The sequence below is a fragment of the Hymenobacter sp. 5516J-16 genome (assembly GCF_022919335.1).
Lineage (GTDB): Bacteria > Bacteroidota > Bacteroidia > Cytophagales > Hymenobacteraceae > Hymenobacter > Hymenobacter sublimis.
In genome coordinates this window covers 2,577,813-2,689,946 of sequence record NZ_CP095058.1, presented here as the reverse complement: position 1 = coordinate 2,689,946, position 112,134 = coordinate 2,577,813, and the positions used below count along the sequence as shown (strand labels likewise).

Here is a 112,134-nt window from a genome sequence, read left to right as displayed (position 1 = left end):
GGAGCCGCGGAAGCCAATGGTCAGGGGGCTTTCCAGGTTGTCCTGGGTGAAGAGCAAATCCACCAGGCCCTTGGAGTCCACCGACAGGCCGTCGTAACTCAGGTACTGCCGGAAGCTCTGGTTGATGCCGCCGAAATCGAAGATGAACGTATCCTTTACCGAGCCGTTTACATCCTGCGAAATGCCGCTCAGGGTGCTGATATCGGTTTTAAAGAAGCCTTCTTCCCGCGGACCGAGGCGCTTGTAAATCTGCTGGTAGCTCTGCAGCAACTGCACCGTGCGGTTCATGTCGCCGTTGTGGGCGTCGGGGTCGATGATGATGGGCACTACCCGGTCGCAGTTGGGCAGATCGACGCCCGCGGCCAACAGCATGGTAAGCGAGCGAATCACGCGGGAACCCGTGCCGCCAATACCGAATAAAAAGAGTTTAGCCATGTTGGGAAGGAGGAGCTGAGAACTGAAAGCTGAGAGCTGAGAGTCTTTCGGACATTTAGACTGATATCCTATACGATTCTAAGCTCTAGGCTCTCTATTCTCACTTCTAAATTTAAAAAGGTGTCGTGCTGGCATTAGTAGAACCCTTCCGTAAAATCAAGGAGAAAAGGAAAAACCAGATCAGGCCGAGAATGGCGTTCCAGGTAGCCAGCCAGTAGATGTAGCTATGGTCCGTAACCTGTTGGGCGTGGGCCTGGCTAATAGCAATTCCGAAAGCAATCAGGGCATTAAGCACCAGGAAAATAGCCCAGTGCCGACCCTTATTAAAAGTAGCCACCCCCATCATCCGGTTGATGACATAGTAGAAGATAACCACTAGGGCCAGCGAAATACCAATGTTCAGCAGGCCGATGTTGGGGAATACGACGTCGCGGTACACGGGGGTATCGGCGGGTGGCTGGGGGGCACCGATAAGTTCGTAGATGGAGCGGAACAGTGCTTTCATGGAAGGGAGAAGGGCCAACTAGCCGTTGGCAGTTCGTTGAACGATAGGGACGGAACGAAATTGTAAGCACAGCCGCAGCTCAGATACTACGGCATTCAGATTCGTTAATGAACGAAAACCATTCCAATTGCGCTGCTGTGGGCGGGCTGCGCCGGATGGTTGAAAGCTCCTGTGGCGTTATTCGCCTGGCTGTAAGGTCAATGGCAACTCAAAAATTGACTTTTTTTCCGCGCCGCTTCGCGCTTCTAGTCCATCGAGTAGGGAACTTAGCGCAAAGGTTCTGGGCGCGGGCGTTGCATCGTTCTTGGTAGTCCACTGGGCTACCCAGGTGGGGCGCTGGTCCTGGAGCTTGAGCACCAGCGGGCGGGCAGCTTTGGGCGGGGTAGTCAGGCGCACCTTGGCAAAGTGGGTGAACTTGCTTTCTGGGCCGCTGCTGGCCTTGGTTTGGCTGGTGGCCGCCGTCACATCTAGTAGCTTGGCGTCGGTATCCACACCTTGTAGCTTCAGGTTTTGCTTGAGGTAGGCCAAGTCGCGGTACTGGCCGGGCAGGGTCGTCAAGTCCATTCCGACCACAAACTCCACGGGCTGCTGAGCCGAGGCTTCGCTTACGGCTACTACCCGGTAGCTCTCGGCGTTACGCTTACTGGCGCCCGCGTCGCCGTAGTACCAGCTGCCTTTGTTCTGAAACTTGCTGAGCAAGGAGTAGTTCGGCTGGGGGTAGGTAACCCCGAAATGTGCCTGTTTGCTGGGCTGTTGCTCCAGCAAAGACTGGTCAAACTTCCGGACCGCATCGGCGGGACCTACCACCCAGATGTAGTAGGGAATTTCCGTGTCGCAGCAGTTGGTTTTCTTGCCCGAAGCTACCAGCGCCGGGTAGTAGGTACCGCGAAAATCCGACGTGTAGCCGTACACCGACACCGCCATTTCGGGGCGGCTGCCACTACGGGTTAACGCGTCGGTAATGTCGGTTTTGATGTAAGGTATGGCGCCGGCGTTTTTCGGCGAATAAATAAAGTCCGAAATCAGGACGCTCACGCTACCGGGCTGGTAGTAGTTGCTCATCAGCGTATCCAGCACCGAGGGAATATCAGTGCTCTTGGCAGGCTGTTGAATACCGCTACGCACGGTGGTCGATATGCCCTGATAGGAATCTTTATAGGGGCGCTCCTTGATGCGGTAGAACGTTTTCTGTCGGGCCGCCGAGGTGCGGTTTACTTCTGAGAGAAACTGCGCTACGTGCTGCTGAAACTTGGTATTCTCGCCGCTGGCCCCAGTTTTAGGCATAAACCCTTCCATGGAGCCTGATACTTCCAGAAACACATTCACGGCCTGCAAAGGCTGCGCAGTAGCCGCAGCGGCTACCGCCGGCTCTGGGGTCCTGACTGGCACGGCCCCGGGCACTTCCGTTGGGGCTACGTCCGTGGGAGCTTCCTTCGCGGCCCCTTCTTCCGTCTTTATATCGGAGCGGGAGTAGCAGCCGGGCAGTAGTAGTAAGACAAGCCCAAGGGCAGGCAACAGGCGGGAAAAGGAAGTCAGGTGGCGCATCGGGCTAAAGTAACGACAATCTGCCCGTGCCGGATACATGGTGAAGTGGCGAAGTGCTGATTTTGCTGTTTTGACGACGCCAAACTGCGCCACTTGCGCCGTCAGCACGTCAACTCACTGGTTCACCATCTCACCGCTTAGCTATAGTCAATTTCGGTGTTGTCGCCGATGTTGAGGCTGTGACGGGTGCCTTTAAACAGGGCGTCGGAGCCTACAATACAGTCGTGCATAACGGCAGAGCGCAACTCCGAATAAGAGCCAATGATGGACTCGCTCAGAATCGTGTTCTTGACAATGGTTCGGTCGCCGATGGCCACGTTGGGGCCGATAATGGAGCCACTGATCTGACAGTCTTTGCCGATGCTAACGGGCGGGATGATGATGGTATCGGGAAACTCGGGGTAGTCGCGGCGCTTCAGGAACTCGGTGCGGTTAAGCAGGCGGGCATTGGCTTCAAGCAGACTGTCCTTACGGCCGCAGTCAAACCAGTTATCTACGGAGGTAGTCACCATTTCGGCCCCGTCCTGAATCATGAGCATTAGGGCATCCGTGAGTTGGAACTCGCCGTGGGTACGCTGGTCCTGATCAATGATGCGCTCCAGGGCCGAGGCCAGCCAGTCGGGGTTGGCAATCTTGTACAGGCCAACTAGGGCGTAGTTCGACTTTGGAATGCGGGGCTTCTCTACCACTTTCGTGACGCGGCCGCTGGCCCCAGTTTCCACCAAGCCAAACAAGGAGGGCGTCTTTACTTCTTTCACGGCCAGCACGTTGCCTGGCGTCCGCATCATCTCGGGCAGGTCAATGTCGACAATGGTATCGCCGAGCAAAATAAGAATGCCATCCGCCTCGTAGCGAAACTGGTCGCGGGCCAGCCACAGGGCATGGGCAATGCCTTCGCGCGGCTCCTGCACTACAAAGGACGTGCGCAACTGCGGATACTGGCGGCGCACGTAGCTTTCCACTTTCTCACCAAGGTAGCCGATGATAAAAACGAACTCCTGCACGCCAGCCTCCACCAGCCGGTCGATGATGTGGCCCAGAATGGTATTGCCCGCTACTGGCACCAGCGTTTTGGGCTGGGTGTGCGTGTGGGGCGTAAACGAGAGCCAATACCGGCTACGGGAATAACTGCTTTCATGCGAGAGAGAAATCGGGAAGCACCGAAGCGCAAAATACGGAATGAACCCGGAGCAGCACCTATCACAACCGCACTGGCTTGAATTCGTACTTTGCTGCGATGAAAAGGTGAAGCGCGGAAAGGCGAAATAGGTTTCGGAAATACCTGTAATACTCCCGCCCTGCTTTTCCCCTGGCCTCTTTCACACCCTTACTCCCTTATTTTTTCACCTCTCCCAACCAATCATGAAACGCTTTCTGCTCTATTTTGCTGGCCTCGTACTGCTGCTCTCGCAGTCCTCGTGCGGCTATAACTCCATGGTATCCAAGGATCAGGCCGTGAAAGCCCAGTGGGCCAACGTGCAAAGCGCCTACCAGCGCCGCTCTGACCTGATTCCGAACTTGGTGAATACCGTGAAAGGCGCCGCCAACTTTGAAAAGTCGACTTTGACCGATGTAGTGAATGCCCGCGCCAAGGCATCGAGCGTGCAACTGAATGCCGATCAGCTGACGCCCGAAAATATTCAGCGCTTCCAGGAAGCTCAGAGCCAGCTGAGCAGCGGGCTGGGCCGCCTGCTGGCCGTGTCGGAAAACTACCCCGAGCTGAAAGCCAACGCCAACTTCCAGGAGTTGCAAGCCCAGATTGAGGGCACGGAAAACCGCATCAACGTGGAGCGCAACAAGTTCAACACGGTCACCAACGATTACAACGGCTACGTGAAGAGCTTCCCGAATAACCTGTTTGCCGGCATGTTCGGCTTCAAGGAGAAGCCTTACTTCGAGGCCGATGCTGCCTCGCAGAAAGCACCTACCGTTCAGTTTTAATTAGAGGTTGGGGTCTTAGGGCTTTGCAGGCTTGGGTACTGTTCTGGCCGAATTACGCCGGACGAAACCAATCCCCAAGGCTTTAAGATCCCAAGACCCTATCATCTCATGACCAATCCTCTCACCCCCGAGCAGGAAGCCGCCCTGGTAGCTGCCATCCGGCAGGCGGAGCTGCGCACCTCCGGCGAAATCCGGGTGCACCTGGAAGATACCTGCCCTACCCCCGAACCCCTCGACCGAGCCGCGCAGGTATTTGCTGAATTGGGCATGCACCGCACGGCTCAGCGCAACGGGGTGCTGTTTTACCTGGCCTGGCACAGCCGGCAATTCGCCATTATCGGCGACGCGGGCATCAACGCAGCCGTACCCGACGATTTCTGGGAAATGGCCAAGGAAAACGTATTACAACACTTCCGAACCGAGAAATACGTGGCGGGCCTGGAACAGGGTATCCAGCTGGTAGGAGAACAACTCCGCCGCTACTTCCCCTATAATGCCGCCACCGACCAAAACGAACTCGACGACTCCATCTCGTTTGGCGGCACTCCGCCCCCGCGCGCATGAGGTCGATGCTACCTTCTTTTTACTACCCCATGCCTACGCTCCGCCTCTGGCTGCTTAGCCTGCTACTGGCGCTGACCCACCTCACTGGCCTGGCGCAAAATGTTCCGCCTCGCCCTTCCCCGCCCCGCCTGGTCAATGATTTGGCGGGCATGATGCGCCCGGAGGAAGTGCAGCGCCTGGAGCAAAAACTGGTAGCCTACAACGACTCCACCTCGTCGCAGATTGCCGTTGTGACAGTGCCTACCCTCGGCGACTACGACATCTTTGATTACGCCCAGCAGCTTTACCAAACCTGGGGCATCGGGCAGAAAAGCAATAATAACGGCATCCTAGTGCTGATAGCTCAGCAGGAGCACAAGGCCCGCATTCATACCGGCTACGGGCTGGAAGGAGCCATTCCGGATGCGCTGGCCAAGCGCATCATCTCCAACACCATTGTGCCGGCCTTCAAGGAAGAGCAGTACTACGCGGGCCTAGACCGGGCCACGGACCAGCTCATTGCCCTGGCCAAAGGCGAATACAAAGCCGACCAAACCACCCAGCCCCGCCCGCGTCGCTCAGATGATTCCAGCGGCTCGGGAATTGGCTTTTGGGTGATTATTGCCGTGCTCATTCTGTTTATCCTGTTCCGTAACCGCGGTGGCGGCAGTGGTGGCCGGCGGAGCGGCGGCTTCGGTGGAGCCATGATACCGCCCATCATCTTCGGCGACTTCAGCGGTGGCCGCGGCGTGTTTGGTGGCGGTGGCGGCTTTGGTGGCGGTGGTGGAGGCGGCGGTTTTGGCGGCTTCGGCGGAGGTAGCTCCGGCGGCGGCGGCGCCTCCGGCGACTGGTAAGCGGTGAACTAGCGAATGAGCGCATGAGTGAAGTGTCAGGGCAAGCCACGAGAAGCCATCCTTCCTCTTTTTATGACAAGTCTATTAATGCTGACAAGCCCTTACTTCCAGAGCGGAGGTAAGGGCTTGTCACATTTAGAAGGGTAGCACGCTGGTCAGTAAAGAGTGGCTTCGGGGCCATTGCCAGAACAGTGCTTTACTCAATAACTCATTTGCTAGTTCACCTCCTTATATATCGGCAGTTCATAGAAAGGGCGCAGCAGCTGCACTACGTCCAGGGCGTCGGCTAAGGCTTCGTGGGCCACGGTATCGTCTTCGAAGCCGGCGCGGGCCTTGCAGATTTGCATGGTGGGCAGGCGGGTGTCTTTGCGCCAGTTGAGGTAGAAGGCCGCCGGATCGAGCATGGCTGGCTCAGCCCGCACCAGGGTACCGTAGCCGGGCAGCTCGCGCAGAAAACCCAGGTCGAAGGAGGCAATGTTCTTGCCGGCCATAGTCACGGTGACGCAGTTCTGTTTGTCGGGCTTGAAACCATGGGCCAGCAGAAATTCGCGCAGCTGGGGGAGCAGCTCCTCGGGGGTGCACAGCTCGGGGTTGGGCTCCTTTTTGGCCAACTCCTGGAGCAAACGGGCGTTCAGGGCCAGGGCGCCGGCCGTGCCTACGTACTCGGGGTGGCGCACTACCCGCCGGAAAGCCGGCAGCTCCGCCAGGGGTAGCAGCTTCTTGGTGTCTTCCACCACGGCGGCCAGCTCCAGCACTTGGTGGCGCTGGGGCTTGCCGCCGGAGGTTTCCAGGTCGAGGGAGAGGTAGCGCATAGGTTGAGGTGTACGGAACCCAGCGGGGGGCGTTGAACCACGATCTGCCCCAGGTACACCAGGGACTAGGCTAGCCGCAACTTCGTAGCACTGCAGAGCATTCCAGTTACCGACCTAGCACCAACTCCACCATCGGCGTGCAGTAGCCGTTACGGCAATAGGCCAAGCGTCAACCAGTTAATGGTCGCTCATTACACCCGCCTGAACGGCTATCCGCAGCCGGTTTTCGGCGGGTGGTACAGGACAGGAGTACTGCCCACCGTACGCGCAGTAGGGGTTATAAGCTTGGTTGAAGTCCAGCACTAGCTTTTCTCGCTGAATCTGGCCCCGCCGCAGGTCCAGGTAACGGCCACCGCCGTAGCTGCCATGCCCGTTGGTGCGGTCGGTGAAGGGCACGAACAGGTAGTCGCGGTACTCGGGGTTGCGCTGCAGGTCCAGGCTTTGGTACACCACCAGCTGCTGCGGTTTGCCCTCGAAAGAGAAGTACAGCACACCGTACTTACGATACTGGGGCCGGCGGGCAGTGCTGGTCACCATCTGAAAAGGTGCCCCCAACGAATCCGCCTCAAACCGGGCTTCTACGCAGGCCGCGTAGTTGACCGGGTAGAAAGGCAGCCCCGTGAAACTCTTCTGGGCTTCCGCCGATAAAGGAGACTCCGCCGGATTCCGATACTCGGCGTTCAGCTTCTGCTGAAAAGTTGCCACCTGCTGGCTGTGCTCCGCCGCAGACGGCCGCCCGGCCGGGGTAGTCGATTGGGCTGCGCCCGTAGCAGCGCCCAAAGCCAGCGGAAGAGCCAGCAGCCAATGGTATGTGTTCACGCCCGAAAGGTAACGCAGATTTGCCAGCCAGCAGGGCCCCTACCTGAACATGACGCGCCCCAGCCCGTTTACATACTTCGCCCTGCCTACCGCTTGTATCTTCGCCCCACTATGACCGACGCCGCTTCTGCCCCCAGCCCCACAAGCTCTTCCTGCTCGATGCTTTTGCCCTGATTTACCGCGCCCACTTTGCCTTTAGCAAGAACCCGCGGGTGAACTCCAAGGGCCTGAACACGGGCGCCATTCTGGGTTTTACTAACACCCTGGTGGAAGTGCTTCAGAAGGAAAAGCCCACGCACATTGGGGTGGCTTTCGACGCCCAGAAGAAAACCTTCCGCCACGAGCAGTTTGCTGATTATAAGGCCCAGCGCCAGGCCATGCCCGAAGATATTGGCTTGGCCATCCCCTACATCAAGCGCATCATTCAGGCTTTTAACATCCCCATTCTGATGGTGGACGGCTTCGAGGCCGACGACGTAATTGGCACCCTGGCCCAGCGCGCCGAGCAGCAGGGCTTTGGGGAAGTGTTTATGATGACGCCCGATAAGGATTACTGCCAGCTGGTCACGGACTGCATCAAGATTTACCGGCCTGCTTTCATGGGCAACGCCGCCGAGGTGCTGGACGTGCAGCACGTGCTAGAGCGCTTCGAGATTGAGCGCGTGGAGCAGGTAATCGACATTCTGGGCTTGCAGGGCGACGCCTCTGACAACATTCCGGGCATTCCGGGCATTGGGGAGAAAACGGCCAAAAAGCTAGTGCAGGAATTTGGCTCGGTGGAAAACCTGATTGCCAATGTGGACAAGCTCAAGGGCAAGCAACAGGAAAACGTGCGCACCTTCGCTGAGCAAGGATTGCTGAGCAAGGAACTGGCGACCATTCACCTGAACGTACCCATTGAATTCCACGAAGAAAACCTGCGCCTGGAGCAGCCCAACACCAACCAGCTGCGGCAACTGTTCGAGGAGTTGGAGTTTCGGCAGCTGGCTGCCCGCGTGCTTGATGGCGGCAGCGCCGCCGGTACCAGCGCCGCCCCTACCCCCCGCGGGGCTCGCCGACCCAAAGTAGCTGAGGGCCAGGGCAGCTTGTTCGGCTCCTCCGCCGACGCGGCCGTGGGCATAGCCGCCGAAGAAGGCACTACCGGCGCGTTCGGGGCACCCGCGGGCCCTCGCCTGACCTTGCAGGACGTGCCTCACCAATACCACTTAATCGATACGCCCGAGCTGCGCCAGAGCCTGCTGAAGTTTCTGCTCCAGCAAACCGAAGTCAGCTTTGATACCGAAACTACTGGCCTCGACACCATGACGGCCCGGCTAGTGGGGCTGTCCTTCTGCTGGCTGCCCGGCGAGGCCTATTACGTGCCCGTACCCCACGACGACGCGGCCGCCGCCCAGGCCCTGATTGATGAGTTTCGGCCGTTTTTCGACGCCGAACAGATTGTAAAAGTGGGGCAGAACATCAAGTACGACCTTACGATTCTGCGGCACTACGGCGTGCGCATGCGCGGCCGACTGTTCGATACCATGCTGGCCCACTACCTGCTGGAGCCCGACATGCGCCACAACATGGATGTGCTGGCCGAAACGTACCTGCATTATACCCCCGTGAGCATTCTGGAGCTGATCGGCCCGAAAGGAAAAAACCAGAAAACCATGGCCGACCTACCCCCGCCGAGGTGTCGGACTATGCCTGCGAGGATGCTGACGTAACCCTGCAGCTCAAGCACGTATTCGAGCCTCTGCTCAAGGAGGTAGGCCTGCTGGATTTGCTAAATGAGGTAGAAAACCCGCTGGTGCCTGTGCTGGCTGACATTGAGTACGAGGGCGTGAAAATTGACTCCTCAGCCATGGGTGAGTACTCCGCCGAGCTGCAGGGCTACATTCAAGACATCGAAAAGCAGATTTTCTCGGAGGCCGGGCAGGAGTTCAACATTGGCTCACCGAAGCAGCTGGGTGAGGTATTGTTTGATAAAATGGGTCTGGGCGGCGGCAAAATCAAGAAAACCAAAACCGGCCAGTACGCCACCGGCGAGGAAATCCTGAGCCAGCTGGCCGCCGACGCCCCCGTTGCTGGCCTGATACTGGAGCACCGCCAGCTCACCAAGCTGCGCTCTACCTACGTGGAGGCCTTACCCCAACTAGTCTGCGAGGCTGATGGCCGGGTACACACCTCCTTCAACCAAGCCGTGACGGCCACCGGTCGCCTCAGCTCTACCAACCCCAACCTCCAGAACATTCCCATCCGGACGGAAAAGGGCCGGGAAATTCGCAAGGCCTTCGTGCCCCGTGACGAGCAGCACGTGTTGCTGGCCGCCGACTATTCCCAGGTGGAGCTACGCATCATGGCCGACTTTTCGGGCGACAAAACGATGATTGAAGCCTTCCGCCAGGGCCTCGACATTCATACCAGCACGGCTAGCAAGGTATTCCACGTGCCCCTAGACCAAGTGGATGGCGAGATGCGGCGCAAGGCAAAAACCGTCAATTTTGGCATTATCTACGGCATTTCGGCTTTCGGGCTGGCCCAGCGTATTGGCATCTCGCGCAAAGAAGCCACCGAAATCATCGACACCTACTTCCAAGAGTTTTCCTCGGTGAAGCAGTTCATGGACGACAGCATCAATAAGGCGCGGGAGCTGGAGTACGCCACTACCCTGCTGGGCCGCCGCCGCTACCTGCGCGACATTAATTCCCGCAACGCTACCCTACGCGGCTACACCGAGCGCAACGCCATCAACGCCCCCATCCAAGGTACCGCCGCCGACATCATCAAGAAGGCGATGATTAACATCCACGAGTGGCTGGTGCAGGAAAAGCTCGGCACCAAGATGATTCTGCAGGTGCACGACGAATTGGTGTTCGATGCCGTACAGGAAGAGGTAGAATTCATCACGCCTAAGATCAAGGAGCTGATGTCCAATGCCTTACTCCTACCCCACGGTGTGCCTCTGGAAGTAGAGGTAGGTTCTGGTCGCAACTGGCTGCAAGCCCATTAAACGGACGAGTATCAACACCAAAGAGCCCCGCTTCTAGTTAGAAACGGGGCTCTTTGGTGTTGATAACTAGCCGAATTACTGCGCCGTGAAAGTCTGGCGAGTAACGATAGTTGGCGTACTGCTGGCATCTGTCATTTTCACTACCAGCTTGGTATCCGTCAGTTCCTCAATGTCTCCTTTCTGCGTGCTCGACAGCAAACCCGTGCCAAAGAAACCGGCCTGGTATGCTACCTTTTTGTCGCCCTCATACAGGGCCCAAACACCCGTGGTGCTGGCGGGGTCAGATGAGCTGTAACGGGTAGCTCCCTCTTCTGAGATAAAAACGTTGTTGGCCTGAAACTTATAAATGTTGTCCTTCTCGTACGATTCGTAGTCATCGTAGGTGTTAACGGGGGCGGCGGTGCCAGTAGCTTCGGTTTCCGCCGTGAGCTTCCAGCTTTTAGCCATCAGCAACTCACTGGCCGACTTGCTCGGTGACGGATTGTTCTCCTTGTCGTCACTGCTGCAGCTCGTGAAAAAAGTGCTGGTAGCCAACGACAAGGCTAAAAGGGTAATACGTTTCATGGATAACAGTAAAATGGAATTGAAATACGTGATGTAGCGCAAAGATATAGTTTATCTATAGTATATCTACTGTATGATTTACCTATAGCCTACACCACCTGGGTAGCAGGAGGCCACCCGCGGCTATAAAGCGCTGACCCTCATGTAGGCTCCCACACCGGCCTTGAAATGAAAATTTTCTAGCAGAATGCGTAAAACTGAAAGCGACCTTTCGTGGTACTACATACCATGTCTGAAATTATTGCTTTTGATGTTGTGGTGATTGGGGCCGGGCCCGTGGGGCTGGCCTGCGCCATTGAGGTCCAGCGGCGTGGGCTCACGGCCTGTGTGTTGGACAAGGGCGCGCTGGTGAATTCCATCATTGGCTACCCCACTAATATGGAGTTTTTCTCAACTCCGGAGCTATTAGAAATTGGGGGGCATCCTTTTCCAACCAGCCATTACAAACCCCTACGCGAGGATGGCCTGGACTACTACCGCCGGGTAGCTTTCACCGAAAACCTGCACTTGCGTCTCTATGAACGAGTTACGGGCCTAGAGGGTGAGCCAGGTAGCTACCAGGTAGTAACGGAGAAGGGCCGCATCAACTGCCGCTACGTTATTGTGGCTACGGGCTTCTATGATGTACCCAACTACCTACACGTGCCCGGCGAAGACCTACCCCACGTAACGCATTACTACAAGGAGCCCTATGCCCACACGGACCAGGACGTAGTAATCATTGGAGCCAAGAACTCCTCGGCCAAGGCAGCCTTGCAGCTACTCCGGGCCGGCGCCCGCCCGGTAATGGTAGTGCGCGGCGAGGCCATCAGCGAGTCGGTGAAATACTGGATTCGGCCGGACCTGCTCAACCGTATCAAGGAAGGACGCATCAAAGTGTATTTCAATTCCAGTGTGCAGCGCATTACGCCCGAAACCGTGGAAATCCAGACGCCCGCGGGGCCTCAGTCGCTGCCCGCCTCCTACGTGTACGCCCTCACCGGCTACCATCCTGACTTCCGCTTCCTGGCGGCCTTGGGTATTACCTGCCAGCCCGACGCCGCCCAAACCCCTACCCACGACGCCGATACGCTGGAAACCAACCTCCCCGGCGTGTATTTAGCCGGCACCGTATGCGGAGGCCTAAATACCAGTCGCTGGTTTATTGAGAATGGCCGCTACCACGCCCAGGTTATTGCCGCGCGCCTAGCCGGCGAGGCTGCGCCCGAGCTGCCGGAAGTGTTGCAACCGGTGCAGCTTTCCTGACCCGAAACGACCAGACGCAAAAAAGCCCTTCCCGAACCAGGGAAGGGCTTTTTTATGGTCTATTCTAAAAATTACTGCGGGAAACGGACGCCGCGGTAGTCGTTAGGGTTTACCGTGGGCACGCTGGCGTTATACTTCGAGTTGATAGCCCGAATCATTTCGTTGGCAATTACCGCGTAACCGCGGGGCGTAGGATGCACACCATCCAGTGAGAACAGGTTGCCCGAAATAAAGGCCGCCGTGTTCGTTACCCCGTTGGTGGTAATACCCGAAGTGGCTACCCGTGCGAAGAATGCATTGGAGTCAAAGATGGCCAGGTTCTTCTCGTTGGCTTTTGTTACAATAGCGTTGTTAAAGGCTGTAGTTGCCGTACGCACGGCCGTTTGCTCGGTAGCGTCTAGCACAAACTGGTTAGGAACCGGATTCGACTGCCCAACGCCAGTGCCTACTCCAGCACCTACCGGGAACGGACTGCCAGTAGTGGTGGTCCCGATAACGGCCGAGGAAGGCAGCGTCAGCAAATCAGCATCCGTAGCGAGGCGCACTACCTGTGCCCCAGCCGTACCGGTGGTCTGGATGTACACATCCAAAGCAGAGTTAGCCGCCTTGAAGCGGGCCCGGATATCAGCTACGCGCACCGTAGTAAAGAACGGAATATTTGTTACGTCTGGCAGGGTAGCAACCACACCTTTAGCGCCGTTAGCCGTCAGCACGTTGATGATGCGGTTGTTCTTGAGCGTGAACGAATCGGTGCGGGTGATGATGCCGCCTACGCCGCCCGTGGTGGCATAGCCCAGCACGTCGTTATTGCCCAACCAGCTGGAGAAGAACGTGGCCGTAGCCGCCTCTGCCTTTACCCGCTGGAAGTAGGTTTGGTTGCTACCGTCTGGCGTGATACGCTCAAAGAATGGGTTAAACGTAGCAGCATTCAACGGGGTCGTTTGCACGTTGCCGTACCCAGCCGTGTGAATGTCGGCGAGGCGAATTCCGGGTACGCCCAAGTTGTTAATGGGAGTAGTAACCTTGGTGTAAGGCGCGGAGCCAGGCGTGAGCCGGCCCGCGTTGCCGGGTACGCTGGCCGTAATGGGCGTGCCAGCAGCCGTGAAGCCAGTCAGGCGCAGGTAACCCGAGCCGTTACTTTGTGCTTCCGTAAACAGGGGCTGCACAAACTCGCCCCCGCCCGCCGTGCGAAATTGCTGGGCCAGCAGGTTAGGGTAGGAATTCAGCTGGCCCTCTAGGTAGAGACCATTGTCGCCGTAGCCGGCAGTCAGTGAGTTGCCGACAGCAATGTAGCGAGAGAAGTCAGCGGAGCCTTTGTTGGGCTTGAAGTCGTCTTCCAGATCAGGCTGGCAAGCGGTGATGCCCAGCCCGAGTAGCGCCGCCAGGGGCGTGAACTTGCGAAACAGAAACGTATTCATGGATCAGGGAGCGAGTCGCGGTTAGAAAGCGTAATTCAGGCCGATGCCCGGAATAACGATGTTAGTTTTATAGGTTCCGGCAATCCGGTCCGTGGTGCCATTATTGAGCAGTTCCGTCTGAGTTACCGTCCGCTTCATGATACCCACGTACTGAGCCGACAGATCAACCCCAAACTTGCCGAAGGTGTACGAAGCACCCAGGGTACCGCTGAGTCGGTCGTTGTCAGGAGTTTCGGGCGTTACGTACCCGTCCCGCACCGGCGTTTGATCGTAGGCGCCGCCAGCCCGAACCGTCAGGCCTTCCGTCAGCTTGTACTGCCCGCCCAGGCGGAACGTGAGGGCGTCTTCGTAGAAGCGTTTCGATTCGCTGGAAGTAGAGCCGTTAATTTGCTGGTCGAAGTCGAAGCGTAGCACGCGGTATTTGCTCCACTGAGCCAGGCTGGCGTCGAAACCAATCGTAAGCTTTTCGTTCGGCATAATGCCCAGGCCAATGCTGGTGGTAGCAATCAGGGGCAGCGTGGCGTTGAACTTAGTGGCCTGGAAGCGCGAGCTGAACGAGGCAGGGATGCCCGAGAAGGTTACGTCCCCATCTTTCACTACGGCATCAATTTTTGAGCGGTAGTTGATGCCCAAGGACAGCTTATCGGAAGGCTTGAAGAAGATACCAGCGTTAAAGCCAAACTTCGTATCGGCTTTGCCATCCAGCTCAATATGCCCGTAGGAGTCCGGCAGTGCAATGTCGCGTTGCAGATTTACGGCTCCGTAAGCCAGCACTACTAGACCTGCGCCCACGCTAAGCTGATCCGTAATGGCGTAGCTGATGGTGGGCTGCACGAATACGGATTTCAGGTCGATGTCAGTTAGCGAGGTACGACCTTCCCATCCATCGGCGTACTGCAACTTGCTTCCGAAGGGCGTGTACACGGCAATACCCGCCCGGAATTTACCCTCGGCCGGCCCGAACCCCGCGTAGAAATTCAGGGGAGTAGTGTAGCTGTTGCGCAGCTCCCGCTGCTGGTTGCCACCTTCCGCCACGAAAGCGTTGCGGGCCAGGGTCAGGTTTACGCCTACTTGCACGCCACGGTCCTTTACCATGGCCAGCGCACCGGGGTTGTAGAACATAGCAGCCTGATCCAGCGACAAGCCCACGCCTACGCCGCCCATACCATTGTTCTTCTGACCAGCCAAGGTTACCTGGTAGCCACCCGCCGAAGCCGCCGTACCCGAAAGTAGCGCTCCTCCCGCGAGGAGTAGAGATTTTAGATTCATACGAAGAGATGAGTGAGAATTTGGGGGTTTATGGCCTAAATGTAGCGAGAAAAACGAAGTTTAGTCGGCACGCCGACTAAGTTTAAACCTGTCTTTTTACCCCTGTGGCTACTTTTTTACCGGCGGCGCCCCTCAACCCAGACTTGACCTGGCTGTTGCTCACTAGTTTTTAGAGAAGCCGGGCAGTAAGTAATTACTCACGCTTTGCCTGCTACCACGGTCCGCGAAGCCATGTCCAGCTGCTGCCCCGCTACCAACAGGTGCACCCGGAAGTTCTGCCCGCTTACGGGCTCACCCCGCCGCGCACGGCTCAGGTTGCTTCCTTGCAGGTCATGACCATCAATTACCGTTACAACTCCATCCCCGAAAACCTCGGCGTAGCGTCCGCCCCGAATGATAACGCCGGTTTCTTCGGCCAAGCCCACGCCCAAGCACGTGGGATGAGTTAGCAGGGCGTGCGCCAGCCGACCGAAACGCCCCCGCTCCACAAAGTGCTGATCAATCAGGAGTTCAGCAACCAAGCCTAAGCCGGCACTGGTTTGGGTGCCGCCCTTGCGCAGAGCCCGCCAGCCGTAGCCTTGCACCACCATGTACTCGGGCATAACGGCCGCGCCGGCACTGGTGCCGGCAATAATAAAGGTTGCCTCCTGCTGGTACCGCTCGCGCAACACGCTTAAAAACTCCGTTTCCTGCAAAAAATCAGTGATGCGCTCCTGGTCGCCGCCGGTAAAGAAGATGAGGCCGGCCCGCCGCAGCCGGCGCAACGTATCGGGGGAGTCGGCGGGGTGCTGCTCACTGATGCGCAAGTGGCGGGCGCCGGTGCAGCCTAATTCGCGCAGTGCCCGCTCGTAGGCCCGCCCGAGCGGGTATCGTCGCGGGAAGCCGCCGTGATAATTTCAACCGGAGCGCCTACTTCCGGCAGTAGGTCGCGGAGCAGGGTCAGCATGGCATCGTCGTCGCCGCCGCCGAGAGCAACCAGCGTACCGAGGGGCGAAGCAGTGGAGAGGTGAGCCATAGAAAAAACGGAAGAGTGGGCTAAAAGTAGGTTGGAGCCCGAAGGGAGGAACTGCCTAACGCAAGGCAAGGTTACGGTTGGGCTTGGCAGATCTGGCTTTCCTGGGCCAGGCGCACGGGCCAGCCGACCTTGGATGCGCTGCGTACACGGCGGCAACCGCCCGCAGAAATATCCCCGCCCGACTACCAAGCGGGCCCGGAAAAGGCTACTTTTGCGCGCCGGTTCGGCCCTGTTCACCAATTCCCTTCTGCCTAGCGAAAAACACCCCTCTTGCAGTTCATGAATCAGCACCCGACTACCGACCACATCACGTCCCTGATTCAGGAGGGCGAGTTTTTCAAACTCAAAGAAGTACTCAAGCGGTTTGAGCCCCATGAGGTAGTAGAGCTGCTGGAGCAGGAAGAAGAACGTGAGCAACTGATTATTTTCCGGCTGCTACCGCTGAGCTTGGCCACGGAGGTATTTGAGTATCTCGACCTCGACATTCAGAAGCACTTCCTGGCCAACCTCTCCCAGGATAAGATAGCCGACATTCTGAACGAAATGTCGCCCGACGACCGGACGGCCCTGCTGGAGTTTCTGCCCGATGAGTTGGTGCGGGAGCTGATCCAGACCCTCTCGGAGCCGGAGCGCCGCGTGACGCTGGAGTTGCTGGGCTACCCCGAATACTCCGTGGGCCGCCTGATGACGCCCGACTACATTGCCATTCGGGAAAGCTGGACGGTGCAGCAGGTGCTGGACTACATCCGGCGCCACGGCGGGCAGTCGGAGACACTGAGCGTGCTCTACGTAACCGACGAGCGGGGCGTGCTCATCGACGACATCCGTATTCGGGAGTTTCTGTTGTCGCCGCCCGAGCGGCGCGTAACCGAGCTGATGGACCACCGCTTCGTGAAGCTCAACACGATGCAGGACCAGGAGGAGGCCATCGACGTATTCCGTAAAAACGACCGGGTGGCCCTACCCGTGGTCAACGACGAAGGCGTGCTGTTCGGCATCGTAACGATTGACGACATCCTGGATATCCGGGAAGAAGAGGATACTGAGGACATCCAGAAGCTGGGCGGCTCGGAGGCCCTGGATGAGCCCTACTTGGCTACCTCCATCTGGAGCATGGTAAAAAAGCGGGCCGGCTGGCTGGTCATTCTGCTCATCGGCGAAATGCTGACTACTTCGGCCATGCACCACTTCGAAGATGATTTGCAGAAAGCGGCCGTGCTCGGGCTGTTTATTCCCTTGATTATTTCGGCGGGCGGCAACGCCGGCTCCCAGGCTACTTCCCTAATTATCCGGGCCATGAGCCTGGGCGAGTTTACTCTCTCGGACTGGTGGCTGGTGCTACGGCGCGAAATTATATCGGGCTTGCTGCTGGGTGGTATTCTGGGGTAGTCGGATCCTTGCGCATCGTGCTGTGGGCTACCACCATCGACCCCGGCTACTTCGGGCCGTATTGGCAGTTAATTGCCGTCACGGTGGGCTTCTCCCTGCTGGGCATTGTGCTGTGGGGGGCGCTTTCGGGGCTATGCTGCCCATGCTGCTCAAGCGCCTGGGCCTGGACCCGGCCACGGCGTCGGCCCCGTTTGTGGCGACACTGGTTGACGTTACGGGCCTGATCATCTATTTTTCAGTGGCCACATTCGTGCTGAGCGGCACGCTGCTGTAAACCGGCGTTTAGCTTGTTCCTATGCGTTTCTCTCTGCTCTGGGTACTCGTTGGAAGCTGGTTGCTAAGTGGGTGCGCGGCCGTGGGCAAGCTCCCTACTTTGGAGCCCGGCGACTACCAGTTCTTTCGTACCAACGACCCCACCTTGGCCGCCACGGTGGGCAAGGACCGCGCCTTTCACGTGGAGCAGCACCAGGACTCGCTCACGTTTCTGTCGCAGCCCGAGCAGGACGGTGCCCCGCGTCGCTTCAGCTACGCCCTGCGCCGGGGCCAGCATGTCATCCTGCTCGACCGAAAGTTCGACCTCGACGTTTTTACAATTCCCTTCAAGGCCCGGCCGCCCCAAGGGCCGGTGCCGGTGCAGCTCAACACCAACTTCAATGCGGCGCTCTACTTTGGCCGGCGGCTTGATTTCTACCACGTAAATAGCCGCCAGCTGCTGGCTGGCCGGCAGGAGCCGCAAATTCGGACGGTGGGCCTGGGCTACGGCCTGTTCACGGGCCTGGGCTCCACCATCATCAACCCCGACGTTACCAACCAGCAAGCCCAGATAGCTGAATACGAAGGCTTTGTGGTGCACGTCGGAGCCGCCGCCATCTACGATGCGCGCATTTTCAACCTGGGCTTGGCCATCGGCGCCGACCAACTACTGGGCCCGATGGCCGCCACTGGATTTATCAGCGCAAGCCCTGGTTTGGGGTGCTGTTCGGGTTGGATTTGAACTGAGAAATAATTTGAGCTACCTATTCGGCAGCTTTCCAGCAGTCTACCCAAGCAAGAAGCACGGCCAGCAGCACCGGCCCAAGCCAGAGGCGGAGGTAACTCCAAATTCCTCGTCGCTGTTTGACGCGCAGAATACTCGGAATGACAATTACCTGCTTTCGTGGTTTTTGAATATAGTTTAAAAATCAACCCGGCCGCGGTTGGCCTTTTTGTCGCCGTGCTTTTTCTTGGACTCTAGGCGCTGACGCACGGCTCCTTTGCTGGGTTTGGTGGCTTTGCGGGCTTTGGGCTTGTGCAGGGCTTTTTGCAAGGTTTCGTAGAACTTGCGCAGGGCAATTTCTTTGTTGCGCAGCTGGCTCCGGTCTTCCTGAGCGGCAATGAGCAGCTCCCCTCGGTCGTGAGTTTGGAGGCCAGCTTTTGCAGCAGCGTCTGCTTTTGCTCCTCAGTAAGTAACTCGGAATCGGCCAGGCGGAAGCGCAGTTCTACCCGGGACTCTACTTTGTTCACGTTCTGGCCGCCTGGGCCGCTGCTGCGGCTGGTTTGAAATTGGAGTTCGGGCAGGAAAGCGTCGGGGGGAGGAAGCATATAGTACTAGTGATATATACAGAAAAGCGGGCAGAAACGAGAAGCAGAACCCGCCTTACCCAACTTTATCGGCCGCAAAATGCAGCATTTTCCAGAGCAGCCAGCCCAGCACGCCTGCCCGAACAGTCCAGGCCAGGGTGCGAGGCCAGTTGGTGCGCACTAGCCCGTCGATGGCCACGTAGTCATAGCCCTGGGCCAGGCGGTTATGAAACGGCACGCTGATAAAGAACGTGGCCACCCAGGCCAGCACCACCAGTACCAACTGCCACCAGCGGGCCGCCCCCAGGTCGTGGCCCTGCCAGGCCAAGGCCAGCGCCAGTAGCAGTTCCAGCACCATCGGGCCATGACTACCCAGCTAATGCGGCGGGAGTGTTGCTGATGAAAAGCCGGGAATGTTTCCTGGTTGGCCTGCGCAAAGCAGGGGTAGTGGGCCAGCTGTACCGTCCAGATGACGCCCGTGAGGTAGGTGGCCAGCAGGAAATTCAGCAGCAGAAGTTGGGGCAGATTCATAAGCAGGCAACGCAAAAGATGGACGGCTGTCTTTGCGCCTACGTGAACCGAACGGTTCGCGCTACATTCGCCTACCATATCGTTCATTTCTGCTTCTCATGCACCTTTCCCCTTCCTTGCGCCCCTGGCTGCTGGCGCCTCTGCTGGGCCTGGCTTTCACCGCCTGCCAACCCGGTGCCAACTCCGCCGCCAACCAGCCCGACCTGATTCGGGCCAACATTGACACGACCGTGCGGCCCGGCGACGATTTTTACAACTACGCCAACGGCACCTGGTTTAAGCAGCACCCCATTCCGGCTTCGGAAAGCAACTGGGGTATTGGCAAGGAGGTGCAGAACGAGGTATACGCCCGCCTGCGCAAGCTCAACGAGGAGGCTGCCAAAACCAAGGCCGCACCCGGCTCGGTGCAGCAGAAAATCGGCGACTTTTGGGCCACGGGCATGGACAGTGTCACCATCAACAAACAAGGCATTGCGCCCTTGAAAGGCGAGCTGGACCGCATTCAGGCCATGAAGTCGGTGGCTGATGTGCAGGCCGTTATTGCCCACTTGCAGCCCTTGGGCGTGAACACCATTGTGGGCGGCTACGTGGGTCAGGATGCCAAGAACAGCGAGAAAATGGCCCTGCAACTGTGGCAGTCGGGCCTGGGCCTGCCCAACCGCGACTACTACTTCAACAAGGACGCGCGCACCAAGAACATCCGCCAGGAGTACACCAACCACCTGGTAAAAATGTTTACGCTGCTAGGCCAGGACGCTGCTACGGCCCAGGCCAGCGCCAATCGGGTAGTGCAGCTGGAAACCAAGCTGGCTGCTGCCTCGCGCAAGCTCGAAGCCCTGCGTGACCCGTACGCCAACTACAACAAAATGGCCGTTTCGGGCCTGGATAAGCTCACGCCCGGCCTGAGCTGGAAGCCCTGGCTGGCCCAAATGGAGCTGGGCAAGGCCGACACCGTAATCGTGGGTCAGCCGGAGTTCTACCGCGAAGCCGGCCGCCTGCTCCAGTCGGCCCCGCTTGACGACTGGAAGGCCTACTTGCAGTGGCAGCTGGTGCACGCCTTCGCCCCTACCCTCAGCCAGGATTTCGACAATGAGAACTTCCGCTTCTACGGCACCGTGCTGCAGGGCGCCAAGGAGCAGCGGGCCCGCTGGAAGCGTGTGCTCGATGCCGAGGAAAACGCCATTGGTGAGGCCCTGGGCCAGCTATTCGTGCAGGAGTACTTTCCGCCCGCTACCAAAAAGCGTTACGAGGAGCTGACGGCCAACGTGGTGGCTTCCTTCCGGGAGCATATCAACGCCCTGGACTGGATGAGCGACTCTACCAAGCAAAAGGCCCTGGTGAAGCTCACCAAAATTACGCGCAAGGTAGGCTACCCCGAGAAGTGGAAGGATTACTCCTCCTTACAGATTGACCGTAGCTCCTACGCTCAGAACGTGATGCGCGCCAACCAATGGGCCTACCGTTATAACATCAATAAGCTGGGCAAACCCGTGGACCGCACCGAGTGGGGCATGACCCCGCAGACCTACAACGCCTACTACAACCCCAGCAACAATGAAATTGTGCTGCCGGCCGCCATCTTCGCCATTCCGGGCCTGCTGGACGCCAACGCCGACGACGCCATCATTTACGGCTACGCCGGGGCCAGCACCATCGGCCACGAGCTGACCCACGGCTTCGACGACGAGGGTAGCCAGTTTGATGACAAAGGCAACCTGCGCAACTGGTGGACCAAGAAGGACCGCCAGCTGTTCCAGCAGCGCGTGAACGGCATTGTGCGCCAGTTCAACGGCTACACCGTGCTCGACTCCCTGCATATCAACGGCAAGGCCACGGCCGGCGAAAACATTGCCGATTTGGGTGGCATCGTCATTGCCCTGGATGCTTTCAAGAAGACGGAGCAGTACAAGAAGGGCGAGAAGATTAACGGCCTCACGCCGGTGCAGCGCTATTTTCTGGGGTACGCCCTGGGCTGGCAAACCCACCAGCGCGACGAGCGGCTGGCCCAGTCCATCCTCACTGACGTGCACTCGCCGGCCCAGTTCCGCATCAACGGCCCCTTCGCCGACGTGCCCGAGTTCTACGAGGCTTTCAACGTGAAACCCGGCGACAAGCTCTACCTCCCCGACTCAGCCCGGGTGAAAATCTGGTAGGCGGCTCGTTATTACTCTACAACCAAAACGCCTTTCCGCGCCGTGTGCGGAAAGGCGTTTTCACATCTGCTCTTCCTTCATCCTTCCGTTTTCCGGGGAATGTTTCACGGTACGGCTTGGGCACTATATAGGCCGGTAGTAATTCTTTTCAGTCAGCAGGCAACGGTTTAGAAGCCAGTGTCATCTATTCTGCCAGACGTCCACCTTCACTCTTATTTTGTTATGAAAACCTTGCGTACTCTTTTGCCCGGCCTGTTGCTGGCCCTGCTGCTGTTCTCGGCCTTCCGCCTGGCCGATACCCGCGAAACCCGCTCCGTGGGCGCCTTCTCTTCCGTAGGGCTCGGGGCTCGATGAAGGTAATCCTGCGCCAGGGTAGCCCCAAAAAGTGGAAGTCACTGGCGACGCGGAGGACCTGGAAACGGTAGTAAGCAACGGGCGGCTGCGCATTGGCACCAAGAAGGAAGGCTACTTCAGCTCTTACAACTACAAAGGCAACGTGACGGTGTACGTGACCATGCCTACCATTAAAGCGCTGGCAGTAAGCGGTTCGGGCAACATCCGGGCCGCCGACCCCATTAAAGCCGACAACCTGGACTTGGCCGTGAGCGGCTCGGGTGGTCTACAACTGAGCAGCGTTACGGCCAGCAAAATCAGCTCGTCCCTGTCGGGCTCCGGCACCATCGAGGCGGCCGGTGTTGCTCCCGACCATGCTATTAGCGTGAGTGGCTCCGGGGGCGTGAAAGCGGGTAAGCTGCAAAGCAAAACCTGCAGCGTGAGCATCAGCGGCTCCGGCGACTGCCGGGTACAGGCCACCCAAACGCTGTCGGCTAGCATTGTGGGCTCCGGCGACGTGTACGTAACCGGCAACCCCAAGTGAAAAGCTCGGTGGTGGGCAGTGGCCGCGTTCATCGGGAATAGAATCTGCTACCTCACACCAACAAAAAGGGTCCCGGCTGCTGCAGCCGGGACCCTTTTTGTTGGTGTGATATGCAAGTAGTAAAAACCTTCGGTGCAAAGCCGTCATGCTTCGCTCCGCTCGGCATGACGGCTCTGTAAGGCCTTACTGCACTTCTATGCGTTGGGTAACAGTACCCTGAGCCGAGGTTACGCGCACCATGTACACTCCCGGGCGCAGCTGGCGGGTAGGGAAGGTGTGTTCCGTTGTGCTGGCGGCGGGCAACTGCTGGCGGTACACGGTTCGGCCGGTCAGGTCCAGTACCTGCAGTTGGGTAGCGGTGGCCGCGGCCTGCTCCAGGCGCACGGTGCAGGTTCCGGTAGCCGTGGGGTTGGGGAACAGGGTCAGCTGCAGACCATTGGCGCTGGCATTCCACTGCGTATTTACTACCCCTGAGAGGTGGGCCGTACCATCCTTGTCCAGTTGGCGCAGACGGTAGTAGTTCTGGCCGGCAAACGGGGCGCGGTCGGTGAAGCTATAGAGCTGACGCTGCTGGGTGGTACCCGCCGCGGCTACCCGGCCAATCGGCTCGAACACCTGGCCGTTGGCCGAGCGCTCCACTACAAACGTGGCGCTGTTAAGCTCTTGCGAAGTTTCCCAGCTGGTTACTACTCCCGTTTTGGTGGGCTGCACCCCGAAGCGAATGAGAGTAACGGGCAGGGGCGCGTTGGAAAGCGTAGTGCAGAGGCTGCCCGCCGATACGAGCTGACGCGACACGTTGGCGTCGGCGCTTTCGTACTCCAGTCGCAGCACGTTGGGCCCCACGGCTTCTCCGTACAGAATCAGAATATCGTGCAGGCCAGCCGTGAGGTTTACCACCCCTGATTTAGTAATAGCCTCGTGAATGCCACTGTTGCTGATAAGAGCCGTGCCCGGAGTAGGCGAGGATGCCAAGGCTGCATTGTCCAGCCAGAGGTAGGCGGCGTCGTCGGAGGTCAGGTGCAAGGTGTAGGTACCGGTGGTGGGCACCAAGATGCGCCCCCGGAACCGGGCACTGAACCCGTCAGGATCCTGCTGCCCCGTAATCTCAATCCAGCTTGCGGCGCTGCTGAAATCAATGGCCTGGGTGCGGTTGGTGCGCGTGGCCGCTGTGGAAGAGAAGAAGGTCAGATCATCGTTGAAGTAGCCCGGGAAATACTCCACGAACAAGCCCGAAGTAGCTACGGCGCTGTTGGCATCTACGCCGGCGCAGCCCACCGGAGCGGCGGCAACCACCTGCACGGTAAGCACTTGGGCAAATACGGCCGTACCACCAGAGTTGCGGGCGGCCACGCTTACGGCGTAGCTGCCTTCGGCTACCCCTGCACTAACCGAAAGCTGACCAGTAGCCGAGTTGATGGTAATGCCGGCTGGCAAATCGGCCGCGTTACTTATCAGGTATTCTACCACGGCCGAAGAGCTGGTGGCCGTGGGAGCTACCGAGGTACCGCTACGGCCAGTTGCCACGCGCAGGGTAGCAGGCGAGTAGTTCAGGGCCACTGCCAGCGGCAGCAGAGGCTGCACCGACGTGCAGAACAGGCTGCTGGGCACCACGGTCCGGGCCAGGCTCAGATTAGCGCTTTCATATTCTAGCAGCAACGTATTGCCCACGCCTTTGTCGCCGTAGAGCAGGGCAATATTGTGCAGGCCGGCGCTGAGTTTCAAGGTAACGGCTACGGTTTTGGCCGAGTGAACTCCGCCGTTGTTGATGGTAGCATTCTCCAGCACAAGCGGCGAGGCCAGGGCCGCGTTGTCTAGCCAGAGGTAGGCGGCATCATCGGCAGTGAGGTAGAAGGTGTAGGTGCCGGTTGCGGCCAGGTAGAGGCTACCCGCTGGCGCAGGCTGAAGTTGTCGGGGGCCGTTTGGGAGCCCGTGGCTACGGGCAGCAAGTTGCCAAAGCTGTCTTCCAGGGGAAGTTTATGTGCGCATCCGTGCGTACCAAGCCGGGGGTAAGGCCGGTGAAGAAGTTCGGATCGTCATCGAAGAAGCCACTGAAGTACTCGGAGTACAGACCAGCCGCTGCGGTCTGCCCGCCGGGGTCAGTTCCGCCGCAGCCCGTAGGTAGGGGCGCCGTAACGGTGAAGCGAAAGACGTTGCGGAAGGTGCTGGTACCGTTGGCGTTGGTAACGGCCACGGCCACATCGTAGCTCCCTTGGGGCACGCTGCCGGAAGCCGTTAGCACACCGGTGGCGCTGTTGATGCTGATGCCCGCGGGCAGAGCGGCCACGTTGGCAATGGCAAAACCAGTGGGGCCGCGCCGCCCGCCTGCACTACCGGGGTGCCGGAGCTCAGCGTAGTACCCGCCGGGAAGGCCCGCGCCGCCGGGCTATAGCTAATACTTTGGGGCACAGGAGGTACCGGCACCAAGCCCGTACACAGCACCGAAGAAGGCACTACCTGGCGCGCGATGCCTGGGCCTTCGTATTCCCACACCAACACGTTTTCGCAGCAGTCGTCGCCGTAGAGAATCTGCACGTTATGACGGCCGGCCGTCAGGGTTACGGTAGCAGTGCGCGTTAGGGCCGGGCGGCTGCCCTGAATGGCAATCAGGGCCACATCCGGGTTAGGCGGAATAGCGGTTGCCTCGTTGTCGAGCCAGAGGTAGGCCGCGTCGTCGGAGGTGAGGTAGAAGGTGTAGGTGCCCGTGGTGGCAATGTTAAGGCTACCGCGCAGGCGCAGGCTGTAGCGGTCCGGGTCCTGGGCCGTGCCTTCCGAAATGGGCCGTAGGTCACCGAAGCTAGCCGCGGTCGGGAAGTTCACCTGGGCCTCCACCCGCCGCAGTCCGGCCGGATTGGCATTGTCGGAAAAGAAACCAGTGTCATCAGCAAAGTACCGGCTAAAGTACTCCGCATATAAGCCGGTAGTGGCCGCTTGCCCCGCCGGGTCGGTGCCGGAGCACCCGTCCGCTTGTGCCTGTGCCTTTTGGGCCGGCAACCACCACAAACCACACAGTAGCACCACTAACCAGTAGTGCTTACAGGAAGAGAAGAAGTATTTCATCTTGTTATGATTTTGTATAACTAAGCCAGTATTTTTCTGCTACTAAAAGTAGATATAAAATATTTTGTTGCAAGATTTTAATTTTATATTGTATTAATTAGACAAGACGGTTTTCATTATTCTAAGCCCGCTGCACTGTCGCCACTTGGTTAAAATGCTTTTCCGGCTCAGAATATCAAGCTTTTATCTTTTTTATAGGACAAAATTTTTTATTTCTATTACTCTCCGAATATTTTCCCTTTTTCGGACTGAACATAGTCTGCGTGGAGTGGCATCTATGGTCTGATAGTGGGTTTTTACTGGCGTAAGTATCTACCAAACAATACGGCCCACTCCCTGCCGCCTTAGAGGCTAGGGAGTGGGGCCGTGCTTTCTGCTGTTACCAAAAAAAGCTACGCTGTTAGTTAGAAGTCGAACAAGCCGCGCCGAGAATTGCTCTTTTGCTTGGTCTTCTGTTTCTTCTTGTCCTTGTCGCCACCGAATAGGCCGTTAAACAGGCCGTTGTTTTTTTCCTTCACCAGAATATAGCGCACCGATAAGGCGGTAGGGAAACGCGCCCAATCGTCGGAGTTAAACTCGATGGTGGGTTTGAAATCAAGGCTGAGCACGAAGGGTGTAAAAGCCACCTTGTACTCTACCCCGCCAGCGCATCAAGGCCCCGAAGCCACCCGTGTCCTTGTTATTGCCCAGGTGGCCGCCGGCCCCGAAGTAGTAGTTCAGGCTGGGGCCCAAAATGCCGAAGTGCTGCTCGGCCAGCAGGGTAGCGCTGACCTCCCGCGAGCCTACCAGGGCCAGGCCTTCCAGGGTAGTTTTTTCCAGAACCTTTTGCTGTACGGTGAGGCCGTAGTTGTTCTTACTAAAGCGCAGGCCCGCGGCGGTGCGGTACTTCTGAGCGAAAGCGGAAGACGCTACCAAGGCGCCCGCCGCTACCAGAGCGGCCGTCATTACCCGTCCCGGATAAGGAGAAGAAAAGAACATCATAATCTTATAGAGAGCCCACTGAACCTGAGCCGCTGGTGCGCGTTGAACGAGCAAGGCGTGCACAAAGTACGGGCCGCAGCCGGAAAAGGCGGCAACTTGCAGCGCAAGCGTGTACCTTGCCGCCTTATTCCTGCATTGCCTCACCCCTGCTTTCCTACCCGTGTACATTCATCAGGTGGCGGCCTATCTGCCCGCCGAAGTCATTACAAACGACCATTTTACGCGGCTAAACGGCCTTTCACACGAGTGGATTACGGAGCGTACCGGCATTAGGGCCCGCCGCAAGGCCGCCAGCGGGGAAAACACCAATACCATGGCCTTGGAGGCCACTCGCCGGGTGCTTAGCCAAACCACGGCCTTGCTTTCCGCTGAAGTAGACCTGATTGTGGCCGGCACTTATACGCCCCACGACACTATTTATACGGTAGCCCACGCCGTGCAGCGGGAGCTGAACGTGTCGGATATTCCGGTGGTCAGTATTTCCTCGGCCTGCTCCTCCCTGCTAAACGCCGTGGAAATTGTGGAAGGCTACTTTGCCATGGGCAAAGCTAGCCGGGCCCTGGTAGTGGTAAGTGAGCATAACACGGCTTATAATAATGAGCAGGACACCGTAGCTGGTCACTTGTGGGGCGACGGCGCGGCGGCCCTGCTGCTCACCACAGAGCGCCTAGCTCCCGCTGACCTGCACGTGCGCAGCGTCCTGACTGGCGGGGCTGGTAACGTGGGCAAGGCCGACCATGCCGTAACCCTCAAGCCGGTAGAAAAAGGCATTGTGATGCCCCACGGCAAAGACGTATTTCTGCACGCCTGCACCTACATGACGCGCGTTACCCAGCAGATTATGGAGCGTAGCAATCTGGCCGTCAGCGACATTACCTATCTGATTCCGCACCAAGCCAATCTGCGCATTACCAAAAATGTGCTGCAGCAACTGGGTTTGTCGGAAGACCGGGCCGTTTCCAATATTGAAGAACTGGGCAACACAGGCTGCGCCGGCGCTGCCATTGCCCTAGCCGACACCTGGGCCCAGCTACAGCCCGGCCACAAGGTAGTCGTAACCGTATTTGGCGGAGGCTACTCCTACGGGGCCATGCTGCTGGAACGGTAGATAACTGTACTTACCTTATAAAAAAACCCGCTTGGCCGGCTGTAGCAGTAACACTGCTACAGCCGGCCAAGCGGGTTTTACTTGGGGTATACTACTTGTTTATTCGATTTTTATGAGCGGCACAGTGCCCTTCGGGCCGTTGGAATCGTTCCAGCGCACCAAGTAGTAGCCTTGGCGTAATGGCGGGGGTACTACTCTCAGCCGGTTGAGTCCGGTTTGGTAATTCACCAATGATCCTCCTATATAACGCCCTACGGCATCATAAAAGCGGACGGTGAGCGTACCACCCGCAGCACCGATGTACTGCAGATTCAGTTCCGTACCATTGCCAGTCAAGGGGTTAGGAAAAACCTGGAGTGTATTGACGGCGGTAGCATCGTCGGTGACGCCAACGGGTACGGCAGTGTCCAGGCTGTTGTCGGGCGGCGCAGGCGGAGGCGGTAGTAGTTCAGGCCGGCGGGAGCTTGCGGATCGAGCAGGCGGTACTGGCCCGAAGCAGCGCCTGCCGGCACCGAGCCTACTACCCGCCAGCCGGCCGTAGTATCAGATGAGGCCCGCTCCACCACGAAGCCACTCAGGAAGCACTCGTTCTGGGTAGACCACTGCACGGTGGTTCCGATGCCTGCCACAAAGCTGGCGCTCTGCCGCGTTAGAGGAGCCGGCAGCATGGCGCCTACCTCACAAATTGGCGGCTGGAAGCTTCTGGTACGCAACACGTAGCGCCCCCCGGCAATATCGCTGGCGGCGGCCAACACCCGGCTGCGCTGCCCGCGGGCAATGGCGTAGTGCATCACGGCGCTGGGCAGAATCAGGTGGGAAAGCTGCTGGGCGTGGCCCAACTCGTGCACCGCCACCGACTCAAAATCGATTTGCGAAGCGGCCGGATTTGCTGGTCCAAACTGCCAGTTCGTTCCATCATCGAACTGCATATCCAGTTCATCCACGTAGAATGTTACGTTCCCGTTGGGCAGGTAGCAGCCCCGGTAGTAACTGGTTGTGCGGCCTAATACGTTGGTGGGCAGCTCCGAGCCACTGTCAAAACCCACGGCATTCTCGCCGTCGTCGGTGGCGCCGCGGTTGGTACGCGGGGCGCCCACTTCCCAGTTAATGCCGGTCTGGCAGCGCCACGTAGCCAACGCCCGTTGCCAGGCTGCCGTAGCCGCTGTATTGGCCGTGAAGGCTGTTTCAAACCGAAATGAGATACCCCCATTTTCGTTCTGGCCGCGGTGCGCAGGCACCACGCGCTGCCGGGTCCGGTTGTCCTGCACGTTGGAGGCGGCGTACACAATTTGCACCGCTTGCAGGCTGGTGACCAGCAGCTGGTCGGCGGAGGTTACGCGCACCGGCCCGGTACCGGCCGGGTTGCCCGTAGCGCTGGAGGAAGGCACGCGCACCTGAATCCGGGTGTCGGACCAGCTCACGTAATCGTCGTCGTTGACCTTGGTGAAGGTAGCCCCGCCGTCATCGGCATTCCGGAACTCCACCGAGCCGTTGCCCCGAGCGGCCCCAAAGCCCGTGCCCGTAATGGTTAGCACCGCGCCAGTACCGGCCGTCAGGCTAGTCGGCGACAGGCCCAGCACCACGGGCGCCAAAACCTTCGCGGCCCCCGCCGGGGTAGCCCGGCGTGTTAGGGCAGCTTGCAAGGCCTGGTTAGGTCGGACTTCCCGAGGCGTGGCCCCCGCCACGGTTTGGTAGAAGGCGGGCGTAAGCGTGGGGTAGCGCCGGAAAGGCTCGGCGGCGCTTGCAGTGCGCAAATCGTACTCTATAAATCCTTGCTGGCTGGCATACACGGCCCACTCGGAGCCGGCCGGCACACCGGGAAAGGCGGCGGCTTCCAGAAAAAACACGCCCTGCTGCCCAACCCGCAGCGCCAAGGTGTTAGTGAGTAGTTGTCGGTCGAGGCCAACGGTGCCACCTTCAGTCACGACGGTGAGTTGAGCGGGCGCAGCGCCTTTCACTTTCAGCTGCTTAAATACTTGCAGTTGATGGCGGGTGTAAATACGACCGTTGGCGGCCCGAAAGCCTTGGGCATCGAGCACCTCCGCCTCCACAATAAGGGGCACGTGGGCCGCGCGGGCGGCGGGGTTTAGGGGTACAAGCAGGCAGTGCGTTTCTGACTCGGGAGGAGCGACGGACGGGGCGGTGGCCGATTGCCCGCTCGCAGGCAAGGCAAACCAGCTCAGCCCGGAGGCGACACACAGGAAGGGTAGAAATTTCATATGGCAGAAAAGGCCCCGGCGGAGCATGCCTGAAGGTACTGGTTTTGCCGGGCGAATGGTTGAGGTTTCAGCTTCTTTTTTACTTCTCTCCCTGCTACGTGCAACTATTCACAACGGCTGAAACTCCTCCCGCTGATTCCCTTCCAACCTCCTCTACCCTATGCTAAAGTTACCCCTAGTTACGCGCGGCACGCTGGCTGTCAGCTTGTTCTGCTTATCTGCGCAGTTGGCCGCTGCCCAAGCGCCCGATAGTACGGTCAGCGTCGCGCCGGCCACGTCGCAAGGCAGTGGCACGTTGCTTAAGCTTGGCACTGGCATCACCCGCGGCTTTTCGGTGGGCGGTTTCTCGGGGTTACGTTACCGTTGGTGCTTGGGGCTGAGCATCATCTTAGCCCGGCTATATCTGTGTATGGCAATGCCTTCAGCGGCTTTTTTCTGGGCCCAAACCCGCGCCGATCCGACGGTTCCAGCCCTTACATACTAGGTGACTTCGGCTTTGATGCTGGCGTACGCTATTATTACGGCCAGGAAAAACGCCGGCGCCAGGGCAGAGTTACGGGACCATTTGCGGGCAATTATCTGGCCCTGCAAAGCACCTCGCTGTTCAATTCTCACTACGTTGACTCGCCTTACCGCTACTCCACCCTAACCTTATTATGGGGTATGCAGCGCCGCATTGGAAAGTATGGCTTGTTTGATGCCTACGTAGGCGCGGGGCTGGCCCGCGAGCGACTGTATTATACGGGAGGATTTAGCCCGGCATCTTCTCGAATCCGCACCAGCTTTGCCCCCGAAATCGGCATTAAATTCAGCCTGGGAAGCCGGCTGACCTCCAACAAGTAGGGCGCCCCTAGCAACTTACCAAGTTGTATTACTCTGCTATTCGGAATAGGAGCAAGAAATTTAGGGTAGCCCCTGACTGGGCGCTCAGCTTCCGTACTCCTGCTCGGAATGACGTAGTAACACAGCGTTTCAGACAGAGGTTAAAAAGAAGGCCCTTGACTACTTGTAGTCAAGGGCCTTCTTTTTAAAACAAGCTACCCTGCACCGGTTGCGGAATTACGCGGGGCGGCTGCACGGCCATGCCCGTCAGCTCGTGCAGGCGGCGCAAGAAATGCTCGGCCCAGATGGGGAATGCATGATATCCTTTTGATGAATAAACACATAGGCAGTGTGCAGCCCGGCTTCCAGCCACCCAGCAATGCGCGCGGCCCAATCATCAGCGCGGCGGAAGTCGGAGTCTACCAACCCGTGCCCATTAAGCCTTACGAAAGCTACCGGCGTGGTTAGGCGCATGTGCAGGGCATCACGGCGGCCGGCCACGTCACTGAGTACGAGCGGTTTGTTGAGCGCCTCTAACATGGCTGTAACAGAAGCCAGCAGCTCCCGATTAGCAAACCAAGCCGGATGGCGCAACTCTACGGCCAGGGGCACATAGTCGGGAAAGTCGAGCAGGTAGCGTTCCAGCCGGGGCAGGTGCTCCGGCCCGAAGGTGGGTGGCAGTTGCAGAAAGGCGTGTCCCAACGTGGGCCCCAGGCCCTCAATGGCCCGGCAAAAGCTCAGCGTCAGCTCATCGGCGTTATACAGGGCCCGGTCGTGGCTGATGATTTGGGGCAGCTTGGGGCAAAACCGGAAGGTAGCGGGCACGGCCTCCCGCCAGCGGCGCACGGTAGTAGCGTCGGGGATGCGGTAGTGGGTAGTGTTCAGCTCGATACCATTGAACTGCCGCCCGTAGTGATGGAGGTAATCAGCATCCCGAATGCCCAGGGGAAAGTAACTGCCCAGCCAAGCCTTATTGGTCCAGATGGGGCACCCTACGTGCACGGCCGGGGGGCCGGCTGCGTAGGTAGTGCCCGGGCCAGCACCACCGGGGTTTCGGGGTGGTCGGCGGGCAAGCGAAAGTCAACGTAGCGTAGGTCGGAAAGGCGGCCAAAATCCATTCCCGAAGGTACGGCGAAAGCGCCGTAAAAGCGTACCGCTACCGGGGCCTCTAGGTTGAAATCCGTACCTAGTGCTTAGCATATTCCCGTGACTTTTGCAACCTCGCTGTGAAGCATCTGCCAGCCAAGAAGCCAAAATTTTTTAACCGGCAGATAGTCTTATTTCAAACCGGCCTTGGAAAACAACTAAAAAGAGTGCAAAAGTCGACTTAGGTAAACACAATCAGGTATTTTACACCGCTATAACTGATTATTTAAATGCAAAATTTATTAGAAAAGGTCAATTTTAAATTAGGAGACATCTTGCATACGGACCTCTTTGGGTCCCGGGTTAGGTAGACGGTTCTAGCTTTGTCATACTCACCAACCAATGAGAATGGATGAAGTTGAATCTACGACTGCACATCTCGGGCTTGATGACGGCCATGCTCTTCGTGCTGCTAACGGCCTTCTCGGTCTCGGCACGTTCGATGGGCGTATGTGAAGATGAAAAAGCCCCCGCGGCCGCCGCTAAAAAGGCGACCGTCCTCCGTGGCCGAGCCTCCTGGTACGGCCGCGAACATCAGGGTCACCGCACCAGCAACGGCGAGCGGTTCGACCGAAACAAGTACACTTGCGCCCACAAAACCCTGCCTTTTGGCACCAAGCTGCGCGTTTCTAACCCCGCTACTGGTAAGTCGGTGGTGGTGCGTGTTACGGACCGCGGACCGTTCCGCCACCAGCGCATCCTTGATTTGTCGGAAGTAGCTGCCCGCCCTTTGGGCATTGTAACCCACGGCGCCGTATCGGTGGTTGCGGAGGTAGTAACACCAGAAACGCCCCTGGGCCCCACGGAGGCCCCCACCGACTTGGCCACCCTGGCCTCCGACTCGACGGTAACCATTGGCCTGCTCACCGATATCCGGGCGGGTTCCTCCGAAGCGCAGGATGTAGCCGTTACGCCTGAGCCAACCGCTACCTTTATTATTCAGGCCGGTACCTTCGGTGACGTACGCAACGCCCAGGCAGTAATAAACAAAATCCAGGGCGCTGAGCCCCAACTGTTGATTACGAGCGTAGCCGCTAACGCCCCGATGGCCGCGCCCTGAACCGGGTAGTAGTTGGCCGCTTTGCCACCCAAGCCGAGGCCGACGCAGTGCGCCAGCGCCTAGCCCGTCTCGGCATTGCTGGGCTAGTCCGCCAGGGCGAAAACCTATAACTACGGATTCAGGCGAATTTTTGGGCTTACACCCATTCGTTATAAATGCCCTACCTCCTTCTGCCAGCAGAAGGAGGTAGGGCATTTATAATAGACTCTTTACAGCGTATCAGTATACCAGAACGCGCGCGGCGGCGTTAGCGCCAGCGTAACATTCAACTTCTATATATGAATATCTTACCTATCGGCATTCTGGTCGGTATGCTTGCGGCTAGCTCAGCGGCGGCTCAAACTGAAAAAGGCCACACGTATCTGCGGCTCAGTGCCGGCAACCTCAGCTACTCGAACCAGGATCAAAATCAGTTTGGGAACGAGTACCGCCAGATTTTCGGGTCGCTCTACCCGGCGGTCGGCCGGTTCGTGGCCGACAACTTCCTGGTGGGCGCCGAAATTCCGCTCAGATACGGCCACACCCGCTATGAGGAAGCGTTTATACAGATTCCAGGCGTTAGATCCGCAAGTCAGGTTGACGTTGGATTGGGCCCTTTTGTGCGCTACTATCTGCCTGGAACCAGCAACCACCGCTTTTTTGGGCAGCTAAACGGCAGCTTGGGTTGGCAGCGGCAACGCCAGATATCCACCGATGACTACCCCACCGGCACCCGCACGATCAAATTTGAGCGGACCATCGATTACCAGACCTACGGCGCGGCCCTGGGCTACAACTACTTTATTACTCCGGGCGCGGCCCTGGAAGTAGCGGCGGGGTATGTGCGCAGTACCCTCGGCCCCGACCGCACCAACGGAAGCCTAGATATTCGCGCGGGAATAGCTGTGGTATTACCCGCCGACTAGCACATCGCTTTATCAGGTACAAGACGCGGCGTTACCTGCTTACAGGGGCAACTTGTTGCCACCGCCACCCGGGACGAAGCTGACACCGGGTGGCACTGCCCGGCCCGGCTTGGTATTACGGAGCAAGTCCGGCAAGGCGAGAATTTATAAACTGTCCTTCCTTTTCCGACCTACGCAGAAAAGCCGCTGACCCAAGGGGCCAGCGGCTTTTCTGCGGGTAGCCGTTCTCATTATCCCGCTTGTTCTTTAGATTTAGCAGTTTTTATATATCCACTTTTTTCCAATGAAAAAGATATTACTACTTGGGCTGAGCAGTACGTTAATGGGCGCGGCTTTCGCGCAAACCGAGAAGAGCAGCACTTATTTAGGAGCTAACGTAGGCAACTTGAGCTACCGAAACGACGGAGGTAGCAACGAATTGGCCGTAAATGTGTATCCAACGGCCGGTATTTTTCTGGCCGATAATCTTTTGCTGGGTACCGGCGTACAGGTGGGCTATGAACGGCTGTCGTTCGACAACTCGAGTCAGAAATACCGGGGCTATACCACCACGTTAGGCTTGTTACCGTTTGTGCGCTATTACCTGCCGGGTACCGGGTCCCACCGTTTCTTTGGGCAGGCACAAGGGGGCGTGGTTTGGACACGTTCCCAGGTAACTATCGACTACAGTACCGGCGAGAACGACGAGCGGAAAGCCAAAAACCATAACTCTGCTTTTGGAGCAGCGCTAGGGTATAATTATTTTCTGACGCCCGGAGCTGCTCTTGAAATTACGGCTGGCTACCAGCGCAACACCAATGGCCCTGAGCGCACCATCGGGCTGCTGGACATACGGGCGGGCTTTGCAGTATTCCTACGAGGAAAGCAGGCGGCCATTACGGCTCAGTAATCCGCCCAGCTTAGGGAAAGCCGGCGCGCAACTACTCATTACGTTGCGCGCCGGCTTTTTTTGTCGGATGTTGAGTGAGCTTTAGACTTTGTTCTCTGCGTATGCTACGTTTCCTTAGGCCTGGCCTGGCTCTGCTCGTTACGCTTACCCTGACGTGGGTGCTAACCACCAAACACGGCGACGTGCCGCCGGTAGCTCGCCTGCTCAGTCCCTACCAAGGTTTCTGGCAGAATGGTGAAACGGCCGCTGATTTTCCGGCCCAGCAAACCCTACAGCTGCCGGGCCTGCACCAGCCCGTTCGGGTTCGGTTTGACGACCGACGGGTGCCCCACATCTTCGCTCAGAACGACCACGACCTCTACTACGCCCAGGGCTACCTCACGGCCCGCGACCGGCTCTGGCAGATGGAGTTTATGACCCGGGTAGCGGCCGGCCGTATTTCGGAGGTAGTAGGCCCCAAAGCCCTGGAATACGACCGGTTTCAGCGGCGCATGGGTTTGCCCTATGGGGCCGAAAACTCCCTGCGCTCCATGCTGCGCAATGACACCACCCGCCTGGTGCTAGAGTCGTATTCCGAGGGCGTTAATGCCTACATCAGCAGCCTAGCGCCTCAGGACTACCCCTTCGAGTACAAGCTGCTCGACTACGCCCCCGAGCCCTGGCAGCCCCTAAAGTGCGCCCTGCTGCTCAAGCTCATGGCCTGGGACCTGAGCGGCCGCTCCGACGACCTGCGCATGAGCAACATCCTGCGCAAATACGGCCCCCAAGTAGTGCAGGACCTCTTTCCGAACTACCCCAACCGCGAAGACGCCATTGTGCCTCCTGGTACACCCCTGGAATACCCGCCCCTACCCGTACCAGCCACACCGCCTTCTTTCACGGCGGCCCTGAGCGGCCGGCTGCCCCAACAGGAACCCGACCCGGAGCTGGGCTCCAACAACTTTGCGGTGGCGGGCCGCCGCTCAGTCTCGGGGCTGCCGCTGCTGGCTAATGATCCGCACTTACAGTTGAATTTGCCCAGCATTTGGTACCAAGTGCAGCTGCATGCTCCGGGACAGAACGTGTACGGAGTTACCATTCCGGGTGCGCCCGCTGTTATCATCGGCTTTAATGAGGACGTGGCCTGGGGCGTAACCAATGTGGGTGGCGACGTGCTGGACTGGTACCAACTCAAGTTTCGGGATGCCAGCCGCCGCCAGTACTGGCACGATGGCAAGTGGAAGCCGGTGCGCCAGGTAGTGGAGCGCATAGCCGTGCGCGGCCAGCCCGACCTCCTCGATACGGTCCTGTATACCCACCACGGCCCGGTGGTGTACGACCAGAACGAGAAGGTTTTCAACAAGCAGACGCCCATCCGGCACGCCATGCGCTGGACCGCCCACGACGGGGCCAACGAGGTGCAGACCTTTTATAAGCTGAACCACGCCCACTCTTACCAAGATTACCGCCGCGCCCTGCGCACCTACGGCTCCCCGGCTCAGAACTTTATCTTCGCTGATAACCGCAACGAAATTGCCATTCAGCCCAACGGGCGCTTCCCGCTAAAGTGGCCCGACCAAGGCAAGTTCATCCTCGACGGCACGGATGCGCGCTACGATTGGCAGGGCTGGATTCCGATGGAGCAGAACCCGCACGTGAAAGACCCCGCCCGGGGCTTCGTGTCGTCGGCTAACCAGCCCTCCGCGGGCCTCGACTACCCCTACTACCTCGGCTGGGATTACGCCCCTGCTGACCGGGGCCACCGCATTAATGAGCGATTGACCCGCATGCAGCGCGCTACCCCGACAGCCTGCGGATGCTTCAAAACGACAACCTGGGCATCACGGCGCGACAGTTGCTGCCCCGGCTGTTGTCGTTGCTGGCGGCCGCACAGCTTTCACCGGCCCAGCAGCGGGCGTACGCGGAGCTGCAAAAGTGGAACTACCACTACGAAGCCCAGGCCATTAGTCCGAGCATTTTTGAGCTGTGGTACCTAAACTTGGTAGAGCAAGTCTGGGATGATGAATTCGGGAGCGAGGCAACGGGCCTGGAAATGCGGTATCCATCCCGGGCCCGCACCAACGACCTGCTACTGCGCCAGGATACCAGCCGCTGGCTAGATGACCACCGCACGCCCCAGCGCGAAACCCTACCCCAGTTAGCCCTAGAATCTTTCCGGTTTGCTACTGATTCCTTGACGCGCAAGTTTGGCCCCTGGGGCCGAAGTGGGCCTGGTCTAACCAGAAAAGCACCGATATCAACCACTTGGCCAACCTCACCGGCTTCGGGCGGCAGGATATTGCTTGCGGCGGCAGCCCCGTGAGCGTGAATGCCACTGGGCCACGCAACGGGCCCTCTTGGCGCATGGTAGTGGCGCTGGGGCCGCAAGTAAAAGCCTACGGCATCTTCCCCGGGGCCAGAGTGGCAACCCAGCCTCCGCCTACTACGACGACATGATTGACACTTGGCGGGTAGGCCAGCTCGACGAGTTGGTGTATCTGCGGGCCGCCGACGAAAACCACCCCCGTCTGCGCGCCGCCTGGCGACTGGAGTAGCCCGCACCAGCAATTTGCGGCTGCTTTTCCTCTGACTTATTACCCGCTTTTATGTCTCGCTTTTGGTTTCTGACTTTCCTGCTTTTTGTGCTGTGCTCTTTGGCGCAGCTGGTGCTGCCGTGGTGGAGCATTGTGCCCATCTGTTGTGGGGTAGCGGCCTGGCGCGGCGATAATGGGGGCCGGGCGTTTCTGGCGGGTTTACTGGGAGCTGGCCTTAGCTGGTGGCTGCCGGCGTTGTGGCTGCACACCCACGGGGCGGCCCGCTTGGCAGCTCGGCTAGCTACCCTCCTACCCCTGGGAGGAAATGGCTGGACGCTGGTGTTTGTGAGCGGGCTGTTGGTTGGGCTAGTTGGCGGCTTAGCCGCTCTTAGCGGGGCCTGGGCTCGGCAAGCAGTAGCACCTCACGCCGAACAACCATCGGCTACTCGTTTCTAGCAAGTAATCAGCGCGCAAAAAAGGCCCGCCTGCTGAAGTAGCAAGCGGGCCTTTTTATAAAGTGTTATCAGACAGCTTTAATACTGAGAAATGAAGGCAAAGGCCTGGAGCGTGTAGGTACCCACCGAAGTAAAGTGGTTACCGCCCTGAATGGGCTTTAGCTGCACCTGGGTGGCTCCGCGGGCCCGCATGGCATTGTAGGCATCCTGGGAGTTGAAGAAGGGCACGTAGTCATCGGCGGTGCCGTGGAAAAGCGCTAGGGGCGCTTTGGGCCGCCAGTCGTGGAGGTCGTTGTCGCGGAAGGCGGCCGTGAGGGGGCATCGGTGTTGTTGAGCACTGCCTGCTTAAAAGAATCGGCGAAAAGCTGGGAAGGCAAGCTGGGGACGGAGCTGAACGGATCTGCCTGCAGGCGGGTGGCGTAAGGCTCTTTGAAATAGGCGGACAACGGCCGGTTCAGCCCGTACACGCGGTTGTACGTCGTCAGGACCCACACGTAGGTGCTCAGGAAATTCAGGGGCTGATCCGACTTTAGAATGTACTGGGCAAAGGCCGTTTTGTGGTAGGCACCCGCGCCGGGGGCACTGGCCGTAACCGGCAGTTCAGCGGCGTACTTCTCCTCCAGCAGCTTGTGCAGGGCCATAGTGGCGTAACCGCCCTCCGAGTAGCCCAGCAGGAAATTCTTCTGATTTACGGCAATGTTCTGCTGCTTACAAAACTCCCGGGCGGCCCGTAGCATATCGGCTGAGGCCGAGGCCAGGGAAGCCCCATGCTCGTAGGGGTGGGGCTGGGCCTTGGAGGCGCCGTAGCCAATGTAGTCGGGAGCCGAAACCACATAGCCCGTAGAAGCCAGCACTGAAACCGCCGACCACAGCTCGCTGCCGGAGTTGTAGTAGGAAGGCGCCCGGTCCTCATCATCGGGCCGCAACGTGCCGTGCTGGTAGCTGATGACCGGCAGCGCCTGCGTGGTTACGGGCACCAGCACCGCACCCGAAGCCGTAATGGCCTTGCCATCGGTGTTGCGGGTAGTATAAGTGAGGCGGTACACCTTAATGGGAAAACGGGCCAAGGCCCCTACCAACGGAATGTCGCCTACCCGCCCGGCCAGAGTAGCCGTGCTGTATTCCCCGATTAGGGTGCTGCCAACCAGTACCGTAGGGGTAGGTTCCGGGGTAGGTAGGGGCGCGGTTGGGCTAGCCGCCGTGGGCTCCGGCGAGTTGCTTTTGCAGCTAGGAGCCACGAGCAGCAACATGCTCAGCCACAGCAGGCAGTTGCCCACCGGACGAGCCAGGGCGCGGCGTAAGGAAGGTATAGTCACAGAGGAAGGTTTTGACAATGAAGTATCTGGAGCCTTAACACCGTCGGCAGCCAGGCTTGTTCCTGCTTTACTACTATCGGGTACTATTTACACGGCCAACTAGAACGGTAGCAAGTACTTTTTTAGGCTGGGCACACGGCACAGTACACTATATAAGGAGTGCCCAGTCAGTAGTTAACAGTCTACGGGCCGCAGCTGTGGTGCTTGCCCGAATTAGGGGGTAGGCTGGCGGCGTCAACACGCCAGTTGATTCAGCTGCTGCGCAAGCGCATCTTCTCTGGAAGATAACGCGCACTGACTACCTGAAAAATGACTTCGAACATCCTTATCTAAATAATTAGTTGTAAAACTAAAAATATAGTCATACATTAGAATCACACTAGCACCTTCTCTATGTCTGACCCATCTTTTCCGGAGCTTACCCGCGCCGAAGAACAGGTAATGCAGGTACTGTGGCTGCGCGGCCCTTCTTTCGTGAAGGACGTGGTGCCGGAGTTGCCCGCCCCTACCCCGGCCTACACTACCGTTTCCACCATCATCCGCATTCTGGAGCAAAAGGGCTTTGTGGGCCACGAAGCCTTTGGGCGCACCCACCGCTACTACCCCTCATTGCCCAAGACGAGTACCGCCGCTTTTCCCTGCGCAAGCTGCTGGGCGGGTACTTCGGCGGGTCGTTTACCCGGCTGGTTTCCTTTTTCGCCAAAGAAGAAAACCTCGATACCCAGCAGCTCGACGAGCTGCTCCGTCATGCCCAGTCATCTTCTGCTACCCCGCCGCCCGATGCTGACCCTCCTACTCCCGACGACCCCAACCGGCCTGCTTAACTGGCTGGTGCAAAGCACGCTGGCCTTGGGTGCAGGGTGGGCCTTTTACTACCTCGCCCTGCGCCGGGAGCGGTGCTTCCACTATAACCGCCGGTTTTTGCTGCTAACTCCCTGGCTAGTGCTGGCGCTGCCCGTGCTGCTGGAAGTTGCGGCCCCGGCACTCACGGGGTTACTCCCGCGCTGGGGAGTTTTAGCAGGCAGCTCCCTTCTGGCTGGCGGCCTGCTACCCACCGTACGCATCACCGCTACCGGCACCCGGCCCGAGCTTTCGGATGCGTACTTGCTGGCTTGGTTGCCCTTGCTCTATCTGCTGGTAACTCTGGGGCTGCTAGTCCGGCTTGGCCTGCAGGTGCTGCAGTTGTGGCTAACTACCCGCCGCTGGCCGCGGCAGAAACGCCCCGATTACATCCTGTTGCTTACGGGTGGGCAGCGGCCAGTTAGCTCTTTCGGGCGCTGGGTGTTCTGGGATGAAACTGCTTCGCTCACGTCCGCCGAGGCGGAAGTCGTGCTGGCCCATGAGGTAGCGCACGTGCAGCAGCGGCACACCCGGCAGCGGCTGCTGCTGGAGGTGGCGCGGGCCCTGCTCTGGCTCTGCCCTTCGTGCACTTGTACCCCGGGCTCTGGAAACTACCCACGAATTTCTGGCCGACTCAGCCGCGCTAGCCCCTTCTGCCGAGGCCACACCTACGGCCGCCGCCGAGCTGTACGCGGCGCTACTGGCGCGCCTGGCCCTGCGCCAGTTCCACCCTACGTTACCGCTTACCCATTCCTTCACTCAATCTCTCACCCTTACCCGCATCCGTATGCTTACCTCTCAATCTCCTATTCGGCGCTGGAAGCAGTGGCTGGCCCTGCCCTGGGGGCGGTACTGCTGCTAACCGTTGCCTGCGAAAAAGCCACGTCTCCAGCCAATCCGGCCACCGCCGCCCAAGACAATATGCCGGCACCGCCACCGTCGCCGCTCGCTGAGGAAGCTCCGGCCCCACCGCTGCCACCCGCCTACACCTATGTTGAGCAGATGCCAGAGTATGCTGGAGGTTCAAAGCAATTGCTGGCTGATATTGGGAAGCTAGCCCAATACCCCGCCGTGGCGAAGGCAGAAAAGTTAGGTGGCCGAGTGTTTATAACATTTATAGTAGCCGCCGATGGCTCCCTACAGAATATTCACATCCGGGAAGCAATTCAAGGCCAGGTTAAGGACTTCGGCGCAGATGGCGAGCAGATGGTAGCTACCCTTACTACGCCCGCGGCACAGGCCTTGAATGAAGTAGCGCTGAACGCCGTACGTAACCTACCAGGCAGATGGCAGCCTGGCCGTCAGGATGGTAAGGCCGTGGCTGTGTTATATACTGTTCCTATTACCTTTACCCCTAAAGCCAAGGTACCTCAGGCCCGCCTTCCGGCTTCAGGCGTTGCCAAGCCCTGAAACCGGGAGGCGGCGTTGCTTCCCATTAAAACCCTATTAAATACTAGTTGAAGACCACCTACCAGAAGTATATATTCCACTTTTCAGCCGGAAACCCGCTACCTTAGAGGCTGTCTTCGCCTTCAATTCGTTTTCCTTCAGTGTCTTATTTCCGGACCTTCACCCGCCTGACGGCCCCCGCGCTGGCTTCCCTGGGCCTCGCCTTTACCCTCACTACCTTGTCTGGCTGCGGCTCCCGCTCCGGCACCGACGCGGAAACTCCCTCCACCGCCGCCGACTCGGCCAAGCCCGTGGTAGTGGACACCGTCGCGCTGAAACGGGCCGCCATGCAGCGCGACTCGCTTAAGGCGGACTCCATTGCCAAGAAAAACGGCCAGCTGCCCGGCGCCATTCTGCCCGGTCACCGCATTGTGGCTTTCTATGGTAATATCCGCTCGAAGGGCATGGGTATTCTGGGTCGGGAGCCTAAGGAGCAGATGTTCCGCAAGTTTGCGGGCGTGCTGAAGGAGTGGCAAGAAGCCGATCCATCGATTCCGGTGCAGGCCGCTTTGCACAACGTAACCATCACGGCCCAGGGCACGCCCGGCAAGGATGGTAAGTGGCGCCTGATGAACTCCAAGGCTACCATTGAGGAAGTGCTCAGCTGGGCCAAGGAGCACAACTGCATCCTGTTTCTGGACGTGCAGCCGGGTCACAGCACCCTGGAGGCCGAGTTGCCCAAGCTGGAGCAGTACTTGAAAGACCCCATCGTGCACTTGGGCATCGACCCTGAATTTTCGCTGGCCACTATGCCCGGGGTGCGGCCCAACCAGAAAATTGGCACTCTTGATGCCAAGGACGTGAACTTCACGGTAAACTTCCTGGCCCGCATTGTGAGCGAAAATAAGCTGCCGCCCAAAGTACTGACGGTGCACCGCTTCACCCGGAAGATGATTACCAATTACAAGAACATCAAGCTGGACCCGCGCGTGCAGATTGTAATGCACATGGACGGTCACGGCGAGCCAACCCTAAAGAAGGACTCCTACCACGATTACATCCAGACCGAGCCGGTGCAGTACACGGGCTTTAAGCTGTTCTACGAGTACGATGCCCGGCCCAAGCCCCACCACATCATGACTCCCAAAGAGGTGCTGTCCGAGCTAACGCCCAAGCCCCTCTACATCCAATATCAATAGTCTAACCAGCAATCAGCCAGCATAAAAAACCCCTCCACGGTACCGTGGAGGGGTTTTTTATGCTGGCTGATTGCGCAACCCATGGGTTACTAGCCTAGCTGGCGGCTTAGAAAAACAACCACCGGTGCCGTTTGGTGGGGCAGCGGCGGCCATTTCTGGCTCGCGCGGCACCAGCGTTACGTTCTGGGTGTAGCTGCCCCGCAGGGAAAGCTCCTCGTCGGCGTAGCCGCCGTAGCCATATTGCAGCTTGGTAGCTTGGCTGGCTGGTAGGCGCAACGCGTAGTTACCCTGGGCATCGGTGCCGGTACCGCGGCCGGTAGCTTTATCGAGCACCGTGGCTCCCACCAAGGGGCGGCCATTTTCATCCAGAATGCGGCCGTGCACCGTTACCATTCGCATGTTGGCTATGCTGCTGGCCTCTGCTACTGCAGCCTCGCTAAGGGCAGCTTCGGTGGGGGTAGTGCCAGTGGCGGGCAAGTTGGTAGCCGCCATAGAAACGCCCGCCAGCAGACCGGCACCGGCCACCAGTGTAGCCGCGCGCCGCCGAAAACGCTGGGGCTCCGTCCGAATCAAGTCAAACTGACGCTGCACCCAGCCCACGGGCCGTACTTGCTCGCCGTCTTGCTTCATTTCATGAAAGCGCACCAGGGTGTTGTCGGCCAGTTGGTGGTTGCGTTTCAGGTACTTATCTACCGCCGCAATGTTTTCGCTTGACAAATCGCCGCGCAGGTAGGCGTCGCGGTACACGGGCAATAATTCACCCGTTTCAGGATGAAAAGGAGAAGAGGTTAATTTCATGCTCTGCTGGTTTTTAAGGGTGAATAACTTGTAATACACAGCACTTGCCCGGGTAGTCCGAAGCTGGTTTGTGGGCGAACGACTGTATCTGGTTCTCGCGTTGTTTGAACGCCTGTCTACAATAGTGAAGAACCCAGAAAACGCCGTTCAGCCACCTCAAACTGGCCGTCGCTACCGCGTCGCCGGCTACCTTATTTGAGCAGTTCGGCCTGCTGGCGCAGCACGTCGCGGGCAATAGCCAAGTTGGTGTCGCGGGAGTTCACGGCCAGGTAGATAAACTTCTTACCGCCTTCGGCCAGGTTGATGAGGTGAATCTGGTTGGTGAGCGTGATAAGGATATCATCAATGCTTTCACCCTGCAGCTTCAGGGCCGTCATGGCCTTCTGCTTCTGACGCACAACCTCGGTGTTGTAAGCGGCGGCCGTTTCGGGGTTCAGCGAGGCAGAGTTAGAGTGGGAAGCCAGCGACATGCCCGACTGCACGTCGACGATGGCAACGGCTAGCAGTTGAGGCAAATCATTGATGATGTTCTGGACGGCCTGGCCGGCGGCATTATTAGTAGAGTACGCCATGAAAAAAGTGTGGTAACGGGGTTGAAATGAAGACTTAGGAAGTGAAAGAGGTGCGTAGCGTAGGCTAGTGGCTGTGCGTGCGCAGCACGTCGCGGGCAATGGCCAGGTTAGTGTCTTGTGGACTAACGACCAGATATAAGAGGTGCCGTTCGTCGTGGGTAACGCGCAGCAGGTGTAGCTGCTCCCTTAGCGTGATGAGGATGTCCTCGATTTTCTCGTCGGGGAGGGCCAATGCCTGAATAGCCCGGCGCTTTTGGCGTACCACCTCAGCGTTATGGGCTGCCGCTTTAGCGGGCGCTAGCTTCGGCGAATTGCTATGAGCTGCCAGTGCCTGCCCACTGTCAATGTCGATGACGGCTACGGCCAACAGTTCCGGCAGGGCCGCCCGGATTGCCTCCAGCCGAGCTTTGGCTTTGGCTTGCTGCCCCGACTCGCCCGGCGCGGGTCCGGGCTTTACTAACTCCTGCAAACGGTTGAGAAAAGGGAGAGCCATAAGTTGTCTAATTCCCTGATTCAGATACTCGTCAGAAGAACGTGATGCTAAGGTGGCGGGTGTTCACCCGTTTAGCAACCAGCATCCTAAGTAGCTGTCTCTATTTTAGACAAGTGAGCGTCAAAACCCCGCCAATGAATGCAATAGCCGGGTAGAAATATTTCCCAAAAAGAGAAAAATTGTACCAACATGCTTTCCACCTCTCTCATCATAATCATACACCCTTAAACACCTCACGTAAAAAAGCCGGTCCCGCTGGGACCGGCTTTTGCATGGTGTTTGGCGTGCGGTATTTAGTGGGCCGCGTTCAGGTCTACTTTCTCTCCTGGCTTGGGGCGCTGCACCAGCAGAATTAGGGGTAGGCACAGCAGGAAGAAGGCACCAATCATCAGGAAGGTTTGGGCGTAGGTGATGATGGAGGTCTGCTTCATAATCATACCGCCCAGGGCCGCGTAGGCCTGTTGTTGGGCATCGATGAAGCTGGCGCCTTTGCTCATGAAGCTGGCCGTGAGGCCCTGCAAGCGCTGCTGAGTTTCGGGGTCATAAAGGGAAACGTTGGAGGAAATACCCTCTCGGTTCTGGGCAATGGAGCGCTCCAAATACGTGCCGACCAGCGCTACCCCAAACGAGCCGCCGAGCTGGCGAATCATGCCGGTGAGGCCCGCGGCCTGCCCGGCATCCTTGCCACTGATACCCGACAGCGACATGGTGGTGATGGGCAGAAACAGCAAGGCCAGCCCAAACCCGCGCAGAATAAGTGGCCAAAAGAAGTCACTCTCACCGGCCGTGGGTGAAATCTGGGTGCTCATCCAGTAAGAGAAAACGAAGAAGACCGTGAAGCCGACGGGCAGAATGTATTTCTGCGGGACGCCGCCCTGAATCATCTTGCCCACTACCGGCATCATAAAGCCCGAAAGCAAAGCCCCGGCAGCAATAGGTAGCCCGTCTGCTCCGCCGTGAAACCCAGAATGCGCTGGCAGAAAATCGGAAATACGAACACCGAAGCAAAGAGCCCGAACCCCAGAATAAACGACAGAAACGCTCCGATTGCCAGGTTGCGGCTGCGCGTGAGCACCCGTAGGTCTACAATGGGCTGCCGGGCCGTCAGCTCACGCCAGATAAAGCCCACCATCCCAACCACGGCCATCAGGGTAAAGAAGTTGATGTACAGGCTCTCGAACCAGTCCTCAGTTTCGCCCTGTTCCAGCACCAGTTGCAAGGAGCCTACCCCAGAATCAGCAGGAAGATACCCGCCCAGTCGATTTCGCGCAGGGGCCGCGGAATGGCGTTTCTGATGCGCTCCGGGTCGCGGATAAACAGCACCGTGAAAATAGAGGCGAGAATACCCACCGGCACGTTCACGTAGAAAATCCAGGGCCAGTCGTAGTTATCCACAATAAAGCCGCCCAGGGTAGGACCAATGGTAGGACCAATGATGACGCCCATGCCGAACAGGGCCTGCCCAGGGGTAGCTGCTTGGGCGGAAAAGTGTCAATGAGAATAGCCTGGGAAGTAGCCATGAGGGCGCCGCCACCAATGCCCTGAATAAAGCGAAACGCCACCAGCTCCCAAATGTTGGTGCTTTGCCCGCAGAGCATGGAGGCAATGGTGAACAGAATCACGGAGAACAGGTAGTAGTTTTTGCGGCCGAACTGCTCGGCCAGAAAGCCCGTCATCGGAATGACAATTACGTTGGCAATGCCGTAGGAGGCCACCACCCAGCTTACTTCCTGCTGCGTGGCCGAGAGGTTGCCCATCATCTGGGTTAGGGCCACGTTTACAATGCTGGTATCAATGAGCTCCAGCAAGCAGCACATCACCACCGTAATGACGATGATCCACTTGGTAAATCCGGTTTCCACTCTTTGTATAGGGTATGAGGGTATGAGGCTGAGCGGGCAAGAGTTGTTTTCTTTGAAGAAGCAATTCCTACTTACTATGCCGAACAGTGTGTCGAACTTTGATTTCGCCGAGGAGTTTCGGCAGCGCACAAAGGCGTTTGCGCTACGGGTTATGAAATTAGTAGACCGACTAACCACTGAGCCTTCCTGCCGCGTTGCCGGCATGCAGCTCTTGCGGTCGGGCACTTCGGTGGCCGCTAATTACCGGGCCGCTTGCCGAGCACGCTCCGAACGAGAATTCAATGCCAAGCTGCACATTGCCCTAGAAGAAGCGGATGAGACGGTGCTGTGGCTGGAGCTTTTAAATGAGGGTGGCGTATTACCTGCCGGCAAGCTGGATGACCTCCTGACCGAAGCACGGGCTATCATGTTTGTACTCGGAAAAGCAGAAAAAACGGTCCGGGAAAGGCGACAGAAGACAGGCAAGGCGTAATGTGCTGGCGAATAGGGAAGGCATACGAAGGACACAACGAATTCACAAGAGAAGAAAACGCCTACCCTCACACCCTCATACCCCGCTACCCTAAACCTATTTCACCTTAACAGTCGCTACCACGCTCATGCCGGCGCGCAGGGGGTGTTCGGGGTCTGCTTTGTCGAGGACGATTTTAACGGGTACGCGCTGGGTTACTTTCACGAAGTTGCCGCTGGCGTTATCGGGCGGCAAGAGGGCAAAGCGGGCGCCGGTAGCGGCCGAGAGCGACTCGATGTGACCCGAAAATTCCTCGTTGGGGTAGGCGTCCACTTCTACGCTCACGGGCTGGCCCACGCGCATGTTCTCGAGCTGGGTTTCCTTGAAGTTGGCAATAACCCAGGTGTTGCCGCTGGCTACCAGGCCCATAAGCTGCTGGTTGGGGCTTACTACCTGGCCGGGCTGCACGTTCTTTTTGCTCACAATGCCGTTGCCGGGGGCCGTAATGGTGGTATAGCTCAGCTGCAGACGCGCATTGTCCAGATCAGCCTGGCGCTGCTTTACTACGGCTTCGGCCACGGCTACCTGCTGGCGAGCGGCCGTTACCTGCTGCTGGGCCACGCGCACCTGCTGCTCAGCCGTAGCCCGCTGGGCCGTCGTCGACTTCAGGTTGGCCTGCACGGCGTCGTACTCGCTTTGCGGGATGATGTCTTCCTTGCGCAGAAACTCACTGCGCTTCAGATCTTTCTGCAGGCGGGCCCGGTTGGCCTCGCTTACCCCAATGGTCGTTTGGGCGGTGCTGACGTTGGCCGTGGCCGTACCTACCCCGGCGCGCGCGGCTACTACATTGGCCTGGGCCGCTGCCAGAGCAGCTTCGGCGGCATTTACGCGCTGCTGGTAGTCGGCGGGGTCAACGGTTACAAGCACGTCGCCTTTCTTCACGGGCTGGTTGTCCTCAACTTTCACTTCGAGCACCGGACCCGAGACGCGGGCAGAATTGGGTACACGTCGCCTTCTACTTGGGCGTCGTCGGTTTCCTCGTGGGTTTGGCCGAACTGGTACCGCTGCCAGCCGAAATAGCCGCCCACCAGCAGTACCAAAGCCAGGATGATAAAGATAATTGGGCGCTTGGAGCGGCCTTCGGGCTGCTCGTCTACTACCGGCTCATGAGCCGCGGGTTGGGTAGGCGCTACGGCCGAATCGTGTTGAACGGGAGTTGCCATATGGGTACTTGGTTGTTCGTTGTCAGATGGTAGGAAGGGAGGTCCGGCGTTCAGTGAACGAGGACGTTCAGGGTACTAGGCCGATTGGCGGTAGGCGGTGGGGCAGCCGGGCTTTACCAGCAGCGTCACGCAGGAGGCAGTTCGCACCACGGTTTCGGCGGTGCTACCCATCAGAAAGCGGGTAAGCCCCGTTTGGCCGTGCGCTCCGATAACAATGATGTCGGCCGGATGGCGGCGCGCTTCTTCCACGATTTCGCGGGCGGCTTCACCGCGCAGAACAACGGTAGTTACTTGAGCGCCAGCTGCCTGAGCAGCTTCCCGGCACAAAGCCAACTGGCGAGCCAGCGCCACGTCATGCCCCCCACCAGCGGTAGGGCTGGGCTGCGGCTCCAGCACGTGCAAAAGCCGCAGCTCAGCCCCCGTACCCGCCGCCAGCGCCGCCGAGTACTTCACCACCGCAGCAGTAGCAGCCGAAAAATCAACCGGACAGAGGATGGTCATATAGTGAGGTGGTGAAATAGTGAAATGGTGAGTTTGATGCGTTAATGGCGCGAACAGGAGAAGCTGAACGGCAACTCACTATTTCACCATCTCACAATTTCACCGCTACCAAATCTGCTCGCCGGTGGCGCGGCGCAGCTGGTACTGGCCAAGGGTGTAGTTGTAGATGGCTTGCAGGCGCGAGAGGCGCGACTGAGCCAGCTGCGTTTCCGCGTCCAGTACATCCAGGTTGCTGCCTACTCCGTAGCGGTAGCGGGCTTTGGCGCGGGTTAGGGCGTCAGCGGCCTGCCCGATCTGGACTTGGGAGTTGTCGTAGCGGGCGGTGCTGGTTTGCATGTTGTTCACAGCCTGCAGCACATCGGCGCGCACTTGCTCCTGGGTGTCTTGGGTGCGAGCCTGGGCGCCTTTGATGGCCGATTGCGCGACTGCCCGCTGGTAGCGGTTCCGGTCGCCGTCGTAAATCGGGATGGAAAGCTGGGCGCCGGCTACCGTGTTAAAACGCACGCGCTCCAGGTTGGGCACGATGTAGCCGTTTTTCCCTCCGGCCTGAGCTAGCACCGTGAGGCTGGGCTTGTTGCTAGTTTCGGCCACGCGCAACTGGGCGGAAGCAGTTTGCTCGGCGTCCTTAGCCAGCTTTACTTCGGGCCGGTTCTCTGCGCCTTTGGCCAGCGCGTCCTCTACGTTCACGGGTTGCGGGTTGTACTCAAAACGGCCGCGCACCGGCGTTACCGCCGACTCGGGGCGGTGCAGCAGGCGGGCCAGCTGAATTTCCTGGTTGCGCAACTGGTTTTGCAAGTCGATGCGGCGGTCCTGAGCCTGGGCAATGCGCACCTGCGTGGTTGTCACGTCGAAGTTGGTGCTTACCCCACCTTGCACCCGCTTCTCCATTTCGCGCTGGTGCTGGCGCAGGGAAGCAATTTGGGCGTCCTGCACCCGAATGGCTTCACGGGCGAACAGAATGCTGTAGTAGCTCTGGGCGGCGGCAAAGGCCAAGTCGCGGCGTGTAACGTTGATTTGGTCGGCGGCCGTGAGCGTCCGGCTCCGGGCCGCTTCAATGGCTGCGTTGGCGCGCCCAAAGTCCAGCACCGTGTACCGGGCCGTTACGTGCCCGTCGTAGTTGTTATTGGGGGCCAGCTGAAAACCGGGCTCATCGGGGTTTAGCTGCAACTTCACCTGCGGATCAACGCGGGTGTAGCTGACGGTACCATCTACCACGGGCCGCAGGTAGGTACGGCTCTCATCGAGGCGACTTTGGGCCTGGTTTACTTCTTCCTGCAGGGCATTAATGGCGGGTTAGCATCAAGCACCGAACGCACGGTAGTTTCCAGCGACAGAGAATCACTAGGAGTTGCTGCGGATAGCGGCACCTGTGCGTGTGCCGCACTACCCACCAGCAACCCGAGGGTAGCTAAAAATGGGGCAGCGTATTGAGGTCGGAAAAGCATATCTGAAACAGCGTATGGATGTCCGCCTGTTACCCAACTACGTGCCAACCCGTTAAAACCATTTTAATCTGGCTCAAAAACACTGATTCCAATCAGTAGAGTCACAAAATAATTTTATGTAGCTACCTAGTTAACTTATTAAAGCTTGACCTGATTTCCTTATATATCAGGATATCCTATGTATATTTCCTGAAATTTAAGGAATAGTTGCGCGCATTACCTCCATTCGCCGCTTTGCCATGCCTGACCAAGATGATTCGCTTCTTCTGTATCTGAATGATGCCATTGCTACCACGCGCAACAAGGAAGACCTGTTTCGGAGCGTAACGGAGAAGCTACGGCTGATTTTTCCCTTCGACGCCATTACTATTCTGACCCTGGACGCAGAACACCAGTACCGCCGGATTTTTCTGCGCGACTACCTAGGCGAAGTGCTGCTGCCCGATGTGCATGCGCACCAACCAACTCGTACATCGGTAGAGGGCACGCCCATTGCGCTTTTTCTGCGTCAACCCCGCCTGCACCAGTATGATTTGCAGGAATTTATGGCGGAGCACGGCGAATTTTCTCCCTTCCGCAACCTACTGGAACGGGGCATGCGCTACATCACGGTGGTGCCCCTACGTACCAGCGGGCAGCTGATTGGCCTGCTGTCGTTGGTGGCCCGGCGGCGGCCCGAATTGTCAGAATTAGACGCGGATCTGCTGGAAAAAATTGGTAGTCTGGTAGCGGTGGCCGTAACCAATACGCTGGCGTTCGAGGACATTGCCCGCCGGGAGCAGGAAAAAACCATGCAGCTGGCCCTCAACAATGCCCTGCTGAGCATCAAGGAGCGCGAGGAGCTTTTCCGAACTATTGCCACCGAAATCAACCGGGTAGTGCCGCACGACTACTTCGGTGTGCGGGTGCGGGAGTCCCGCTCCCCGGTGCGCGCCTTTGCTGAGTTCAACAAGCAGCCCGATGGCACCTTTCTGGCCCTCGCCGAGAACCGCTACGATGATTTGCCAAAGTCGGAAGCTAGCAAACAGGCGGTAGTGGAGCTGTTTTCGCGGCCCGGCGTGTACGTGGGGGCCGATTTTGAGGACCTCGCCCAGCGCTACGACATGCTCCGTTACATTCGGGAGCAGCGCGGCACCCGCTCTATTCTGTGCGCGCCCCTAGATGTGGGCGACGAACAAATGGCGGCCCTTATTCTGGCCAGCCACCAGCCGCTGGCCTTCACGGAGGAAACTCTGGAGCTAATTCAGACCCTGGTGCCCCAGATTCGGCTGGCTGTCCAGAACGTGTTTGCCTTCGAGCAGATTGACGCCCTGCGCACCCAACTGGAGCGGGAGCGGACCTACCTCATCGACGAAATCAATACCACTGCCGCTGCCCGCCTCGACGATTTTGTGGGCGGCAGCGGCGTGATGCAGCAAGTTTACACCCGTCTGGCCCAGGTAGCTCCCACTGACACCACCGTGCTCATTACCGGCGAAACCGGAACTGGCAAGGAGCTGGTGGCCCGAGCCCTGCATAACCTGTCGCCGCGCAAAGAGCGGGCCCTGATTAAAATCAACTGCGCCGCCTTGCCCGCCCAGCTCATCGAAAGTGAGCTATTTGGCCACGAAAAAGGCGCCTTCACCGGGGCCCACGACCGGCGCATCGGTAAGTTTGAGCTGGCTGACAAAGGCACGATTTTTCTGGACGAGGTAGGGGAGCTACCCCTCGATCTGCAAGCCAAGCTGCTGCGGGTGCTGCAGGAAAAAGAGTTCGAGCGTATTGGTGGCCGCCGCGTCATTCCGACCGATGTGCGGGTAATTGCGGCCACAAACCGGGTGCTGGAAGACGAGGTGGCCGCCGGCCGTTTCCGCGCCGATTTGTACTACCGCCTCAACGTGTTTCCCATTAAGCTGCCGCCCCTGCGCGAGCGACCCGAGGATGTGGAGCCGCTGATGCGCTACTTTCTGGAGCGCTTCACCAAACAGATGGGTAAGCCTGTGCGCGGCCTGCGCGAGCGGGACCTGAAAGCCCTGCGCCAGTACGGCTGGCCCGGCAACGTGCGCGAGCTGGAGCACGTGCTAGAACAGGCTGTTATTGTCAGTCAGGGACCGTTTCTGGAGTTTGCGGGCTTCTCCGCCGCTGCCCAAGTAGCCCCAGCCACTCCCGAAACAGGCGGCCCCATCAAAACCCTCAAAAACCAGGAGCGCGACCATATTCTGGCGGCCCTGCGCCGCACGGGCGGCCGCGTCAGCGGCCCCAACGGTGCCGCCGTCCTCCTCGACATCAACCCCAAAACCCTGGAAGCCCGCATGAAAAAGCTCGGCATTCAGCGTACGGTGGAGGTGAGATAGTAAAATAGTGAGTTGGTGAGTGAGTTGTCATGGCGAGCAGAGCGACGCCATCTTTCATCTCATGTGCCCTAAACCTAGTAAAGTGACAAGCCCTTGACTTACGGTAGCGTTAAGGATTTATCACATCTGGAGAGGTGTACAGTGGCCACGACGGATAGCGTCGGACCTCCTGGCTATGACAACTCACCATTTCACAATTTCACCAACCCTCCGGGAGCAAACGCGGCGGCAAATACGTTTTGCCCGTACTTTAGAACCGGATGCCGACTCCCGACCTCGACCCTACCCACCTCACCCGCGACCAAGTTATTCGGGCCCTTCAGCAGATGGACCTGGATGGTCCGCGCATGCCGCTGAGCACCGTCTACGACCTGGTGTTTATGGGCAAGCGCTACGCGCCGCGGGCCGTGGCCCAACTGGCGTTCCGGCTGGCACTAGGCCGCCCCGATGCGCCCTGGCCCCTGCCGGCTGGTGCGCCTACCAACCGCGTGCTGGAACAGCTCGACTTTACCATTGCCACCAAGCGCCCTACCCTCGAAAACTCGCCCCTGCTGGATGGCGATGTGGCCGCCCAAGAGCAAATGCAGGAACTCTACACCGGTGCTACCCGCGAAACGCCGCCTGCCAAAGCCAAGGGAATTAAGCAGGTAGCTCCGACCGAAAAATATCCGGCCGAACCAGCTTCTGCCTCTGGCCCGCTACCTGCGTTCGAAGTACAGGAACCAGCCGCCTCCTACCAGCATTCCACACCAGAACCCTACGACCAGGCAATGGCGTTGGCGGAGCTGTTTATCTCGGCGGAAAAGCTGGCTGCCACCCTGGCAGCTCTGCGCCGCCGCCGCAACCTGATTCTGCAGGGGCCGCCCGGTACGGGCAAAACGTATTTGGCCCGGCGGCTGGCCTGGCTGGAACTAGGCGCTACCGACGCGGCCCGCGTGGAGCTAGTTCAGTTTCACCCCAGCTACAGCTACGAGGACTTTGTGCAAGGTTTCCGGCCCGATGGCGCAGGTACTTTCCGGCTCCAGAATGGCATCTTGGTGGATTTCTGCCAGCGAGCGGCCCAGGACCCGGAGCGGCCTTATTTTCTGCTGATTGACGAGTTGAACCGGGGCAACGTGGCGCGTATTTTTGGGGAACTGCTGCTCTTGCTGGAAGCCGACAAGCGCGGCCCCGCCCACGCCGTGCGCCTACCCTACGCCCCGGCCGGTAGCCCGCCCTTTTTCGTGCCGGCCAACGTTTTTCTCATTGGCACCATGAACTTGGCTGACCGCAGCCTGGCCCCACTCGATTACGCCCTGCGGCGGCGCTTTGCCTTCGTGAGTCTGGAGCCGGAGTTTGGCGCCCCCCTGCGCGAGCTGCTGGCCGCCCAGGGCGTACCCGCTGCTGTCAGCCACCGGCTTACCACTCGCCTGGCCGCTCTCAATCAGGTAATTACCGACGACCCGGACCTGGGCCAGACTTCTGCATCGGGCACAGCTACTTCTGCCAACCGCCCGCTGAGCCTGCCGCCGCTGCGGAGTGGCTGCAATTGATTCTGGAACAGGAAATTGCGCCTCTTCTGGATGATTACTGGCTCGACCAGCCAGCCAAGGCCGCCCAGCAAAAGAAAAAGCTGCTAGCGTAAGCCGTGCTAGGCAGATGCTACTTGTCCTTCCGACACAGGAGAAATCTGAGTTTATCTGGATGATTACTGGCTAACCCAGATTCCTCGCCCTGCTCGGAATGATAATGTTAGGAGGCCCTATCCTCACACACGTTTCTTTGTATGATTCCCATCCAGAACCTGTACTACCTGCTCTGCTACGCCTGGAACCGGCTGCCGGAGCAGCAGGAACTGCTGGCAATCAACACGACCACCTTCCACCGGCCCCTGGAACTGCTCACTCACGTCTTGCTGACGGGCACGCGCCGGCTGGTGCACCGGGGCCTACCGGTGGCGTACACGGAGCGCACCGAGGAGCTGACGGAACTGCGCGGCCGGGTGCAGTTGGCCCCACCCTAAGCCAAAACCTACTGTCGCGCGGCCGGGTCATTTGCACCGTAGATGAGCTAAACCAGAACACAGCCCTGGCCCGACTGGTACTCGGCACTTTGCAGCAGCTGAGTCGTACTCGTAGCCTACCCGCTGCTTTGCGCCAGCAAGTACGCGCGACCATGCGCCGCTTCCCAGATGCGGTGCTGCCCGAACTGCCCAGCGCGGCTACGTTGCGGGCCGTGCGCCGCCTGCGGCCCACTGGGCTAGCAGGTTTCCTACTGAACGTGTGCGAGTTAATTCAGCAGAGCGCCCTACCCACTCCCGATGCCGAAGGCCCAACCCGCTTCCGCGACTTCCGGCGCGATGAGCGGCTGATGGCGCTGCTTTTTGAGCAGTTTGTGCGCAATTTTTACCGGCTAGAGCAGCGCCAGTTTCGGGTGCTTTCCGAAACGATTCAGTGGCAGGCCGAAGCCGAAACGGCCGAGGCCCTGCACCTGCTGCCGGCCATGGTCACGGATACTACCCTGGAAAACGAGCAGCGCAAAATCATCCTCGACACCAAGTATTACGCCGCCGCTCTTAAGCCCCGCTACGACCAGCACAAGCTGATTTCGCCCCACCTCTACCAGCTCTACGCCTACCTTCAGAACCAGCCCCGGCCTGCCGAGCAGCAGCTAGAAGGCGTCCTGCTGTATCCGGCCGCCGCCCACGCCGTGGATGTGCGCTACACGCTTGGGGGCATCCCGTCCGCATTGTTACGGTGGACCTGGCCCAGCCTTGGCAGCAGATTGCCCACGACCTGCTGGCCTTGCTTGATTAAGGATTTGGCAACGGATTCCGAGGTTCTTTGCCTATAATGCAGCCTCGCTACGGCAATTGCGTCGTTTGGTTGCAATTGGCGGGCCTTTGGCCTTAACTTCCTTCGAATTTCCTTCCTCCATCACCCAAACCATTACCTTCTTGAAACGACGTGACTTTGTGGGGCTGACCGGCCTCGCTACCGGGGCCATGTTCCTGCCCGCTATTCCGGGCCTGGGCGGCGACCTGGTAGACCCTGCCCGCCTGCTGGAGCAGGTAGATCCGGCTATCAAAAAGCGCCTGGCCGACGCGGCCTTGAACGCGGCCAAATCGGCCGGCGCTTCTTATGCTGATGTGCGCATTGGGCGCTACCTCAACCAGAGCATCTTCACCCGCGAAAAGCAGGTCCAGAACATTGCCAACGGCGAAAGCTACGGCGCGGGCGTGCGGGTGCTGGCCAACGGTACCTGGGGTTTTGCCGCCACCAACACCGTAACCGAAGCCGGCATGGCTAAGGCCGCCCAACTAGCCGTGCAGATTGCCAAGGCCAACTCCAAAGTGCAGAAGGAGCCCGTGAAGCTGGCCCCCCAGAAAGGACAGGGCGAAGTAGCCTGGAAAACCCCGATTCAGGTAAACGCTTTCGAGGTGCCGATCAAAGACAAGGTGGACTTGCTGCTGGCCGCCAACGCCAAGGCCCTCGACAACGGCGCGAGCTTCGTGAATTCGGCCCTGTTCCAGATCAACGAGCAGAAGTACTTTGCCAGCACCGACGGCTCCTACATCGACCAGGATGTGCACCGCATCTGGCCGAACTTCAGCGTCACGGCCATCGACCGGGCGTCGGGCAAGTTCCGCTCCCGCGAGGCGCTCAGTTCGCCCATGGGCATGGGCTACGAGTACATGCAGCCCAAGGCTCAGGACCAGATTGCCGGCCCCGCCGGCACGGGCCTGATTGGCTACAAGTACAGCTACGACATGCTAGCCGACGCAACGCTGGCCGCCAAGCAGGCCAAGGAAAAGCTCACGGCCAAAAGCGTAACGCCGGGCAAGTACGACCTGGTGCTGGATCCTAATCACCTGGGCCTGACCATCCACGAATCGGTAGGGCACCCGCTGGAGCTGGACCGCGTGCTGGGCTACGAAGCCAACTACGCCGGTACCTCCTTCGCTACCCTCGATTGGCGGGCCAAGAATCAGCCTTACGGCTCCAAGCTGGTGAACATTGTGGCCGATAAGCGCCAGCCCGGCTCCCTGGGCGCCGTGGGTTTCGATGACGAAGGCGTGCCGGCCAAGGAGTGGAACCTCATCAAGGACGGCAAGCTGGTGGACTACCAGAAAATTCGCGACCAGGCCCACATCGTGGGTCAAAACGAGTCGGATGGCTGCTGCTACGCCGACTCCTGGAGCACGGTGCAGTTTCAGCGTATGCCTAACGTCAGCCTCAAGCCCGGCACCGCCAAACTCAGTGTGGATCAGATGATTGCAGGCGTGGACAAGGGCATTTACATTGCCGGCCGCGGCTCCTTCTCCATTGACCAGCAGCGCTACAACTCCCAGTTCGGCGGCACGGTGTTCTACGCCATCGACAAAGGCAAAATCACGGGCATGCTCGAGGACGTCGCCTACCAGACCAACACGCTAGAGTTCTGGAACTCCTGCGCCGCCATCTGCGACGAATCGGACTACCGCCTGTTTGGCTCCTTCTTCGACGGCAAGGGCCAGCCCTCGCAGGTGTCGGCCGTGAGCCACGGCTCGGCTACTACCCGCTTCAACGCCGTGAACGTCATTAACACCGCCCGCAAAATCGGATAATCACAATGGCTCTTAGCTGCTAGCTATAGGCTATTAGCTTCTGTTCGGAAGCCCAGCCCATAGCTAGCAGCTACTAGCCAACAGCTAATAGCTCAACATAACATGGCCATTCTTTCCCAAACCGAAGCCCAGGGCATCCTCAAAAAGGTGCTGAGCTTCAGCAAAGCCGACGAGTGCGAAGCCACGCTCAACGGCCAAACGGGCGGCAACGTGCGCTCGGCCCGCAACGCCATCAGCACCAGCGGCGGCATCGATAACGTGGCCCTGACGGTAGAGTCGCGCTTCGGCAAACGCTCGGGGTAGCGACCTGCAACCAGTTCGACGACGCTACCCTGCGCAACTGCGTGCAGCGGGCTGAGGAAATTGCCCGCCTCGCCCCGGAAAGCCCCGAGTACATGCCCCTGCTCGGTCCCCAGAAATACCTGACCTCGCCCAACAGCTTCGCCAAAAGCACCGCCGACATCACGCCTGACTACCGTGCTACCCAGGTAGGCGCCAGCATGAAGCTCTGCGACGAGAAAAAGCTGACTTCAGCCGCCTTCCTCAACGACTCAGCCGGGTTTGTGGCCAAGCGCAACAGCAAGGGCCTCGAAGCCTACCAGCAGGTATCGGGTTTGGAGTTCAGCATCACGGTGCGCACTCCGGACGGTACCGGCTCGGGCTACGCCACTGCCGACTACAACGACGCCAGCAAGTTTGACGCCCGCCGCCTCACCCAAATTGCGGCCGACAAAGCCGCCGGCTCGCGCAACGCCCAGGCCCTGGAACCCGGCAAATACACCGTGATTCTGGAGCCCGCCGCCCTGGTCGCCAACACCGATGCCTCCCTGTTGGCGGCGCTGATGGGTGCCCTCGACGCCCGCAACGCCGACGAAGGCCGCTCCTTCCTGAGCAAAAAAGGCGGCGGCAACCGCAAGGGCGAAAAGCTGTTCGACGAGCGGGTAACCATCTACTCCGACCCGATGAACGCCGAAATTGCCGGCCTCGGCTTTTCCGGCGACGGTCGGCCCCAGCAGAAAATGACCTGGATTGAGAAGGGGGTAGTAAAAAACCTCTATACCTCGCGCTACTGGGCCCAAAAGGCCGGTATTCCGGACATTCCACGCCCCGGCGGCTGGATTATGGAGGGCGGCACCCAAAGCACCGCCGACCTCATCAAAGGCACCCAGCGCGGCATCCTGGTCACGCGCCTCTGGTACATCCGCCCCGTTGACCCCCAGACGCTGCTATACACCGGCCTGACCCGGGACGGAACCTTCTACATCGAGAACGGCAAGATTAAGCACCCGGTGAAGAACTTCCGCTTCAACGAGTCGCCGATTATCATGCTCAACAATCTGGAAGCTATTGGCAAGCCCGTACGGGTAGGCGGCAACCTGGTGCCCCCGCTGAAAATCCGCGACTTCACCTTCACCAGCCTCTCCGACGCGGTGTAGTTAAGCAGCTCATCAGCACTGTTATTCCGAACGGAGTAAGGAATCTGGGTTTAGCCTCTGGAGTTCAACCCAAGTTTCTCACTCCGTTCAGAATGGCAGTGCTGGTAAAACGATGACCGTTATAAAACGACTTCTCCACTCTCAACTTCTACTCCTTTGAACAGACGTGATTTTGTGGGCGTAACCGGTCTGGCGGCCGGGGCGCTCTGGCTACCGTCGCTGCCCAGCTTGGGCGGCAACCCGGTTGACCCGGCCCAGCTCCTGGAAGGGGTAGATGTGGCAGTGAAAAAGCGTATGGCTGATGTGGCCCTAAACGCGGCCAAGTCGGCGGGGGCTACCTACGCCGACGTGCGCATTGGGCGCTACCTCAACCAGGGCGTATTCACCCGCGAAAAGCAGGTCCAGAACATCGTTAACTCGGAAAGCTACGGCGCCGGGGTGCGCGTTATTGCCAACGGTACCTGGGGCTTTGCGGCCACGAATACCGTCACGGAAGCTGGTATTGCCAAGGCGGCTCAGCTGGCCGTGCAGATTGCCAAAGCCAACGCCAAGGTGCAGAAGGAGCAGGTGAAACTAGCGCCCCAAAAGGGTTATGGTGAGGTTTCCTGGAAGGCCCCATCAAGCAGAACGCTTTCGAAGTGCCGATTAAAGATAAAGTGGACCTGCTGCTGGCTGCCAACGCCAAGGCCATGGAAAACGGCGCGAGCTTCGTCAACTCCGTGCTGTTCCAGGTGAATGAGCAGAAGTACTTTGCCAGCACCGACGGCTCTTACATTGACCAGGACATTCACCGCATCTACCCCACCTTCGGGGTGACGGTGGTAGACCGTAGCTCAGGCAAGTTCCGGAGCCGGCAGGCGCTTAGCTCGCCCATGGGTCTGGGCTACGAGTATCTTACGCCCAAGGCCGAGGACAAGGTAGCGGGTCCCCAGGGCTCCAACGTCATTGGCTACAAGTACAGCTACGACATGCTGGAAGATGCCGCCCTGGCCGCCCGCCAGGCCAAGGAAAAGCTCACGGCCAAGAGTGTAACGCCCGGCAAATATGACTTGGTGCTGGACCCTCACCACCTAGGCCTGACCATTCACGAGTCGGTGGGCCACCCGCTGGAACTGGACCGCGTGCTGGGTTACGAGGCCAACTTCGCCGGCACCTCTTTCGCTACCATGGAGTGGAAGGCCAAAGGTCAGCCCTATGGCTCGAAGCAGGTAAACATCGTGGCCGACAAGCTGCAAACCGGCTCCCTAGGTGCCGTGGGCTACGATGACGAAGGCGTGAAAACCAAAGAGTGGAACCTCATCAAGGACGGCATTCTGGTCGATTATGAGAAGATCCGCGACCAAGCCCACATTGTGGGTCAGAACGAATCGGATGGGTGCTGCTACTCGCAGTCGTGGCAGGACGTGCAGTTCCAGCGCATGCCCAACGTGAGCCTACGCCCCGGCCAGCAGAAGATGAGCGTAGACGACATGGTGAAAAACGTGGACAAGGGCATTTACATTGCCGGCAACGGCTCCTTCTCCATCGACCAGCAGCGCTACAACTCCCAGTTCGGCGGACAGGTGTTCTACGCCATTGAGAAGGGTAAGATTACCGGCATGCTCGAAGACGTAGCTTACCAGACCAACACACTGGAGTTCTGGAATTCCTGCGCCGCTGTCTGCGACCAGTCGGACTACCGGTTTGCGGGCTTTTTCAACGACGGCAAGGGTCAGCCCAGCCAGAGCTCCGCGGTAAGCCACGGCTCTAGCACTACCCGCTTCAACGCGGTGAACGTCATCAACACCGCCCGCAAAATCGGCTAGCCTTTCTAGCTGTCATTCCGAGTGCAGCGAGGAATCTCGCGTGCTGACGTTGTAATGGTAATCAAACGTCAGCACGCGAGATTCCTCGCTGCACTCGGAATGACGGTCTGGTTTTCTCCCACATTCTGTCCATTCAATAACATGGCCATTCTTTCCAAAGACGAGTCACAGGCTATCCTGAAAAAGGTGCTGAGCTTCAGCACGGCCGATGAGTGCCAGGCCAGCCTGCAGGGACGCACCACTGGCAACGTGCGCTACGCCCGCAACTCCGTGAGCACGGCTGGCGGGGCCGATAACGTGTCGCTGGTGGTAGAATCGAGGTTTGGCAAGCGGGCCGGCGTGGCTACCTGCAACCAGTTCGACGATGCTACCCTACGCCGCTGCGTGCAACGGGCCGAGGAAATTGCCCGCCTCGCCCCCGAAGACCCCGAATACATGCCTCTGCTGGGTCCGCAGCAGTACCTGACCCCGGTCAGCTACGCCGCCAGCACCGCCGCCATTACCCCGACTTTCGGGCCCAGGTGGCCGGCGACAGTATTGCCCTGTGTGCTGCCAAGCAGCTCACGGCCGCGGGCTACCTCGAAGATGGGGCTACCTTCCAGGCCCTGCGCAACAACAAAGGCCTGGAAGCCTACCAGCAGAACACGAACATCGACTTTTCGGTGACGGTGCGCACGCCCGACGGTACCGGCTCGGGTTACGCCGTGGCTGATTTTACCGACGCCAGCAAGTTCAACGCCAAGGCCCTTACCCAGGTTGCGGCCGACAAAGCCGCCGGCTCGCGCAATGCCAAAGCCTTGGAGCCCGGCAAGTACACCGTGATTCTGGAGCCCGCCGCCCTAGTTTCTGATGAAGGTCTGCTGAACAACTTGGTGTACAACTTCGGGGCCCGCGAGGCCGACGAAGGCCGTTCCTTCCTTAGCAAGAAAGGCGGCGGCAACCGCACCGGCGAAAAGCTCTTCGACCCGCGCATTACTATCTACTCTGACCCGCTGAACGCCCAAGCCCCGGCTCGGTGTTCGATGGAGAAGGACTACCCGTAAAGCGCATGAACTGGGTAGAGAAGGGCGTGGTCAAGAACCTGTACTACACCCGCTATTGGGCCCAGAAAACGGGTAAGCAGCCGACGGCTTTTTCCGGCAACTTCATCATGGAAGGCGGCACCCAAAGCGTGCAGGACCTGATTAAGAGCACGGCCAAGGGCATTCTGGTGACGCGCCTCTGGTACATCCGCGACGTAGATCCGCAAACGCTCTTGTTCACCGGCCTGACCCGGGATGGAACCTTCTACATCGAGAACGGCAAGATTAAGCATCCGGTGAAGAACTTCCGCTTCAACGAAAGCCCCGTGATTATGCTTAACAACATTGAGGCCATCGGCAAACCCGTGCGCCTCGGCGGCAACCTCGTGCCCCCGCTGAAAATTCGAGACTTCACCTTCACCAGCTTGTCGGACGCGGTGTAACAACACACATGAAAACACTGTCATTTCGAGCGAAGCGAGGAATCTGGATTAACCTCTAAAGGACAACCCAGATTCCTCGCTTCGCTCGAAATGACAGTGTTTTCATGTGTGGAAGAATAGTCTTTATTTCTGGCTGAATACGTGCCATTCCAGCGTCCTTATGAGGAGATTTCCGACGAAACACCGCCTCTTTCGGGGAGTTACCAAATAAGGAGGAGCAAAGCTTGGTATCCGTGAAGCAAATAAGGAGGACACCGGCCATATTTGCCCTATCTACATCTATTTATCTCTGTTACCCTTATGTACGCATTCGTGCGCTTTGCCCTCGTGGTTGGCTTTATTGGCTCTGTGTCCTTATCGACAATTTCTGCGGCCAGCGCCCAAGCACCGTCCGATTCCAGCGCCTGGCACGATACCAGTTCCAAAGCTCGGCATGGGCTGGCAGTAGTCAGGACCACAGATGGCAAAACTGTTCGGTCGTATTTCCCCGTCAACTGCATTGGGTTCGAGGAGAAAATAAGCTACTTCAGTCGTAGCCCCGAGGTGCGGCCCTTTCCGCGCATTCAGTACGTGGACGTTAAAAAAATAGCTTCGGCCACTATCCGGGGGCATCAACTGGAAAACATGGCCGCCGCCGGCGCCCCCGATGTGCTGGCCCTACGCCTAATAGAAGGCCCCGTTGAGCTGTTTGCCTTTAGTGGCTCGGTGGGTGACCAAGTACCCCTTATTTTCTCGGTACTGAATCCGGCCTTGGCCGCTCCTACCTTGCTGGCTCACTTGGGCGGCAGTGCTATTGAGCGCAACCGATGGTTTGTGCGCCGTAACGGCCAGCTATTAGCCCTTACCCACGGTAATTTTCGCCGACTTATGAGCGAGTATACCGCCGATTGCCTGGCCGTTAGTACGCAAATCAAACAGGGCAGTGAAGGTTTTCACTACAAAGACACGCCCCAGATTATCAACCTCTACAATCAGTTTCTGCGGGAAACGGCCACTCGGTAGGCCGTTTTAGTCATTATCAAACTGTAGGGCCACGTAGGCCTGAATTACGCGGTTGCGCAGGCGGGAGTCGTTGGCGCCGCTCAGGTTTTTCACGTCGTTGATGTCGTTGACGCCGGCGTTGAAGCGCCCGCCCAACAGGAGGTTACCCAGCTTAAGCCCGCGCCCGCGCACAGGCTTAGGTCGCCACGCTTGTAGCCGCTGTAGGGGCCGTTGCCCGAAGACGACACGTTCAGGTCGCCGCTGGCATCCTTGCGCAGCAGCAGCCCAAATTGCGGCCCCGCCTCCACGAACACCGGTCCAACCGTGACTTTGGCTAGTACCGGCAGGTTGAGGTAATGTAGCTTGGCATCGTAATTCCCGACGGCATCCTTAAAAGAGCTTCCCTGCAGGGAGTACAGCAGCTCCGGCTGAATGGATACGGGCCCAATTAGCTCAGCCTCGTAGAAGACGCCGGCGTGGTAGTAGGTTTTGTAGGTGGTAGAAGTAGACCCCAGGTTGTCGCCATCGAGCACGGCGGCATTGACGCCAGCTTTGATACCAAATTGGGCGTGGGCCGATGTTGCCAGTAGCAGGGCCGTGAGGAAAAGCAGGACGTGTTTCATAGTGCAGGTAGTGAGGAGTTTATAAAAGAACCACTTGCCTGCTCTAACGAAGCCAACGCCCCTGGGGGTATGGCCGCGCTTTGCAAAACGCAACCCTTTGGGGCCGGGCCCGAGAAAAATCTATCTTCGTTGCCGCCCTGGTAAGCCACCTTCCGGGCGGGGCGGAGTCTTTCGGCCGTTTTCCTATCTAGCTTCCTTCATGCCCGCTCCTTTTACCTTCGTGCGTCTGCAATACCGCTCCGGCGACTGGGATGCGGTAGATGAGCGGATGCCAGCCAACCTGCTGCACTCCCTGGTGCAGTACACCAAGGTACCCGTGACTGCCAAGGAAAAGGTAGTAGCCCTCGACTCGCCGGAGTTATTTCGCTACCCCTTCTGCTACCTCTCGGGCCACCGGCTGGTGCAGTTCTCGGCCCCGGAAAAAAAGAATTTCGAGCAATATGTACGCGGCGGCGGCTTCGTGTTCGTGGACGACTGCAACCACGACATCGACGGGCTGTTTGCCCGCTCCTTCGAGGAGCAGATGCGGGTGTGCTTCGGGGCCGGGACGCTAAAGAAATTGCCCAAAACGCACCCGATTTACTCCCAATTCTTCAAGTTCCCCGAAGGACCGCCCAACACCGGCTTCGAGCTCAACGGCTGGGGCGACGACCTAGTACACGACTACCTAAAGGGCATCGAAATCAACGGCCGCCTAGCCGTGCTCTACTCCAACAAAGACTACGGCTGCGAGTGGGACTACGACTTTCGCAACAAGCGCTTCCTGGCCGAGGACAACACCAAGTTTGGCGTTAATATCATCCTCTATGCCCTCACGGCCTAGCTTTAACCGCCCCGCTGCAAGCAAGGGCGGCTTGTGCAGTTAGCTAGCTCGCACTAACAACCAAGACCTAGGACTTTCTACTTAGGATGGGTTCTAACTGAAAAAGAGCAGGAACTTGAGCTTGGGTTTGACGCATATGTTTCGTCACCCGAACCGGATACTAAGTGTCCCGCTTCAATCGTTTACTTATTAGGGGAACGTCAGCGCCCGAGCGGCTCGGCATAATGGTTCTATTTCCTACTTCTACCGGACTGTTTGTGGGGCCTGGATACTGCATTCCAGTTCAATGAGGCGGAAGTAAAGGGGCAAGAACTTCGTCTAGCACTATTCGGACATTAGGTTGCACAAACCTGGCCAACAGTGTGTAGCTTTACTGAAACCGGCTAGCAGCTCTTTTCTGCAGAAACTGACCATTAGGCTCCGTTTCTGCAAGGCGGTTAGTGCTACTTTTTTTTACCGCCTACCTGCTTCCCCGTCCTCCCACTCACCTGCCCCACTATGCGCGCAGAACTATCGTACCGTACTCATAATCAGCTCTTTCTTCTATCCACGCTTAGTCGGCTGCTACGCGGCTGCACCCGGCGCTTGAGCGGGCAAACGCGTCCGGCAGCCTGGCTGCTGGCGCTGCTGCTGCTGAGTGGCACCACCACAACCCTGGGGCAGACCACGCCGTCCTCGCCGGAGTGCGCGGCCGATGAGAAGTTTGCCAACACATGGTACTTCGGTTTCAAGGCGGGGCTGGACCTCAACCAGGCCTCGGCCGACTCTCTTCCGAAAGTACTCACTGATGGAGCGATGGATGCCCCCGCCGGCTCGGGGGTGATGTCGGATAAGGACGGTAAAATCCTTTTTTACAGCAACGGCGAAACCGTTTGGAACGGCGACGGCACGGTGATGACCAACGGCACGGGACTGGCCGGCAACCGCTTCACTACCGATGGCCCCCTACCCCTCAAGATGCCGGGTATCCCGCAGCCGGGCCAACCAACGCGCTACCTGCTCTTCACTTTGAATAGCACCGTGGGCCTGAGCTACTCGGAAATAACTATTCCCGCGGGTGGTGGGCCGGGCACCGTGGTGGCCGCCACCAAAAACACGCCCCTGGCCCGCGGCACGGCGGAGAAACTCACGGGCGTATTTCATAAAAATGGCTGTGATATCTGGGTTATCACGCACGGCTGGGGCGACGCCAAGTCCGGCAATGACAACAGGGGCGACGCCTTTCTGGCCTACCGCGTGCGGCAAGCAGCCGGCTATGTAGGTCCGGTTCTCATCGACGCGCCGATTCCCTCCACGGTAGGCAGCCTGCACGCGCCGAGCGTGTCGGCCCTGGGCTACAAAGGCCAGATGAAGGTGACTCCCGATGGCCAGCGGCTGGCCCTGGCCCGCTACAGCGAAGTAGTAGGCGACAGCAGCAGCACCGTCGAGCTGTTTGGCTTTGATACCAGCACGGGCCAAGTGAGTGCCAACCCACAGGTTCCGTACATCGTGGACAGCGGCGAAGGAAAATACTATGGGGTGGGATTTTCACCCGGTAGCTACCTCTATGCCACGGTACGCAACCCGCCCAAGCTGCTGCAATTCGATATCAGCGGCCGCGGGCCAGTTACCAAGCAAGACATTCCGCTCAAACAGAAGACTCCGGCCGACCTAGGCTCGCTGCAGGCCGCGCCCGATGGCAAGATTTACGTGGCCCGCGACAACCAGCCTGCGCTGGGCTTCATCTCCTATCCAGACTCGCTGGGAGCCAAGGTCGGCTACGCCGACGACAGCCTGCAGCTGGGCGGCCGCCTGAGTGGCCTGGGCCTGGTCAACTTCAACCAAAGCTCCTTGCTGCGCGTGGGGCCCAGCGCGGAGATAACGGGTTGTCGGCAGATTACTTTCACGGCCCCGCCCATTGACTTCGATAATAAGAGGTACCTATGGACGTTTGGCGACGGCACTACCTCAACCGAAGAGAATCCTGTTCATACGTACGCTACGCCCGGCAACTACACCGTAACGCTGCGCATCACAACCGACTGCTTTTGCCGTGAAAGCTCAGGCCTTATTCAGGTACCGGATTTGCCAGTACCGGGTAGCATTGCGGCACCTCAGACACTGTGCGCCGGCACTGCGCCGGCCACTCTTACCAGCAGCGCCAGTGCTTCCAGCGACGCCGACCTGCCGCTCACGTACCAGTGGGAATCCTCGACGGATAACACCACTTTCACGGCTATTACTGGAGCGAATGGTCCTACCTACACGCCCCCAAGCTCGCTGCCAGTCGGCACAACCTATTTCCGTCGGCGGGTACAATTGCTGCTGCCTGACCAGTCAGGTCCTTACTGCGAATCCCGCACTACCGCTTCGGTAGCCATTACGGTTCTGCCCGCCCTGACGCCGGGCAGCATTGCCGCCAACCAAACCGTGTGCGCCGGCAGCCCCGTGGCGCCCTTAACCAGCACGGCCCCGGCCACGGGCGGCACCGGCACGTTCGCCTACCAGTGGGAATCATCGACGGATAATACCACTTTCACGGCCATATCCGGCGCTACGGGCGAGACCTTCACGCCTGGCGCACTAACGGTTACTACCTATTTCCGCCGCCAGGTACTTTCTGGGGCTTGCACCACCACGCCTTCCAACGTTGTGACAATAACGGTGGTGCCGGCTTTGGCGGCCGGTACCATTGCCGCTAACCAAAGCATCTGCGCGGGTGGTACGCCTGCTCCCCTCACCAGCGAAACCCCAGCGACGGGTGGCGCGGGCACCATTGACTATCAGTGGGAATCGTCGGCGGATAATGTGACTTTTGCCCCAATTAACGGGGCCAACGGGCCAACGTTTGCGCCCGGTACGCTCACGGCCACTACCTACTTCCGGCGGCGGGCAAGCTCAGGTACCGCCTGCGCTCCGGTTGTGTCTAATGTGGTTGCCATCACCGTGGCACTGGCCCTGACAGCGGGTACTATCGGCTCGAATCAGATGCTGTGCCCCGGCGCTACCCCCGCCCCGCTCACCAGCACGGCTCCGGCTGCGGGCGGCACCGGCGCGCTGGCGTATCAGTGGGAATCATCCACGGACAATACTACTTGGACCGCTATACCCGGAGCTACCAGCGAAACCTTCGCGCCTGGCCCACTGACGGGTACTACTTACTTCCGACGGGCCGCGACGTCAGGTGCCTGCGGCCCCGTGTACTCGCCTACCGTCACCTTGACGCTACTACCCGCGCTTGTTGCCGGCAGTATTGCCGCCGACCAAACTGTGTGCGCGGGTGCAACGCCGGCCCCGCTCACCAGCGCAGCCGGAGCCAGCGGTGGTACGGGCACATTCGCTTACCAGTGGGAATCATCGACGAATAACTCGACCTGGACGGCTATAGCCGGGGCGACCAGCGCCGACTACGCGCCGGGCCCGCTCACGGCTAGCACGTATTTCCGTCGCCGGGTTACGTCGGGAGCCTGCGGGCCGGAGTACTCTCCTTCCGTCCTGATTACGGTGTTGCCCGCCCTGACAGCGGGTACTATCGGCTCGAATCAGACGCTCTGCCCCGGCGCTACCCCCGCCCCACTCACCAGCACGGCCCCGGCCGCCGGTGGCACCGGCGCGCTGGCGTATCAGTGGGAATCATCAACGGACAATACTACTTGGTCGGCTATTGCCGGAGCCACTGCCGAAACCTTTGCCCCTGGCCCACTGACGGGTACTACCTTTTTCCGGCGGCGCGTAACTACCGGGCCCTGCGGGCCGGTCTTTTCCAATGTTGTCACGCTCACGGTGCTGCCTGCCCTCACAGCCGGTACCATTGGCAGCAACCAGACGGTGTGCCCCGGGGCCACCCCGGCCCCGCTCACCAGCACAGCTAGCGCCGGGGGCGGTACGGGCGCGTTTGCCTATCAGTGGGAATCTTCGCTGGACAACTCGACCTGGACGGCAGTAGCGGGTGCCACCGGCGAAACCTTCGCCCCCGGTCCGCTCACGGTTACTACGTATTTCCGCCGCCGGGTAACATCGGGGGCGTGCGGGCCGGAGTATTCGCCTTCCGTGGTGCTGACGGTGCTGCCCGAGCTTCTTGCGGGTAGCATCAGCGCCGATCAGGACGTTTGCGCGGGCACTGCGCCTAATCCGCTCAGCGGCGGTGGAGCCAGCGGTGGCACCGGCACGTTTGCCTACCAGTGGGAATCTTCCACGGACAACTCGAACTGGTCGGCTATTGCGGGGGCCACTACCCCAACGTTTGCACCCGGTCCGCTGCAAGCCACTACCTACTTCCGGCGGCGGGTAACGTCGGGCACGGGCACCTGCGCCACGGCGGTTTCCAACGTCGTAACGATTCGGGTGACGCCCCTAGTGACGCCCACCGTGACCCTGGCTACCCCGCCCGTGCAATGTCCTGGCACACCGTTGACCTTCACGGCTGTGGCAACCAATGCGGGTACTGCGCCTACGTTCCAGTGGTTTGTTAACAACGTGGCCGTAGCCAGCGGCCCTACTTTCACGAGCAGCACCGTAGTAACCGGCGACCAAGTGCGGGTGCAGGTGACGCCCACGGCGGGGCTGTGCAGCACGGGTCCGGCCGTGGCCACGGTTACTGTTACGCGCACCCCTACGCCCCAGCCCACCCTCACGATTACGGTGCAGCCGGGCGGGCCCGTGTGCTTGGGCGCCCCGCTTACCTTCAGCATTGCCAACGTGACGGAGGCGGGCCCTACCCCCACCTATCAGTGGCAGGTGAACGGCAGTGACGTAGCCGGGGCTACGGGCCCGGTATTCACCAGCACTACCCTGCGCGCGGGCCAGATCGTGACCCTGCGCCTGCGCACTACCAACATCTGCGCCCAGCCCGTAACGGCCGTTTCTAATGGCATACCCGTTCAGATTCAGCCACCAGTTGACGTGGATGCCGGGCCCGATCGGGAGATTCTGGCCGGTACCTCCATCACGCTGGAAGGCCGCGCCGATGGTACCTACCCCGTGCGCTGGACGCCCGCGGCGGGCCTAACCTTCCGGGGCGACTCCTTGCGGCCCGTGGCCGCGCCCAGGGTAACAACGACCTACACCCTCTCGGCCGGGGCCGGTGGCTGCGCCGATTCTGACCAGGTGACCATCACCGTGCGGCCAGCCATCCGCATTCCCAACGCCTTCTCGCCCAACGGCGACGGGCGCGACGACACCTGGCAGATTGAGTTCATTGAGCAGTTTCCCGACAACACGGTCAGCGTGTTCAACCGCTGGGGCAACCGGGTATTCTCGGCCAACAACTACGGTCGGGCCAGCGAGTGGCGCGGCGACATCAACGGCCAGCCCGCGCCAGTGGGCACCTACTACTACGTGGTCGTCACGAAAGGTCCGCTGGGCAAGTCCTACAGCGGGTCCATTACCATTCTGTATTAACGAAGCGCCCGGCCGGGCTCAGGAGGTCTGGCCGGGTACTTTTTTCGACAAGACTTTACGGCAATTTCTGCTATGAAAAAAGCCCTACTTCTACTGCTACTTCCGCTGCTGTTGCTGGCGGCCGGGCCGGCCCTGGCCCAGCAGCAGGCCCAGTACAGCCAGTACATGAACAATAACTACATCCTCAACCCGGGTACTACCGGCGTGGAGGATTACATCGACGTGAAAACCAGTTACCGCACCCAGTGGACGGGCCTGGAAGGCGCACCCAAAACCTACTACCTCACGGCCAGCTCCTCGCTAGGCAAATGGCGCAGCACCAGCAAGCGCACCCTGCACGACCGGCGCCGGCCGTTCCATGCGGTGGGCGGCATGGTGTATCGCGACGTAACCGGCCCCACGAGCCGCACCGGCGCCTACCTTTCCTACGCCTACAACTTGGTGCTGACTCCTAAAATTAGGGCGGCGCTGGGCGTGTCGGCGGGCATGCAGCAGTTTGCCGTCGATGGGCAGCAGCTGCGCTTCTACGACACGACCTCCTACGCGGGCAGCGCCGCCTCACGGGTGTTGGATGGCTCCATTGGCCTGTGGGTGTACAGTTCTAACTTCTACGTGGGCATTTCGGGAGCACAGCTGCTGGGCAACAAGCTCGACTTCTCCTACGAACTCAACGGGGAGGGTGCGGGCACGGGCAACACCCTGAAGCGCCACTACTTTGCCACGGCCGGGGTGCGGGTGCCCCTCAGCGACGATTGGTCGTTGGTGCCCTCCGTGCTGGTGAAGGCCGTAAATCCCGCCCCGCTCTCCCTCGATATCAACGCCAAGCTCAAGTACCAGGATCTACTCTGGGTTGGCGCATCGTGGCGGGCGTTCGACTCGGTGGTGGGCATGGTGGGGCTAAGCTACGAGCAGCTGACGGTGGGCTATTCTTACGACGCCGGTCTTTCCGAACTGGCGGGCTACCACGGCGGTAGCCACGAGGTACTGGTGGGCCTGCGGTTAAAGAAAAAAGCCCAAGTGGTATGTACCAACCGGTTCTGGTAGAATCATAACCTACTACCTAGCAGGCAAATAGACAGGACGAGCGTCTCACTAGTTGTTCTGGCTGGGTTAAGTTGACAGTTAAGACAAGCACGTCATGCAGAGGCGGAGCCGCAGCAGCTCGCGTGGTGCCATTGAGGTAGTAACTCTAGCATCAGCGAGCTGCTTTGGCTCCGCCTCTGCATGACGGTCTGTTTATTTGGAAGCTGACTTTTGCGTCCTGCTTACCTAGCTCCTACAGCTTACTACCTCGGCAAGCTGCCCGGTGAAAGCAAGAGGTGAAAGCTAGCCTAACCCAATGAAAACGGCGGGAGTGGTTGCGTATTACGGTTTGAAGTAGATACTTGCGGCGCAGGGCGCTACCTAATCAGGCAGTTTATGGGTTAGCGGCCGAATAAAATGAGCCGTTACCCAGCGTCCGACGCATCCTTGCGGCGCTATATCTGACTTTGTCCCAGCGCATCCTTCTTCTCTCCCGATTTTCAACGCCGTTTCCGTGACCGAACAAGACGTTACTCGCCTCCTTCAGAAAATACCACAGCTCAAACAGGAAATCGGGAAGGTCATTGTGGGCCAGCAGCAGGTGCTGGATGAAGTATTAGTAGCCCTGCTCGCGGGGGCCACGCCCTGCTGGAAGGCGTGCCGGGCCTGGCCAAGACCCTACTGGTGCGCACCCTGGCCCAGGCCACCGACCTACCCTTTCGCCGCATCCAGTTCACTCCCGACCTGATGCCGACCGACATTCTGGGTACCGAGATTCTGGAGGAAGACCACGGCACCGGGCACCGCTCCTTCAAGTTCAACGAGGGACCCATTTTCGCCAGCCTCGTGCTGGCCGACGAAATCAACCGAACCCCGCCCAAAACTCAGGCGGCCCTGCTGGAAGCCATGCAGGAAGGCCACGTGACGTACGCCGGCCAGGAGCACGCCTTGCCCAAGCCCTTCTTCCTGCTGGCCACGCAAAACCCGATTGAGCAAAGCGGTACCTACCCTCTGCCCGAAGCCCAGCTCGACCGATTTCTGCTCTACATCCGCATTGGTTACCCCACGGAGCAGGAAGAGCTGGCTGTGCTCAGCGGCACTACCGGCACCGTGCGCCAGCAGGTGCAGCCCGTGCTGGGTGGCGAAGACGTGCGCCAGCTCCAACAGCTTACGCGCCAAGTGAGCATTAGTGCGGAGCTGCTGAGCTTGGTAAACCGCCTGGTGCGCGCTACCCGTCCGGCTACCTCAGAAGTCAAGTTCATCCGCGACTACGGCCGCTGGGGTGCGGGTCCGCGCGCCGGGCAGGCCCTGATTTTATGCGCCAAAGCCCGGGCCCTGATTCACGGCCGCTTCGCCGCTACCCTGGAAGACTTGCAGACGCTGGCTCCGGCCGTACTGCGCCACCGGGTGCTGCTGAACTTCAACGCCGAAGCCGAAAACCTGACCACCGATGACGCCGTGCGGGAGCTACTAAAGGCGGTTTCCCTGTAAGGGGTGAAAGTAGAAGTTGGGAGGTAGTTTTTAGTTGTCAGCTGTCAGAGGGTAGTTGTTAGGGATAGTTTTCGCTGACCCCCGAAGGCCGTCATACTGAGCTTGCCGAAGCATCTCTACCACTTCATTGTAGTAATAACCGAACCCGGCGGGAGAGATGCTTCGCTACGCTCGGCATGACAGCCGTAATGGTAAACAGTTTATAATCAACAAGTAGCAAATTCTATCTAACAACCAGCAACTCCTACCCTCTCCTCCTTCCTACCCTCATACCCTATTTAAAACATGCTGACTCCCGAACACCTGCACGCTTTGCACAACCTGCCCCTGGCCGCCAAGCGGGCGGCGGAAGGGCTGCTGCACGGGGCCCACGCCAGCCGTCGGCGCGGGCGGGGCTGGAGTTCAGCCAGTACCGGCCCTACCAGCCCGGCGACGACCTGCGCCGGCTGGACTGGCGCCTGGCCGCCCGCTCCGACCGGTACTACCTGCGCGAGTCGGAGGTAGACACCAGCCTAGTCGTGCACCTCGTGCTGGACGCCACGGCCAGCATGAACCACCGCGACGATAACGGCCTGACCAAGCTCGATTATGGCCGGTTGCTGTGCGCGGCCCTGGCCTACGTAGCCAGCCAGCAGGGCGACGCCGTGGCCCTTACCATTCTGCACCCGGCCGGCCTGCGCCACCTGCCGCCCCGCGCCGATGCCCGCCAGCTCCCGCGCCTCTACCACGCCCTGGAAACGGCGGAGGCCGCCGGCTCTTTTCCCGATGCCGCTACCTTGGCCCCGCTAACGGCCCGCCGGCAGCCGGCCCTAACCATCTGCGTGAGTGATTTGTACGAGGAAGAGGGGGAGATTGAGCGGCTCCTGACCCGCCTGCGTGCGGCCTCCGGCGAGGTGCTGCTGCTGCACTTGCTGGCCCGTAACGAGTTAGCCTTCACCTTCCGCGGGGCCGTTACCTTCGAGGATTTGGAAACCGGCCGCACCCTGCAACTCGATGCTGATCAGCAGCGCCGAGGCTGGCAGCAGCACCTGCAGCAGTGGCTCCGCGACACGGCCCAGCGCGCCCGCACCCACGGCTTCGACTACTACCAGCTTAGCACAGCCGAGCCGCTTACCAGCGCCCTGCGCGAATTTCTGCGCCGCCGTAGCCTCGCGTAGGCAGTGGATGGCCTAAGTTCGGTCGAATATTTGCTTCACCTGATATTCTACTTATTCCCTCAGGTATATGAAGCATTATCTTCTCCTTCTTGCTCTCAGCATTATTTCTCACGTAGCTCAGGCCCAGCGCGTACGCCCGCTGCCGGTAGTGCCCGTGGACAGCGCCAGCCAACGTATCTGTTATCGGGGCACCTTGGCCACGCCGGCCCTACCCGCCACCGAACTCTACGGCCGGACGCAGGAGTGGCTGGCCCGGCAATTCGAAGACTACGACGCCGTGGTAAAGTTCTCTGACCCCGGTCGGGGCATCCTGATGGGTCAGGCCATTGTTCGGGCCCACGGGCCGGCCCAGAAAAACCAATTTGCGCGGGAGTTTAACCTACTGTTCCGCTTTTGCTTTCGGGTACAGGCGGGCACCCTGCGCTACGAGCTAACGGATATCAGCTACCCCCGGTATACAACCACTTCCGCCGCCGTCGATGCGGGCAACGGGCTAGCGGCGGATGGGCTAGTGGGCTGGCTGCGGCAAGATGAGTTTTCCCGCATCAGCACCACCGAAGCGCAAACCTACCGGCAGCCCGTGGAGCCGGAGTTGCGCGACTACGACCAGTATACGGAGAAGGGTGCGCCCCGGCCCCGCATGCTCCAGCAGTGCCAGGGCATTCAGGAGGCCATGACTACGCTGTTGGCTTCGCTGAGCCAGGAGCTGGTTAGCCCCCGCCTCTAGAGCAGGTAGGGAGCCTGCATTTGTCTGGTAGTTGGTGGGTAGCCGCAACGCCCGTGGTTAAAGTTGTGTCTGTGATTCGGTTTGACCTACTTGTAGCCCCGTTCCCTTCTTCCGCACCTAGCGCCCGGCTGGGCGCCTGACCAGAAACTGCTTTTCCCTTGCCCCACCTCTTTTTTCAACATGCCACCGCCGGTTGGCTGGCCTTATTGGGGCTGGTGGTACCGCTGGCTATTTACCTCTGGAACCGGCGGCCGGGGCGGGTGGTGCAGGTGGGCAGCGTGCGGTGGCTGGAAGCGGCAGCCAACCGGCGCCTACGCAACATCAGGCCGGAGCAACTGCTGCTGTTCCTGCTTCGCGCCGGTATTCTGGGGCTACTGGCTCTGGCCGTGGCAGGTCCGGCCCAGCGCCAGCCCCTACCCCCGCTGCGTGGACAGGTGCTGCTTAGTGCGGAAGCAACACCCGAGCAGGTAGCCACCGTGCGGCCGGTGCTAGATTCGCTCCGGCGGCGCGGCTTTGAGCTGCGGCGGCTAGGTTCCCACCAACCCATCGGGGGCCCGTTGCCTGGGCTACCGTGGGGCTCGGCGAGGCAGGCACAGCCCCCAATTCAGCTTCTTCTATTTCCACTGCCCCGCCTACTACACTTCCGCTCAACCTTTGGAGCGCCGCGCAACAAGCCGCTGATTCTTTGCCAAACCGGCCGCTGGTGGTAGTAGCGCCGCTTACGCTGGCCTCTTTCGCGGGCACCCGCCCATCCTTGCCCGCGGCCGTGCAGTGGGTGCCTCTCCCCCTCCCCGATTCCGTGACGTGGCCCGTAGCGGCTTGGCGCCCCCACCCCGACAGCCTTGGGTTGCTGCTGGCTAGCGGTGTCGAAACGGGCATTGCCTTCCGGCGCGTCCGCCGCTCGTGGCCCGCTACTAGCGGCCCCATTACCGGGCTGGGCCCGGGGTGCAGGTACAATTTAATGCGGAGCGGCAGCAGTTTACAACGAAGAACGCCCGCAATATCAGCCAATCATTGCCTCTCCTGAATCGGCCCCCGCGGCTGGCTGTAAGCTATGACGCGGCCCATGCTTCTTCGGCCCGGGTGCTGGTGGCGGCGTTGCGGGCGGCGGGCTCCGTGCTGCCGCTACCACCGCAGCTAGCCGTTGCTACCACCGCTCCGGCCGCTACCGATTCGTTGGACTGGCTTTTCTGGCTGCGCGACTCACCCGTTCCGGCAAGCTGGTCGGCGCGGGTTGGGGCAGGGTTGCGGGTGTGGCAGGAGGCCCGGGGCGGTGGGCAGGCCATGGCTAGCAGTTTTTTGCCCCCGGCAGCGCCGCGCCCATTCGGCTGCAACGGCTTGACACCACCCAGGCCCTAAATTCAGCCGCCAATATCTGGCCTTTGGCTACGGGCCAGCCGCTACTTTCCCTGAGAGCAGCCGGCACGGGCGGCTGGTACCACTTGCGCACCCGTCTCGACCCTACCTGGAGCGAGCTGGCCGACAGCCCGGAGTTGCCGGCACTTTTCCTACCCTGGCTGCTGCCTCGTACTACCGCCGCTTCTTCCTTTTCTGACCCGCGGCCCATGCCCCTGGCCCAACTCCAGCCCGGCCCGGCTGCCCAGCGTCCAACCGTTTCCGCGCCGCCCCTCCGGGCACCGGAGCGTGACTTAGCGCCGTGGGTAGTCGGTGCAGCCGGGGTATTGTTTGGCCTAGAGCGGCTGCTGGCTTCCCGGCGGTCCAGCCAGCAGGCCGCCTGAATTCATTTCTGAACCCGCTGCCTTTTCGCATGAGTCCGCTCACCGCCACTGTTTCTGCCCCCGACACCGCGCTGCGGGCTGCTCACCGAGCCTGGGCCGTGCGCCGCACCTTGGTTCTGCTGATGCCAGCCGGGGCGGTAGCTGCATTGCTGCTGCTGACGTACCTGGGTTGGCCGGCCCTGCAACCCGCGGTGCTGGTAGCCGGCGCCGTGGCCGCGGCAGGACTGGGCTGGTTGCTGTGGCGCATTTGGCAGAGCCCCTTACAGCACGTAGCCCGCCGCCTGGATCGGCTGCATCCTGAGTTGGAAGACAGCACAGGCTTACTCCTACGTCCCGGCACGAGTCTGAACTTGTTGGAGCAGCTGCAGCAGGAGCGAGTTGTAAGCCGGCTGCCTCAACTAGCTGCGGCGGCCCCCTTATTCCTGTTCGGTTCAAAGGCCCCTTGCTAGTTACGGCCGTGGCGCTCCTGCTGGCGGCCCTGGCCTGGTGGCAGCGCCCCGCCGGACTCGTTACGAGTAGTGCGGCGGCTGGCAAGCCCGTACCGGTTCGGTTTGAAAACCAGGCAACCTTACCTGAATCGGCGGCCCGCATCCTGGAAACCCGCTTGTGGGTAGTACCGCCCGCGTACACCCGGCGGCCCGCCCTGGCCCCAACGGAAGCCTCGTTCCGCTGCATTCAAGGCAGCCGAGTGCGCTGGACGGTGCGGGTAAGCCGCCTCGGCAAAACCCCGCCCGTGCTGGAGTTGGGCCGGCGGCAGTTGCGCCTGCGCGCGGTGCCAGGTCGCCCCTCCGAATTCGTGGCTGAGGCTACCCTGTCGGCTTCCACTTTGTACCGGCTGCGCTTTGCGGGGCAGGTTTCGGAGGAATATGCCATTGAAGTACAGCCCGACCAAGCCCCCACCATTCGCCTAATTACTCCGAAAGCCTACACCCTGGTGGAGTTTGGGCGCCCCCGCAGGTGGCAGTGCGCGCCCAATTGCAGGATGATTACGGCCTGACGCGCGCCCGGCTGGTGGCCACCATTGCCCAGGGCCAGGGCGAAGCCGTCAAGTTTCGGGAAGTAGCCACCGACCTGAGTGCGGCGTTGCGTGGTCAGCCCGCGAGTGTCAGCGTACAGCACCTGCTCCGGCTGCCAGCCCTGGGCCTTACGTACGGCGACGAGGTGTATTTCTACCTGCAGGCCTGGGACACTCACCAGCAGCTTACCCGCTCCGACACGTACCTGGTGCAGTGGGAGGATACCACCGTGCAGGAAAGCGCCCTGGATGTTTCCCTGGGCGTGAATGCCAAGCCGGCCTACTTCCGCAGTCAGCGCCAGATCATCATTGACACCGAAAAGCTGCTGGCCGAACAAGCCAGCCTCCCGGCGCCTACCCTGCTGGAGCGCGCTAACGGTATAGGCTTCGACCAGAAGATTTTGCGCATGCGCTACGGCAAGTTTTTGGGCGAAGAGGCCGATGAAAATATTGGGGGCGCTACCCGTCCGCCGGTGGCAGATGAGCCGGCCGAGGAGCCGGGCCTGGGCTCCGTAGTGGCCGAAGACCACACCGAAGCCGCGCCGGCCGCTACCCCCAAGCTCACCGACGGGCACTCGGCCGATGATGGCCACGACCACGGCCACACTCCCCGTCAACCGATGCCCCGGCCGGCGCGGCCCTTACTGCCGAGCTGATGGAGCCCTACATCCATCACCACGACGATTCCGAAACGGCCGACTTTCTAGAGCCGGCCGTAAAGGCCAAGCTGCAAGCCGTGCTGAGCCAGATGTGGGAAGCCGAGTTGCGCCTGCGTACCGGTCGGCCCGCGAGGCTCTGCCCTTCGAGTACCGGGCCCTGCGCCTGCTAAAGCAAGTGCAGCAGCAAACCCGCGCTTACGTTAAAAAAGCTGGCTTCACGCCCCCGCCCATGCCCGAAGCTACTACCCGCCTCACCGGCGACTTGGCCGGCACGGCCGCTCCCCAACTTCGGCGACAGGTGGCGGCCCCACCCCGCCAGCCCGTGGTGCGGGCCGCTCTGGGCGTGCTCACCCAGCTGCGCGAACAGCACCGACCAACCGGCGCCGCCACCACGCTTGACCAGGCCGGGCAGGAATTAGCCCGCGCGGCCCTGCAACAGCCGGGTCGCTACCTCAGCGCCCTGCGCGAGCTACGCCGCCTGAGCACGGCCTTGCGCACTGGGCAACCCGTTCCGGAAGCGGCCCTACCGGGCATTGAGCGGGCCCTGACGGAGCTGCTACCACCCGCGCCCGTTACGCCGCCCCATCCGCAGGCTCCAAGCAACCGCTTAGCCCGGCGCTACCTCCAGGAGCTAAGTCGCTGAGGTAGCAGCGGCCCCTACCCGCTCCTATCTTGGTCTTATTCACCCATTTCCCGCCGCTGAACCTTTTTTCTTACCGATGCTGTACTTTCTTGCTTTCTGTCTGCTGCTGGCGGTGACGCTAACCGTGGCTGCCTGGCGCCGGGCTGACCGCCGACGGCGGGTGTTGCGGATAGGAGCCGGACTACTAGCAGTTGCGGGGCTTTGGCTGGCAGCTTACCCTCCGGTTCGCACCCAACAGCATCCGGCTACCCAGGCAGCTATTCTTCTCACTGATTCCTATTCGCCGGATACTTTACGCCAGCTGCTACGTCGCCTGGCTCCGGGTACGCCCGTGTGGCGCTACGCGGCCACCGCCCCCGACACGCCTACCCTTGGCAATCTGCTTGCCTTACGTCAGCGCCTGCCTCAGTTGCGTGCCGTGCATGTGCTGGGCCAGGGCCTACCCGCCGCCGACGTGTCGGCGCTGCAAGGCCTGCAGGTCGTCAGTTATTTACCACCCGTGGCCGCGGCTTTCCACTCAGCTGCTTGGCCCCGGCAGCCTGAACTGGGCCAGCCGTGGTTTATTGAGGGCTACTACCAGGGAGAAGCTGGGGAGCCGGCCTGGGTTAGCTTACGGGCCGCGGGCGCGGGCCGCGACTCGGTGCAGCTGCCCAAAGGCCGCGGCAGCTTCCGGCTCCGCTTTACTCCCAAAATGACCGGGCGGGCGGTGTATACCCTAGTTGCGCGCCAAGATGGCCGGCGCCAGGCTCAGGAGCCAGTGCCCTTGGAAGTACGCCCTACCCGGCCCTTGCGCGTGCTGTTGTTGGCGGCCGCGCCGTCGTTTGAGGTTCGGTTTCTGAAGAACTACTTAGCGTCCCAGCAGCACGCCGTGGCCTTACGCACGGGACTAAGCCGAGGCCTTACGCAAACCGAATTTCTGAACTTTCCTACCCCCCAGACCTCACGCGCGTCACCTCCCCTTTGCTAGGCCGCGTGGAAGTTGTCATAACCGATGCTACCTCTTTGGCTTCTTTAAGCGGCACCGAGGCCGCTGCCCTTGCTCAGGCAGTGCGCACTGGCGCGTGCGGGCTGCTGCTGATAGCGGATGCGCCGGCCTTGCCGCGAAGTTTACCAGGAGGAAGCAGTCTGTTTCAGCTGCAACCCCAGCCGGCAGCGGCTATGGCCTCCCCGCAGCTTCTGGCCTGGCCGGAGGCGCCGGCTCGCCTGGCTACACTGTTGCCGGCAACGCTTCGCGCTACTACTGGTCTGCGGCCGCTTATTACAACTTCGCAGCAGCAGCCAGTTGCCGCAACCCGCCGCATTGGGCTGGGTCAGGTAGTTGTCACGACGGCTACGGAAACGTTTCCCTGGTTGCTGCAGGGCCAGCAGTCGGCGTACGGCGCCTACTGGAGCCGCTTGCTGACGGCTGTGGTGCCCGCCGCGCCGGCGGCATCGGGTATTCAGTTGGCTACCTCCTGGCCGCGCGTACATACGCCCCTGCTGGTTCGGGTTACAGGCTCCGCTAGTGCTGCGCTGCGCCTGCGAGCCGCCGCGGCGCAAACGCCCGTCCGGGTGGCTTTGCGCCAGGATGAGCACGTGCCAGAGTGGGCGTCGGCGCCGTACTGGCCAGCAACCAGCGGCTGGCACGAGGCCCAGGCCGGAACTGCCCGCGACTGGTTTTACGTGTTCAGTCCCGCGCACTGGCGCGGAATTGCCCAGCAAGAATGGCAACGTCAGCTGGCGCTGTTGCCTACCACGCTACCCCAGCAGTCGGTTACGGAGGCCACAGTTACTACCCACACGGCTTGGCCTCGTTGGTGGGGATACCTGCTGTTTTTGGTATGCGCTGGCCTGCTGTGGGTAGAGGAAAAGCTGTAGACCTCGGCCGCTGGCTAATAGCGGATATCGGGGTGCCCGCTAAGTTGCTCCTGCTGGGGGCTGCCAATCAGGTATTCCCCTACCCACAGCAAGTGCGCGGGCACTGAATCAGGAGCGGGAGCCGCTAGGGCGGCGCAAGGAATGCTGGTAGTAGCACTGCTGGCAGCAGTAGTAGCCGGCTCTTCTGAGGATGATAAAACGGACAAGTTGGTACGGAACAGAAGGAAGCGGACCCAGGCTGCGGAGTCCGGAAGATAGAGCCGCGTGTGGACGGCATCAGCCTACCGAAAAGGCCCGAGCTCCGCTGTGCGGAACTCGGGCCCTAGGAATAACGTACCGGCCAAACCGGCACGTAATTACTTCTGCTCGGTGGTGGTAGTCGTGGTGGTGCTAGCCTCCGTGGTAGTAGCAGCGGGAGCAGCAGTAGCAGCAGCCGTGGTGTCCATGGCAGCAGCCGTGGTGTCGGTGGTAGCCGGAGCCGTAGCCTCTACCGAAGTAGCTTCAGTGGAAGTGGTAGTTTCTTCAGCTTTCTTCGACTCGCAAGAAACGAGGGTAGAAGCGAAAACAACGGCCAGGGCGGATACCTTCAGGAGGTTCTTCATTTTGGTAGTAGGTTTGGAAAATTTTGTCCGAAAAACGCCCTTCATACCCGTAATAACGAATGGTAACCCAACAGTAGAAATTATTTTTTTACTGGGTTACCAAGCCGGGCTCAACGTATTAAGCAACAAAGCGAATGGGTAAGGGACAACCTGCCTACACTGATGAGGAATTCGTAGCCGCCATCCGGCGCGACGATGACCGGGCACTGGCGCAGCTCTACCGGCTGCACTTCCCGATGATTTCGCACTACGTGCTGCAGAACAGCGGTACCGAGGACGAAGCCAAGGACGTGTACCAGGAAGGAGTCATGGTATTCTATGAGAAGGTACGGGAAGGCTCCTTGGAGCTCAGCTGCCAGATCAAAACATACCTCTACGCCGTATGCCGCCGCCTCTGGCTGAAACGGCTCACCGAGAAAACCCGCTTTGGCGGCCGCCTCGATGACCATGAGCCCTACCTCGAGACCGGTGCCGAAGCCGACCTGGAAGTAGCCGAGGAGCGCGACCGGCAGCTGGGCACCATGAGCCAAGCCCTGGAACGGATTGGGGAGCCCTGCCGCTCGCTTTTAGAAGGATTTTACCTGCTCGATAAGTCGATGCAGCAGCTTACCGCGGAGTTTGGCTACACCAACGCCGACAACGCCAAAAACCAGAAATACAAGTGCCTGGTACGACTTAAAAAACTGTTTTTCAGTCAGTATCAGGAACACGAGACCTAGCCACGGTGGTTAGCAACAGGGAAGTAACGGCTTATGTGGCTACTGCTTTCCTTGCCCTGACTGCCACCCCCGAAATGAAAACCGAAGCTGATTATTACGCTTTATTTGATGCTTACCGCGCGGGCACTCTCCCCGACGATGAGCGCGCCGCCCTGGAGCGCCGTCTCAGCGCCGACTCCGAGCTGGCCCGCCGGCTCCAGGAATTTGAGGAGCTGACCGGTACGCTCACGGCCTACGGCCGCCGGCTGGCGCTGCGCCGAAAGCTGCATGCCATCCACGCCGACATGGATGCGGAGCAGGCCGTGCGCCTGACCCCGCTGGCCAAGGTAGCCGAGGAAGACGAGCGCCACGAGCGGTTTGCCAACGGACAAGCTCCCCGCCCCGCGCTGCGTATCTCGCGCACCGAGCAGAAACTCCGCGCCTTCTGGAACAGCCACCGCGCCACCATGATGGTAGCCGCTTCAGTGGCAGTAATGGCTGTGTTTGCTACCCTTCTGGGGTTGGAGTGGTGGCGGGCTTCCCAAAAGTCGTCCCTGTACGGCTATACGGTCCTGCGCCGCGAGGTAGAGCGCATCAAGCGTACCCAACGGTCTATGAACCGGACGCTCACCCAGATTGAGTCGCAGCCGGAGCGCAGCAACCCCGGCAAGTTCAGCGGCACGGGCTTCGCCCTGACGGCCGACGGCTACTTGGTGACCAGTTACCACGTTATTCAGGGAGCTGACTCCTTACTGATAGAGGGCCACGACCGGCAGCGTTTCCGGGCCGAGCCGGTATTTACTGATGTAGCCCACGATTTGGCCATTCTGCAGATCAAGGATAAGGGGTTCAAGGGCTTTGGCCGTTTGCCCTACGCCTTCAAGCGGGGCCAGTCGGATTTGGGCGAGAAGGTGTATACCCTGGGCTACCCCCGCGAGGACCTAGTATTTAACGACGGTTCCTTGAGCGCCCGCTCCGGGTTTGAAGGCGACACAGGTTTTTATCAAATCAGCATTCCAGTAAACCCAGGCAACTCGGGCGGCCCACTCCTGGATGATAAGGGTAACCTGATTGGGGTTATTAGCGGCCGGCAGATGGACGTGCAAAGTGCTGCTTTTGCCACTAAATCATCGTATTTGATGCGGTTGGTTGACTCGTTGGGTGCTGCCGGTGCGGGTGAGCCTTACAATATGCCCCGCACTAATCAACTCACCGGTACCTCGCGGCCCCAGCAAATCCGGAAGCTGCAAGACTACGTGTTTGTAGTTAAGGTGTACGAATAAGCAGTTACCTCCTGATAAGGTGTTCCAAGGCCTCGCCAAACTGGCGAGGCCTTTTTTATGGCCTTCGGGAGAAGGTATATGTTGCGGGCAGTGGCGATGAAAAGCTTGCGCAGGAAATTACGGGTTATAACTAGCTCACTGGCTTTGCGTTACTACCGAACTCCTAATGGAGTAAACTGCTATTGTTGGCTCAGCTATATCAAAAATGTGCGGTCTTGCGTACAGATTTTTCGGTGGTCACCCCACTGCTCTCCAAGCTTCTTCCTTAACCCGTTTCCTACTTGCCCGCTATGAGCACTCAACTCGCCAAAGACATCGAAAAAATTGCCCCCGAAGATATCATCAACACCCTGCAGAGCGCTTACAAGGTGTTTCAAGGGGAACATGACCAACTAGACGACCTGCTCAAGCACGGTGGACAGCTCATGCGCAAAGTAACGCAACGCTTCACTCCCACGCAGCTAATTGTAGGCATTGCCGTGGTAGCCAGCATCGCCGTTATTGCCGTGGCAAAAGCTACTGAGCCAGACGACCACGCCGAATAAGCTTACGCATCTCTATTTTAAAAGCTCCCTACCTAGTGGGGAGCTTTTTTTGTGTTATCTATTTATATGGTTTTTTAAATAAATAATTTAACATATACTTGCAACACGTCAACCAAACATTTCTTTCGTTATGAAAATCTCTACTTTCGCCGTGTTGGGAGCCGTGTTGCTGCTGGGTACTGATGTGGTAGCTGCTACTGCCCCGCTGGAAGAAACTGTCACACCCGTTACCATCATTCCTACCCTGAGCTCGAGCACCGATGCTGCCTCGCACAGAGGCTGGATTAAGCGCAAGAAGCGCCGCGTTACGCCGGCCTACCGGCGGACTATGCGTCGGCGGTAACGCACGCTGATTGCTAGTAGCGTAGCCTGGAAACCAGAAAAGCCCTGAGTTACCCCTACTGGTAGTAGTGGATGGCTCAGGGCTTTTTATGGATTCAGCATTTAAATGGCACTGATAAGCCCGCTTGCGCTGGGAGCAGTATGCAACTCCGCGAGAAGCTGAACAGTTACTTGAGCGTGCAACTTTTCAAGCTTAGATAGTAGCGGTGCATTACATCATTATATTTTATATGGTATAAATAAAATATTTTATTTACCATTGCATATAAGTTCAACTTTATACCTGCAAAGTTCCATGAGAAACCTGTTTACTTCGCTCGTCTTTCTGGTGACCTTTAGCATCATCGTCCCCGATGCAGCCCAAGCAGCGCCGGCTAGGCCTACCCCGGGCGGTGGACAGCGCGTAAGAACTGGCTTGTTTGGCAAGGCACTGAAAAAACGCCGTCCGCCAGTGTTGCCTTACGAGCGGGCTTTGCGCCGGAACGAGCTGTTCCGCTAGCCGTTACCTTTTACCTGGTTAGTTCAACCAGTAGCGTCACTTATCTTAGGCAGCGGGCTCCAATACGGCAGGCTCGTTGTGGGCCGGAGAGTTTACCAGGGTGCTTACCACGTATTCCCGCATGGCCTCAGGAGCGTACGGGCGTAGTAGTTCCTGGTGCGCGGCTACCCCTGCTCCATCGTCGAGCCAAGCTAGCTCCGCCGAGCGGTCCGGCAGCAACACGGGCATGCGGTTATGAATCGGCTCCATTAGGCTGTTAGGCGCCGTGGTGATGATAGTAAAAGTAGGTAGTACTTCTCCCGTCTGCCGATCCAGCCACTCATCCCAGAGGCCGGCGAATGCAAAGGGCTCCTGGGAGTTAAGCAGGATGCGGTGCGGCACCTTACCATGGTCGGTTATCTGCCATTCATAAAAGCTATCAGCTAGCACCAGGGCCCGCCGACGTTGCAGCAGCGTCCGGAAGGACGGCTTCTCGCTGAGCGTTTCGGCGCGAGCATTAATGGGCCGGGGAGCTTTCTTTGCATCCTTCACCCAGCCCGGTAGCAAACCCCACTGCATCAGCTGAATGCGGCCAGGATCGGTGTTCAGAATTACGGGTAGCTGTTGGGAGGGCGCCGCGTTGTAATTGGGTGCCGAAGGACCGGCAAAAGTGGCTTCGAAACGGGCTTCCAGCGCCGCTGAGGGCGGGGTGACAGTATAACGGCCGCACATACACTACGTTGGGGTTGGTGAAACCTGTTTTACGTAGGCCGCCCCGCAATAGCCATCAAAAAGCCCCGACTAACCCAAAGCCGACGGTTTGCATAGAAAATCCGGGTTTTGCCAGGCGTTTACGTTGCGTAGCGGGCGAGCAGGCTAGGCCGACTCCTGCCGGGGCAAGCGGATGAAGAAGGTGGTTCCTTTCCCCTCCTCGCTCTCAAACCAAATGTGGCCCCGGTGTAGCTCCACAATCACTTTAATAATGGACATGCCCAGGCCCGTGGTCTTCTCCCCGCGCAGGCCCGGCCGCCGGGCCGGCGTGAACCGCTCAAACAGCCGGTCCTGAAACTTCTGCGGAATTCCGATACCAGTATCTACCACCGTAAGCAGTACCTCACTACCCTGATCCTGAAGCCGGACGTGGATGTGGCCGCCATCGGGGGTGAACTTCAAAGAGTTGCTAAGCAAGTTGTTAACCACCTGCATAAACTTGTTACGGTCGAGGTGGAGGTAGCAGGTTTCCGGGCTTTCAAAGGAAACGTGCTTATTTATCTCGGCTTCGGATTTCTGAAACTCTTGCACTATCTCCCCAACCTCAGCGGCCAAGTCTACGCGTTCCAGCTTTAGATTGACACCGGAGGACTCCAAAAATTCATTGTCTACGAAGTCCCGAATCAGGTTTACGCTGTCCTGGCAGGTAGTCTGCATGGTGAGCAGTAGTTCAGAGAGCTGCTCGTCGTGCAGGGTTTCAATCCGCTCACTGACGTATCCCGCAACCTGCTTTATCATAATGAAGGGACCGGCTAAGTCGTGAGACAGAATTTCAAGGGTAGTGTTCTTCTTCTTGTTGAAACGGTCGGCGTTGTCCATGTACTCGCGGGTGCGGGTGGTATCCTGCACGGTGCCGCTGAGGTAGGTTTGGCCCGGAGCCTGCTCCACGCGGCCCACCGTCAGGCAAAGCCACTGGGGCCGACCCTCGGTGCCGGGCGGGGGTAGCAGGCGCACTTCCACGTCTTCCACAAACTTGCCGTTGAGCAAATGATTCAGCCGGGCGGCAGCGTATTCCTGGTCCTCGGGGTGCAGGCGGGCTAGTAGCTGCGGCAGTTCTTCATTAACGGCCTCGGGCTGGTGCCCCAGGATGGTTTCGTAGGCCGCACTCACGTACTCTACCTTTTTCGCCTCCACGTGGTATACGAAGTATAGCGACTGGCTACGCTCAAACAACGGACGAAATAGAGCAACAAAATCAAGCATAGCTTTGCGGGAATATTTAATTACACATACGCAGGCGGAAGCGGGGCGTTTCCGACGGTTCTCCAGGTCGGCTACATCCTAATAAACCCTGCTTGCGTGCGCATGATCCAAGAAGGGAGGGCTCGGTTTCTTGCTCCGTGCCCAGGCGAAGGTACTCGGCTTGGGGTAAAGCAGTTCTCACGCTTCCTTCAGCCCCTGATAGTGCCATCACACGCCATTCAGCAGGTAGCGTGCCTAGAGCAAGGGTAATAGGGAAATAAGTAGGGCAGCACAGAATCAGCAGCAGAAAAAACTAGCGCCGCTCGGGCACAGCCCAGCGTATGCGCCTACTGGTTAGTACGGCGAAAAGCGCCTGGGGGCTGCTGTTGAGCTAGCTTACGGGCCTACGGACTGCCTTTGTTCGGCATCTATCAAGAGCCGTGTCCCGTACTCAAATGAGCTGGCTTTTCAGCTTACGCTTGCTGCCTTTGCTTACGATGAAAAACCGTTCCGTAGTTTTCCTGGCCGGCCTGGCCCTGGTAGTAGTTGGCAGTGCGTACCTGCTGCCCCACCTAGCAGCGGCTCCGCGCCAGACAAGCCCCTTATTGCCCCGCAGGCCACGCCGCGACTGGTAGCCAAGCAGTTCAAGTTTACGGAAGGCCCCGCCGTGGACAAGGCAGGCAACGTGTTCTTCACCGACCAGCCCAACAACAAAATCTGGAAGTACGGCACCGATGGGAAGCTGTCGGTTTTTTTGGAGCCGGCCGGACGTGCCAACGGTCTTTATTTCGACAAGCAGGGCAACTTGCTGGCCTGTGCCGATGAGAACAACCAGCTCTGGTCCATCAATCCGCAGGGCCAGGCCACGGTGCTGCTGCAAGACGTGCACGGCCACCGCCTCAACGGCCCGAATGACTTGTGGATCAGCCCCCAGAGTGAGGGTATTTACTTCACGGACCCGTACTACCAGCGCACATATTGGGCCCGTACTACCCCGGATGCCGGCCTGGGCGGGCAGAACGTGTACTACCTAGCCAAAGGCCAGCGCCAGCCCGTGGTGGTTGACGACCAGCTGCAAAAACCCAACGGTATTATTGGCACGCCCGACGGCAAACAGCTATACGTGGCTGACATTGACGCCAACAAAACCTACCGTTACCAAATCGGACCCGACGGGAAACTGACCAACCGCCAGCTATTCGTGGAGCAGGGTTCCGATGGTATGACCATTGACAACCAAGGCAACATCTACCTGACGGGCAAGGGTGTAACGGTGTACAGTCCGTCCGGGCAGCAGCTCACGCACATTCCCATTCCGGCCGAGTGGACCGGCAACGTGTGCTTCGGGGGCCCGGACCGGCGCACCTTGTTTATTACGGCATCCGAGGCAGTATATACCCTGGCCATGCGCGTGCAAGGCGTGCAGTAATCCGAACACATAAACGAAAGCGGCCCCGCAGGTAGTAGCTAGCCGCATCCAGCCTAGCACCGCTAGAGGTTTCGGGCTGGCACGCGGGGTTTCTCAGCAGTACGTGACCCGGCATTCCGCCAGCCACGCCATAGCGGGCTGCTCATCCGCGAAGCGACGGATATGATACGGTAGGTTGTCGAAGTAGGTGAGAGGCGGCACGGAAGCATCGGCTTCCAGCTCTGCCAGATGATTGGGCACGAACAAATAAGCTATAAATACTTGGCCTCCCAGGCGCGCCATTACCAGGGGCAAAAATGTTTCCATCATCCAGGCCACGCCCTGCTGGTTGGCATTGGTACGGCGGCGCCCATCTACCAGCCAGTAGCGACAACCCGGCTGCTGGGCTATGGCTAGCACGGCGCGGTATCCTTCGTGCAGTTCCTGGGAGGAAGGCTGCCGGAGCCAGCGCACAATAAGCACGTCCAGGTCGGCACGGTGCGTCACCTGCAGGTAATCGGAAATAGCCGGAGACACCATAGGACAGAAGCAAGTGAGGACCAGACAAGATAACCTATCAGCCGGCGCTTTGCAACCGCCCGGCTAGGCACCAACGCGGCGCATAGGCTGGGGCGGGCCACGTGGCACTGCACGCACGAGACCACACGCAGCAACCTTCTCGCCTTCAACAAGAACAGAGCTTAACTGAGTAGGTCTACTGACCGGGCCAGGCGCAGGGCCGCTTGTCCGGCCTCATAGTCGAGGGCATCAATGCGCAGCTCCAGCAGGGCCTGCGCGGCCGGCCCGCTCCGCTCAATTTCCCGCAAAGATTCTTCCTCCCGCAACGCCAGCCACGCCGCATCTTTAGGCGCGCCACTGGCTGCTGCCAGTGGGCGCAACAGCGGTAGCAGCTCCCCTAGCACCGCTTGATGCCGGACGGCGCGGGCCCGCAGCAGTACCAGCTCCTGCCGCAGCCGAGTTGCCTCGTGCGTGCAGTCGCGCAAGCGGCCTTGCAGGGCCACCCGACTGGTCGCATCAAGGGCAGTAGCAGCCGCACTGGCGGCTGCTGGGGTCTCCAGCACAGCCATAAGAGGTAGTAGCTTGGCCCACGTGGCGGCGGGCAATACCCGGCGGCCCTGCTCAGCCATGGAAACCTGGGCGCGGGAAACCGAAAGATATTCCGCTAATTGCGCCTGCGACAGGCCATAGCGCGCCCGCAATGCTTGCAGCGTAAGTGGAGTAGGATCAGAAGCCATAAACTGGCTAACGAGAATAAGGCTTGTTTTGTGTCACTCAATTATAAATTACCACGAAATGACACAAACATTTGTGTCGAGTATTGGCGGTTATTTTAAGTTTGACACAAACTCGATTGTCATTGATATCCAGGTTTTTAGTCTTGTGTCATTAATAAGGCAGCAAGTAAGTTGGCTAGAGTCCATTGCATTTCACTTATCATACCGGAGTGTATTCGCAAGGGTACTGCCTATCTGGTCAGGGGCTAAGTGGAAGGATGACAACGGTGGTAGTGGAATGCAGGCGCCCGCATAGCAAAGCGTTTCGGCTAGGCCTTTTGCACTAGCGGCTGCTTTCCGTGTGCTATTTAGGAGGCCAACGTGGGTTAGTCGGGTAGGCAGGGGTAGGGGCATAAAAAAGCCGCTGCCCGAGGCAGCGGCCTTTTCCGTCGCATTGGCCGGCAATTATCATTCATCCACCCTACTCCTTTTGCCGGAGCCAACACTACGCGGTACGAGTCTTCCTTTCCATAAACCCTACGCGCGCTGAATACTTAATGAGTCAAAGGTATGGCTGCGTCCAGGCCCGCGCTGTAGTATTGGACCAATGGAGTCTGCGCCCAGGCCAACGCACTGATCTACACGGCGGAAGCGAAAAATTACAGCATAGCGTCATGAGTTGCGGGTGCAGAGCAAGGCGGTGTGTAACTCAATGAAATAGCGCAGATTCTGAGCAGCATTCGTGTTGTTCACTTTCTTCTTAGGCTTAAAGCAGGTTTCTGAGCCGAGCTGCCCCGCTTCGCTTGCACGGTAAATTTCCTCGGGTTATGCTGGTTGGCTGCGTTCAAACAGTTTTTATAACTGCCCGGCCTAACTCATTATAGGTTGTCATTCGCACGCTACTCAGTATAGTTCGCAGGGCGGCCTGCTTCGGGTGGCTCTGACTAGCGCGCTTTGAGCTTACTGGAACACTACCTGATATATGAAGTAGCAGAACGTCTACCCCGCTATACGCGCACCTGTGTGTACGGCTACTTACGACTAGGAATAGTGCTGTTTCATTTGCTTGTATATCATAAGATATGGCTATACAAACGGTATTGTTCAACTTATTAATTATAACCTTCTACTTTTGCGTAGCAATCCGACTAGGTAATGCGCCGATTTGCTCAGAAGGCAGTTTTCAAATTTTTACCAGACATTGCACTAATTCTACTTTTTTTTAACTATATTCAACTTTCCTCGTTTAATACCACACGTTCTATTACGTCACTACCCATACCCACCGCTTATGCGCTCTACCTTACTCTTCTCTTCCCTTGTTGCCCTGCTAACCTTTTCCTTTACCGCATCGGCTCAGACCACGGAGCCTGCAACGGAGCGCTTAGCCCTGGCAACAACCACTGCCGCCGCTGCACCGGCCGCCCGGCTGGAGTGCACCCAGTTTACCGGCCAAGTGCTCAACGACGAGGGCAAGCCTCTGATTGGAGCTACCGTGCAGCTGGTGGGCAGCCGCATTCCGCAGATTACGAACTCAGAAGGCAAATTTGTGATTAAGGACCCTGTTTATCGGGGCCAGGTGCTGCATGTGGCCGCCGCTGGTTACGTCGACCGGGACTTCCCGCTCGCTACCTGCGAAGCGCCGGTAGTAGGATTGGAGCTGGCTGAAGGCACCCGTATTAAGCGCAACGGCAAGCATGCGGGTCAGATTATTCGCTCGGGCCAAGCATACCGTCAGTAGCCCAACGCCCCAACTATTGTGCTGTTGGTGCAGCCGAAATTAGCGGAATAGCTACCTCTTCCAGAATTCTACCTGGCTCACGGAATAAGGTGAGTTTATAAAGTCGAAAAGCCGCCTTAGCCTGGGCGGCTTTTTGCGTTCTTCACAAGGCTTACTATACTTTATATAGAAAGCTGTTCCTCAGAACTTTGACTTAGGCTGCCAGGCTGAGGGAGATTAGACAGTCGGGGTAATTGCCACTAGGCAAACGTAGTTCTCCTACCCTACTCAGGATGCTAGCCAAAAGCACTACTAAGCGCGGGCCAGCTGTAACCATAAGCTGCGCGGCTTCGGCTTGCTACGCCCAATCAAGCTAGCGAGCCGGGCGCTTTGTGGCGGGGTCGCAGTTCGGTAGCAAGCATTCTTATAAGAAGGATGTGATATTGCTGCTGCATCCATACCTGCTCTTTCATGCACGACAACGCACTACACGGAAATATTCTGCTGGTTTTGGGGTTGCTGTTTGCCATGCTGCTGCTCGTTATGCTGGGCCAGAAGCTGCGCATCTCCTACCCTATTTTTCTGGTGCTGGCCGGGCTAGCGCTCAGCTTCGTGCCCGGACTGCCGACCATTGTTATCAATCCGGACCTGATTTTTCTGATTTTTCTGCCGCCTCTGCTCCACCAGGCCGCCTGGGATACTTCGTGGCAGGACTTCTGGCGGTGGAAACGCCCCATCGGACTATTGGCCTTCGGGCTGGTGTTTTTCACTTCTACTATTGTCGCCTACGTGTCCAGGGCCATGATTCCGGGCTTCACCCTACCGCTGGGGTTCCTGCTGGGTGGCATCATCTCGCCCCCGACGCGGTAGCGGCTACTTCCGTGCTGAAAGGTATCAAAGTGCCGCGCCGCGTAACCAGCATTCTGGAGGGAGAAAGCCTGATTAATGACGCCAGCAGCCTGATTGTGTTTCGGTTTGCACTGGCTGCCGTGGTCTCGGGGACGTTTTCCTGGCACGAGGCCGTTGCCAGCTTTGTGTTGGTCAGCGGTATGGGCTTGGTAGTGGGGCTGGCCGTAGCCTACGGCTTCTACCTGATTCACCGCTACCTACCCACTACGCCTAGCATCAATACGCTGCTCACCTTTCTGGCGCCCTACGTTATGTACTTGCTGGCCGAGGAGTTTCACTTCTCGGGGGTGCTGGCTGTGGTCAGTGGCGGGCTGCTGCTTTCTCACCTCTCTCACCGCGTATTCGATGCTGACACCCGCCTGCAGGCCACCAGCGTGTGGGCCAGCGTGGGTTTTGCCCTCAATGGGCTGGTGTTTATTCTCATTGGTCTGGAGCTGCCCGTGGCCGTGGAAGGCCTGGGCTCCTACTCCTTGCAGCAAGCCATTACCTACGGACTGATTATCAGCGTCATGGTAATTATCATTCGACTAGTGTGGATGTATCCGGCGGCCTTTATTCCGCGTTGGCTTAGCCCCCGTATCCGCGCCACAGAAACCAGTCCGGGCTGGCAGGGGACGCTTATTTTGGGGTGGGCGGGCATGCGGGGGTAGTATCCCTGGCCTCAGCCCTGTCGGTGCCGCTGCTGCTAAACAACGGACAGGCCTTCCCCCAACGCAACCTGATCCTGTTCATCACTTTCGTGGTTATTCTGGTGACCCTGGTGTTTCAGGGCCTGACCTTGCCGGCTCTTATTCGCTTTACGGGGGTAGCGGAGCAGGAGGAGCGCATGCCGCCCGAAGAGCAGGAAGCTGGCATTCGGCTGCGCCTGCGGCGGGTGGCCCTGGCCCACCTGGCCCAGCAGTACGCCCCGATATCGAGAACAACGAGCTCATCAGTGCCCTGCAACACCGCATGCAGGCCGAGGCCCAGCGCACCGGCAACCTGCTCGAAGCCCTCGACTACGACGAGACAAAGCGCCGGGCGCTGCAGCGCTACCATCAGGTGCTGCTGGATGTGCTGCACGTGCAGCGGGAGGAGCTATTTGTGCTGCGCCGCGAGAATGTATTTGAGGAAGAAATGCTACGGCACCAGGAGGCCCAGCTAGACCTGGACGAGGCCAAGATCAGCCACATGCCGCATTAGGGTGTGTAGACAGCAAGAACTTTTGCTTCAAAAAAGAACGTCATTCCGAGCTTGTCGAGGAATCTGGCGTGCTGATGTTAGAATTACTATTGCAACAACAGCACGCGAGATTCCTCGACAAGCTCGGAATGACGTTCTTTTAACCTCCTGTCCATACAGCCTGATTGCTGGGCTGAGACTTTCGCTTACACTAATACTGCTACGAGTACGTCGGCAGCTCCCGAGCAGTGCATATGCCTAGCAGCTAACATCAGCCCGGGTCCGCTGTTGCCCTAAACCTATAGTCGCTGAGCTATCAACTCAGAAGTAGCACGAAAGACTGCTCAACCATTAACTACCTGGCTTACAACCCGTACAGACAAACTGGTTTTTCCTTTCCGCTTCTTCACCTACCCTCTTGCTATGGATCAGAACGAGCATAACCGCACCCAGGCCCAGGCGGCCAACGACGGCACCGCTGCCTCCCGCCCCGAAAACGCGCACGGCGTAAGCGGCCAGCAGCAGGGCGCTGCCAACCAAAACACGGACAAGCCCAACGATACCAGCGGCCGCCACGGCGGAAACCACGGCAACGACGGCGGCGAAACTGTTCGGGATGCCAAAGGCAGCAGCCACCGCGGCGACGAGCCCAACGCCGAATCGGAAAACACGGGCGGCGGCGACGATAACCAGGGCAAGCACCACACCCAGCATAATACCAAGGACCAAACCAGCTACGGCACCGGCAACGCCGCTCCCAGCACCGCCAACGACGGCGGCAAAATAGACGACGCAAACAACCAGTAGCCCAGCCAACTCGCTTTTTAGCTCATTACATACCCCGGCCCCACGGATACGTATTCGTGGGGCCGGGGCGGTTTTATTAGGGTGCGTCTCCGAACAAAAAAGTCCGTTCTGCCGCGTGCAAGGAGGCATTTCGCTCGAATCATTGGGCAGGAACTTCAACGTCAGCACGCGAGATGCTGCATTGCGCTCAGCATGACGAGCAGCTAGCCTACTGTCTGCTTAACTGCGAACTTGGGGCGCCGCGCTGCTTACCCCGCCACGCTCGTTTCGCGGTGGTACTTGCTGCGGTATTGCTTGGGTGAGAGGCCGGTTACGCGCTTAAAGGTGAGACGGAAGGCTTTCGGATCGGTGTAGCCCACGTTGTACATCACCTCGTTCACGTTTTCCCGCGTCGATTCCAGGCTGCTTTTGGCAACTTCTATTTTCACCCGCTGAATATACTCGACCACAGAGTTTGAAGTAGCTTTCTTGAACCGGCGCTCCAGGTTGCGCCGGCCCAGCGCCAGCATAGACGCCAGTTGATCCACGGTTATTTTCTCGCGGTAATTTTCCTCGATGTAAGTCTGGGCTTTTTTGATGGGCTCATCCTCGTGCGCCTTCTGCCCATTGAACACCACGAAGGCGGACTGACTAACCCGTTCAATATCAATCTGAAACACTTTAGCGCAGAACACGGCCATTTCTCGGCCGGCGTACTTCTCAATCAGGTAGAGCACCAGGTTGAGGTAGGAGAAAGCGCCCCCGCTAGAATAGATGCCGTGCTCGTCGGTAATCAGCCGGTCTTCCCGCAGCTCCACTTCCGGAAACATGCGCCGAAACTCGTTGGCAGCTGCCCAGTGAGTGGTGCACTGCCGCCCCGCCAGCAGGCCGGTGGCCGCCAGCAGGAAAGCGCCCATGCACAGGCTGGCTACTTCCGCGCCGCGTTGGTACTGCTGCACAATCCAGGGCAGGAACTCTCGGTTCATTTCCAGGGCCTGGGCTAGGTCCCCATCCACGGCCGGAATAACAACCAGATCAGTACGGGCAACTTCCGATAGCAGCAGATCAGCCGCTACGGTGTAGCGGCCACCGCACACGCGCGTATCGTGGCTGAGCCCCACTAGTTGAATTTGAAACAACGCCGGCCGGCCCATGCGCTGTAGTAGCGCATTTACCTCGGCAAACACCAGTCGGGGCCCCTCAATGCTGCCCAGAATGGCCCCCTGAGGAACCAGAATTGAGATGTGCTTCATGGTAGGGAAAGCTAAGAAAACGGGATGTCGCAATCAACCCTGAATTAGTCGGAATCAGCCCTGCTAAAGCAAACGCGGCTTTGCTAATTTTGTTGGCGAACAAAGATAGTCAGGGGCCAATATTACTACATTCGTTAGTAGCAACACCCCACTAGCTAGCCCGCTTTTTCTCACTTTTTTCTTACTACTTACTCATGAGCACGTTCCACCTCACCCCCTACCTTACCTTTCCCGGCACCTGCCGCGAAGCCATGACCTTTTACCAAGCCTGCCTGGGCGGCGAGCTAATGATTCAGCCGTTTGCCGGCTCGCCCGCCGCTGAGCACGTAGGCGAGGAAGCCCAAAATGGTGTTCTGCATTCCAGCCTAACCCGCGAAGGTTTCACACTGATGGCCTCCGATGAGGGCATGCATAAGGTGGTGAAAGGCACTATGGTGTCGCTGTCCTTGAACTGCACCAGCGAGGAAGAAATCCGGCAGTACTTTGATCGGCTTTCCGAAGGCGGTACCGTCACGATGCCCTTGCAAGACACTTTCTGGGGCGCCACCTTCGGCATGTTCACCGACCGGTTCAGCATCGACTGGCTACTCAACTACGACAAGCAGCCCCAGCAATAACCGCCTCATCCCTACCCGAATAGCGCATGAGTAAGCTAACAGTTGCCATGTACCTGACCCTGGACGGCGTGATGGAAAACCCGGCCTGGACTAGCCCCTACTTCAACGAGGAAGTGGGCCAATTGCAGCAAGAGTTACTTTTCGCTAGCGACGCCCTGCTGCTGGGTCGCGTAACCTACCAGGGCTTTGCCGCCGCCTGGCCCACCATGCAGGACGAGGATGGCTTCGCCGACCGCATGAACCGCTTGCCCAAATTTGTGGCCTCTACTACCCTGGAAACGGCGGCGTGGAACGCTACCTTGCTGCGGGGCGACGTCGTGCAAGAGGTAGCCAACCTAAAGCAGCAGCCCAACCAGAACCTGCTGCTGTATGGCAGCGCCGAGTTGGTGCGCACGCTGCTACCCCACCACCTGATAGACGAGTTTCGGCTGATGGTGCACCCCGTGGTACTAGGCCAGGGCAAAAAGCTTTTCACCGAGGAAAGCCAAGCCACCCTTACCCTCATTGACAGCACAACTACCCGCTCCGGCGTGCTGCTGCTCACCTACCGGCCCGTCCGTTCCTGAGCCCACCGCCGGGGTAGCGTCCGGGCGGACATAATTCACTGCCAGCAAGTCGATTGTCATTTTTTTAGCACGCCTGCGTCATGGTCGAAGTGTTTAAAACCAACGTCAGAGCCCGGCGTCACGCCCGGCTGATTCTGGACCAGATTCACCAGAACTTTCAGGACTACCACGCGAATTTCGACCTAGAGGACTGCGACAATATTCTGCGGGTAGAATGCCGGGGCAGTTTTATTCAGCCTTCCCTCCTGATTCAGCTGCTGGCTGCAGCTGGTTTTCGGGCGGAAGTGCTAGCCGATGAAGTATAACCAGCGCCCACCAACACGCCCCAAGCTCCACCTGCAGAGCCGCTTCTGAAGGTGAGGCTTGGGGCGTGCCCCGCTGCAGATGAGGCTTAAGGTTAGTAGAGCAGTTGGCTGCCTTTGTTCTAGGGCTGTAAAGGCGCGGGCGGCAGATTACCCGGCCACGGACAGGGGTAGCTCTATAAAAAAGGTGGTGCCTCTACCCTCCTCGCTTTCAAACCAAATGCGTCCTTGATGCAGCTCAACAATGGTTTTGATGATGGACATGCCCAGGCCCGTGCTCTTCTCCCCGCGCAGGCCCGGCCGGCGGGCCGGCGTGAACCGCTCAAATAGCTCCGGCTGCACGTCCTGGGGAATTCCAATGCCGGTATCAGTAACGGTAATTACTAAGCGCGTGGGCTGCTGACGTAGCGTCACGCGCAGCAAGCCACCATCGGGCGTGAACTTCAGCGAGTTACTGAGCAGGTTGTTGATGGCCTGCAGAAACTTGTTTTCATCTATTTCGGCGTAGATGCTCGGGTGGGAAGTCTCGAAGGAAAAGTGCCGGGCCGTGGCCTGCTCCCGCTCCTGGTAGTTTGCAACCAGTATGCGTAAGCGCTCCGCTAAATCAATGCGGGTCAGGTGCAGATCTACCTGGCTGGACTCCATAAACTCCTGATCCACAAAATCCCGAATCAGGTTTACACCCTGCTGGCAAATGAGGCGCATTTCCTCCAGCATCACGTTAAGTTGCTCATCGTGCAGGCCCTCCACTTTCTCCTTAATGTAGCCCGACATCTGCTGCACCAGCACCATGGGCGCGGCCAGGTCGTGAGACAGGATTTCGAGCATGGAGTTTTTCTTGGCCTGGTAGCGGTTGGCTAGTTCTACCATGGCACGGGCAGCCGTTACGTCGCGCAGGTGGCCACTAATGAGCATCCCGCCCGTTGCGTTGCCGCCTTCGGGCAGGTAGCCAACCGCCGTCAGGCAGAGCCACTGCATTTTGTTGTCGGAAGTATGTAGCCGCAGCTCCAGATCCTGCACCAGCTGGCCGGTAGCTGCGTGGCACAATTGCTCTGTTAGGTAGGTATGGTCGTCGGGGTGCAGGCGGGCCAGCCACCCAGGTAATTCTTCGTTAACGGCTGCCACTTGGCCGCCTAGCTCTCGTTCATAGGCTTCACTCACGTATAGCACCCGCTGCTGGGTAGGGCAGTAGCAAAAGTAGACCACGGAATCGTGCGCGGCCAGAGGCGCGAACAGGTGGGCATAATCAATCATGGAGAGAGTACAGAAAAACGTAGTGTTCAGCTATACAACGACTAGTTCTATTTCGTTGCAAGGAACAACTACCCGAATACAGCATTAGAACTTTGCCCAACGCAAAAGCGCCGCCAGAAGAATTTCCGGCGGCGCCACTTAGCTGAAATACACCAACTTCAGAGGTACCTACCCCAGGCTGCGGTAGCGCACGCGCTTGGGCTCCACGTCACCGAGACGCTTGCGCTTGGCTTCCTCGTAGTCAGTGAAGTTGCCCTCAAACCACACTACTTGCGAGTCGCCCTCAAAGGCCAGAATGTGGGTAGCGAGGCGGTCGAGGAACCACCGGTCGTGGCTGATGATAACGGCGCAACCGGCGAAGTTCTCCAAGGCGTCTTCCAGGGCCCGGATGGCATTCACGTCCAGGTCGTTGGTCGGTTCGTCGAGCAGGAGCAGGTTGGCACCCTGCTTGAGGGTAGTGGCCAGGTGCACGCGGTTCCGCTCCCCACCGGAGAGGCTACCGACCTTCTTTTCCTGGTCGCCGCCGCGGAAGTTGAAGTTGCTCACGAAAGCGCGGGAGTTTACCTGCCGGCCGGCCAGCAGCATGGTTTCCGTACCGCCCGAAATGGTTTCGAACACCGTTTTGTTGGGCTCCAGCGTATCGTGCTGCTGGTCTACGTAGGCGGTTTGCACCGTGGGGCCTACCACAAAGGTGCCCGCATCAGGCTGCAGCTGATCGGTGATGAGGCGGAACAGGGTGGTTTTGCCCGCGCCGTTCGGCCCAATGATGCCCACGATGCCGCCCTGGGGTAGGCTGAACGAGAGGTTCTCAAACAACAGCTTGTCGCCGAAGGCCTTGGTCAGCCCCTCAGCCTCAATCACTTGGGAACCCAGGCGCGGCCCGTCCGGAATGAACAGTTCCAGCTTCTGCTCCTTCTCGCGGGAGTCTTCGTTCACCATTTTGTCGTAGCCGGCCAGGCGGGCCTTGCTCTTGGCCTGGCGCGCTTTCGGGGCCATACGCACCCATTCCAGCTCGCGCTGCAAGGTTTTCTGGCGCTTGCTCTCGGTTTTCTCTTCCTGGGCCAGGCGCGACGCTTTCTGCTCCAGCCACGAGCTATAGTTGCCTTTCCACGGAATGCCTTCACCGCGGTCCAGCTCCAGAATCCAGCCGGCTACGTTGTCGAGGAAGTACCGGTCGTGGGTTACGGCAATGACGGTGCCTTTGTACTGCTGCAAGTGCTGCTCCAGCCACAGCACGCTTTCGGCATCCAAGTGGTTGGTGGGTTCGTCCAGGAGCAGCACGTCGGGCTCTTGCAGCAGCAGGCGGCAGAGGGCCACGCGGCGCTTTTCCCCACCCGACAGGTTGCCAATGATGGCGTCGGCCGGGGGCGTGCGCAGGGCGTCCATGGCGCGCTCCAGCTTGCTGTCTAGGTTCCAGGCGTCGAGCTGGTCGAGGCGCTCCTGCACGGTGCCCTGGCGTTCCAGCAGCTTGTCAAAGTCGGCATCTTCGGCCCCGAAGGCTTCGTTGATTTCGTCGAATTCCTTGAGCAGGGCTACCGTTTCGGCGGTACCTTCCTGCACTACCTCCAGTACGGTTTTGGTAGCATCAAGCTGGGGCTCCTGCTCCAGGTAGCCCACGGAGTAGCCCGGCGACCACACCACGTCGCCCTGAATCTGCTTATCAACGCCGGCAATAATCTTGAGCAATGACGATTTACCCGAGCCGTTGAGACCGAGCACGCCAATTTTGGCTCCGTAGAAAAACGAGAGGTAGATGTTCTTAAGAACCTGCTTCTGGGGAGGGTATACCTTGGTTACCCCCGCCATGGAGAAGATGATAGTGGGTTGGTCGCTCATGGTTGAGTTAGAGTAGGGCGGAATCATGATGGGCCGGAGCCCGTGAGAAGAGCGCAGAGGCTGGCCGCTTGCCAAGCTGCTTGCTAGTTCAGCAGAGGTTTCTATTTTGCGCAACAATACGGCAGCGGGCCGTATAGGCAGCTCGGGCCCAGTAGGACCCTGCTCCCTGTTGATTTTCACGCGTAATAACCACGCTGGCTGTCCGTTCGTAGCATCTCCCGGCGAGCTGCTACCGCTCGGTTCCGGCCAGTGACACGTGCGTTGCCGACCGGAGTGCCAAAGGTAGGTAGCTCCCGTAAACATTCCGCAGCCTGGGCCGGGCGGCGGAATTAGTCAGCAACCCGTAAACTTGTACAGTCTTTTGGCCTAAATTCCGACCTTTCCACCTATTCGCTCCCCGCTATCTGATTATGGAACAACAAGACCACTTGCTGGCCGAAGCCCGCCGTTATGGCTACATTGAGGGCGACCAGGTGTGGCTTCGCCCGCTATTAGACCTGCCCGCCCGCCACGTGGGCCAGGTCAAGGAATCCGCCGATGCTTCGCTGCTTTATTTCGCCCAACGCTTTACCTTATTCCGCACCAAAGTAGAAGACCTGCTCCAGAAAATTGAGGAGTCGGACAACAAAGGCTCTTTCCTGATGAAGGCCCTGCACCTCAAAGAGCAGGTAGGCAGCTACGACGCCCTCGGCGACTTTGAGAGCCTCTACCGCCGCCTAACGGAGGCCGAGGAATCCATTAAAGTAACGATTAACCGCAACCGCGAGAAAAATCTGGCCACCAAAATCAGCCTGATTCAAGAAGCGGAGGCCCTCCACGATACCATTGACTGGCAGGCTGGCAGCGAAAAGCTGAAAGACCTGCGCCAGGGTTGGATTAAAACCGGCCCGGTAGAAAAGCACCTCACCGACGAGCTGGAAGTGCGCTTCCAGGCTGCCGTGGACGCTTTCTTTGCTCGCAAGAAGGACTTCCTGGCCGAGAAGAAGGCCATGACCAATCGGGTGTACGACCAATACAAAGACCTGATTCACAAGTCGGAAGCCCTGCAGAACTCCAACGAGTTCGAGGAAACTACCCGCAAGCTCAAGCAGCTGCAGCAGGCCTGGAAGGAAATTGAGGGCACCCTACCCCGCAAGCAGGCCAACGACCTGTGGACGCGCTTCCGGGCCGCCCACAACCACTTCTTTGAGCGCCTGAAGGTGCACATTGAAAGCAAACGCCAGGAGCCGGCCGTTTCCACCGGCGGCGAGGACAACCTGAGCCGTAAACGCGCCCTAGTAGCCGAGGCCCAGGCGCTACTCAATCAGCCCATGTCGCAGGCCGTGGCCCGGGCCAAAGAGCTGCAGGCCGCCTGGAAAAAGGTGGGCCCCGTGCGCGGCGAGGAATCGGACAGGGTGTGGGAGCAGTTTATTCTGGCTTGCGACAAGGTGTTCGAAATGAGCGCCTTAGAGCACTACGTACGTAAGCGCCAGCCCGCCGGCCCGGAGGCCAACTCCCCCCGCGACCAAGCCAATGTGCGGATTCAGGCCCTGCGCGACTTTATCAAGTATGACAAGCAGGAGCAGGAAGTGCTGGAAGAAAACCTGGGCAAGCTCAACGACTCGCCCGGCAACGACGCTTTCCGTACCATGCTGCAGGGCAAGATCCGGGCGTTTGAGCGGAAAATCCGGACCAAGAACGAGCTGATTGCCATGTTTCAGCAGCGCGTAACGGGCTAGCCCAACTTTACTGCCTATTTTACGTTGTCGTCAGCAAAGTGCAACCCCGGGCCGGTAATGGTGTCATGCCCCCACCATCGGCCGGGTTTTTGCTGCCGCGAACTTACTTTTCGACCACTTTTTTTCAGTAGCACACACGACTATGTATTGGACCCTGGAACTTGCTTCGTACCTGGAAGATGCACCCTGGCCTGCCACCAAGGATGAGCTAATTGATTACTCTATCCGCTCGGGTGCCCCGATGGAGGTAGTAGAAAACCTGCAGGCTCTGGAGGATGATGGTCAGCCCTACGAGAACATCGAAGAAGTATGGCCGGACTATCCGACCAAGGAAGACTTCATGTTCAACGAAGACGAGTATTAAAAAAGAAGCTAGAAGATTGGAGGTGGAATAAAGCTGATGCCGAACAAATCTGCAGAACGGCCTACTTTAGTTTCTAGCTCTCAGCCTCTGGCTCCTTTGCTGATAAACAACCTAATTGCGGGGTATGGACAGCGTGTCCTACTCCGCAATTTGTGTTTTACGGTACCTGAACCCGCCTTTGTAGCTGTAGTAGGCCACAACGGTTGCGGCAAAACTACCCTGTTTCGGGCCTTAACGGGGCAGTTGGCCTACCAGGGCCAGGCCCTGGTGCTAGGGCAGGATTTGCGCACCATTCGGCGGCCGGCGGCTAGTGGCCTGCTGGCTCACCTACCCCAGCGCGGCAGCGTGGAGTTTGCCATTCCCGTGCGGGAGCTAGTGGTGATGGGGCGCTTTCGGCACCACCGTTTTCTGGGCGCTTATTCAACCCAGGATTACGCCCTAGCAGAAGCGGCCTTGGCCCGCGTGGGGGCGGCTCATCTGGCCCAGCAAGACTTCACGCTTCTTTCCGGCGGTGAGCAGCAGTTGGTCTGGTTGGCCCAACTTAGCCTCCAGGATGCGGCCCTCTACTTACTTGATGAGCCCACGCAGCAGTTGGACGTGTACTACCGTCGTCGGGTGTTCGACTTGCTGCACGCCTGGGTCACGGAGCAGCGCAAAACCATTCTCTGTATCACCCACGACCTCGACAACCTAACCACCTTGCCCGGCTATCTGCTCAACCTTTCCGCTCCTACCCCCACGTTAGAGCCGTTAACAGCAGATACCGTGCGCAAGGCAAGAGAGTACTTGGAAAGTGAGGAAAGCTTGGCAGTAAAGTGGTAATTGAGAAATTTAGCTCACCAGTTCATTACTTCACCGCTTTCCCGGCCGGCCCCGGAGTACGTGCCCGATGGAACGCAGGAAGGGCCAGGGCGACACGGAATTCATGATTTGCAGGTTTTCCCAGGGCGAAGTTCGCTCGTCCAGAAAATCGAAGATGCGCTCTACCGGATTATGACGAAACAGGTCCGTGAAAATGTCGCGGCTGATTTCGCCTTGTCGCTGCATTATGTCGAGCAGCAGCGTGTCGAACAAGCCAAACTGCCACCGGTCGCCGGTCAGGTCCTGGGGCGGGTGACCTGTAGCAGCCAAACCCTGAACCAGCCGGGCTGAGTGCGCCTGGATGCGCTTGAAGGCGTAGCCCGTGCTAGGCTTGGCCCGCCCCGCCCGGGTACCCAGGTTGATAATGTGCTGTCCAGCGCGGGCGGGCAATGGGTGGTCGGTCATGGGAATGGCCCCGACCTCTTCCGCTTCCACCTGAAATTCCCGCACTCCTAACCGCTGCCGCAGGTACTGCCGGATTTCAGTTTCGTATGCTTCCTTAGGCAGCACTTCGGCCGAAAAGAGCGTGTACTCCACTAAGGCCCGACGGGTGCTAGAGGGTAGCACGTATATAAAGCGCGCTTCCTGGTGCTGCTCGCCCCGAAAATCCATGAACTCCACCGTGGTAGGGTCGAACACATCCTGGTCCGTGGCTACCTCCCACCCGACGAAGTGCTGAAGCAAGTAGCGGTGCTTTTCTGGTTGCCGGAGCTGCTGCAATTCCGGCGGCCGACTATCAAAGGCGTAACGGGCCGTGAACGAGCCGACCGGCGTACTGGCTTTTGCGCCGCCCTGGGGCATGTTTTCCAGCGCATCCACGGTGGTTTGCACCCAAGTGAACTGCGAATTCTGATCCAGAGCCGCGTGCACGAACTGGTAGAAGTCCAGGCCCCGAATCATCTTGTAGCGGTGGCGGGTCAAATTGAACACCCGCTCAAACCCCGGACTGCGAAAGGCCAGCCGGTCCCACTCGTGGGCAACAATACTGTCGAACAGCGAAGGCTCATCAGCCCAAAACGACCAGGTACGGTCGTTTTGATCTTTGGCGGCCGGCTCCAGCACCAGCACCCGCTTGCCAGCCAAGCGCGGCTCCTGGCTGATATGGTAGGCCAGGCTTAGCCCCGCTGCCCCGCCGCCCGCAATGAGGTAGTCGAAATCGGGAAGTGTATTCATAAAAAGCGGCGGCCCGAGAGGAGCCGCCGCCACAAGATAGGACCTGAAGTCCGATTACTGCTTAGTAACTGGCCATGGGCGAGAGGGCACCGGCCAAGTCGCGCACGGCATCGCGCACGTCAAAGTCGAGCTGGGCGCTGAAGTGCTGGCGGCCCGGCAGAATGCTCACGCGGGAGCGTAGGCGCTCTACCCACAGCCGCTCGTTATCCTGGTAGCCAGAGGTGTATGGATCATCATCGGAAAGCAACACAATGAGCTTGTCCTCCGGAATCAGACGACGGGCGGCTTCGTAATTAATGGGAGCATCCATCCAGTTTAGGATATCCTGCCACGGGCTATCTACTGAAAACCAGCCGGCTACGCACAGCACGCCACCTACCGGCTTGGCTTCCGGGTGTTGCTCGGCTAGCCGGGCTAGGTAGTGCAGAATAGCCAGGCAGCCTACGCTGTGCCCCACCAAGTACACGTCAGGTCCCACTTTCTCGGGCGGCAGTATGGTCATCAAATAGTCTACTGCTCGCTCAATAACCGGCAGGTCCCAGGCGGGCATGGCCAGCGTGTGCACGTTATAGGTATGGCCATCTTCCTGGGCTACGGCACGCAGCTGCTCCCCCAACCAGGGGTACCAATCGTCGTGGGGGCACCGGCCCAGCGGGGCACAATAAAGATTTGCTTTTCCTGAAGGTGGGGTAGGGCTGCGTGCATATTTCAATGGTTATCTTGAACTGTATCCAATGTACAGCGCCTCTTTTGGATATATCAATGATTCTTTAACTATTTTTCTAAGCTCAACCATAGAAAAGCCCCTGACCTCTCCTCTTAAAGGAGGTAGCCAGGGGCCAATCAAGTATTTATCAGCGCCTTAGAAGTTGGGCGAAAGCAGATATTTGCTGTAGAAGTCGTCAATAATTTTTACCGCTGACTCCGCGTCATCCACCAGTTGCACCAGGTTCATATCCTCGGGCGAAATGTTCTTCTCGTCTTCCAGCATCACCTGCTGAATCCAGTCGAACATGCCCTGCCAGTAGCGCGTGCCCACCAGCACGATGGGGAAACGGCCGATTTTCTTGGTCTGAATCAGGGTAATAGCTTCGAATAGCTCGTCGAGGGTACCAAAGCCGCCGGGCATGCCAATGAAACCCTGGGCGTACTTCACGAACATCACCTTCCGCACGAAGAAGTAGTCGAAGTTGATGATCTTATCGGGGTCGATGTAGATGTTGTTGAATTGCTCAAAGGGTAGCTCAATGTTGAGGCCCACGGAGCGGCCCCCCTCGGAGTGGGCGCCTTTGTTACCGGCTTCCATAATGCCGGGGCCACCGCCCGTAATGACACCGTAGCCGTGGCGCACCAGCTTGGCCGCAATTTCCTCGGCCATTTGGTAGTAAGGGTTATCGGATTTGGTGCGGGCCGAGCCGAAGATGGACACGCAGGGCCCAATCTTGCTCATCTTCTCGAAGCCCTCTACGAACTCAGCCATTACTTTAAAGATCTGCCAGGAGTCGGCAATCTTGATTTCATTCCAGTCCTTATCCACAAAGGCGCGCCGGATGCGCTGCTCGTCGTCGAGCTGCACGGTCCGCTCCCCGTGGGTCTGCTCGCGGATATCACTGATGGTCTTGACCTTGTTATCGTTGATGTTGGGCTGAACGATGGTTTGGCCGCTGCCGGCGTTCAAGACTTCATCGGCAACTTTGGTGCGACTGGTTTTTTTAAGCTTTGACATAACAAGCTACGCTAGAAATGGGCGCGGATAGCCGGCTGACCCACGGGCCGCCGACCAAGGTGGGAATCATCCGCACCCGGGTAAAAAATTAAGAAAAGGGCAAAAAGAAAGCCGCCCTCACGGAAGGAAGGGCGACCCAAGGTAGCGACCGGCAAGTTAACAATTTGTTAACATTACGCTAAGAATATAATGTAGCTGAAGCCTAGGGCGGAGTTACTGCTTACCCTCTCGTCTTCTTTCCTACTTCGCCCGGATGGCAATAACTGGGTCGAGGTTAGCAGCCAGCACGGCCGGAATGATACCGGCCAGGACACCAATTACCACCGACACGGTGAGGCCCAAGGAGATATTGCCCCAGGATAGGAACAGCGGCAAGGCATCCTGCGGAATGAAAGCAATTAACCATACCAGGAAAATACCGGCGGCTCCGCCTAACAGGCACAGAAACACGGCCTCAAACAGAAACTGAAACAGGATAAAGTAGTTTTTGGCCCCCAATGACTTCTGAATGCCGATGATGTTGGTGCGCTCCTTCACGGACACGAACATGATGTTGGCAATGCCAAAGCCACCCACGAGCATGGCAAAGGAGCCGATAACCGCTCCGGCAATGCCAATCACGGAGAACAGCTGCGTAATGGCATTGGCCAGCATTTCGGGGCGGTTCAGCGCAAAGTTGTCCTCGTCGCGGGTTTTAGCCCCCGGATGTTCCGCATGGTGCCCTTTAGCTCATACTCTAGGTCCAGCAAGCCGGGGTCCTCGTCGGTGCCCTTCACGGCAATAGTGGGCGATACGCCGCCCATGCCGTTGGTGCTCAAGGCAAACATCTTGGTAAACATCCCGAAGGGAATCAGACAGTTGGTGTCGTTGCTGGGAGTGTCCAGCAGCTTCTTGCCTTCTTTCTGCATCACCCCAATCACCACAAACTTTTGGCCACGGGTTTTAAACTCCTGCCCCAGTGCCGAACCGTTTGGGAACAGGTTTTCGGCAATATCGGCCCCAATAATGGCTACGTTGCGGGAGGCGTCTATTTCCTGGGAAGTGAAATAGCGGCCTTGCACTACCGGCACATCCGATACCTGACGAAAATCAAAGCTTACCCCTGCAGGTTGCAGCCTTCCATGCTGTTGTTAGCCGCCTGAAACAGGTTGCCGCTGGTATTGGCGAAGATGGCAATGCCGTTGTTGTTAGGCCCCAGGTTGCGCTGCAACTCCCGAAACTCGCGTACCGTGGGTACCGGCCGCTTGAAGTATTTCCACCAGGCAAAATCTCGCTCAAACACCCAGGGCCACTTATTTACATAAATCACCTTGTCGCCCACAAAGCTCATGCTTTGGCGCACGTTGGCTTCCAGGGAATCAACAACCGTGAATACGGCAATAATGGCAAAGATGCCTACCGTCACGCCCAGCAGCGAGAGAATAGTACGGAGGAGGTTGGCTTTCAGGGCTTGCCACGCAAAGCGAAAACTCTCCAGGGTCAAACGCAGCGCTTTCATGCGGAAGGGGTTCAGCGAGGGACGTAGCAGGGGCAATAAGCAGATTTCGGGCGAAAAGTAAGGATTAATCCGGCGGTAATACGTACTTTTGCGGTTCGATTTTTTACACTAGGTTACCCTCCTACTGCCCTGTCTGGCCCATGAAACTGTCTGAGTTCAAATTTGACTTGCCCGAAAGCCTGCTGGCGCAGCACCCTGCCAAGAACCGCGACGAGTCGCGCCTGATGGTGCTGCACCGCGACAGCGGCAAGATTGAGCACCGCGTGTTCAAGGACATCATCGAGTATTTCAACGACGGTGACGTGTTCGTGGTCAACGACACGAAAGTATTTCCGGCCCGCCTCTATGGTAACAAGGAAAAGACTGGTGCTCAGATTGAAGTGTTTCTGCTGCGGGAGCTAAACAAGGAAATTCACCTGTGGGATGTGCTTGTAGATCCCGCCCGTAAGATTCGGGTAGGCAACAAGCTCTACTTCGGCGAGTCGGATATGGTAGCGGAGGTGATTGATAACACGACCTCCCGGGGCCGTACTATCAAATTCCTGTTTGATGGCTCCGACGAGGAGTTCTACAAGGCTCTGCACGATTTGGGCGAAACTCCCATTCCGAAGGAGTTTATTTCCCGCGAAACTGAGGCCGCTGATAAGGAGCGGTACCAGACGATTTATGCCAAGCACACGGGTGCCGTGGCCGCCCCTTCGGCCGGCCTGCACTTCACGCGCGAGGTAATGAAGCGCCTGGAAATCAAAGGAGTAGACGTAGTGCCAGTAACCCTGCACGTAGGTTTGGGCACGTTCCGGCCGGTAGACGTGGAGGACCTGACCAAGCACAAAATGGACTCGGAAAACTTCATTGTGCCGGCCGACTCCGCAGCGGTAGTAAACCGGGCCCTGGACGCGAAGAAGCGGGTATGCGCCATCGGTACTACCTCCATGCGTGCCATGGAATCGTCGGTGTCGGCTCACGCCCGCCTGAAGCCTACTGAGGGCTGGACCGACAAGTTTATTTTCCCTCCCTACGAGTTCAAAATCTCCAACGCTCTGCTGACCAACTTCCACACGCCGGAAAGCACGTTGATGATGATGGCTTCAGCCTTTGCTGGTCACGAGCTTCTGATTGAAGCCTACCAACTGGCTATTAAGGAGAAGTATAAGTTTTTCAGTTACGGCGACGCCATGCTGATTCTCTAAGCCAATTCAGCCCGTCAACAGGCTGCCTATATTCTTGAAAGTCCGGCCGTTTAAGAACGGCCGGACTTTTATTTTTGCCCGCGTCTTTCCCTTCAATCCGTTTGCTTATGTCAGCTGCTGCGTCGTCCTCGGTTTCTCGGTTTGTTATTCTCGTGGCGGGCGGTAGCGGCACGCGCATGGGCGCCGACCGGCCCAAGCAGTTCCTGCCCCTGGCCGGCGAGCCAGTGCTGTTACATACCCTGCGCCGCTTCGCCGAACCAGCCTTGCGCGTGCAGGAACACATTCTGGTGCTGCCGCCGGATCAGTTGGAAGCCTGGCAACAGTTGTGCACGCAGTACGCCATAACTCTGCCCCATACGGTAGTGACAGGGGGCGCTACCCGGTGGGCTTCCGTGCGCAACGGGCTGGCCGCCCTGGCCGCTCACCCCGCGGGAGTAGTAGCCGTGCACGATGGCGTCCGGCCACTTACCCCAGCTAGCGTCATCGAAGCTACGTACCAGGCGGCCTACAACCATGGCACGGCGGTAGCGGCAGTGGTGCCTAAGGACTCCGTTCGGAACTTGAGTCAGCAAGGCTCCTACGCCTTAAACCGGGCACGGCTGCGGCTAGTACAAACGCCCCAGTGCTTTGAAATTGAGTTGCTACGCCGGGCCTACCAATTGCCCGAGCTTTCCACTTTCACGGATGACGCCAGCGTAGTTGAAGACCTGCACCCCATTCACTTGGTGGAAGGTGACTACCGCAATCTGAAAATCACGACTCCGGAAGATCTGCTGGTTGCCGAGGCCATTCTGACTACCTTCCCTACGTAGCGAGAAGGCAGTCAGAACACGCCGGCAACCAACGCCACCCCTTGCTTACAGCCTACAAGCCGCGGCCTACGCGAATGGTGCGGGTGGCACCGTTGATGGTAATAGAGGCGAAGTTGTCGCAGGCTTGGGTGCCCGTGGGGTCGTAGTTCAGTAGCAGTTCCTTCTCCTTGGCAGTCTTGATCCGGACGGTTCCAGCCACGAACGTGCGGGCGCAGCCAGCCTGAATCTTCTTAAGCAAAGGCTGCTCGATGGTAGCGGTATAGCTCACGTTTTTACGGTTGGTGCCGCTGGCCTGGCCTGTCACGGTGTACTCGTCGTCGAGGATGGTGCGGGTGCCGAGGCCGGCGGTACGGGTGTACTGGCGCTGGGCAACCCAGGAATGCGTACCCGCGGCCGTGGTGACACTGGCGTTCTGGACCTCCAGCTTCCAGGAGCCACTCCCTAAGTTGGTAATGGTGCGGGTGCCAGTGTGCAGATTATCGTTGCGGTGATAGTTTACTAGCGTAATGGTTACGGTGGCGCCTGCCTGCCGGTACGGGCCACTGAACACGGCCACGATTTTACCCCGGCGCGCTACTCCATTGGGACCCACGCAATTCGTTGGTCCGAAGTCGAGGGTGAGCGTGCGGGTAGCTGCCTCATACGTGCGGGTAAAGCAGGCCCCGGCTATTCGGGCTAGGTCGGCGGACTCGGCCGCGGGCTTCCTGTTACGCTAACATCCGTTGGGGACCCGGCTTCTACCAGATCGGCAACGGTGGCGTTTTCATCTTCCGCGAGGCTCTGGTCTTCAGCAGATACGGTCACTTCCGTGGCAGCCTGCGGGTCGGCATTTTTGGTGCAGGCGGCGGAGAGCAAAGCAGCGCCCACAACGGCAGTGACACCTAAAGTGCGCAGTACATGAGTTTTCATGGGAAGATGAAGTAATGGTGGGTAGAAGTTTTCGGCGGTTAGAGCTCCACAATAAAAGATAGTTTAATCAGAGGGGGAACTTTTTTCCGAAATGGTAATCCAAACCTGAACCACTGCTGCGCGTATAGCCCAGCACCCCCTTCCAATTAACTGATCCTATGTTGTTTCCTACCCGGTTCTTTGCGCCGTTGCTTCTGCTCCTGACAGCAGCCTGCTCATCGGGTGAAAGTAACAAAGACCCCATCTTCAGCGCTAAGTTTCAAAATGAAAAGCGCATTGACGAAGAGGCCGTTACCAAGCGCCAACTGCGCGACGCGGAGTTTCTGGTGGATGCGGCCAGCCGGAAGATGCAGCTACTGGAAATCAGCCAGATTGCCCAGCGCAAAGCCGCTTCGCCCGATACCCGCTTCGTAGCTCAAAATCTGGCGGCTACCACGGCCCCGCTGCTGCGGGAACTGCAAGCCTTGGCCCAACAGAAAAAGCTAGTGCTGCCCACTGGCCTGGGCGAGGAACAGGGCAAGCAGGTAGGCGAGCTAACCGCCCTAAACGGAGCAGCCTTCGACCAAAAGTTCGTGGACTTGCTTGGCAGCATCAGCAACGAAGATGCCGAGGCGTATGATGACATGGGCGAAGAAGCCTACGATGGCGACATCCGGGCCTTGGCCGCTCGGCAGCTTCCCATCCTGAAAGACCAACACACCGCGGGAGAAACACTGCAAGACAAGCTCAAGCCGTAGCCCCGTTCCTATTCTTTCCATTCTTTCCTACCACCAATGAAAACCCGATTCCTTCCCTTCCTGACCTTGGGCGCCGCGCTGCTCCTGGCCAGCTGCAACAACGCAGAAACGCGCACCGATGGCACTGCCGGTGAGGCCGTAAGCGACATGGATAAAGCTGCTGACGAAGGCGGCGTAAAAGCCGACGCGGTGGTTATCGATAACAATGCCGGCCCAACCGTAACTGCCGACGCCGATTCGGCAATGGCTGCTGACTCCGCCGGTACTACTCGCTAGCCGAGAGCCGGCTAGCCCAATTGTAGCTTCGGCTACTTATCTGTTCCATTCTCACAACCCTTCTCCTATGAAACGTATTCTGTTTTCCGTCTCCTGTCTGGGCCTCTTGAGCCTGGGCTCCTGTGGTAACTCCTCAACCGAAAATGCGGCAGCCGATGGCGGCGCTACCGGTACTGAAGCAACGGGCGCTAACACCGCCGATACAGAAATGGCCTCGGCTTCTACCATGCCTTCCTCCGACACATCGGCCGCTATGGCTACGGATGGCCCCACGGCTCCTCACTCCACCGACCCTGAGTTTATGATGTCGGCCGCGCACAGCGACCAGAACGAAATTCAACTCAGCAAAATGGCGCTGGAAAAAGGCGTGACGGGCATGGCGAAAGACCACGCCAACCAGATGATTACCGACCACACCAAGTCGACGGCTGACCTGAAGCCGATTGCGCAGAAAAAAGGCGTAACCCTACCTACCGACATGGACGCCGAGCACAAAGCCATTGCCGCGCAAATGAAAAACCTGTCGGGTAAGGAATTCGAAACCAAGTACATGGCTCAAATGCTGCTGGACCATCAGAAAACAGTTAATACCATGATGGCCCACAAGCAAATGACCCAGGACGCTGACCTGCAAGGCTTCATCACCAAAACTACCCCCGTGGTACAGGCTCACTTGGCTATGTTCAAGCAGCACGCCGGATCGGCTGCTGGCAACATGTAAACCATTTGCTCCAGCAACACAAAAGGCCGCTCCGGTTTCGGGGCGGCCTTTTGTGTTGTTTGGCTACAGAAGCTTCATGATAAGAGGCGTAGGAAATTCTGGCAGACTACTTACGGTTGCGCTGAAGTAGGGAGCTTTTGCCAGCCCGCCACAAACTGGTATCAGGCGGCATCCTTACTACCCGGCGTTTCCTCAGCGTACTTACTAGTGCGCAGCTCCTCGGCCAGAAAGCGGCTGGTATGGCCCTTGCCCGACTTAGCTACCTGCTCAGGCGTGCCCTGGGCCACAATGGTACCGCCACCGGCCCCACCTTCCGGCCCAATATCAATCAGGTGGTCGGCTACTTTAATCAGGTCGAGGTTGTGCTCGATGATGAGGACGGTGTTGCCCTTGTCGGCTAGTTTGTGCAGGACTACGGCCAGGTGGTTGATGTCCTCGAAGTGCAGGCCAGTAGTCGGCTCGTCGAGGATGTAGAAGGTCTTGCCGGTGTCCTTTTTGCTGAGCTCCGTAGCCAGCTTCACCCGCTGAGCCTCACCGCCCGAAAGCGTAGTGGCTTGCTGCCCTAGGGTGAGGTAGCCCAACCCTACCTCGTTCAGGGTCTGTATCTTACGCAGGATGCGGGGCTGAAACTCAAAGAACTCCACGGCTTTTTCCACCGTCATGTCGAGCACGTCGGTGATAGACTTGCCTTTGAAGCGCACTTCCAGCGTCTCGCGGTTGTAGCGGCGGCCTTTGCAGGTTTCGCAGGGCACGTGCACATCGGGCAGGAAGTTCATTTCGATGGTGCGCATGCCAGCGCCCTCGCAGGTTTCGCAGCGCCCGCCCTTCACGTTGAAGGAGAAGCGCCCCGGCCCGTACCCGCGGATTTTTGCCTCCGGCAACGACGAAAACAGCTGGCGAATTTCAGTAAACACGCCCGTGTAGGTAGCCGGATTGGAGCGCGGCGTACGCCCAATCGGCGACTGGTCAACCTCAATTACTTTATCAATGAACTCCAATCCTTCGATGGTGCCGTAGGGTAAGGGCTCACGCTTGGCGTTAAAGAAGTGTTGGTTCAAAATGGGGTACAACGTGTCGTGGATGAGCGACGACTTGCCCGAGCCCGATACGCCCGTCACGGCAATGAGCTTGCCCAGCGGAAACTTAGCGGTTACATTTTTGAGGTTGTGGCCCTTGGCGCCTTTCAGCACTAGCTCATTGCCTTCACCGGCGCGCTTCTTCTTGCGCAGCTCAATGTGCTTCTGCCCGCTGAGGTATTGCGAGGTAAGGGAGCCAGAGTTGAAAATTTCCGTGGGCGTGCCTTCGGCCACAATTTGCCCGCCGTGGATGCCCGCGCCGGGGCCGATATCCAGCACGTGGTCGGCGTGCATAATCATGTCCTTGTCGTGCTCTACCACAATCACGGAGTTACCTAGGTCGCGCAGGTGCTGCAAGGCCTTGATTAGCCGTTCATTGTCGCGCTGGTGCAGGCCAATACTGGGCTCATCCATGATATAGAGCACACCTACTAGCTGGGTACCAATCTGGGTGGCTAGGCGGATGCGTTGCGACTCACCGCCCGAAAGCGTACGCACGGAGCGGTGCAGGTTCAGGTAGTCCAGCCCCACTTCCAGCAGGAAGCCGATGCGCTTGCGGATTTCCTTGAGCAGCTCCCGAGCAATCAGGTTCTGGCGCTCCGAGAGGCGAGTTTCCACGCCTTCAAACCAACCAGCCAGCTCGTTCAGGTCCATCACCGACAGCTCGCCA

116 protein-coding genes and 12 pseudogenes (2 of these 128 running past the window's edge) are annotated in these 112,134 nt (G+C 58.8%); 73 read left to right on the top strand and 55 right to left on the bottom strand.

Annotated elements, in window-relative coordinates; all coding sequences use genetic code 11:
• The 4 genes from MUN84_RS13395 to MUN84_RS13380 form a co-directional block, all read right to left on the bottom strand.
• On the bottom strand, positions 1–435 hold the 5' end (the start) of the coding sequence (locus tag MUN84_RS13395; RefSeq protein WP_244694536.1) for a hypothetical protein. It extends 1,014 nt beyond the left edge of the window; only the first 435 of its 1,449 coding nucleotides appear in the window; it begins with the start codon at positions 433–435; its stop codon lies beyond the left edge, outside the window.
• Between the two features lie 112 nt (positions 436–547).
• Complete coding sequence (locus MUN84_RS13390) at positions 548–940, bottom strand: hypothetical protein (RefSeq protein WP_244694535.1); 393 nt, start codon at positions 938–940, stop codon at positions 548–550.
• A gap of 177 nt (positions 941–1,117) precedes the next feature.
• Positions 1,118–2,485 carry a hypothetical protein gene (locus MUN84_RS13385; protein WP_244694534.1) on the bottom strand — a complete coding sequence of 456 codons (1,368 nt, stop codon included), beginning with the start codon at positions 2,483–2,485 and terminating at the stop codon, positions 1,118–1,120.
• 137 nt (positions 2,486–2,622) lie between these two features.
• Complete coding sequence (locus MUN84_RS13380; RefSeq protein ID WP_244694533.1) at positions 2,623–3,549, bottom strand: sugar phosphate nucleotidyltransferase; 927 nt, start codon at positions 3,547–3,549, stop codon at positions 2,623–2,625.
• Between the two features lie 298 nt (positions 3,550–3,847).
• On the opposite strand from MUN84_RS13380, the gene MUN84_RS13375 reads away from it, so the two are divergent.
• The 3 genes from MUN84_RS13375 (at position 3,848) to MUN84_RS13365 (ending at position 5,823) form a co-directional block, all read left to right on the top strand.
• Entirely contained in the window at positions 3,848–4,426 is a 579-nt protein-coding gene (locus MUN84_RS13375) for a LemA family protein (protein WP_188557895.1), read from the top strand.
• 108 nt (positions 4,427–4,534) lie between these two features.
• Positions 4,535–4,990: a TPM domain-containing protein gene (locus MUN84_RS13370; protein ID WP_244694532.1), complete on the top strand. Its 456-nt coding sequence runs from the start codon at positions 4,535–4,537 to the stop codon at positions 4,988–4,990.
• A 29-nt stretch (positions 4,991–5,019) separates the two neighbouring features.
• A complete protein-coding gene (locus MUN84_RS13365) occupies positions 5,020–5,823 on the top strand; it encodes a TPM domain-containing protein (protein WP_244694531.1) in 804 nt (267 codons plus the stop codon).
• A 215-nt stretch (positions 5,824–6,038) separates the two neighbouring features.
• On the opposite strand, the gene MUN84_RS13360 is transcribed toward MUN84_RS13365, so the two are convergent.
• Together MUN84_RS13360 and MUN84_RS13355 are read right to left on the bottom strand one after the other, a co-directional pair.
• Positions 6,039–6,635, bottom strand: coding sequence for an exonuclease domain-containing protein (locus tag MUN84_RS13360; protein WP_244694530.1), 597 nt, complete (start codon positions 6,633–6,635; stop codon positions 6,039–6,041).
• A 177-nt stretch (positions 6,636–6,812) separates the two neighbouring features.
• Positions 6,813–7,454 carry a DUF1684 domain-containing protein gene (locus MUN84_RS13355; protein ID WP_244694529.1) on the bottom strand — a complete coding sequence of 214 codons (642 nt, stop codon included), beginning with the start codon at positions 7,452–7,454 and terminating at the stop codon, positions 6,813–6,815.
• Positions 7,455–7,606: 152 nt separating this feature from the next.
• On the opposite strand from MUN84_RS13355, the pseudogene polA reads away from it, so the two are divergent.
• Positions 7,607–10,449: pseudogene (polA, locus tag MUN84_RS13350) on the top strand (DNA polymerase I).
• A 75-nt stretch (positions 10,450–10,524) separates the two neighbouring features.
• On the opposite strand, the gene MUN84_RS13345 reads toward polA, so the two are convergent.
• Complete coding sequence (locus MUN84_RS13345) at positions 10,525–11,013, bottom strand: hypothetical protein (RefSeq protein ID WP_244694528.1); 489 nt, start codon at positions 11,011–11,013, stop codon at positions 10,525–10,527.
• 228 nt (positions 11,014–11,241) lie between these two features.
• Between MUN84_RS13345 and MUN84_RS13340 the strand changes: the two genes are divergently transcribed.
• Positions 11,242–12,258, top strand: coding sequence for a YpdA family putative bacillithiol disulfide reductase (locus MUN84_RS13340; protein WP_244694527.1), 1,017 nt, complete (start codon positions 11,242–11,244; stop codon positions 12,256–12,258).
• 71 nt (positions 12,259–12,329) lie between these two features.
• Here MUN84_RS13340 and MUN84_RS13335 read toward each other — a convergent pair whose 3' ends face one another.
• The 4 genes from MUN84_RS13335 to MUN84_RS13320 form a co-directional block, all read right to left on the bottom strand.
• Positions 12,330–13,676 (bottom strand): SGNH/GDSL hydrolase family protein, encoded by a 1,347-nt coding sequence (locus tag MUN84_RS13335; protein WP_244694526.1) that lies wholly within the window; start codon positions 13,674–13,676, stop codon positions 12,330–12,332.
• A 21-nt stretch (positions 13,677–13,697) separates the two neighbouring features.
• Positions 13,698–14,945, bottom strand: a complete 1,248-nt coding sequence (locus MUN84_RS13330; protein ID WP_244694525.1) for an OmpP1/FadL family transporter — start codon at positions 14,943–14,945, stop codon at positions 13,698–13,700.
• Between the two features lie 197 nt (positions 14,946–15,142).
• A complete protein-coding gene (locus tag MUN84_RS13325) occupies positions 15,143–15,751 on the bottom strand; it encodes a cyanophycinase (protein WP_244694524.1) in 609 nt (202 codons plus the stop codon).
• Positions 15,752–15,771: 20 nt separating this feature from the next.
• Positions 15,772–15,960: a hypothetical protein gene (locus tag MUN84_RS13320; RefSeq protein ID WP_244694523.1), complete on the bottom strand. Its 189-nt coding sequence runs from the start codon at positions 15,958–15,960 to the stop codon at positions 15,772–15,774.
• Between the two features lie 279 nt (positions 15,961–16,239).
• On the opposite strand from MUN84_RS13320, the gene mgtE reads away from it, so the two are divergent.
• The 3 genes from mgtE to MUN84_RS13310 all read left to right on the top strand — a co-directional run bounded on the left by mgtE (position 16,240) and on the right by MUN84_RS13310 (position 18,343).
• Complete coding sequence (gene mgtE, locus MUN84_RS13315; RefSeq protein ID WP_262920522.1) at positions 16,240–17,349, top strand: magnesium transporter; 1,110 nt, start codon at positions 16,240–16,242, stop codon at positions 17,347–17,349.
• Between the two features lie 133 nt (positions 17,350–17,482).
• Positions 17,483–17,623, top strand: a complete 141-nt coding sequence (locus tag MUN84_RS23030) for a magnesium transporter (protein WP_262920521.1) — start codon at positions 17,483–17,485, stop codon at positions 17,621–17,623.
• Positions 17,624–17,644: 21 nt separating this feature from the next.
• Positions 17,645–18,343, top strand: coding sequence for a hypothetical protein (locus tag MUN84_RS13310; RefSeq protein WP_244694522.1), 699 nt, complete (start codon positions 17,645–17,647; stop codon positions 18,341–18,343).
• A 180-nt stretch (positions 18,344–18,523) separates the two neighbouring features.
• Here the strand turns inward: MUN84_RS13310 and MUN84_RS23870 are convergent, their stop codons facing one another.
• From MUN84_RS23870 to MUN84_RS13300, 3 genes and pseudogenes are all read right to left on the bottom strand, one after another.
• Complete coding sequence (locus tag MUN84_RS23870; RefSeq protein WP_317239242.1) at positions 18,524–18,655, bottom strand: hypothetical protein; 132 nt, start codon at positions 18,653–18,655, stop codon at positions 18,524–18,526.
• 197 nt (positions 18,656–18,852) lie between these two features.
• Positions 18,853–18,930 (bottom strand): annotated as a pseudogene (locus MUN84_RS23865) (aminoacyl-tRNA hydrolase); the annotation flags it as partial.
• A gap of 55 nt (positions 18,931–18,985) precedes the next feature.
• A complete protein-coding gene (locus MUN84_RS13300; protein WP_244694521.1) occupies positions 18,986–19,267 on the bottom strand; it encodes a hypothetical protein in 282 nt (93 codons plus the stop codon).
• A gap of 271 nt (positions 19,268–19,538) precedes the next feature.
• On the opposite strand from MUN84_RS13300, the gene MUN84_RS13295 reads away from it, so the two are divergent.
• The 3 genes from MUN84_RS13295 (at position 19,539) to MUN84_RS13290 (ending at position 22,470) form a co-directional block, all read left to right on the top strand.
• A complete protein-coding gene (locus MUN84_RS13295) occupies positions 19,539–21,593 on the top strand; it encodes a M13 family metallopeptidase (RefSeq protein ID WP_244694520.1) in 2,055 nt (684 codons plus the stop codon).
• A gap of 222 nt (positions 21,594–21,815) precedes the next feature.
• Complete coding sequence (locus MUN84_RS23025) at positions 21,816–21,947, top strand: hypothetical protein (RefSeq protein ID WP_262920520.1); 132 nt, start codon at positions 21,816–21,818, stop codon at positions 21,945–21,947.
• Between the two features lie 31 nt (positions 21,948–21,978).
• Complete coding sequence (locus MUN84_RS13290; protein WP_244694519.1) at positions 21,979–22,470, top strand: head GIN domain-containing protein; 492 nt, start codon at positions 21,979–21,981, stop codon at positions 22,468–22,470.
• 183 nt (positions 22,471–22,653) lie between these two features.
• Here the strand turns inward: MUN84_RS13290 and MUN84_RS13285 are convergent, their stop codons facing one another.
• From MUN84_RS13285 to MUN84_RS13265, 6 genes are all read right to left on the bottom strand, one after another.
• Positions 22,654–24,255, bottom strand: coding sequence for a T9SS type A sorting domain-containing protein (locus MUN84_RS13285; protein ID WP_244694518.1), 1,602 nt, complete (start codon positions 24,253–24,255; stop codon positions 22,654–22,656).
• A gap of 26 nt (positions 24,256–24,281) precedes the next feature.
• On the bottom strand, positions 24,282–24,416 hold the full coding sequence (locus MUN84_RS23020) for a hypothetical protein (RefSeq protein WP_262920519.1): 135 nt from the start codon (positions 24,414–24,416) through the stop codon (positions 24,282–24,284).
• Positions 24,404–24,754, bottom strand: coding sequence for a putative Ig domain-containing protein (locus MUN84_RS13280; protein WP_244694517.1), 351 nt, complete (start codon positions 24,752–24,754; stop codon positions 24,404–24,406). Before MUN84_RS13280 ends, MUN84_RS23020 begins: the two co-directional genes overlap by 13 nt.
• Positions 24,703–25,527: a PA14 domain-containing protein gene (locus MUN84_RS13275; protein ID WP_244694516.1), complete on the bottom strand. Its 825-nt coding sequence runs from the start codon at positions 25,525–25,527 to the stop codon at positions 24,703–24,705. The genes MUN84_RS13280 and MUN84_RS13275 overlap by 52 nt, the downstream gene beginning before the upstream one ends.
• A 404-nt stretch (positions 25,528–25,931) precedes the next feature.
• Positions 25,932–26,135 (bottom strand): hypothetical protein, encoded by a 204-nt coding sequence (locus MUN84_RS13270; protein WP_244694515.1) that lies wholly within the window; start codon positions 26,133–26,135, stop codon positions 25,932–25,934.
• Positions 26,122–26,472, bottom strand: a complete 351-nt coding sequence (locus tag MUN84_RS13265) for a hypothetical protein (RefSeq protein WP_244694514.1) — start codon at positions 26,470–26,472, stop codon at positions 26,122–26,124. Before MUN84_RS13265 ends, MUN84_RS13270 begins: the two co-directional genes overlap by 14 nt.
• Before the next feature lie 196 nt (positions 26,473–26,668).
• Between MUN84_RS13265 and MUN84_RS13260 the strand changes: the two genes are divergently transcribed.
• The gene (locus MUN84_RS13260) at positions 26,669–27,616 is read left to right on the top strand and encodes a 3-oxoacyl-ACP synthase III family protein (protein WP_244694513.1); all 948 of its coding nucleotides are present in this window, start codon (positions 26,669–26,671) and stop codon (positions 27,614–27,616) included.
• A 99-nt stretch (positions 27,617–27,715) separates the two neighbouring features.
• Here the strand turns inward: MUN84_RS13260 and MUN84_RS13255 are convergent, their stop codons facing one another.
• Positions 27,716–27,952, bottom strand: coding sequence for a hypothetical protein (locus MUN84_RS13255; protein WP_244694512.1), 237 nt, complete (start codon positions 27,950–27,952; stop codon positions 27,716–27,718).
• Entirely contained in the window at positions 27,949–29,835 is a 1,887-nt protein-coding gene (locus MUN84_RS13250) for a matrixin family metalloprotease (RefSeq protein WP_244694511.1), read from the bottom strand. The genes MUN84_RS13255 and MUN84_RS13250 overlap by 4 nt, the downstream gene beginning before the upstream one ends.
• Before the next feature lie 405 nt (positions 29,836–30,240).
• Between MUN84_RS13250 and MUN84_RS13245 the strand changes: the two genes are divergently transcribed.
• Positions 30,241–30,678, top strand: a complete 438-nt coding sequence (locus MUN84_RS13245; RefSeq protein ID WP_244694510.1) for a hypothetical protein — start codon at positions 30,241–30,243, stop codon at positions 30,676–30,678.
• Positions 30,679–30,924: 246 nt separating this feature from the next.
• Here MUN84_RS13245 and MUN84_RS13240 read toward each other — a convergent pair whose 3' ends face one another.
• Positions 30,925–31,659 carry a DUF72 domain-containing protein gene (locus MUN84_RS13240; RefSeq protein ID WP_244694509.1) on the bottom strand — a complete coding sequence of 245 codons (735 nt, stop codon included), beginning with the start codon at positions 31,657–31,659 and terminating at the stop codon, positions 30,925–30,927.
• Positions 31,650–31,775 carry a hypothetical protein gene (locus MUN84_RS23015; RefSeq protein ID WP_262920518.1) on the bottom strand — a complete coding sequence of 42 codons (126 nt, stop codon included), beginning with the start codon at positions 31,773–31,775 and terminating at the stop codon, positions 31,650–31,652. The genes MUN84_RS13240 and MUN84_RS23015 overlap by 10 nt, the downstream gene beginning before the upstream one ends.
• A gap of 380 nt (positions 31,776–32,155) precedes the next feature.
• Between MUN84_RS23015 and MUN84_RS13235 the strand changes: the two genes are divergently transcribed.
• The 7 genes and pseudogenes from MUN84_RS13235 to MUN84_RS13200 all read left to right on the top strand — a co-directional run bounded on the left by MUN84_RS13235 (position 32,156) and on the right by MUN84_RS13200 (position 37,626).
• Positions 32,156–32,863 carry a septal ring lytic transglycosylase RlpA family protein gene (locus MUN84_RS13235; protein WP_244694508.1) on the top strand — a complete coding sequence of 236 codons (708 nt, stop codon included), beginning with the start codon at positions 32,156–32,158 and terminating at the stop codon, positions 32,861–32,863.
• A complete protein-coding gene (locus MUN84_RS24610; RefSeq protein WP_410780104.1) occupies positions 32,860–32,973 on the top strand; it encodes an SPOR domain-containing protein in 114 nt (37 codons plus the stop codon). The genes MUN84_RS13235 and MUN84_RS24610 overlap by 4 nt, the downstream gene beginning before the upstream one ends.
• 168 nt (positions 32,974–33,141) lie before the next feature.
• Positions 33,142–33,768, top strand: a complete 627-nt coding sequence (locus MUN84_RS13230) for an outer membrane beta-barrel protein (RefSeq protein ID WP_244694507.1) — start codon at positions 33,142–33,144, stop codon at positions 33,766–33,768.
• A 283-nt stretch (positions 33,769–34,051) separates the two neighbouring features.
• Complete coding sequence (locus tag MUN84_RS13225) at positions 34,052–34,657, top strand: outer membrane beta-barrel protein (RefSeq protein ID WP_244694506.1); 606 nt, start codon at positions 34,052–34,054, stop codon at positions 34,655–34,657.
• Between the two features lie 101 nt (positions 34,658–34,758).
• Positions 34,759–36,959, top strand: a pseudogene (locus MUN84_RS13220) (penicillin acylase family protein).
• Positions 36,902–37,083, top strand: a pseudogene (locus tag MUN84_RS23010) (penicillin acylase family protein); the annotation flags it as partial. The pseudogenes MUN84_RS13220 and MUN84_RS23010, both read left to right, overlap by 58 nt.
• 159 nt (positions 37,084–37,242) lie before the next feature.
• Positions 37,243–37,626, top strand: a complete 384-nt coding sequence (locus MUN84_RS13200) for a hypothetical protein (RefSeq protein ID WP_244694505.1) — start codon at positions 37,243–37,245, stop codon at positions 37,624–37,626.
• 77 nt (positions 37,627–37,703) lie between these two features.
• Here the strand turns inward: MUN84_RS13200 and MUN84_RS13195 are convergent.
• Positions 37,704–37,877: pseudogene (locus tag MUN84_RS13195) on the bottom strand (hypothetical protein); the annotation flags it as partial.
• A gap of 5 nt (positions 37,878–37,882) precedes the next feature.
• Positions 37,883–38,941 (bottom strand): alpha/beta hydrolase family protein, encoded by a 1,059-nt coding sequence (locus MUN84_RS13190; protein ID WP_244694504.1) that lies wholly within the window; start codon positions 38,939–38,941, stop codon positions 37,883–37,885.
• A 393-nt stretch (positions 38,942–39,334) separates the two neighbouring features.
• Between MUN84_RS13190 and MUN84_RS13185 the strand changes: the two are divergent.
• From MUN84_RS13185 to MUN84_RS13175, 3 genes and pseudogenes are all read left to right on the top strand, one after another.
• A pseudogene (locus MUN84_RS13185) lies at positions 39,335–39,765 on the top strand (BlaI/MecI/CopY family transcriptional regulator).
• Positions 39,689–41,191: a M56 family metallopeptidase gene (locus MUN84_RS13180; RefSeq protein ID WP_317238933.1), complete on the top strand. Its 1,503-nt coding sequence runs from the start codon at positions 39,689–39,691 to the stop codon at positions 41,189–41,191. The pseudogene MUN84_RS13185 and the gene MUN84_RS13180 overlap by 77 nt, the downstream one beginning before the upstream one ends.
• Before the next feature lie 140 nt (positions 41,192–41,331).
• Positions 41,332–42,369 carry a hypothetical protein gene (locus MUN84_RS13175; RefSeq protein ID WP_244694502.1) on the top strand — a complete coding sequence of 346 codons (1,038 nt, stop codon included), beginning with the start codon at positions 41,332–41,334 and terminating at the stop codon, positions 42,367–42,369.
• A gap of 57 nt (positions 42,370–42,426) precedes the next feature.
• Here MUN84_RS13175 and MUN84_RS13170 read toward each other — a convergent pair whose 3' ends face one another.
• From MUN84_RS13170 to MUN84_RS13145, 6 genes and pseudogenes are all read right to left on the bottom strand, one after another.
• Entirely contained in the window at positions 42,427–43,167 is a 741-nt protein-coding gene (locus MUN84_RS13170; RefSeq protein WP_244694501.1) for a carboxypeptidase-like regulatory domain-containing protein, read from the bottom strand.
• Positions 43,168–43,358: 191 nt separating this feature from the next.
• Complete coding sequence (locus tag MUN84_RS13165; protein ID WP_244694500.1) at positions 43,359–43,739, bottom strand: hypothetical protein; 381 nt, start codon at positions 43,737–43,739, stop codon at positions 43,359–43,361.
• Between the two features lie 64 nt (positions 43,740–43,803).
• Entirely contained in the window at positions 43,804–44,232 is a 429-nt protein-coding gene (locus tag MUN84_RS13160) for a hypothetical protein (RefSeq protein ID WP_244694499.1), read from the bottom strand.
• Positions 44,233–44,525: 293 nt separating this feature from the next.
• On the bottom strand, positions 44,526–45,152 hold the full coding sequence (locus MUN84_RS13155; RefSeq protein ID WP_244694498.1) for a hypothetical protein: 627 nt from the start codon (positions 45,150–45,152) through the stop codon (positions 44,526–44,528).
• Positions 45,134–45,442 (bottom strand): hypothetical protein, encoded by a 309-nt coding sequence (locus tag MUN84_RS13150; protein ID WP_244694497.1) that lies wholly within the window; start codon positions 45,440–45,442, stop codon positions 45,134–45,136. The genes MUN84_RS13155 and MUN84_RS13150 overlap by 19 nt, the downstream gene beginning before the upstream one ends.
• A 14-nt stretch (positions 45,443–45,456) precedes the next feature.
• Positions 45,457–45,989 (bottom strand): annotated as a pseudogene (locus MUN84_RS13145) (MFS transporter).
• 157 nt (positions 45,990–46,146) lie between these two features.
• Here MUN84_RS13145 and MUN84_RS13140 point away from each other — a divergent pair.
• Positions 46,147–46,566, top strand: coding sequence for a four helix bundle protein (locus tag MUN84_RS13140; RefSeq protein WP_244694496.1), 420 nt, complete (start codon positions 46,147–46,149; stop codon positions 46,564–46,566).
• A 96-nt stretch (positions 46,567–46,662) separates the two neighbouring features.
• On the opposite strand, the gene MUN84_RS13135 is transcribed toward MUN84_RS13140, so the two are convergent.
• From MUN84_RS13135 to MUN84_RS13120, 4 genes are all read right to left on the bottom strand, one after another.
• The gene (locus MUN84_RS13135) at positions 46,663–47,520 is read right to left on the bottom strand and encodes an HlyD family secretion protein (RefSeq protein ID WP_244694495.1); all 858 of its coding nucleotides are present in this window, start codon (positions 47,518–47,520) and stop codon (positions 46,663–46,665) included.
• Positions 47,508–47,768, bottom strand: coding sequence for a hypothetical protein (locus MUN84_RS13130; RefSeq protein WP_244694494.1), 261 nt, complete (start codon positions 47,766–47,768; stop codon positions 47,508–47,510). Before MUN84_RS13130 ends, MUN84_RS13135 begins: the two co-directional genes overlap by 13 nt.
• 75 nt (positions 47,769–47,843) lie before the next feature.
• A complete protein-coding gene (locus MUN84_RS13125) occupies positions 47,844–48,269 on the bottom strand; it encodes a universal stress protein (RefSeq protein ID WP_244694493.1) in 426 nt (141 codons plus the stop codon).
• 105 nt (positions 48,270–48,374) lie between these two features.
• Positions 48,375–49,556 carry a TolC family protein gene (locus MUN84_RS13120; RefSeq protein WP_317239216.1) on the bottom strand — a complete coding sequence of 394 codons (1,182 nt, stop codon included), beginning with the start codon at positions 49,554–49,556 and terminating at the stop codon, positions 48,375–48,377.
• Positions 49,557–49,953: 397 nt separating this feature from the next.
• On the opposite strand from MUN84_RS13120, the gene MUN84_RS13115 reads away from it, so the two are divergent.
• The 9 genes and pseudogenes from MUN84_RS13115 to MUN84_RS13075 all read left to right on the top strand — a co-directional run bounded on the left by MUN84_RS13115 (position 49,954) and on the right by MUN84_RS13075 (position 62,340).
• Positions 49,954–52,047, top strand: a complete 2,094-nt coding sequence (locus MUN84_RS13115) for a sigma 54-interacting transcriptional regulator (RefSeq protein WP_244694492.1) — start codon at positions 49,954–49,956, stop codon at positions 52,045–52,047.
• 260 nt (positions 52,048–52,307) lie between these two features.
• Positions 52,308–53,579 carry an McrB family protein gene (locus tag MUN84_RS13110; protein ID WP_244694491.1) on the top strand — a complete coding sequence of 424 codons (1,272 nt, stop codon included), beginning with the start codon at positions 52,308–52,310 and terminating at the stop codon, positions 53,577–53,579.
• 233 nt (positions 53,580–53,812) lie between these two features.
• Positions 53,813–54,049 (top strand): hypothetical protein, encoded by a 237-nt coding sequence (locus MUN84_RS13105; protein WP_244699107.1) that lies wholly within the window; start codon positions 53,813–53,815, stop codon positions 54,047–54,049.
• Between the two features lie 11 nt (positions 54,050–54,060).
• On the top strand, positions 54,061–54,879 hold the full coding sequence (locus tag MUN84_RS13100; protein WP_244698876.1) for a 5-methylcytosine restriction system specificity protein McrC: 819 nt from the start codon (positions 54,061–54,063) through the stop codon (positions 54,877–54,879).
• Positions 54,880–54,982: 103 nt separating this feature from the next.
• Positions 54,983–56,632 carry a TldD/PmbA family protein gene (locus tag MUN84_RS13095; protein ID WP_244694490.1) on the top strand — a complete coding sequence of 550 codons (1,650 nt, stop codon included), beginning with the start codon at positions 54,983–54,985 and terminating at the stop codon, positions 56,630–56,632.
• A 102-nt stretch (positions 56,633–56,734) separates the two neighbouring features.
• A pseudogene (locus tag MUN84_RS13090) lies at positions 56,735–58,068 on the top strand (TldD/PmbA family protein).
• Positions 58,069–58,224: 156 nt separating this feature from the next.
• Positions 58,225–59,873: pseudogene (locus MUN84_RS13085) on the top strand (TldD/PmbA family protein).
• Between the two features lie 141 nt (positions 59,874–60,014).
• A pseudogene (locus MUN84_RS13080) lies at positions 60,015–61,338 on the top strand (TldD/PmbA family protein).
• Between the two features lie 300 nt (positions 61,339–61,638).
• A complete protein-coding gene (locus MUN84_RS13075; protein ID WP_244694489.1) occupies positions 61,639–62,340 on the top strand; it encodes a hypothetical protein in 702 nt (233 codons plus the stop codon).
• Between the two features lie 6 nt (positions 62,341–62,346).
• On the opposite strand, the gene MUN84_RS23000 is transcribed toward MUN84_RS13075, so the two are convergent.
• Positions 62,347–62,475 (bottom strand): hypothetical protein, encoded by a 129-nt coding sequence (locus tag MUN84_RS23000; RefSeq protein ID WP_262920515.1) that lies wholly within the window; start codon positions 62,473–62,475, stop codon positions 62,347–62,349.
• Positions 62,430–62,942 (bottom strand): porin family protein, encoded by a 513-nt coding sequence (locus tag MUN84_RS13070; protein WP_244694488.1) that lies wholly within the window; start codon positions 62,940–62,942, stop codon positions 62,430–62,432. Before MUN84_RS13070 ends, MUN84_RS23000 begins: the two co-directional genes overlap by 46 nt.
• A 199-nt stretch (positions 62,943–63,141) precedes the next feature.
• Here MUN84_RS13070 and MUN84_RS13065 point away from each other — a divergent pair, with 199 nt between their 5' ends.
• The 9 genes and pseudogenes from MUN84_RS13065 (at position 63,142) to MUN84_RS13025 (ending at position 74,569) form a co-directional block, all read left to right on the top strand.
• Positions 63,142–63,765 carry a DUF4159 domain-containing protein gene (locus MUN84_RS13065; protein ID WP_244694487.1) on the top strand — a complete coding sequence of 208 codons (624 nt, stop codon included), beginning with the start codon at positions 63,142–63,144 and terminating at the stop codon, positions 63,763–63,765.
• Positions 63,766–64,263: 498 nt separating this feature from the next.
• Complete coding sequence (locus MUN84_RS13060; RefSeq protein ID WP_244694486.1) at positions 64,264–69,144, top strand: gliding motility-associated C-terminal domain-containing protein; 4,881 nt, start codon at positions 64,264–64,266, stop codon at positions 69,142–69,144.
• Positions 69,145–69,216: 72 nt separating this feature from the next.
• Positions 69,217–70,188: a type IX secretion system membrane protein PorP/SprF gene (locus MUN84_RS13055; RefSeq protein ID WP_244694485.1), complete on the top strand. Its 972-nt coding sequence runs from the start codon at positions 69,217–69,219 to the stop codon at positions 70,186–70,188.
• A gap of 493 nt (positions 70,189–70,681) precedes the next feature.
• Positions 70,682–71,658, top strand: a pseudogene (locus tag MUN84_RS13050) (AAA family ATPase).
• A 285-nt stretch (positions 71,659–71,943) separates the two neighbouring features.
• Positions 71,944–72,162 carry a hypothetical protein gene (locus MUN84_RS13045; protein WP_244694484.1) on the top strand — a complete coding sequence of 73 codons (219 nt, stop codon included), beginning with the start codon at positions 71,944–71,946 and terminating at the stop codon, positions 72,160–72,162.
• Positions 72,096–72,815 carry a DUF58 domain-containing protein gene (locus MUN84_RS13040; RefSeq protein WP_317239215.1) on the top strand — a complete coding sequence of 240 codons (720 nt, stop codon included), beginning with the start codon at positions 72,096–72,098 and terminating at the stop codon, positions 72,813–72,815. Before MUN84_RS13045 ends, MUN84_RS13040 begins: the two co-directional genes overlap by 67 nt.
• A 67-nt stretch (positions 72,816–72,882) precedes the next feature.
• Positions 72,883–73,542 carry a DUF4468 domain-containing protein gene (locus tag MUN84_RS13035; RefSeq protein WP_244694483.1) on the top strand — a complete coding sequence of 220 codons (660 nt, stop codon included), beginning with the start codon at positions 72,883–72,885 and terminating at the stop codon, positions 73,540–73,542.
• Between the two features lie 158 nt (positions 73,543–73,700).
• Complete coding sequence (locus MUN84_RS13030; protein WP_244694482.1) at positions 73,701–74,252, top strand: BatA domain-containing protein; 552 nt, start codon at positions 73,701–73,703, stop codon at positions 74,250–74,252.
• Entirely contained in the window at positions 74,228–74,569 is a 342-nt protein-coding gene (locus MUN84_RS13025) for a hypothetical protein (RefSeq protein ID WP_244694481.1), read from the top strand. The genes MUN84_RS13030 and MUN84_RS13025 overlap by 25 nt, the downstream gene beginning before the upstream one ends.
• Before the next feature lie 25 nt (positions 74,570–74,594).
• On the opposite strand, the gene MUN84_RS13020 is transcribed toward MUN84_RS13025, so the two are convergent.
• Entirely contained in the window at positions 74,595–74,828 is a 234-nt protein-coding gene (locus MUN84_RS13020) for a hypothetical protein (RefSeq protein ID WP_244694480.1), read from the bottom strand.
• Between the two features lie 96 nt (positions 74,829–74,924).
• Here MUN84_RS13020 and MUN84_RS13015 point away from each other — a divergent pair, with 96 nt between their 5' ends.
• From MUN84_RS13015 to MUN84_RS12980, 8 genes are all read left to right on the top strand, one after another.
• Positions 74,925–75,281 carry a hypothetical protein gene (locus MUN84_RS13015; RefSeq protein WP_244694479.1) on the top strand — a complete coding sequence of 119 codons (357 nt, stop codon included), beginning with the start codon at positions 74,925–74,927 and terminating at the stop codon, positions 75,279–75,281.
• A gap of 29 nt (positions 75,282–75,310) precedes the next feature.
• Positions 75,311–75,730 (top strand): hypothetical protein, encoded by a 420-nt coding sequence (locus MUN84_RS13010; RefSeq protein ID WP_244694478.1) that lies wholly within the window; start codon positions 75,311–75,313, stop codon positions 75,728–75,730.
• Positions 75,731–75,738: 8 nt separating this feature from the next.
• Positions 75,739–76,278 (top strand): DUF4175 family protein, encoded by a 540-nt coding sequence (locus MUN84_RS13005; RefSeq protein WP_244694477.1) that lies wholly within the window; start codon positions 75,739–75,741, stop codon positions 76,276–76,278.
• Positions 76,239–76,952, top strand: coding sequence for a hypothetical protein (locus tag MUN84_RS13000; RefSeq protein WP_244694476.1), 714 nt, complete (start codon positions 76,239–76,241; stop codon positions 76,950–76,952). The genes MUN84_RS13005 and MUN84_RS13000 overlap by 40 nt, the downstream gene beginning before the upstream one ends.
• Entirely contained in the window at positions 76,952–77,125 is a 174-nt protein-coding gene (locus MUN84_RS12995) for a hypothetical protein (RefSeq protein ID WP_244694475.1), read from the top strand. The genes MUN84_RS13000 and MUN84_RS12995 overlap by 1 nt, the downstream gene beginning before the upstream one ends.
• 5 nt (positions 77,126–77,130) lie before the next feature.
• On the top strand, positions 77,131–77,598 hold the full coding sequence (locus MUN84_RS12990) for a hypothetical protein (protein ID WP_244694474.1): 468 nt from the start codon (positions 77,131–77,133) through the stop codon (positions 77,596–77,598).
• A 76-nt stretch (positions 77,599–77,674) separates the two neighbouring features.
• Positions 77,675–78,565: a hypothetical protein gene (locus tag MUN84_RS12985; protein WP_244694473.1), complete on the top strand. Its 891-nt coding sequence runs from the start codon at positions 77,675–77,677 to the stop codon at positions 78,563–78,565.
• A gap of 5 nt (positions 78,566–78,570) precedes the next feature.
• Complete coding sequence (locus tag MUN84_RS12980) at positions 78,571–79,455, top strand: hypothetical protein (RefSeq protein ID WP_244694472.1); 885 nt, start codon at positions 78,571–78,573, stop codon at positions 79,453–79,455.
• 14 nt (positions 79,456–79,469) lie between these two features.
• Here the strand turns inward: MUN84_RS12980 and MUN84_RS12975 are convergent, their stop codons facing one another.
• Positions 79,470–79,661: a hypothetical protein gene (locus MUN84_RS12975; RefSeq protein WP_244694471.1), complete on the bottom strand. Its 192-nt coding sequence runs from the start codon at positions 79,659–79,661 to the stop codon at positions 79,470–79,472.
• Positions 79,662–79,811: 150 nt separating this feature from the next.
• Positions 79,812–80,057, bottom strand: a complete 246-nt coding sequence (locus MUN84_RS12970) for a hypothetical protein (RefSeq protein WP_244694470.1) — start codon at positions 80,055–80,057, stop codon at positions 79,812–79,814.
• 134 nt (positions 80,058–80,191) lie between these two features.
• On the opposite strand from MUN84_RS12970, the gene MUN84_RS12965 reads away from it, so the two are divergent.
• From MUN84_RS12965 to MUN84_RS12945, 5 genes are all read left to right on the top strand, one after another.
• Entirely contained in the window at positions 80,192–80,776 is a 585-nt protein-coding gene (locus tag MUN84_RS12965; protein ID WP_139924893.1) for an RNA polymerase sigma factor, read from the top strand.
• Positions 80,777–80,850: 74 nt separating this feature from the next.
• On the top strand, positions 80,851–82,038 hold the full coding sequence (locus tag MUN84_RS12960) for a trypsin-like peptidase domain-containing protein (protein WP_244694469.1): 1,188 nt from the start codon (positions 80,851–80,853) through the stop codon (positions 82,036–82,038).
• Positions 82,039–82,328: 290 nt separating this feature from the next.
• On the top strand, positions 82,329–82,583 hold the full coding sequence (locus MUN84_RS12955) for a hypothetical protein (RefSeq protein WP_244694468.1): 255 nt from the start codon (positions 82,329–82,331) through the stop codon (positions 82,581–82,583).
• Between the two features lie 130 nt (positions 82,584–82,713).
• Positions 82,714–82,926: a hypothetical protein gene (locus tag MUN84_RS12950; RefSeq protein ID WP_244694467.1), complete on the top strand. Its 213-nt coding sequence runs from the start codon at positions 82,714–82,716 to the stop codon at positions 82,924–82,926.
• A 294-nt stretch (positions 82,927–83,220) separates the two neighbouring features.
• On the top strand, positions 83,221–83,424 hold the full coding sequence (locus tag MUN84_RS12945; protein ID WP_244694466.1) for a hypothetical protein: 204 nt from the start codon (positions 83,221–83,223) through the stop codon (positions 83,422–83,424).
• Positions 83,425–83,469: 45 nt separating this feature from the next.
• Here MUN84_RS12945 and MUN84_RS12940 read toward each other — a convergent pair whose 3' ends face one another.
• Together MUN84_RS12940 and MUN84_RS12935 are read right to left on the bottom strand one after the other, a co-directional pair.
• A complete protein-coding gene (locus MUN84_RS12940; protein ID WP_244694465.1) occupies positions 83,470–84,135 on the bottom strand; it encodes an SOS response-associated peptidase in 666 nt (221 codons plus the stop codon).
• Between the two features lie 144 nt (positions 84,136–84,279).
• A complete protein-coding gene (locus MUN84_RS12935; RefSeq protein ID WP_244694464.1) occupies positions 84,280–85,377 on the bottom strand; it encodes a PAS domain-containing sensor histidine kinase in 1,098 nt (365 codons plus the stop codon).
• Between the two features lie 476 nt (positions 85,378–85,853).
• Between MUN84_RS12935 and MUN84_RS12930 the strand changes: the two genes are divergently transcribed.
• Together MUN84_RS12930 and MUN84_RS12925 are read left to right on the top strand one after the other, a co-directional pair.
• The gene (locus tag MUN84_RS12930) at positions 85,854–85,991 is read left to right on the top strand and encodes a hypothetical protein (protein WP_244694463.1); all 138 of its coding nucleotides are present in this window, start codon (positions 85,854–85,856) and stop codon (positions 85,989–85,991) included.
• Positions 85,961–86,785, top strand: coding sequence for an SMP-30/gluconolactonase/LRE family protein (locus MUN84_RS12925; protein ID WP_410780103.1), 825 nt, complete (start codon positions 85,961–85,963; stop codon positions 86,783–86,785). Before MUN84_RS12930 ends, MUN84_RS12925 begins: the two co-directional genes overlap by 31 nt.
• A 93-nt stretch (positions 86,786–86,878) precedes the next feature.
• On the opposite strand, the gene MUN84_RS12920 is transcribed toward MUN84_RS12925, so the two are convergent.
• The gene (locus tag MUN84_RS12920) at positions 86,879–87,304 is read right to left on the bottom strand and encodes a hypothetical protein (RefSeq protein ID WP_244694462.1); all 426 of its coding nucleotides are present in this window, start codon (positions 87,302–87,304) and stop codon (positions 86,879–86,881) included.
• A gap of 161 nt (positions 87,305–87,465) precedes the next feature.
• Entirely contained in the window at positions 87,466–88,020 is a 555-nt protein-coding gene (locus tag MUN84_RS12915) for a helix-turn-helix domain-containing protein (RefSeq protein ID WP_244694461.1), read from the bottom strand.
• A 1,270-nt stretch (positions 88,021–89,290) separates the two neighbouring features.
• On the opposite strand from MUN84_RS12915, the gene MUN84_RS12910 reads away from it, so the two are divergent.
• From MUN84_RS12910 to MUN84_RS12900, 5 genes are all read left to right on the top strand, one after another.
• On the top strand, positions 89,291–89,740 hold the full coding sequence (locus tag MUN84_RS12910; protein WP_244694460.1) for a carboxypeptidase-like regulatory domain-containing protein: 450 nt from the start codon (positions 89,291–89,293) through the stop codon (positions 89,738–89,740).
• Between the two features lie 450 nt (positions 89,741–90,190).
• Positions 90,191–90,589, top strand: a complete 399-nt coding sequence (locus tag MUN84_RS23860; RefSeq protein WP_317238931.1) for a cation:proton antiporter — start codon at positions 90,191–90,193, stop codon at positions 90,587–90,589.
• 11 nt (positions 90,590–90,600) lie between these two features.
• Positions 90,601–91,278, top strand: a complete 678-nt coding sequence (locus MUN84_RS23855) for a cation:proton antiporter (RefSeq protein ID WP_317238930.1) — start codon at positions 90,601–90,603, stop codon at positions 91,276–91,278.
• A 301-nt stretch (positions 91,279–91,579) separates the two neighbouring features.
• Positions 91,580–91,810: a hypothetical protein gene (locus tag MUN84_RS23850; RefSeq protein WP_317238929.1), complete on the top strand. Its 231-nt coding sequence runs from the start codon at positions 91,580–91,582 to the stop codon at positions 91,808–91,810.
• Positions 91,811–92,212: 402 nt separating this feature from the next.
• A complete protein-coding gene (locus MUN84_RS12900; RefSeq protein ID WP_244694459.1) occupies positions 92,213–92,596 on the top strand; it encodes a hypothetical protein in 384 nt (127 codons plus the stop codon).
• A 248-nt stretch (positions 92,597–92,844) separates the two neighbouring features.
• Here MUN84_RS12900 and MUN84_RS12895 read toward each other — a convergent pair whose 3' ends face one another.
• Positions 92,845–93,828, bottom strand: a complete 984-nt coding sequence (locus MUN84_RS12895; protein WP_244694458.1) for a GlxA family transcriptional regulator — start codon at positions 93,826–93,828, stop codon at positions 92,845–92,847.
• A gap of 194 nt (positions 93,829–94,022) precedes the next feature.
• On the opposite strand from MUN84_RS12895, the gene MUN84_RS12890 reads away from it, so the two are divergent.
• The 3 genes from MUN84_RS12890 (at position 94,023) to MUN84_RS12880 (ending at position 95,316) form a co-directional block, all read left to right on the top strand.
• Positions 94,023–94,445, top strand: a complete 423-nt coding sequence (locus tag MUN84_RS12890; RefSeq protein WP_244694457.1) for a VOC family protein — start codon at positions 94,023–94,025, stop codon at positions 94,443–94,445.
• 26 nt (positions 94,446–94,471) lie between these two features.
• Positions 94,472–95,011, top strand: coding sequence for a dihydrofolate reductase family protein (locus MUN84_RS12885; RefSeq protein ID WP_244694456.1), 540 nt, complete (start codon positions 94,472–94,474; stop codon positions 95,009–95,011).
• An 80-nt stretch (positions 95,012–95,091) separates the two neighbouring features.
• Positions 95,092–95,316, top strand: coding sequence for a hypothetical protein (locus MUN84_RS12880; RefSeq protein WP_244694455.1), 225 nt, complete (start codon positions 95,092–95,094; stop codon positions 95,314–95,316).
• 147 nt (positions 95,317–95,463) lie between these two features.
• Here MUN84_RS12880 and MUN84_RS12875 read toward each other — a convergent pair whose 3' ends face one another.
• The gene (locus MUN84_RS12875; protein WP_244694454.1) at positions 95,464–96,567 is read right to left on the bottom strand and encodes a PAS domain-containing sensor histidine kinase; all 1,104 of its coding nucleotides are present in this window, start codon (positions 96,565–96,567) and stop codon (positions 95,464–95,466) included.
• Between the two features lie 168 nt (positions 96,568–96,735).
• A complete protein-coding gene (ettA, locus tag MUN84_RS12870; protein WP_244698871.1) occupies positions 96,736–98,403 on the bottom strand; it encodes an energy-dependent translational throttle protein EttA in 1,668 nt (555 codons plus the stop codon).
• A 410-nt stretch (positions 98,404–98,813) separates the two neighbouring features.
• Between ettA and MUN84_RS12865 the strand changes: the two genes are divergently transcribed.
• The 3 genes from MUN84_RS12865 to MUN84_RS12855 all read left to right on the top strand — a co-directional run bounded on the left by MUN84_RS12865 (position 98,814) and on the right by MUN84_RS12855 (position 101,307).
• A complete protein-coding gene (locus tag MUN84_RS12865; RefSeq protein WP_244694453.1) occupies positions 98,814–100,121 on the top strand; it encodes a DUF349 domain-containing protein in 1,308 nt (435 codons plus the stop codon).
• A 142-nt stretch (positions 100,122–100,263) separates the two neighbouring features.
• Complete coding sequence (locus tag MUN84_RS12860; protein WP_019948259.1) at positions 100,264–100,485, top strand: DUF2795 domain-containing protein; 222 nt, start codon at positions 100,264–100,266, stop codon at positions 100,483–100,485.
• Positions 100,486–100,635: 150 nt separating this feature from the next.
• Positions 100,636–101,307 (top strand): ABC transporter ATP-binding protein, encoded by a 672-nt coding sequence (locus tag MUN84_RS12855; RefSeq protein WP_244694452.1) that lies wholly within the window; start codon positions 100,636–100,638, stop codon positions 101,305–101,307.
• A 30-nt stretch (positions 101,308–101,337) separates the two neighbouring features.
• Here MUN84_RS12855 and MUN84_RS12850 read toward each other — a convergent pair whose 3' ends face one another.
• The 4 genes and pseudogenes from MUN84_RS12850 to MUN84_RS12835 form a co-directional block, all read right to left on the bottom strand.
• The gene (locus MUN84_RS12850; RefSeq protein ID WP_244694451.1) at positions 101,338–102,519 is read right to left on the bottom strand and encodes a lycopene cyclase family protein; all 1,182 of its coding nucleotides are present in this window, start codon (positions 102,517–102,519) and stop codon (positions 101,338–101,340) included.
• A gap of 61 nt (positions 102,520–102,580) precedes the next feature.
• Entirely contained in the window at positions 102,581–103,135 is a 555-nt protein-coding gene (locus tag MUN84_RS12845; protein WP_244694450.1) for an alpha/beta fold hydrolase, read from the bottom strand.
• Positions 103,136–103,381: 246 nt separating this feature from the next.
• The gene (locus MUN84_RS12840) at positions 103,382–104,245 is read right to left on the bottom strand and encodes a TIGR00730 family Rossman fold protein (RefSeq protein ID WP_244694449.1); all 864 of its coding nucleotides are present in this window, start codon (positions 104,243–104,245) and stop codon (positions 103,382–103,384) included.
• 240 nt (positions 104,246–104,485) lie between these two features.
• Positions 104,486–105,743 (bottom strand): annotated as a pseudogene (locus MUN84_RS12835) (ABC transporter permease).
• Between the two features lie 140 nt (positions 105,744–105,883).
• Between MUN84_RS12835 and queA the strand changes: the two are divergent.
• Both queA and MUN84_RS12825 read left to right on the top strand, forming a co-directional pair.
• Positions 105,884–106,933 carry a tRNA preQ1(34) S-adenosylmethionine ribosyltransferase-isomerase QueA gene (gene queA, locus MUN84_RS12830; RefSeq protein WP_244694448.1) on the top strand — a complete coding sequence of 350 codons (1,050 nt, stop codon included), beginning with the start codon at positions 105,884–105,886 and terminating at the stop codon, positions 106,931–106,933.
• A 107-nt stretch (positions 106,934–107,040) separates the two neighbouring features.
• On the top strand, positions 107,041–107,745 hold the full coding sequence (locus tag MUN84_RS12825) for a 2-C-methyl-D-erythritol 4-phosphate cytidylyltransferase (protein WP_244694447.1): 705 nt from the start codon (positions 107,041–107,043) through the stop codon (positions 107,743–107,745).
• 52 nt (positions 107,746–107,797) lie between these two features.
• On the opposite strand, the gene MUN84_RS12820 is transcribed toward MUN84_RS12825, so the two are convergent.
• Both MUN84_RS12820 and MUN84_RS12815 read right to left on the bottom strand, forming a co-directional pair.
• Positions 107,798–108,337: a hypothetical protein gene (locus MUN84_RS12820; protein WP_244694446.1), complete on the bottom strand. Its 540-nt coding sequence runs from the start codon at positions 108,335–108,337 to the stop codon at positions 107,798–107,800.
• An 83-nt stretch (positions 108,338–108,420) separates the two neighbouring features.
• Positions 108,421–108,654: a hypothetical protein gene (locus MUN84_RS12815; RefSeq protein WP_244694445.1), complete on the bottom strand. Its 234-nt coding sequence runs from the start codon at positions 108,652–108,654 to the stop codon at positions 108,421–108,423.
• A 158-nt stretch (positions 108,655–108,812) separates the two neighbouring features.
• Here MUN84_RS12815 and MUN84_RS12810 point away from each other — a divergent pair, with 158 nt between their 5' ends.
• From MUN84_RS12810 to MUN84_RS12800, 3 genes are all read left to right on the top strand, one after another.
• Positions 108,813–109,391 (top strand): DUF4142 domain-containing protein, encoded by a 579-nt coding sequence (locus MUN84_RS12810; protein WP_244694444.1) that lies wholly within the window; start codon positions 108,813–108,815, stop codon positions 109,389–109,391.
• A 36-nt stretch (positions 109,392–109,427) separates the two neighbouring features.
• Positions 109,428–109,667 carry a hypothetical protein gene (locus tag MUN84_RS12805; protein ID WP_244694443.1) on the top strand — a complete coding sequence of 80 codons (240 nt, stop codon included), beginning with the start codon at positions 109,428–109,430 and terminating at the stop codon, positions 109,665–109,667.
• 67 nt (positions 109,668–109,734) lie between these two features.
• Positions 109,735–110,388, top strand: a complete 654-nt coding sequence (locus MUN84_RS12800; protein ID WP_244694442.1) for a DUF4142 domain-containing protein — start codon at positions 109,735–109,737, stop codon at positions 110,386–110,388.
• Positions 110,389–110,549: 161 nt separating this feature from the next.
• Here MUN84_RS12800 and uvrA read toward each other — a convergent pair whose 3' ends face one another.
• Positions 110,550–112,134, bottom strand: the 3' portion of a protein-coding gene (gene uvrA, locus MUN84_RS12795) for an excinuclease ABC subunit UvrA (protein ID WP_244694441.1). It continues 1,556 nt past the right edge of the window; only the last 1,585 of its 3,141 coding nucleotides appear in the window; the start codon falls outside the window, past its right edge; its stop codon occupies positions 110,550–110,552.

Coding starts and splice junctions, on each gene's coding strand:
- MUN84_RS13130 (WP_244694494.1), bottom strand. CDS start 47,768: ATGGCAACTCCCGTTCAACACGATTCGGCCGTAGCGCCTACCCAACCC.
- MUN84_RS13160 (WP_244694499.1), bottom strand. CDS start 44,232: ATGGCTCTCCCTTTTCTCAACCGTTTGCAGGAGTTAGTAAAGCCCGGA.
- MUN84_RS12960 (WP_244694469.1), top strand. CDS start 80,851: ATGAAAACCGAAGCTGATTATTACGCTTTATTTGATGCTTACCGCGCG.
- MUN84_RS13105 (WP_244699107.1), top strand. CDS start 53,813: ATGATTCCCATCCAGAACCTGTACTACCTGCTCTGCTACGCCTGGAAC.
- MUN84_RS13045 (WP_244694484.1), top strand. CDS start 71,944: ATGCTGACTCCCGAACACCTGCACGCTTTGCACAACCTGCCCCTGGCC.
- MUN84_RS12945 (WP_244694466.1), top strand. CDS start 83,221: ATGAGAAACCTGTTTACTTCGCTCGTCTTTCTGGTGACCTTTAGCATC.
- MUN84_RS12815 (WP_244694445.1), bottom strand. CDS start 108,654: ATGAAAACTCATGTACTGCGCACTTTAGGTGTCACTGCCGTTGTGGGC.
- MUN84_RS13235 (WP_244694508.1), top strand. CDS start 32,156: ATGAAGTTGAATCTACGACTGCACATCTCGGGCTTGATGACGGCCATG.
- MUN84_RS13390 (WP_244694535.1), bottom strand. CDS start 940: ATGAAAGCACTGTTCCGCTCCATCTACGAACTTATCGGTGCCCCCCAG.
- MUN84_RS13300 (WP_244694521.1), bottom strand. CDS start 19,267: ATGGTGCTGGAACTGCTACTGGCGCTGGCCTTGGCCTGGCAGGGCCAC.
- MUN84_RS13335 (WP_244694526.1), bottom strand. CDS start 13,676: ATGAATACGTTTCTGTTTCGCAAGTTCACGCCCCTGGCGGCGCTACTC.
- MUN84_RS12910 (WP_244694460.1), top strand. CDS start 89,291: ATGCGCTCTACCTTACTCTTCTCTTCCCTTGTTGCCCTGCTAACCTTT.
- MUN84_RS13200 (WP_244694505.1), top strand. CDS start 37,243: ATGTCTCGCTTTTGGTTTCTGACTTTCCTGCTTTTTGTGCTGTGCTCT.
- MUN84_RS13385 (WP_244694534.1), bottom strand. CDS start 2,485: ATGCGCCACCTGACTTCCTTTTCCCGCCTGTTGCCTGCCCTTGGGCTT.
- MUN84_RS12865 (WP_244694453.1), top strand. CDS start 98,814: ATGGAACAACAAGACCACTTGCTGGCCGAAGCCCGCCGTTATGGCTAC.
- MUN84_RS13330 (WP_244694525.1), bottom strand. CDS start 14,945: ATGAATCTAAAATCTCTACTCCTCGCGGGAGGAGCGCTACTTTCGGGT.
- MUN84_RS12900 (WP_244694459.1), top strand. CDS start 92,213: ATGGATCAGAACGAGCATAACCGCACCCAGGCCCAGGCGGCCAACGAC.
- MUN84_RS12885 (WP_244694456.1), top strand. CDS start 94,472: ATGAGTAAGCTAACAGTTGCCATGTACCTGACCCTGGACGGCGTGATG.
- MUN84_RS12810 (WP_244694444.1), top strand. CDS start 108,813: ATGTTGTTTCCTACCCGGTTCTTTGCGCCGTTGCTTCTGCTCCTGACA.
- MUN84_RS12955 (WP_244694468.1), top strand. CDS start 82,329: ATGAGCACTCAACTCGCCAAAGACATCGAAAAAATTGCCCCCGAAGAT.
- MUN84_RS12985 (WP_244694473.1), top strand. CDS start 77,675: ATGCTGTACTTTCTTGCTTTCTGTCTGCTGCTGGCGGTGACGCTAACC.
- MUN84_RS13060 (WP_244694486.1), top strand. CDS start 64,264: ATGCGCGCAGAACTATCGTACCGTACTCATAATCAGCTCTTTCTTCTA.
- MUN84_RS12805 (WP_244694443.1), top strand. CDS start 109,428: ATGAAAACCCGATTCCTTCCCTTCCTGACCTTGGGCGCCGCGCTGCTC.
- MUN84_RS12970 (WP_244694470.1), bottom strand. CDS start 80,057: ATGAAGAACCTCCTGAAGGTATCCGCCCTGGCCGTTGTTTTCGCTTCT.
- MUN84_RS13225 (WP_244694506.1), top strand. CDS start 34,052: ATGAAAAAGATATTACTACTTGGGCTGAGCAGTACGTTAATGGGCGCG.
- MUN84_RS13065 (WP_244694487.1), top strand. CDS start 63,142: ATGCCCGCTCCTTTTACCTTCGTGCGTCTGCAATACCGCTCCGGCGAC.
- MUN84_RS12995 (WP_244694475.1), top strand. CDS start 76,952: ATGGAGCCCTACATCCATCACCACGACGATTCCGAAACGGCCGACTTT.
- MUN84_RS13295 (WP_244694520.1), top strand. CDS start 19,539: ATGCACCTTTCCCCTTCCTTGCGCCCCTGGCTGCTGGCGCCTCTGCTG.
- MUN84_RS12875 (WP_244694454.1), bottom strand. CDS start 96,567: ATGATTGATTATGCCCACCTGTTCGCGCCTCTGGCCGCGCACGATTCC.
- ettA (WP_244698871.1), bottom strand. CDS start 98,403: ATGAGCGACCAACCCACTATCATCTTCTCCATGGCGGGGGTAACCAAG.
- MUN84_RS13340 (WP_244694527.1), top strand. CDS start 11,242: ATGTCTGAAATTATTGCTTTTGATGTTGTGGTGATTGGGGCCGGGCCC.
- MUN84_RS12935 (WP_244694464.1), bottom strand. CDS start 85,377: ATGCTTGATTTTGTTGCTCTATTTCGTCCGTTGTTTGAGCGTAGCCAG.
- MUN84_RS13020 (WP_244694480.1), bottom strand. CDS start 74,828: ATGGCCTGCCCACCGCCCCGGGCCTCCTGCCACACCCGCAACCCTGCC.
- MUN84_RS12930 (WP_244694463.1), top strand. CDS start 85,854: ATGAAAAACCGTTCCGTAGTTTTCCTGGCCGGCCTGGCCCTGGTAGTA.
- MUN84_RS13375 (WP_188557895.1), top strand. CDS start 3,848: ATGAAACGCTTTCTGCTCTATTTTGCTGGCCTCGTACTGCTGCTCTCG.
- MUN84_RS13170 (WP_244694501.1), bottom strand. CDS start 43,167: ATGAAATTAACCTCTTCTCCTTTTCATCCTGAAACGGGTGAATTATTG.
- MUN84_RS12965 (WP_139924893.1), top strand. CDS start 80,192: ATGGGTAAGGGACAACCTGCCTACACTGATGAGGAATTCGTAGCCGCC.
- mgtE (WP_262920522.1), top strand. CDS start 16,240: ATGAATCAGCACCCGACTACCGACCACATCACGTCCCTGATTCAGGAG.
- MUN84_RS13230 (WP_244694507.1), top strand. CDS start 33,142: ATGAATATCTTACCTATCGGCATTCTGGTCGGTATGCTTGCGGCTAGC.
- MUN84_RS23030 (WP_262920521.1), top strand. CDS start 17,483: ATGCTGCCCATGCTGCTCAAGCGCCTGGGCCTGGACCCGGCCACGGCG.
- MUN84_RS13365 (WP_244694531.1), top strand. CDS start 5,020: ATGCCTACGCTCCGCCTCTGGCTGCTTAGCCTGCTACTGGCGCTGACC.
- MUN84_RS13180 (WP_317238933.1), top strand. CDS start 39,689: ATGCCCAGTCATCTTCTGCTACCCCGCCGCCCGATGCTGACCCTCCTA.
- MUN84_RS13035 (WP_244694483.1), top strand. CDS start 72,883: ATGAAGCATTATCTTCTCCTTCTTGCTCTCAGCATTATTTCTCACGTA.
- MUN84_RS13075 (WP_244694489.1), top strand. CDS start 61,639: ATGTACGCATTCGTGCGCTTTGCCCTCGTGGTTGGCTTTATTGGCTCT.
- MUN84_RS12890 (WP_244694457.1), top strand. CDS start 94,023: ATGAGCACGTTCCACCTCACCCCCTACCTTACCTTTCCCGGCACCTGC.
- MUN84_RS13345 (WP_244694528.1), bottom strand. CDS start 11,013: ATGAAACGTATTACCCTTTTAGCCTTGTCGTTGGCTACCAGCACTTTT.
- queA (WP_244694448.1), top strand. CDS start 105,884: ATGAAACTGTCTGAGTTCAAATTTGACTTGCCCGAAAGCCTGCTGGCG.
- MUN84_RS13165 (WP_244694500.1), bottom strand. CDS start 43,739: ATGGCGTACTCTACTAATAATGCCGCCGGCCAGGCCGTCCAGAACATC.
- MUN84_RS12840 (WP_244694449.1), bottom strand. CDS start 104,245: ATGTCAAAGCTTAAAAAAACCAGTCGCACCAAAGTTGCCGATGAAGTC.
- MUN84_RS13310 (WP_244694522.1), top strand. CDS start 17,645: ATGCGTTTCTCTCTGCTCTGGGTACTCGTTGGAAGCTGGTTGCTAAGT.
- MUN84_RS13360 (WP_244694530.1), bottom strand. CDS start 6,635: ATGCGCTACCTCTCCCTCGACCTGGAAACCTCCGGCGGCAAGCCCCAG.
- MUN84_RS13110 (WP_244694491.1), top strand. CDS start 52,308: ATGCCGACTCCCGACCTCGACCCTACCCACCTCACCCGCGACCAAGTT.
- MUN84_RS13010 (WP_244694478.1), top strand. CDS start 75,311: ATGAGTCCGCTCACCGCCACTGTTTCTGCCCCCGACACCGCGCTGCGG.
- MUN84_RS23025 (WP_262920520.1), top strand. CDS start 21,816: ATGAAAACCTTGCGTACTCTTTTGCCCGGCCTGTTGCTGGCCCTGCTG.
- MUN84_RS13055 (WP_244694485.1), top strand. CDS start 69,217: ATGAAAAAAGCCCTACTTCTACTGCTACTTCCGCTGCTGTTGCTGGCG.
- MUN84_RS12825 (WP_244694447.1), top strand. CDS start 107,041: ATGTCAGCTGCTGCGTCGTCCTCGGTTTCTCGGTTTGTTATTCTCGTG.
- MUN84_RS12800 (WP_244694442.1), top strand. CDS start 109,735: ATGAAACGTATTCTGTTTTCCGTCTCCTGTCTGGGCCTCTTGAGCCTG.
- MUN84_RS13265 (WP_244694514.1), bottom strand. CDS start 26,472: ATGACGGCCGCTCTGGTAGCGGCGGGCGCCTTGGTAGCGTCTTCCGCT.
- MUN84_RS13070 (WP_244694488.1), bottom strand. CDS start 62,942: ATGAAACACGTCCTGCTTTTCCTCACGGCCCTGCTACTGGCAACATCG.
- MUN84_RS13250 (WP_244694511.1), bottom strand. CDS start 29,835: ATGAAATTTCTACCCTTCCTGTGTGTCGCCTCCGGGCTGAGCTGGTTT.
- MUN84_RS13115 (WP_244694492.1), top strand. CDS start 49,954: ATGCCTGACCAAGATGATTCGCTTCTTCTGTATCTGAATGATGCCATT.
- MUN84_RS13370 (WP_244694532.1), top strand. CDS start 4,535: ATGACCAATCCTCTCACCCCCGAGCAGGAAGCCGCCCTGGTAGCTGCC.
- MUN84_RS12950 (WP_244694467.1), top strand. CDS start 82,714: ATGAAAATCTCTACTTTCGCCGTGTTGGGAGCCGTGTTGCTGCTGGGT.
- MUN84_RS12880 (WP_244694455.1), top strand. CDS start 95,092: ATGGTCGAAGTGTTTAAAACCAACGTCAGAGCCCGGCGTCACGCCCGG.
- MUN84_RS13275 (WP_244694516.1), bottom strand. CDS start 25,527: ATGAAATACTTCTTCTCTTCCTGTAAGCACTACTGGTTAGTGGTGCTA.
- MUN84_RS23850 (WP_317238929.1), top strand. CDS start 91,580: ATGCAGGCCGAGGCCCAGCGCACCGGCAACCTGCTCGAAGCCCTCGAC.
- MUN84_RS12860 (WP_019948259.1), top strand. CDS start 100,264: ATGTATTGGACCCTGGAACTTGCTTCGTACCTGGAAGATGCACCCTGG.
- MUN84_RS13125 (WP_244694493.1), bottom strand. CDS start 48,269: ATGACCATCCTCTGTCCGGTTGATTTTTCGGCTGCTACTGCTGCGGTG.
- MUN84_RS13320 (WP_244694523.1), bottom strand. CDS start 15,960: ATGGCTCACCTCTCCACTGCTTCGCCCCTCGGTACGCTGGTTGCTCTC.
- MUN84_RS23015 (WP_262920518.1), bottom strand. CDS start 31,775: ATGGATTTTGGCCGCCTTTCCGACCTACGCTACGTTGACTTTCGCTTG.
- MUN84_RS12915 (WP_244694461.1), bottom strand. CDS start 88,020: ATGGCTTCTGATCCTACTCCACTTACGCTGCAAGCATTGCGGGCGCGC.
- MUN84_RS12850 (WP_244694451.1), bottom strand. CDS start 102,519: ATGAATACACTTCCCGATTTCGACTACCTCATTGCGGGCGGCGGGGCA.
- MUN84_RS23860 (WP_317238931.1), top strand. CDS start 90,191: ATGCACGACAACGCACTACACGGAAATATTCTGCTGGTTTTGGGGTTG.
- MUN84_RS12920 (WP_244694462.1), bottom strand. CDS start 87,304: ATGGTGTCTCCGGCTATTTCCGATTACCTGCAGGTGACGCACCGTGCC.
- MUN84_RS12940 (WP_244694465.1), bottom strand. CDS start 84,135: ATGTGCGGCCGTTATACTGTCACCCCGCCCTCAGCGGCGCTGGAAGCC.
- MUN84_RS12895 (WP_244694458.1), bottom strand. CDS start 93,828: ATGAAGCACATCTCAATTCTGGTTCCTCAGGGGGCCATTCTGGGCAGC.